This is a genomic window from Streptomyces tardus, assembly GCF_018101125.2.
Taxonomy (GTDB): domain Bacteria; phylum Actinomycetota; class Actinomycetes; order Streptomycetales; family Streptomycetaceae; genus Streptomyces; species Streptomyces tardus.
This window is the reverse complement of record NZ_JAELVF020000001.1, coordinates 4435962-4549931: the sequence shown is the minus strand read 5'-3', so window position 1 is coordinate 4549931 and position 113970 is coordinate 4435962. Positions and strand designations below refer to the sequence as shown.

At 71.8% G+C, this 113970-nt stretch carries 101 protein-coding genes, 1 pseudogene and 1 riboswitch (1 of these 103 cut by a window edge); of the genes and pseudogenes, 36 read left to right on the top strand and 66 right to left on the bottom strand.

The features are described from left to right. Together JGS22_RS19495 and JGS22_RS19490 are read left to right on the top strand one after the other, a co-directional pair. Positions 1–232, top strand: the 3' portion of a protein-coding gene (locus JGS22_RS19495; protein WP_211041480.1) for a YbhB/YbcL family Raf kinase inhibitor-like protein. The gene continues 299 nt to the left of window position 1, outside the view; 232 of the gene's 531 nt are visible here — the last part of the coding sequence; its start codon lies off the left edge, out of view; it ends in the stop codon at positions 230–232. A gap of 202 nt (positions 233–434) precedes the next feature. Further along, positions 435–944 carry an HNH endonuclease gene (locus JGS22_RS19490; RefSeq protein WP_211041481.1) on the top strand — a complete coding sequence of 170 codons (510 nt, stop codon included), beginning with the start codon at positions 435–437 and terminating at the stop codon, positions 942–944. 106 nt (positions 945–1050) lie between these two features. Here the strand turns inward: JGS22_RS19490 and JGS22_RS19485 are convergent, their stop codons facing one another. From JGS22_RS19485 to JGS22_RS19475, 3 genes are all read right to left on the bottom strand, one after another. After that, positions 1051–1992 carry an SPFH domain-containing protein gene (locus JGS22_RS19485; RefSeq protein ID WP_211041482.1) on the bottom strand — a complete coding sequence of 314 codons (942 nt, stop codon included), beginning with the start codon at positions 1990–1992 and terminating at the stop codon, positions 1051–1053. Between the two features lie 106 nt (positions 1993–2098). After that, the gene (locus JGS22_RS19480) at positions 2099–2518 is read right to left on the bottom strand and encodes an NfeD family protein (protein WP_308405754.1); all 420 of its coding nucleotides are present in this window, start codon (positions 2516–2518) and stop codon (positions 2099–2101) included. 105 nt (positions 2519–2623) lie between these two features. Further along, on the bottom strand, positions 2624–3415 hold the full coding sequence (locus JGS22_RS19475) for an ABC transporter ATP-binding protein (protein WP_211041483.1): 792 nt from the start codon (positions 3413–3415) through the stop codon (positions 2624–2626). Between the two features lie 116 nt (positions 3416–3531). On the opposite strand from JGS22_RS19475, the gene JGS22_RS19470 reads away from it, so the two are divergent. Further along, positions 3532–4320 (top strand): Rv1486c family protein, encoded by a 789-nt coding sequence (locus JGS22_RS19470; protein ID WP_211041484.1) that lies wholly within the window; start codon positions 3532–3534, stop codon positions 4318–4320. A gap of 199 nt (positions 4321–4519) precedes the next feature. Here the strand turns inward: JGS22_RS19470 and JGS22_RS19465 are convergent, their stop codons facing one another. The 4 genes from JGS22_RS19465 to JGS22_RS19450 form a co-directional block, all read right to left on the bottom strand. Next, positions 4520–4759 carry a chaplin gene (locus tag JGS22_RS19465; protein WP_211041485.1) on the bottom strand — a complete coding sequence of 80 codons (240 nt, stop codon included), beginning with the start codon at positions 4757–4759 and terminating at the stop codon, positions 4520–4522. 220 nt (positions 4760–4979) lie between these two features. Continuing rightward, positions 4980–5225 (bottom strand): chaplin, encoded by a 246-nt coding sequence (locus JGS22_RS19460; protein ID WP_211041486.1) that lies wholly within the window; start codon positions 5223–5225, stop codon positions 4980–4982. A gap of 355 nt (positions 5226–5580) precedes the next feature. Further along, on the bottom strand, positions 5581–6222 hold the full coding sequence (locus JGS22_RS19455; RefSeq protein ID WP_211041487.1) for a response regulator: 642 nt from the start codon (positions 6220–6222) through the stop codon (positions 5581–5583). Then, positions 6215–7402: a GAF domain-containing sensor histidine kinase gene (locus JGS22_RS19450; protein ID WP_211041488.1), complete on the bottom strand. Its 1188-nt coding sequence runs from the start codon at positions 7400–7402 to the stop codon at positions 6215–6217. Before JGS22_RS19450 ends, JGS22_RS19455 begins: the two co-directional genes overlap by 8 nt. 400 nt (positions 7403–7802) lie before the next feature. Here JGS22_RS19450 and JGS22_RS19445 point away from each other — a divergent pair, with 400 nt between their 5' ends. Further along, the gene (locus JGS22_RS19445) at positions 7803–8285 is read left to right on the top strand and encodes an aggregation-promoting factor C-terminal-like domain-containing protein (protein ID WP_211041489.1); all 483 of its coding nucleotides are present in this window, start codon (positions 7803–7805) and stop codon (positions 8283–8285) included. Between the two features lie 106 nt (positions 8286–8391). On the opposite strand, the gene JGS22_RS19440 is transcribed toward JGS22_RS19445, so the two are convergent. Next, positions 8392–11028, bottom strand: a complete 2637-nt coding sequence (locus tag JGS22_RS19440; protein WP_308405753.1) for an ABC transporter ATP-binding protein/permease — start codon at positions 11026–11028, stop codon at positions 8392–8394. Between the two features lie 347 nt (positions 11029–11375). Here JGS22_RS19440 and serB point away from each other — a divergent pair, with 347 nt between their 5' ends. Beyond that, entirely contained in the window at positions 11376–12635 is a 1260-nt protein-coding gene (gene serB, locus JGS22_RS19435; RefSeq protein WP_211041491.1) for a phosphoserine phosphatase SerB, read from the top strand. Positions 12636–12804: 169 nt separating this feature from the next. Here the strand turns inward: serB and JGS22_RS19430 are convergent, their stop codons facing one another. The 4 genes from JGS22_RS19430 to JGS22_RS19420 all read right to left on the bottom strand — a co-directional run bounded on the left by JGS22_RS19430 (position 12805) and on the right by JGS22_RS19420 (position 15364). Further along, positions 12805–13323, bottom strand: a complete 519-nt coding sequence (locus JGS22_RS19430) for a SixA phosphatase family protein (protein WP_211041492.1) — start codon at positions 13321–13323, stop codon at positions 12805–12807. 109 nt (positions 13324–13432) lie between these two features. Continuing rightward, entirely contained in the window at positions 13433–13639 is a 207-nt protein-coding gene (locus JGS22_RS19425; protein WP_216815040.1) for a hypothetical protein, read from the bottom strand. Between the two features lie 290 nt (positions 13640–13929). After that, on the bottom strand, positions 13930–14046 hold the full coding sequence (locus JGS22_RS26850; protein ID WP_268980893.1) for an SGM_5486 family transporter-associated protein: 117 nt from the start codon (positions 14044–14046) through the stop codon (positions 13930–13932). Positions 14047–14062: 16 nt separating this feature from the next. Beyond that, a complete protein-coding gene (locus JGS22_RS19420) occupies positions 14063–15364 on the bottom strand; it encodes a CynX/NimT family MFS transporter (protein WP_211038894.1) in 1302 nt (433 codons plus the stop codon). A gap of 214 nt (positions 15365–15578) precedes the next feature. Here JGS22_RS19420 and JGS22_RS19415 point away from each other — a divergent pair, with 214 nt between their 5' ends. Then, positions 15579–16262 carry a FadR/GntR family transcriptional regulator gene (locus JGS22_RS19415; protein WP_211038885.1) on the top strand — a complete coding sequence of 228 codons (684 nt, stop codon included), beginning with the start codon at positions 15579–15581 and terminating at the stop codon, positions 16260–16262. 275 nt (positions 16263–16537) lie between these two features. On the opposite strand, the gene fabI is transcribed toward JGS22_RS19415, so the two are convergent. Both fabI and fabG read right to left on the bottom strand, forming a co-directional pair. Then, positions 16538–17317, bottom strand: coding sequence for an enoyl-ACP reductase FabI (fabI, locus tag JGS22_RS19410; protein ID WP_211038884.1), 780 nt, complete (start codon positions 17315–17317; stop codon positions 16538–16540). Positions 17318–17319: 2 nt separating this feature from the next. Further along, positions 17320–18024 (bottom strand): 3-oxoacyl-[acyl-carrier-protein] reductase, encoded by a 705-nt coding sequence (fabG, locus tag JGS22_RS19405; protein WP_211038883.1) that lies wholly within the window; start codon positions 18022–18024, stop codon positions 17320–17322. 427 nt (positions 18025–18451) lie between these two features. Here fabG and JGS22_RS19400 point away from each other — a divergent pair, with 427 nt between their 5' ends. The 3 genes from JGS22_RS19400 to tyrS all read left to right on the top strand — a co-directional run bounded on the left by JGS22_RS19400 (position 18452) and on the right by tyrS (position 23046). Beyond that, positions 18452–19972, top strand: a complete 1521-nt coding sequence (locus JGS22_RS19400; RefSeq protein WP_211038882.1) for a TldD/PmbA family protein — start codon at positions 18452–18454, stop codon at positions 19970–19972. Next, positions 19969–21366, top strand: a complete 1398-nt coding sequence (locus tag JGS22_RS19395) for a metallopeptidase TldD-related protein (protein ID WP_211038881.1) — start codon at positions 19969–19971, stop codon at positions 21364–21366. The genes JGS22_RS19400 and JGS22_RS19395 overlap by 4 nt, the downstream gene beginning before the upstream one ends. Positions 21367–21636: 270 nt before the next feature. Next, positions 21637–23046, top strand: coding sequence for a tyrosine--tRNA ligase (gene tyrS, locus JGS22_RS19390; protein WP_211038880.1), 1410 nt, complete (start codon positions 21637–21639; stop codon positions 23044–23046). A gap of 95 nt (positions 23047–23141) precedes the next feature. On the opposite strand, the gene JGS22_RS19385 is transcribed toward tyrS, so the two are convergent. Beyond that, positions 23142–23432, bottom strand: coding sequence for a GlsB/YeaQ/YmgE family stress response membrane protein (locus JGS22_RS19385; protein WP_211038879.1), 291 nt, complete (start codon positions 23430–23432; stop codon positions 23142–23144). Positions 23433–23597: 165 nt separating this feature from the next. On the opposite strand from JGS22_RS19385, the gene JGS22_RS19380 reads away from it, so the two are divergent. Beyond that, the gene (locus JGS22_RS19380; protein ID WP_211038878.1) at positions 23598–24044 is read left to right on the top strand and encodes a DUF3099 domain-containing protein; all 447 of its coding nucleotides are present in this window, start codon (positions 23598–23600) and stop codon (positions 24042–24044) included. A 224-nt stretch (positions 24045–24268) separates the two neighbouring features. Continuing rightward, a complete protein-coding gene (locus JGS22_RS19375; protein WP_372454283.1) occupies positions 24269–24493 on the top strand; it encodes a hypothetical protein in 225 nt (74 codons plus the stop codon). Here JGS22_RS19375 and moaA read toward each other — a convergent pair. Next, positions 24476–25465, bottom strand: a complete 990-nt coding sequence (gene moaA / locus JGS22_RS19370) for a GTP 3',8-cyclase MoaA (protein WP_211038876.1) — start codon at positions 25463–25465, stop codon at positions 24476–24478. The genes JGS22_RS19375 and moaA overlap by 18 nt on opposite strands. 239 nt (positions 25466–25704) lie before the next feature. On the opposite strand from moaA, the gene JGS22_RS19365 reads away from it, so the two are divergent. The 4 genes from JGS22_RS19365 (at position 25705) to JGS22_RS19350 (ending at position 30199) form a co-directional block, all read left to right on the top strand. Next, on the top strand, positions 25705–27225 hold the full coding sequence (locus JGS22_RS19365; protein ID WP_211038875.1) for a S8 family peptidase: 1521 nt from the start codon (positions 25705–25707) through the stop codon (positions 27223–27225). A 287-nt stretch (positions 27226–27512) separates the two neighbouring features. Continuing rightward, positions 27513–28517 (top strand): DEDDh family exonuclease, encoded by a 1005-nt coding sequence (locus tag JGS22_RS19360; RefSeq protein WP_211038874.1) that lies wholly within the window; start codon positions 27513–27515, stop codon positions 28515–28517. A gap of 25 nt (positions 28518–28542) precedes the next feature. Then, a complete protein-coding gene (locus tag JGS22_RS19355; protein WP_211038873.1) occupies positions 28543–29439 on the top strand; it encodes an SURF1 family cytochrome oxidase biogenesis protein in 897 nt (298 codons plus the stop codon). Between the two features lie 4 nt (positions 29440–29443). Continuing rightward, positions 29444–30199: an SDR family oxidoreductase gene (locus JGS22_RS19350; protein WP_211038872.1), complete on the top strand. Its 756-nt coding sequence runs from the start codon at positions 29444–29446 to the stop codon at positions 30197–30199. Between the two features lie 23 nt (positions 30200–30222). Here JGS22_RS19350 and amaP read toward each other — a convergent pair whose 3' ends face one another. The 11 genes from amaP to JGS22_RS19295 form a co-directional block, all read right to left on the bottom strand. Next, complete coding sequence (amaP, locus tag JGS22_RS19345; protein WP_211038871.1) at positions 30223–30831, bottom strand: alkaline shock response membrane anchor protein AmaP; 609 nt, start codon at positions 30829–30831, stop codon at positions 30223–30225. 10 nt (positions 30832–30841) lie between these two features. Then, complete coding sequence (locus tag JGS22_RS19340; protein WP_211038870.1) at positions 30842–31504, bottom strand: DUF6286 domain-containing protein; 663 nt, start codon at positions 31502–31504, stop codon at positions 30842–30844. Then, positions 31501–31887 carry an Asp23/Gls24 family envelope stress response protein gene (locus tag JGS22_RS19335; RefSeq protein ID WP_211038869.1) on the bottom strand — a complete coding sequence of 129 codons (387 nt, stop codon included), beginning with the start codon at positions 31885–31887 and terminating at the stop codon, positions 31501–31503. Before JGS22_RS19335 ends, JGS22_RS19340 begins: the two co-directional genes overlap by 4 nt. 3 nt (positions 31888–31890) lie before the next feature. Next, complete coding sequence (locus tag JGS22_RS19330; protein WP_211038868.1) at positions 31891–32079, bottom strand: hypothetical protein; 189 nt, start codon at positions 32077–32079, stop codon at positions 31891–31893. Positions 32080–32189: 110 nt separating this feature from the next. Next, complete coding sequence (locus tag JGS22_RS19325) at positions 32190–32669, bottom strand: Asp23/Gls24 family envelope stress response protein (RefSeq protein WP_211038866.1); 480 nt, start codon at positions 32667–32669, stop codon at positions 32190–32192. Positions 32670–32868: 199 nt separating this feature from the next. Next, entirely contained in the window at positions 32869–33648 is a 780-nt protein-coding gene (locus tag JGS22_RS19320; protein WP_211038864.1) for an enoyl-CoA hydratase/isomerase family protein, read from the bottom strand. Positions 33649–33720: 72 nt separating this feature from the next. Further along, complete coding sequence (locus JGS22_RS19315; RefSeq protein WP_211038862.1) at positions 33721–33939, bottom strand: helix-turn-helix domain-containing protein; 219 nt, start codon at positions 33937–33939, stop codon at positions 33721–33723. A 415-nt stretch (positions 33940–34354) separates the two neighbouring features. Further along, positions 34355–35953 (bottom strand): ABC-F family ATP-binding cassette domain-containing protein, encoded by a 1599-nt coding sequence (locus JGS22_RS19310; protein WP_211038860.1) that lies wholly within the window; start codon positions 35951–35953, stop codon positions 34355–34357. 201 nt (positions 35954–36154) lie between these two features. After that, on the bottom strand, positions 36155–37516 hold the full coding sequence (locus tag JGS22_RS19305) for a hypothetical protein (RefSeq protein ID WP_211038858.1): 1362 nt from the start codon (positions 37514–37516) through the stop codon (positions 36155–36157). Between the two features lie 95 nt (positions 37517–37611). Next, positions 37612–38748, bottom strand: coding sequence for an alpha/beta hydrolase family protein (locus JGS22_RS19300; protein WP_211038856.1), 1137 nt, complete (start codon positions 38746–38748; stop codon positions 37612–37614). Positions 38749–38878: 130 nt separating this feature from the next. Further along, positions 38879–39559, bottom strand: a complete 681-nt coding sequence (locus tag JGS22_RS19295; protein ID WP_211038854.1) for a class II aldolase/adducin family protein — start codon at positions 39557–39559, stop codon at positions 38879–38881. Positions 39560–39865: 306 nt separating this feature from the next. On the opposite strand from JGS22_RS19295, the gene JGS22_RS19290 reads away from it, so the two are divergent. The 8 genes from JGS22_RS19290 (at position 39866) to cobC (ending at position 50575) form a co-directional block, all read left to right on the top strand. After that, positions 39866–41248 (top strand): inorganic phosphate transporter, encoded by a 1383-nt coding sequence (locus JGS22_RS19290; RefSeq protein WP_211038853.1) that lies wholly within the window; start codon positions 39866–39868, stop codon positions 41246–41248. Positions 41249–41291: 43 nt separating this feature from the next. Beyond that, entirely contained in the window at positions 41292–41537 is a 246-nt protein-coding gene (locus JGS22_RS19285) for a hypothetical protein (protein WP_211038851.1), read from the top strand. Between the two features lie 139 nt (positions 41538–41676). Beyond that, positions 41677–41896: riboswitch (cobalamin riboswitch) on the top strand. Positions 41897–41975: 79 nt separating this feature from the next. Beyond that, positions 41976–42947 (top strand): cobalamin biosynthesis protein, encoded by a 972-nt coding sequence (locus JGS22_RS19280; protein WP_211038849.1) that lies wholly within the window; start codon positions 41976–41978, stop codon positions 42945–42947. Positions 42948–43015: 68 nt separating this feature from the next. Then, positions 43016–44536: a cobyric acid synthase gene (locus tag JGS22_RS19275; RefSeq protein ID WP_236074146.1), complete on the top strand. Its 1521-nt coding sequence runs from the start codon at positions 43016–43018 to the stop codon at positions 44534–44536. Continuing rightward, positions 44533–46758, top strand: coding sequence for a putative cobaltochelatase (locus tag JGS22_RS19270; RefSeq protein ID WP_211038844.1), 2226 nt, complete (start codon positions 44533–44535; stop codon positions 46756–46758). Before JGS22_RS19275 ends, JGS22_RS19270 begins: the two co-directional genes overlap by 4 nt. Further along, the gene (cobO, locus tag JGS22_RS19265; RefSeq protein ID WP_211038842.1) at positions 46758–47354 is read left to right on the top strand and encodes a cob(I)yrinic acid a,c-diamide adenosyltransferase; all 597 of its coding nucleotides are present in this window, start codon (positions 46758–46760) and stop codon (positions 47352–47354) included. The genes JGS22_RS19270 and cobO overlap by 1 nt, the downstream gene beginning before the upstream one ends. Before the next feature lie 189 nt (positions 47355–47543). Beyond that, positions 47544–49037, top strand: coding sequence for a cobyrinic acid a,c-diamide synthase CobB (locus tag JGS22_RS19260; RefSeq protein ID WP_211038840.1), 1494 nt, complete (start codon positions 47544–47546; stop codon positions 49035–49037). Then, complete coding sequence (gene cobC / locus JGS22_RS19255; RefSeq protein ID WP_308405752.1) at positions 49034–50575, top strand: Rv2231c family histidinol phosphate aminotransferase CobC; 1542 nt, start codon at positions 49034–49036, stop codon at positions 50573–50575. The genes JGS22_RS19260 and cobC overlap by 4 nt, the downstream gene beginning before the upstream one ends. Positions 50576–50705: 130 nt before the next feature. On the opposite strand, the gene JGS22_RS19250 is transcribed toward cobC, so the two are convergent. After that, positions 50706–51665: an SCO1860 family LAETG-anchored protein gene (locus tag JGS22_RS19250; protein ID WP_308405751.1), complete on the bottom strand. Its 960-nt coding sequence runs from the start codon at positions 51663–51665 to the stop codon at positions 50706–50708. Between the two features lie 391 nt (positions 51666–52056). Continuing rightward, positions 52057–53154 (bottom strand): amidohydrolase family protein, encoded by a 1098-nt coding sequence (locus JGS22_RS19245; protein WP_211038836.1) that lies wholly within the window; start codon positions 53152–53154, stop codon positions 52057–52059. A gap of 460 nt (positions 53155–53614) precedes the next feature. Here JGS22_RS19245 and ectA point away from each other — a divergent pair, with 460 nt between their 5' ends. From ectA to thpD, 4 genes are all read left to right on the top strand, one after another. Then, positions 53615–54190 carry a diaminobutyrate acetyltransferase gene (ectA, locus tag JGS22_RS19240; RefSeq protein ID WP_211038835.1) on the top strand — a complete coding sequence of 192 codons (576 nt, stop codon included), beginning with the start codon at positions 53615–53617 and terminating at the stop codon, positions 54188–54190. A 103-nt stretch (positions 54191–54293) separates the two neighbouring features. Next, positions 54294–55562: a diaminobutyrate--2-oxoglutarate transaminase gene (ectB, locus tag JGS22_RS19235; RefSeq protein ID WP_211038834.1), complete on the top strand. Its 1269-nt coding sequence runs from the start codon at positions 54294–54296 to the stop codon at positions 55560–55562. A gap of 107 nt (positions 55563–55669) precedes the next feature. Continuing rightward, entirely contained in the window at positions 55670–56074 is a 405-nt protein-coding gene (locus JGS22_RS19230) for an ectoine synthase (RefSeq protein WP_211038833.1), read from the top strand. A 92-nt stretch (positions 56075–56166) separates the two neighbouring features. After that, positions 56167–57066: an ectoine hydroxylase gene (thpD, locus tag JGS22_RS19225; RefSeq protein WP_211038832.1), complete on the top strand. Its 900-nt coding sequence runs from the start codon at positions 56167–56169 to the stop codon at positions 57064–57066. A 285-nt stretch (positions 57067–57351) separates the two neighbouring features. On the opposite strand, the gene JGS22_RS19220 is transcribed toward thpD, so the two are convergent. The 3 genes from JGS22_RS19220 to JGS22_RS19210 form a co-directional block, all read right to left on the bottom strand. After that, positions 57352–58473, bottom strand: a complete 1122-nt coding sequence (locus JGS22_RS19220; RefSeq protein WP_211038831.1) for an aminotransferase class V-fold PLP-dependent enzyme — start codon at positions 58471–58473, stop codon at positions 57352–57354. Between the two features lie 136 nt (positions 58474–58609). Then, on the bottom strand, positions 58610–60592 hold the full coding sequence (locus JGS22_RS19215) for a PhoX family protein (RefSeq protein ID WP_211038830.1): 1983 nt from the start codon (positions 60590–60592) through the stop codon (positions 58610–58612). Positions 60593–61198: 606 nt separating this feature from the next. After that, entirely contained in the window at positions 61199–61768 is a 570-nt protein-coding gene (locus JGS22_RS19210; RefSeq protein WP_211038829.1) for a carboxymuconolactone decarboxylase family protein, read from the bottom strand. Between the two features lie 179 nt (positions 61769–61947). Between JGS22_RS19210 and JGS22_RS19205 the strand changes: the two genes are divergently transcribed. Further along, positions 61948–63093, top strand: a complete 1146-nt coding sequence (locus JGS22_RS19205) for a TerD family protein (protein ID WP_211038892.1) — start codon at positions 61948–61950, stop codon at positions 63091–63093. Positions 63094–63248: 155 nt separating this feature from the next. Here the strand turns inward: JGS22_RS19205 and JGS22_RS19200 are convergent, their stop codons facing one another. Then, positions 63249–64778 carry a hypothetical protein gene (locus JGS22_RS19200; RefSeq protein ID WP_211038828.1) on the bottom strand — a complete coding sequence of 510 codons (1530 nt, stop codon included), beginning with the start codon at positions 64776–64778 and terminating at the stop codon, positions 63249–63251. A gap of 440 nt (positions 64779–65218) precedes the next feature. Between JGS22_RS19200 and JGS22_RS19195 the strand changes: the two genes are divergently transcribed. Together JGS22_RS19195 and dapA are read left to right on the top strand one after the other, a co-directional pair. After that, entirely contained in the window at positions 65219–67054 is a 1836-nt protein-coding gene (locus tag JGS22_RS19195; RefSeq protein ID WP_236073212.1) for a DUF8508 domain-containing protein, read from the top strand. A 176-nt stretch (positions 67055–67230) separates the two neighbouring features. Further along, a complete protein-coding gene (gene dapA / locus JGS22_RS19190) occupies positions 67231–68118 on the top strand; it encodes a 4-hydroxy-tetrahydrodipicolinate synthase (protein ID WP_211038826.1) in 888 nt (295 codons plus the stop codon). Positions 68119–68297: 179 nt separating this feature from the next. Here the strand turns inward: dapA and JGS22_RS19185 are convergent, their stop codons facing one another. From JGS22_RS19185 to JGS22_RS19135, 11 genes are all read right to left on the bottom strand, one after another. Beyond that, positions 68298–69083, bottom strand: coding sequence for an EI24 domain-containing protein (locus tag JGS22_RS19185; RefSeq protein WP_211038824.1), 786 nt, complete (start codon positions 69081–69083; stop codon positions 68298–68300). Positions 69084–69274: 191 nt separating this feature from the next. After that, on the bottom strand, positions 69275–70264 hold the full coding sequence (gene dapD / locus JGS22_RS19180; RefSeq protein ID WP_211038822.1) for a 2,3,4,5-tetrahydropyridine-2,6-dicarboxylate N-succinyltransferase: 990 nt from the start codon (positions 70262–70264) through the stop codon (positions 69275–69277). A gap of 259 nt (positions 70265–70523) precedes the next feature. Beyond that, a complete protein-coding gene (locus JGS22_RS19175; protein WP_211038821.1) occupies positions 70524–70847 on the bottom strand; it encodes a DMT family transporter in 324 nt (107 codons plus the stop codon). A gap of 175 nt (positions 70848–71022) precedes the next feature. Beyond that, positions 71023–71370, bottom strand: a complete 348-nt coding sequence (locus tag JGS22_RS19170; RefSeq protein ID WP_211038820.1) for a metal-sulfur cluster assembly factor — start codon at positions 71368–71370, stop codon at positions 71023–71025. After that, positions 71367–71843, bottom strand: a complete 477-nt coding sequence (gene sufU / locus JGS22_RS19165) for a Fe-S cluster assembly sulfur transfer protein SufU (protein WP_211038890.1) — start codon at positions 71841–71843, stop codon at positions 71367–71369. The genes JGS22_RS19170 and sufU overlap by 4 nt, the downstream gene beginning before the upstream one ends. Positions 71844–71883: 40 nt before the next feature. Further along, complete coding sequence (locus JGS22_RS19160; protein WP_211038819.1) at positions 71884–73152, bottom strand: cysteine desulfurase; 1269 nt, start codon at positions 73150–73152, stop codon at positions 71884–71886. Further along, a complete protein-coding gene (gene sufC / locus JGS22_RS19155; protein WP_211038818.1) occupies positions 73149–73913 on the bottom strand; it encodes a Fe-S cluster assembly ATPase SufC in 765 nt (254 codons plus the stop codon). Before sufC ends, JGS22_RS19160 begins: the two co-directional genes overlap by 4 nt. Positions 73914–73920: 7 nt before the next feature. Beyond that, positions 73921–74253 (bottom strand): non-heme iron oxygenase ferredoxin subunit, encoded by a 333-nt coding sequence (locus tag JGS22_RS19150; RefSeq protein WP_211038817.1) that lies wholly within the window; start codon positions 74251–74253, stop codon positions 73921–73923. After that, complete coding sequence (gene sufD, locus JGS22_RS19145) at positions 74250–75431, bottom strand: Fe-S cluster assembly protein SufD (protein ID WP_211038816.1); 1182 nt, start codon at positions 75429–75431, stop codon at positions 74250–74252. Before sufD ends, JGS22_RS19150 begins: the two co-directional genes overlap by 4 nt. 76 nt (positions 75432–75507) lie before the next feature. Further along, positions 75508–76929 (bottom strand): Fe-S cluster assembly protein SufB, encoded by a 1422-nt coding sequence (gene sufB, locus JGS22_RS19140; RefSeq protein ID WP_211038815.1) that lies wholly within the window; start codon positions 76927–76929, stop codon positions 75508–75510. Next, positions 76926–77738 carry a helix-turn-helix transcriptional regulator gene (locus JGS22_RS19135; protein ID WP_211038813.1) on the bottom strand — a complete coding sequence of 271 codons (813 nt, stop codon included), beginning with the start codon at positions 77736–77738 and terminating at the stop codon, positions 76926–76928. The genes sufB and JGS22_RS19135 overlap by 4 nt, the downstream gene beginning before the upstream one ends. Positions 77739–77917: 179 nt before the next feature. On the opposite strand from JGS22_RS19135, the gene JGS22_RS19130 reads away from it, so the two are divergent. Next, complete coding sequence (locus JGS22_RS19130; RefSeq protein WP_211038811.1) at positions 77918–78844, top strand: ABC transporter ATP-binding protein; 927 nt, start codon at positions 77918–77920, stop codon at positions 78842–78844. Positions 78845–78900: 56 nt separating this feature from the next. Beyond that, positions 78901–79626 (top strand): ABC transporter permease, encoded by a 726-nt coding sequence (locus JGS22_RS19125; RefSeq protein ID WP_211038889.1) that lies wholly within the window; start codon positions 78901–78903, stop codon positions 79624–79626. Positions 79627–79763: 137 nt separating this feature from the next. On the opposite strand, the gene pgl is transcribed toward JGS22_RS19125, so the two are convergent. Genes pgl through tkt form a run of 5 tightly spaced genes read right to left on the bottom strand, consistent with a single transcriptional unit; the run spans position 79764 to position 86487 of the window. Then, positions 79764–80549 carry a 6-phosphogluconolactonase gene (gene pgl / locus JGS22_RS19120; protein ID WP_211038809.1) on the bottom strand — a complete coding sequence of 262 codons (786 nt, stop codon included), beginning with the start codon at positions 80547–80549 and terminating at the stop codon, positions 79764–79766. Next, entirely contained in the window at positions 80546–81694 is a 1149-nt protein-coding gene (opcA, locus tag JGS22_RS19115; protein WP_211038807.1) for a glucose-6-phosphate dehydrogenase assembly protein OpcA, read from the bottom strand. Before opcA ends, pgl begins: the two co-directional genes overlap by 4 nt. Continuing rightward, positions 81691–83241: a glucose-6-phosphate dehydrogenase gene (gene zwf / locus JGS22_RS19110; protein ID WP_372454323.1), complete on the bottom strand. Its 1551-nt coding sequence runs from the start codon at positions 83239–83241 to the stop codon at positions 81691–81693. Before zwf ends, opcA begins: the two co-directional genes overlap by 4 nt. Next, the gene (tal, locus tag JGS22_RS19105; protein ID WP_211038803.1) at positions 83238–84356 is read right to left on the bottom strand and encodes a transaldolase; all 1119 of its coding nucleotides are present in this window, start codon (positions 84354–84356) and stop codon (positions 83238–83240) included. Before tal ends, zwf begins: the two co-directional genes overlap by 4 nt. Before the next feature lie 34 nt (positions 84357–84390). Then, positions 84391–86487: a transketolase gene (gene tkt / locus JGS22_RS19100; protein ID WP_211038801.1), complete on the bottom strand. Its 2097-nt coding sequence runs from the start codon at positions 86485–86487 to the stop codon at positions 84391–84393. Between the two features lie 701 nt (positions 86488–87188). Between tkt and JGS22_RS19095 the strand changes: the two genes are divergently transcribed. Both JGS22_RS19095 and JGS22_RS19090 read left to right on the top strand, forming a co-directional pair. Further along, positions 87189–88142 carry a heme o synthase gene (locus JGS22_RS19095; protein WP_211038799.1) on the top strand — a complete coding sequence of 318 codons (954 nt, stop codon included), beginning with the start codon at positions 87189–87191 and terminating at the stop codon, positions 88140–88142. A 220-nt stretch (positions 88143–88362) separates the two neighbouring features. Continuing rightward, on the top strand, positions 88363–88722 hold the full coding sequence (locus JGS22_RS19090) for a hypothetical protein (protein ID WP_211038797.1): 360 nt from the start codon (positions 88363–88365) through the stop codon (positions 88720–88722). Positions 88723–88797: 75 nt separating this feature from the next. Here the strand turns inward: JGS22_RS19090 and JGS22_RS19085 are convergent, their stop codons facing one another. From JGS22_RS19085 to JGS22_RS19020, 14 genes are all read right to left on the bottom strand, one after another. Next, positions 88798–89787, bottom strand: a complete 990-nt coding sequence (locus JGS22_RS19085; RefSeq protein ID WP_211038888.1) for a COX15/CtaA family protein — start codon at positions 89785–89787, stop codon at positions 88798–88800. Positions 89788–90014: 227 nt separating this feature from the next. Next, complete coding sequence (gene pgi, locus JGS22_RS19080) at positions 90015–91673, bottom strand: glucose-6-phosphate isomerase (protein ID WP_211038796.1); 1659 nt, start codon at positions 91671–91673, stop codon at positions 90015–90017. Positions 91674–91875: 202 nt separating this feature from the next. Continuing rightward, on the bottom strand, positions 91876–92211 hold the full coding sequence (locus tag JGS22_RS19075; protein WP_211038794.1) for an RNA polymerase-binding protein RbpA: 336 nt from the start codon (positions 92209–92211) through the stop codon (positions 91876–91878). Between the two features lie 226 nt (positions 92212–92437). Then, a complete protein-coding gene (gene secG / locus JGS22_RS19070) occupies positions 92438–92665 on the bottom strand; it encodes a preprotein translocase subunit SecG (protein ID WP_211038887.1) in 228 nt (75 codons plus the stop codon). 161 nt (positions 92666–92826) lie between these two features. Then, the gene (gene tpiA, locus JGS22_RS19065; RefSeq protein WP_211038792.1) at positions 92827–93603 is read right to left on the bottom strand and encodes a triose-phosphate isomerase; all 777 of its coding nucleotides are present in this window, start codon (positions 93601–93603) and stop codon (positions 92827–92829) included. Between the two features lie 5 nt (positions 93604–93608). Then, the gene (locus tag JGS22_RS19060) at positions 93609–94820 is read right to left on the bottom strand and encodes a phosphoglycerate kinase (RefSeq protein ID WP_211038790.1); all 1212 of its coding nucleotides are present in this window, start codon (positions 94818–94820) and stop codon (positions 93609–93611) included. Positions 94821–94931: 111 nt separating this feature from the next. Then, on the bottom strand, positions 94932–95936 hold the full coding sequence (gene gap / locus JGS22_RS19055; protein WP_211038788.1) for a type I glyceraldehyde-3-phosphate dehydrogenase: 1005 nt from the start codon (positions 95934–95936) through the stop codon (positions 94932–94934). 171 nt (positions 95937–96107) lie between these two features. Beyond that, positions 96108–97082 carry a DNA-binding protein WhiA gene (gene whiA / locus JGS22_RS19050; protein ID WP_211038787.1) on the bottom strand — a complete coding sequence of 325 codons (975 nt, stop codon included), beginning with the start codon at positions 97080–97082 and terminating at the stop codon, positions 96108–96110. Continuing rightward, on the bottom strand, positions 97073–98089 hold the full coding sequence (locus JGS22_RS19045) for a gluconeogenesis factor YvcK family protein (protein ID WP_308405827.1): 1017 nt from the start codon (positions 98087–98089) through the stop codon (positions 97073–97075). Before JGS22_RS19045 ends, whiA begins: the two co-directional genes overlap by 10 nt. 5 nt (positions 98090–98094) lie before the next feature. Continuing rightward, positions 98095–99102, bottom strand: coding sequence for an RNase adapter RapZ (gene rapZ, locus JGS22_RS19040; protein WP_236073210.1), 1008 nt, complete (start codon positions 99100–99102; stop codon positions 98095–98097). Between the two features lie 349 nt (positions 99103–99451). Next, positions 99452–101563 carry an excinuclease ABC subunit UvrC gene (uvrC, locus tag JGS22_RS19035; RefSeq protein WP_211038783.1) on the bottom strand — a complete coding sequence of 704 codons (2112 nt, stop codon included), beginning with the start codon at positions 101561–101563 and terminating at the stop codon, positions 99452–99454. A 90-nt stretch (positions 101564–101653) separates the two neighbouring features. After that, positions 101654–104488 (bottom strand): DEAD/DEAH box helicase family protein, encoded by a 2835-nt coding sequence (locus JGS22_RS19030; RefSeq protein WP_216815039.1) that lies wholly within the window; start codon positions 104486–104488, stop codon positions 101654–101656. Then, entirely contained in the window at positions 104472–105128 is a 657-nt protein-coding gene (locus JGS22_RS19025) for an MBL fold metallo-hydrolase (RefSeq protein ID WP_211042036.1), read from the bottom strand. The genes JGS22_RS19030 and JGS22_RS19025 overlap by 17 nt, the downstream gene beginning before the upstream one ends. Before the next feature lie 40 nt (positions 105129–105168). Beyond that, on the bottom strand, positions 105169–105864 hold the full coding sequence (locus tag JGS22_RS19020; RefSeq protein ID WP_211042037.1) for a maleylpyruvate isomerase family mycothiol-dependent enzyme: 696 nt from the start codon (positions 105862–105864) through the stop codon (positions 105169–105171). Positions 105865–106170: 306 nt separating this feature from the next. Here JGS22_RS19020 and uvrA point away from each other — a divergent pair, with 306 nt between their 5' ends. Further along, the gene (gene uvrA / locus JGS22_RS19015) at positions 106171–109173 is read left to right on the top strand and encodes an excinuclease ABC subunit UvrA (protein WP_211042038.1); all 3003 of its coding nucleotides are present in this window, start codon (positions 106171–106173) and stop codon (positions 109171–109173) included. A gap of 245 nt (positions 109174–109418) precedes the next feature. Beyond that, the gene (locus JGS22_RS19010; protein WP_211042039.1) at positions 109419–109853 is read left to right on the top strand and encodes a Rieske (2Fe-2S) protein; all 435 of its coding nucleotides are present in this window, start codon (positions 109419–109421) and stop codon (positions 109851–109853) included. Positions 109854–110020: 167 nt separating this feature from the next. On the opposite strand, the gene JGS22_RS19005 is transcribed toward JGS22_RS19010, so the two are convergent. The 3 genes and pseudogenes from JGS22_RS19005 to JGS22_RS26455 all read right to left on the bottom strand — a co-directional run. Continuing rightward, a complete protein-coding gene (locus tag JGS22_RS19005) occupies positions 110021–110968 on the bottom strand; it encodes a hypothetical protein (RefSeq protein WP_372454281.1) in 948 nt (315 codons plus the stop codon). Between the two features lie 576 nt (positions 110969–111544). Next, the gene (locus JGS22_RS19000; protein ID WP_211042040.1) at positions 111545–112579 is read right to left on the bottom strand and encodes a TerC family protein; all 1035 of its coding nucleotides are present in this window, start codon (positions 112577–112579) and stop codon (positions 111545–111547) included. A 254-nt stretch (positions 112580–112833) separates the two neighbouring features. Continuing rightward, a pseudogene (locus JGS22_RS26455) lies at positions 112834–113970 on the bottom strand (TerD family protein); the annotation flags it as partial.

The window sequence follows — 113970 nt, the reverse complement described above, 5'->3', positions numbered from 1 at the left end:
GCCCGAGGGTGCCGTACAGGTGCGCAACGACTACGGCACCGCGGACTTCGGCGGCGCGGCACCGCCTCCCGGCGACGGCCCGCACCGGTACGTGTTCACGGTCTACGCAGTCGGCGAGGACCGGCTCGGACCGGACGCGGACGCGACTCCGGCGGTCGTCGGCTTCAACCTGCGCTTCAAGGCGATCGGCCGCGCCCAGCTGATCGCGGAGTACGAGATCGCCGGAGAGTAGCGGGGAGTCGGGCCGCGCGGGCGGGGCGTTCGCGCGGCCCCGGCGAAGACGCGCCACCCCGTCGTCGTCCGTCGCACACGCCGGTGTACCCCGACCGGCCATCCGCCGTACATCGCAGGGAAATTGCGTTGTCCCCACCAGTGGGCACCGGCACAGTGGTGCCACCCGCCACGGCGGCGGGTCTCACGGGGAGGTGGACGGGATGCGCGAGACGCTCGTACTCAACGCAAGCTTCGAGCCGCTGTCGACTGTCGCGCTGCGGCGGGCGGTGGTGCTCGTCATGCAGGAGAAGGCTGTCGTCGAGCAGTCGCATCCCGGGCTGAAGGTCCGTGCGGCGCAGGTCGAGCTGCCCGTGCCGCAAGTGATCAGACTCCGCAGGTTCGTGAAGGTCCCCTTCCGACAACGGGCGCCGTGGTCGCGTCGGGGCGTACTGGTGCGCGACCGTCATCGGTGCGCGTACTGCGGGCGCCGGGCGACCACGGTGGACCACATCGTGCCCAGGTCCCGCGGTGGCGGGGACAGTTGGCTGAACACCGTGGCCTCCTGCGCCGCGGACAACCACCGCAAGGCGGACCGCACTCCCGTGCAGGCGGGGATGCGGCTGCTGGCCCAGCCGTTCGAGCCGACTCCGGCGGACGCCCTGCTGCTGGCGCTGAACCTCCGGGACGGTACGACGCTCCCGGAGTGGCTGCCGATGCCGAGCGCCGCCTAGCCAACGAGAGCGGGGCCGACCCGCCGCGGAGAGCGGCGGTCCGGCCCCGTCCTGTACGGAGACGTGCGCGATGCGGGCCGAGGCCCGCGGGGCGCGGTCGCGTCGGTCAGTCGATGGCGGGACGCTCGGTCGGCGGGCGGACGCCCCTGGACTCGCCGCCCCCGCCGCCACCGTGGCCGGTGAAGCCGTCCAACGCGCCGCCGAGTCCCTTGAGCGCATCGCCGATCTCGCTGGGCACGATCCAGAGCTTGTTGGCGTCGCCCTCGGCGATCTTCGGCAGCATCTGGAGGTACTGGTAAGAGAGCAGCTTCTGGTCCGGGTCACCGGCGTGGATGGACTCGAAGACCGTACGGATCGCCTGGGCCTCACCCTCGGCACGCAGCGCGGCCGCCTTGGCGTCACCCTCGGCACGCAGGATCTCGGACTGCTTGTGGCCCTCGGCCTGGAGGATCTCGGACTGCCGTACACCCTCGGCCTGGAGGATCGCCGCGCGCTTGTCACGGTCGGCGCGCATCTGCTTCTCCATCGAGTCCTGGATGGAGGTCGGCGGCTCGATGGCCTTCAGCTCGACGCGGTTGACGCGGATGCCCCACTTGCCGGTGGCCTCGTCGAGCACTCCGCGCAGCGCGGCGTTGATCTCCTCGCGCGAGGTGAGCGTCCGCTCCAGGTCCATGCCACCGATGATGTTGCGCAGAGTGGTGACGGTGAGCTGCTCAATGGCCTGGATGTAACTTGCGACCTCGTACGTCGCGGCCCTCGCGTCGGTGACCTGGTAGTAGATCACCGTGTCGATGTTGACCACCAGGTTGTCCTGGGTGATCACGGGCTGGGGCGGGAACGGGACGACCTGCTCGCGGAGGTCGATCCGGTTGCGGATGGTGTCGATGAACGGCACCACGATGTTCAGACCCGCGTTGAGGGTGCGGGTGTAGCGGCCGAAGCGTTCGACGATGGCGGCGCTGGCCTGCGGAATGACCTGGATCGTCTTGATGAGTGCGATGAATACCAGCACCACCAGGATGATCAAGACGATGATGACTGCATCCATCGCGTCCCCCTGGACTCTTGTTTGCGGGACTGAAGTCGTGGTGCGGCACGCCTGGTTGGGCCGCGCCGATGTGTACGACCAGTAACTGTGCGGTTGTCGGGAGCCATCACATCACGATGGCGGTGGCTCCGTCGATCTCGACGACGTCGACCCTGCTGCCCGGTTCGTAGGTGTCCCCCTCCAGGGTCCTGGCCGACCAGATCTCGCCGCCGATCTTGACCCGGCCGCCGTGGTCGTCCACACGCTCGAGCACCACGGCGCGCTGCCCCTTGAGGGCGTCGACACCGCTCGCCAGCTCCGGCCGCTCGGCGCGCATCCGCTTGGCCACCGGCCGGACCACCACGATCAACGCGGTCGAGACCAGCGCGAAAACCACGACCTGCGCCACAGGGCCTCCGCCCAGCGCAGCGGTGATCGCACCCGCCGCCGCACCGATGGCCAGCATGCCGAACTCCGGCATGGCCGTCAGCACCAGCGGGATGCCGAGCCCTACGGCGGCCACCAGCCACCACACCCATTCATCCACCACCCCATGGTACGGGCGCCCGGGTGCCCGGGACAGGGTGCGTCGGGGGCGGGAACCAGCCGATTCGCTCCGCCGACGACGGCTTCGCCGCGGGGAGCGGGCGGGTCAGCTCAGCGGGAGCCCGCTCGCGGTCCAGCGGTCGCCGCGCTGCTCGACGACGAGCGGCAGCCCGAAGCAGCGGGAGAGGTTCGAGGACGTCATCTCGGTCTCCAGCGGGCCGGCGGTGAGCACCTTGCCCTGCCGGATCATCAGGACGTGGGTGAAGCCCGGCGGGATCTCCTCGACATGGTGCGTGACCATCAGCATCGACGGCGCGTACGGGTCGCGGGCCAGCCGGCCGAGGCGACGCACGAGGTCCTCGCGCCCGCCGAGGTCCAGGCCGGCGGCGGGCTCGTCCAGCAGCAGCAGCTCGGGGTCGGCCATCATCGCGCGGGCGATCTGGGCGCGCTTGCGCTCTCCCTCGGAGAGGGTGCCGAACTTGCGGTCCAGGTACTCGCTCATCCCGAGCCGGTCGAGGAACGCCCTGGCGCGGTCCTCGTCGATCGTGTCGTAGGACTCCTGCCAGCCGGCGGTCATGCCGTAGGCGGCGGTGAGGACGGTCTGGAGCACGGTCTGGCTGCGCGGGAGCTTGTCGGTGAGCGCGCTGGAGGAGATGCCGATGCGCGGGCGGAGCTCGAAGACGTCGACCGCGCCGAGCTTCTCGCTCAGGACGGAGACCGTCCCCGAGCTCGGGAAGAGGTAGCTGGATGCGACGTTGAGCAGGGTTGTCTTCCCGGCGCCGTTCGGGCCGAGAATCACCCAGCGCTCGCCCTCCTTGACCGACCAGGAGACGTCCTCAACCAGAGCGCGCCCCCCGCGGACCACGGATACGTCCACCAGTTCCAGTACATCGCTCATGTCCGCGCTGTCTCCCAATTGACTCGCGTTTGCCCGCACCTGTGGGCACGGTCCCCTGCAAACCTACGTCACCGGACCGGCGTCGGGTTCCGCAGGCTTGTACCTATGGTGGTGGGATGCTCGAAGAACCTCGATCCGGGCGCCTGGCCGCCTGGGGGAACGCACTGTACGCAGGCGCGGTCTCACCCGACGAAGCCGCACTGGAGACCGTCGCGGACGATGCCGTGCACCGTGTCCGCGGTCTGCCGGGTGAGGAAGGGCCGGTGGGCCTGACGTTGGCCCTCGGCCGGTTGCGGTCGCTCGGCGCGACCGGCCTGCGGGTCGCGCTTCCGGTGCCCGGACATCCGCTGGGCCTCACCGGCCCTCCCGATTTCAACTCCCGTGCGCTGGAGGCGGGCGAGGCCGTGATCGTCTGCGGCGCCCGGCTCGGGCTGGTGCCGCGGATCGAGTCCGCGGGACCGGAGGGGGGCCGTCGCGTCGAGGTGCGTTGGGAGTGCGCCGAGGTGCGCGAGGCCCCGCCCGCCGACGTGCCGAGCCTCGGCGAGGCGGAACGGGAGTTGGCGGATGCCCTGCGCGATGCCACCACCGCGCTGACGCGGTTGGACGTGGCGGGCTCGGGGCCGGTCGCACGTGCGGCGCTCGAGGCGTACCAGGCGCGGGCGGAGGCGGGGCGGCAGCTGCTGGCGCCCGGGTACCCGCCGCGGGCGGTACGGGTGCTGGAACTGGCGCAGCGGGTGGCCGCGGTGGTGGCCATCGCCCGCGAGCCCGAGCACGGAGGGGCGGTGAGCGCGTCCGAGATGGCGGCGCGCGGTGAGCTGCTGCGTCCGGTGGAGCGGGTCGCGCGGCGGGCCCAGGTGGCGGCGTACAACGCGTATGCGGAGGAGTGGGAGCGGCGCAACTCCTGAGGTGCGCCCGGATGTTGGGCGGCGGGCTGCGGGGCGGCGAGCGGCGGGCTCCGACGGCCGGGGGCGGCGGTCACTTGCCGGAGGGCGGGGCGTACCGCCCCGGGTGTCCCACGAAACGGGTCCGGACGTGCCGAGGGCCCCCGCACCGGGCGGGGGCCCTCGTTGCTTCAGACGCTCAGCCTGTCCGTGTGGACCTGGCTCAGTCGTTGATGCAGGTGTTGCCGAACGCCGGGTTCAGAACGCCGATGACGTTGATGGTGTTGCCACAGACGTTCACCGGGACGTGCACCGGAACCTGGATCACGTTGCCGGAGATGACGCCGGGCGAGTGCGCGGCCTTGCCCTGGGCGCCGGAGTCGGCGAGAGCGGTACCGGCGGCACCGCCGACAGCGGCGCCGGCAGCGGCGAGAACGACGGCGGCCTTCGTGGCTGCGTTCATGAGATGTTCCTCCTGGTGACGGACCGTGACTCCGACCGCGGAGTCACACGCTGGGCAACGCGGCTGGTCGGAGAGAGACACGGTCTGGTGCGGTGTTCTGCGGCAGATACGCCCGTTCGGAGCAACTGCCGCACCCGGTAACGGATTTGTCGACCGGGCCTCCCCGGGGCTCGTACGGTGACGGCCCTCGGGGTGAGCGGCGCCGTGACGCCGCTCGAGGTCACTTGTTGATGCAGGTGTTGCCGAAGGTCGGGTTCAGCAGAGCGATGACGTTCACGGTGTTGCCGCAGACGTTCACCGGGACGCTCACCGGAACCTGGATGACGTTGCCGGAGACGACGCCGGGCGAGTGCGCGGCCTGGCCCTCGGCGAGCGCGCCACCGGTCGCGGAAGCGGCACCGGCGGTGGCGGCAACGAAGCCACCGGCCGCCATCGTGATGGCAGCGGCCTTCTTCAGGTTCTTCACTTTCTCAACCCTCCTAGCGGTTGCCGCGGCAAGTTCGCCGCAGCACGCCATGGAGAACGGCCGTGCGCCCCGGCAGGGTGCGCGCTGTCCCGCCCAACCACCCGGGAGAGTGATTCGCAAGATCGCGCAGCCGGGGGTCTTGCCAGCGCCGGCGAGGTCTGTCACCGGGCGGGCCGCGCGCGGGTATTGACCGCTCCGGGTCGGCGTCGAACGGGTGCCGAGCACGCTCGGGACGGGCGCCCGGCAGCCTCGGAGCAGACACTGAGCAGGCGTTGAGCAGGTCCGGCCGACGGCGAGCCGGCCGGCGCGGGGTGCGGCGCGGGACAGGCGCGGGGCGAGGTCTCGGACGGGACCGTCAGTCGCCGATGCCGTGCCGAACGGCCCACAGCGCGGCCTGGGTCCGGTCCGCGAGGTCGAGCTTCATAAGGATGTTCGAAACGTGGGTCTTGACCGTCTTCTCCGAGAGGACGAGGTGGCGGGCGATGTCCCGGTTGGAACGTCCGTCGGCGATCAGCCCGAGCACCTCGCGCTCGCGGTCGGTCAGCGTCCCCGGCCTCCCCTGCCCGGCGGTGGGGCTCTCCTGGGTCAACAGCGCGTCGGCGACCTCTGGTTGGAGCAGCACGTGGCCGGCGTGCACTGAGCGGATGGCGCCGGCGAGTGCGTCCGGGTCGATGTCCTTGTAGACGTAGCCCGCCGCGCCCGCACGCAACGCCGGGACGACGGTGCGCTGCTCGGTGAAGCTGGTGACCACCAGCACCCGGGCCGGGTTCTCCGACCGGCGCAGCTCGCGCAGTGCCTGGATGCCGTCGACCCCGGGCATCTTGACGTCCATCAGGATGACGGCGGGGCGCAGCTCCTCCGCGAGCGCGACGGCCTGCGCGCCGTCCGCCGCCTCGCCGACCACTTCGATGTCCTCCTGGACCTCGAGAAAGGTGCGCAGGCCGCGCCGTACGACCTGGTGGTCGTCGACCAGCAGTACGCGGATCGGGTCAGCCACCGGGCACCTCCAGCTCGACGGAGGTGCCTTCGCCGGGTGCGGACGAGACGGTGAGGGTGCCGCCGACGCCGGCGGCGCGGTCGGTCATGGAGACCAGGCCCAGATGGCGGCCGGCTCTGCGCACCTCGCCGGGGTCGAAACCGCGGCCGTTGTCGGTGACCGCGAGGCGGGCGCGGCCGGCGGAGGTGCGGTCCAGCGCCACCTCGACCCGGTCGGCGTCGGCGTGGCGCAGCGCGTTGTGCAGCGCCTCCTGGGCGACCCGCAGCACCGCCTCCTCCTGGGGCGAGGGCAGCACCCGTACGCCGTGGGCGGTGAAGGTCACGGTCGCGGCGTGGGCGCGGTGCAGCACCTGTACGTGAGCGCGCAGGGCGGCGACGAGGCCGTCGTCCTCCAGCGCGGCGGGACGCAACTCGACGACGGCGGCGCGGAGTTCGTCGGCGGCGTCGGCGGCCAGGACGGCCACCTCCTGGAGTTCGGCCCTGGCCCGTTCCGGGTCGCGGTGCACCAGGGCGGCGGCGGCCTGCGAGGTGAGGCGCAGGGAGAAGAGCTTCTGGGCGACGGCGTCGTGGAGCTCGTGGGCGATCCGGGTGCGCTCGGCGGCGATGGTCAACTCCCGCCCCCGTTCGTGGAGGCGGGCGTTGGACAGGGCGATCGCGGCGTGTTCGGCGAGCAGACCGAGCAGCGCCTCGTCCTCCTCCGTGAAGGAGGACCGGTCGTCTGGCCCGGGGCGGCGCGCGCGCTCGGGCTCGGATCCGCGCTCGTCGTCGGGCCCGGGACGGCGCTTGTTGGAGAGGAAGAGCGCGCCCAGGACCTCCTCCCCCTCGACGACCGGCATGCCGAGGAAGTCGGTCAGCTCGGGGTGGGCCTGCGGCCAGCCGCCGAACCGCGGGTCCCGGCGTACGTCGGCCAGCCGCTGCGGGGTGGCCTCCTCCAGCATCGCCGCGAGGATGCCGTGCTGACGCGGCAGCGGGCCGATGGCCTTCCACTGCTCGTCGCTGACGCCGTCGACGACGAACTGGGCGAAGCCGCCGCGGTCGTCGGGGACGCCCAGCGCCGCGTACTCGGCATCCAGCAGCTCCCTGGCGGAGCGCACGATCGTCTGGAGCACCTCGCGCACCTGAAGCTGGCGGTTCATGGCGAGGATGGCGGTGCTGACGGCCGCCAACCCGGTGGTGAGCATGGGCTCACGTTACCGGCGGCCCACCGCGCGGGGATCGGCCCTGCGAACGGGGCGGTGACTGTCGCTGGTCCTGGGCCCGGCGCCCGACCCGTGCGAACGGTCGAGGGCCGGAACAGTGGGCAGTGGGCCGGGGCGCGGGCGGTGGGCCGGAACCGGGGCGGCCACAAGGCCCCCGAAGTGACTCCGCGCACGAGACGCGGATCACCTACGAATCCGCTTCGGCGGCGGAGGTTGGGCTCGACAGCTCCGGGGAGGCCGAACGTCGGATTGTCGGGACCTTCGGACCCGGTGTGGACGAAGCCGGTTAGTAGCGAGCACCTTTGTCCGTTTCGCCATGACTTGTTACTCATATCGAGAGCGCAGGGCGTCTGCGCGATCCTCTCGGAAGGTGTGCACCGCCATGTCCGTGCGCTCAGGACTCGACCGGCTCTCCGGCCTCGCCGAGTCGAGGCTCTCCAGCTGCTCCACCGGACGCCGGGTCGTCGTGGCGGGCGCCGCGACCATCGGCGCGGCGACGCTCGCCCTTTCCGGTCTGTCCGGGCACGCACACGCGCAGCCGCTCGCGGCGCAGGAACCGGTCGACCGCAGCGTGGTGGCCGACGCCCAGCAGGCAGCACGGGACGCCACCGACAGCGACCGGCAGTACGAGTGCTTCTCGCGGATCGTCGAGCAGGAGAGCGACTGGGACCACACCGCCCAGGACCCGGAGAGCGACGCGTACGGGCTCCTGCAGGCCGACCCGGAGAACGGACTGGCCGATGCCGGATCCGACTGGCGCACCAACCCGGCGACGCAGGTCCAGTGGGCCGTGCAGTGGCTGGACGAGCGGTACGGCAGCACCTGCGCGGCGTGGGACGTCCGGAAGCAAAACGACCGGCCCTGAGCCCGCGGCGCACAGCCGCGGACACGACGAACGGCGGCGGTGCCCCTGGCGTGGGGCGCCGCCGCCGTGGTGACCGTGCTCCGGGCGCACCCGGAGGAGCGGGCTGCTACTTGCGCATGACCTCGGGCTCGTGCCGGCGCAGGAAGCGCGCGACGACGAAGCCGCACAGGACCGTCATGGTCAGCAGCACGCCCATGTTCATGAGCCAGGTGCCGAGCTCGTTCTCCCAGAGCCCGTCGTAGTCGTCGGGGTCCTTGGGGTTCCACGGCAGCAGGACGTTCAGCTGCACGGTGTTGCCCATGCCTGCGACGGCCCAGCGCGAGGGCATCAGCCAGGCGAACTGCTCGATGCCGGGCTTGTCGTAGATCTGGAAGAGCACACCGGTGAAGACGACCTGCACGATCGCGAACATCACCAGCAGCGGCATCGTCTTCTCGGAGGTCTTCACCAGCGAGGAGATGATCAGGCCGACCATCATCGAAGCCATGCCGAGCGCGATGACCACCAGCGTCATCTCGATCGCGGGGGTGCCCGCGAAGAGCAGGCCCTCGTCGGGCATCGTGCGCGGCAGGAAGCCGATCGCACAGATGATCACGCCCTGGAGCGCGGTGATCATTCCGAGCACGATGACCTTCGACATCAGATACGCGGACCGGGAGAGACCGGTCGCGCGTTCGCGCTCGTAGATCACCCGTTCCTTGATGAGTTCCCGCACGGAGTTGGCCGCCGCCGAGAAGCACATGCCGACCACCAGGATCAGCAGGATGGTGCTCGCGTCCCGGTTGGTGAAGGTGGGCTCCGCGCCCAGGCCCAGCCCGTGGTCGGAGGGGATCACCACGCTCACGATGCCGAGCACCGCGGGCAGGATGAACATCAGTCCGATGAAGCCGCGGTCGGAGGCGATCACCGAGCAGTAGCGCCGCATCAGCGTCCACAGCTGGGAGCCCCAGCTCTGGGGTTTCTGCAGTCTGGTCTGCTGTTGCTGCCAGTTGACCGGCTGCGGGGCGACGGCGTCGATGTCGGCGGCGTACAGCTGGTAGTGCTCCGAGCCGCGCCAGCGGCCCATCCAGTCGTAGTCGCGGTAGTTCTCGAAGGCCGAGAAGATGTCGGCCCAGGTGTCGTAGCCGAAGAAGTTCAGGGCCTCCTCGGGCGGGCCGAAGTAGGCCACACCACCGCCCGGTGCCATCACCAGCAGCTTGTCGCACAGCTGGAGTTCGGCGACCGAGTGGGTGACGACCAGCACGGTGCGGCCGTCGTCGGCCAGACCGCGCAGCAGCTGCATCACATCGCGGTCCATGCCCGGGTCCAGCCCCGAGGTCGGCTCGTCCAGGAAGATCAGGGACGGCTTGGTCAGCAGCTCCAGCGCCACGGAGACCCGCTTGCGCTGGCCGCCGGAGAGCGAGTGGATGCGCTTGTCGGCGTGGATGTCGAGCTTCAGCTCGGCGAGGACCTCTTCGACGCGCTGATTGCGCTCGGCGTCCGCGACGTCGCCGGGAAAGCGGAGCTTGGCGGCGTACCGCAGGGCGGTGCGCACCTTGAGCGCGGTGTGCAGGATGTCGTCCTGCGGCACCAGCCCGATGCGGTGCCGCAGCTCGGCGAACTGCAGGTAGAGGTTCCGGTTGTCGTAGAGCACTTCGCCCTGGTTGGCGGGCCGGTAGCCGGTGAGCGCCTTGAGCAGCGTGGACTTGCCGGAGCCGGACGGGCCGATCACCGCGATGACGGACTTCTCGGGGACGCCGAAGGAGACGTCGTTGAGGATCGTCTTGCCGCCGTCGACCTGGACGGTCAGATGGCGGGCGGCGAAGGAGACCTCGCCGGTGTCGACGAACTCCTCGAGCCGGTCGCCGACCAGCCGGAACGTCGAGTGGCCGACGCCGACGATGTCGCTGGGGCCGAGCTGCTGGCGGCCGTTCTTGGGCAGTTGCCGGCCGTTGACGTAGGTGCCGTTGTGGCTGCCGAGATCGTGGATCTCGTAGCGGCCGTCGGGACTCGCCAGGAACTCCGCGTGCAGCCGCGAGACCTGGAGGTCGGAGACGACCAGCTCGTTCTCCAGGGCGCGGCCGATGCGCATCACCCGGCCGAGCGCCAGCTGGTGGAAGGTGGTCGGGCTGCGGTCGCCACCGGACGCGGGCGCCGCCTGCCCCTGCGGGCGCCCCTGCGCCTGCTGGCCGGCCTGGCCCGGGTACTGCTGCGCCTGCTGCTCGGGCTGTCGCTGCTGCGGAGGGGCGCTCTGCGGCACGGCCTGCTGGGGGTACCCCTGCGGTCCGCCCTGCTGCTGGTACCCCTGCTGCTGCGGCCAGTTACCCTGCTGCGGCTGCTGGTGGCCGGGCTGCTGGTACCCGTGCTGCGGCGCCTGCGGAGGCTGCTGCCAGCCCTGCTGCGGCTCAGCCTGCTGCGGCGCGGCGGCGGGCGCGGGCGTGCCCTGGGCCGCCGTCTGCGGCGACATCGCGGGTGACCCGCTGAAGCTCAGCTGCGGCCCGTCCGTCGCATTGCCGAGGTTGACCACCGACCCGGGCCCCACGTCCGCATGCTGGACGCGATGGCCCTGGATGAAGGTCCCGTTGGTGCTGCCCACATCCTCGACGATCCAGCCCTGTCCGCCCCACCGGACGGCCGCGTGCCGCCAGGAGACGCGAGCGTCGTCGATTACGAGGTCACCCTGCGGATCACGGCCCAGGGTGTACGACCTGGACGGGTCCAACGTCCAGGTCCGGCCGTTCAGTTCCAGTACGAGTTCCGGCACTCCACGCCCCACAAATTGGTCCCCCGAGCTACCCCCGGTCCAGGGGGTCTTGGGATGGCGAACATCGTGGGGAACTATTCCAGGCTCGACCGGTTTATCGGAAGTCGGGCCGTGGAACTGCCACCGACCGGAGACATGCCGCACGAACCTGCCCTTGACAAAGCATCTCGAAAGCGGCATTCGAGGTGGGTCACTCCCCCGGCCCCGCGCACCGCAGGAGCCGCACGGCCACCCGACCGACCCGCCGCCGGTCGACGGACATCGGGCGAACAGCCGGTGACCATCCGTCGACCGGGATACGGACGCGCGTACGGACCCGTCCCACTCCCGATACCGTGGGGATCACCATGAGCGCATCGCACGCATCGCACGCATCGCACATCACGCCCCCGGTCACCGATCCGACCGGCGAGGACGCCCCCACCCTGCTGGTCAAGATCTTCGGCAGGGACCGCCCCGGCATCACCGCCGGACTCTTCGACACGCTGGCCGCGTACGGGCTGGATGTCATCGATATCGAGCAGGTCGTCACCCGTGGCCGGATAACGCTGTGCGCGCTGGTCACCGCGCCCACCGGTGAGGCGGACGGCGCCACCGAGGGCGAGTTGCGGGCCACCGTGCACAGTTGGGCCGACTCGCTGAAGCTCCAGGCGGAGATCATCTCCGGGCACGGCGACAACAGCCCGCGCGGCACTGGCCGTTCACATGTGACGATGCTCGGCCACCCGCTCTCCGCCGAGTCCACGGCTGCCATCACCGCGGCCATCACCGGCACCGGCGGCAACATCGACCGCATCTTCCGACTGGCCAAGTACCCCGTCACCGCAGTGGAGTTCGACGTCTCGGGCGCCGACACCGCCACCCTGCGCACCGCGCTCGCCACCAAGGCCGCCGCGAAGCGGGTGGACGTCGCCGTGGTCTCCTCCGGGCTCCAGCGCCGCGCGCAGCGGCTGGTGGTGATGGACGTGGACTCCACGCTCATCCAGGACGAGGTCATCGAGCTCTTCGCCGCGCACGCGGGCTGCGAGGCCGAGGTGGCGGGCGTCACCGAGGCGGCGATGCGCGGCGAGCTGGACTTCGAGGAGTCCCTGCACGCCCGGGTCGCGCTGCTGAAGGGCCTGGACGCCTCGGTCGTCGAGAAGGTCCGCTCGGAGGTACGGCTCACCCCGGGCGCGCGCACCCTGGTCCGTACGCTCAAGCGGCTGGGATACCAGGTCGGGGTGGTGTCGGGCGGCTTCACCCAGGTCACCGACGACCTCCGGGAGCGTCTCGGCCTGGACTTCGCCTCCGCCAACACCCTGGAGATCGTCGAGGGCCGGCTGACCGGCCGGGTCACCGGCGAGATCGTGGACCGCGCGGGCAAGGCCCGGCTGCTGCGCAGGTTCGCCGAGCAGGCCGGCGTACCGCTGGAGCAGACCGTGGCGATCGGCGACGGCGCCAACGATCTGGACATGCTCAACGCCGCCGGTCTCGGGGTGGCGTTCAACGCCAAGCCGCTGGTCCGCCAGGCCGCGCACACCGCGGTGAACGTGCCGTTCCTGGACACCGTGCTGTACCTGCTGGGCATCACCCGCGACGAGGTCGAGGCCGCCGACATCCGGGACTGAGCCACCGCGCCCGGCCCGACTTCGCGAGACGTACGACCCCGGACCGTACGGACCGTCGGCGCCCCGACGTTCGAAGGGTGCGGCCACGGTGCACGCACCGCGACCGCACCCCTGGGGTACGTCTCAACTCATCTGTGCCGGAACGGCGTTGACGCCGCTCGTACTGCCGCTACTCGTGCGGCGCCCAGTGCTCGGTGAGCCGGGCCGAGCCGGGCTGGAGCGCCTTCCAGTCGCCGTCGAAGGCGAGCACGGCGACCGCGGAGGTCGGGAAACCCAGCCGCTCCATGTGCGTAGCCGCCTCGGGCTCCGCCGCTCCGGTGAGCACCTCGGCCACTCCCTGGATGCCGGGATTGTGGCCGACGACCAGGAGCTCGGCGCAGTCCTCGGGGAGCTCGTTGAGCACGGCGATGATCTCGCCGGGCGAGGCTTCGTACAGCCGGTCCTCGTAGACGGTCTTCGGCCGGTGCTCCAGGCGGGACACCACGAGCTTCCAGGTCTCGCGGGTCCGTACGGCCGTGGAGCAGAGAGTCAGGTCGAAGTTGATCCGCCGGGCGGCCAGCCAGTCCCCGGCGACCAGGGCGTCCTTGCGGCCTCTCTCGGCGAGCGGACGGTCGTGGTCGGCGCCGTCGGGCCAGTCGGCTTTGGCGTGGCGGAGTAGAACGATTCTGCGGGACACATCGACGCTCATGCCTCAAGCTTCGCACGAAATGCGCCGCGCAGCCCGGGGAGTTGGGGACTCACTTGACGCGTACGCGCAACCACGCGAGGGGCCGCGGCTGCCCCGCGCGCGTGACCGGTCAGCCGCCGAAGGTCTGCTGCACCCGCGCCACCAGCTCGCTGAGCACACGCCCCGAGGAGACCTCCGAGGGTGCGGGTGTGCCGAGTGCGGGCAGCGTCAACAACGCGACGAACGCCAGCACCGGGAGGGCCAGGGCCCACCAGGGCAGCGAGGAGGCGCGGGGGGCGCGTGGGCGGGGGGTGTTCGGGTGGGCACGGCCAGTCATCGTCGCTCGCCTCCGTGGCTTCGTCGTCACCGTCGTTGTGACGCTGCTTCGACGCTACGGCGCGAGGCGGCACCTTCCCATCCGGTCAACCACCCATCCCACCCTGAGCCATTCCCCCTAGGGGTACTGGGGCAGGCACCACCACGCCCCCGAAAGCCGCCGGTCGACGGCTGGTCGACGTACGACGGGCCCGGCGCGGGGCGACCCCCGCGGCGAGACCGCACGGAGGCGAGACCGAGGCCGTACCGAGCCAGTCCGCGGACGAGGCGGCAGGCGGGGCCCGGGGCCGCTCAGGGCGAGGCGATGGTGGCGATCACACCGATCACCACGGAGATGCCGAGCATGGCGCCGAAGACCAGCAGCAGCTTCTTCTGGCCATCTCCGGGGTTCGGTTCGAGTACGGGCATGACGCCAGTGTCGCACTCAGCCCCCGTCCTCCACGAAGCGGTGCCGACCGGCGAGGACCCCGACGGCGAGCTGCACCACGAGCAGCCCGCACATCATCAGCAACGGCGGGTTCCAGCTGCCGGAGGCGTCGTGCAGCACGCCCACCAGCAGCGGCCCGGGGATGGCGATCAGATAGCCCGTGCTCTGCACGAAGGCCGACAGCTTCGCCACCCCGACGCCTGTCCTGGACCGCATGCCGATCATGGTCAGCACCAGCGGGAAGGCGCAGTTGGAGACGCCGAGCAGCAGCGCCCACAGCACGGGCACCGACGTCGGCGCGAGAATCAGACCGGTGTATCCGCCCAGACCGGACAGGGCCAGTACGGCGGCGAGCGGGCCTTGGTGGCTGAGCGCCGCGGCCACCCGGGGCAGCACGAAGGAGAGCGGGATGCTGACGCCCATCGCGACGGCCATCAGCGCACCCGCGGTGCCGGCGGACAGTCCCGAGTCGCGGTAGATCTGCGCCAGCCAACCGATCACCACGTAGGCACCGGTGGCCTGGAGGCCGAAGAAGACGCCGAGCGCCCAGGCGGTGGCGGAACGGCTCATCCGGAACGCCGGCGCGGGTGCGCCCGACGGGTCGGCGGGTGCGCCCGACGGGTCGGCGGGTGCGCCGCCGGCCGCGGCGGCCTCCGTACGCCGTCGGCGCAGCAGTACCGCGCCGAACGGCAGCATCGCCACCAGCGCGAGCAGCGCCCACACGCCGAGCCCGAAGCGCCAACTGCCGCCCGCTGCCTGGGTGAGCGGCACCGTCAGCGCGGCGGCGCCCGAGGTACCGAGGGCCAGCGCGGTGGAGTACAGGCCGGTCATGGTGCCGACCCGATCGGGGAACCAGCGCTTGACCACGACGGGCATCAGCACGTTGCCGACCGCGATACCGGCGAGCGCCAGGGCGGTCGTGAGCAGGAAGACCGCGGTGCCGCCGGCGAACGCCCGCAGGGCCAGCCCGGCGGCGAGCGCGGCCATGGCGGCCACCACGACGAGAAGCGGCCCGAAACGGCGGGCCAGCCTCGGCGCGAGGCTGCCGAAGACGGCGAAGCACAGCGCCGGCACCGAGGTGAGCACCCCGAGGACCGCGCCGCTGAGCCCGAGGCCGGTGCGCACCTCCTCCAGCAGCGGGCCCAGCCCGGAGACTGCCGGACGCAGGTTGAGCGCGACCAGGACCATTCCGACGGCGACCAGCACTCGCGTCCGACGGGAGGCGAGCACCGCGCGCACGGGCGCCGCGGGCCGCCGGTCGCCGGGCGCCCCGTGGGGGGCGTCGGGCGTGGCGGTCATTTCCGTCGAGGTGGTGTCGAGGTGGCCGGTGGTGTCGACGGCCGCGGTGGGAGGGGCGGACGGGGCCGTACCGGTGCCGAAAGTGGTCGAGCCGCCGTCGGCCATGTGCTGTAGCGCGATCCGTTCGTCCTCACCCATGCGGCCCATCATAGAATGATGGGATGAATAACGGCCAACGGCCCCACCCATCGCCGACGCCCGACCGAGGAACCCGATGTCGCTGAACACCCCACGCCGCTCCGCGCTCTCCGACCAGGTCATCGACGCGGTACGCCAGCAGATCGTCTCGGGTGCCTGGCCGGTGGGCAGCCGCATCCCCACCGAGCCGGAGCTCGTGGAACAGCTGGGTGTGGCACGCAACACGGTGCGCGAGGCGATCCGGGCGCTGGCCCACAACGGGCTGCTGGACATCCGCCAGGGCGCGGGCACCTTCGTCGTCGCCACCAGCGAGCTGGCCGGGGTGATGCAGCGCCGCTTCGCCGAGGCCGATCCGCAGCACATCGCGGAGCTGCGCTCGGCGCTGGAGGCCGAGGGGGCGCGGCTGGCGGCGCACCGGCGCACCGACGCCGATCTGCTCCAGCTCGACCTGCTGCTCGAACGCCGTGAACTCGCCTGGGAGTCGGGCGAGGTGGGACGTTTCGTGGAGGCCGACGCCACCCTGCACCTGGCCATCGTCCAGGCCTCCCACAACGAGGTCCTCACCGCCCTGCACGCCGACCTGGGCGACGTGCTGCGGGACTTCCTGCGGTTCGACGTCGGCGAGGAGCTGCGGGAGGAGCGCTACATCGAGCACGCGGCGATGGTCGAGGCGATCCGCCGACAGGACGCGGAGGGAGCGGCGCGGGAGGCGGGCTCGTACGCCACCGGCTGCCGTGGCGTACGCCGCACCGGCCGGTAGCCGGGGGCGCGTTCGGCGTGGCCGGTGGCAGGTGGCCGTGGAGCGTGGGGCGGCCGGAGGCGGCCCCCGCGGCCCCCGCGGCCCGGCCGGGGACGCGACGACGCCCGTACCGCGCGGCGGAGCACGGTACGGGCGTCGGTCTGCGGCGGTCGCGCCACTCGGCGGAGCACGGGCCCCGCTCGGGTTCACGGCAGGACCGCGGACCCGGGGCTCAGGGCTCGTTGCTCAGGCGCCTTGGGCCCGCGGGCCCAAGGCTGTCCGGCGGGAGGGCCGGCTCAGGCGCCCATCATGTGCACGCCGCCGTCGACGTGGACGATCTCGCCCGTGGTCTTGGGGAACCAGTCCGACAGCAGCGCGACCACGCCGCGTGCGGCCGGCTCCGGGTCGGCGAGGTCCCAGCCGATGGGCGCGCGGTGGTTCCACACGTCCGCGAGGTCCTCGAAGCCCGGAATGGACTTCGCCGCCATGGACTTGATCGGCCCGGCGGAGATCAGATTGCAGCGGATGTCCTTGTGACCGAGGTCGCGCGCCAGGTAGCGGGAGGTCGACTCCAGCGCGGCCTTGGCCACGCCCATCCAGTCGTACTTCGGCCAGGCGAACTGGGCGTCGAAGTCCATGCCGACGACCGATCCGCCGCGCTTCTCCAGCAGCGGAAGCACCGCCGCGGTCACGGACTTGAGCGAGTAGGCCGAGACCTCCACCGCGGTGGCCACCGAGTCCCACTCGGTGTTGAGGAAGTTGCCGCCGAGGGCGTCCTGCGGGGCGAAGGCGATCGAGTGCACGACGCCGTCCAGGCCCACGCCCTCGCCGAGCTGCTCGGCGACCCGGTCGCAGAGGGTGTCGAGGTGCTTCTTGTTCTGGACGTCGAGCTCCAGAACGGGCGCCTCCTTGGGAAGGCGCTTGGCGATGCGCTGCACCAGGCTGAGCCGCCCGAAGCCGGTCAACACGACCTCGGCGCCCTCCTCCTGGGCGAGTCGCGCCGCGTGGAAGGCGATCGAGGAGTCGGTCAGCACTCCGGTGACCAGAATGCGCTTGCCTGCGAGAAGTCCGCTCATGATCAGTGCCCCATGCCCAATCCGCCGTCGACAGGGATGACGGCTCCGGTGACGTATGCGGCATCCTCCGATGCCAGGAACCGCGCGGTGGCGGCGATTTCGTCTGGCTGCGCGTAGCGGCCGAGCGGCACCTGGCCGACGATCTTCTCGCGCTGCTCGTCGCTCAGCGCACGGGTCATGTCGGTGTCGACGAAACCGGGCGCGAGGACGTTGCAGGTGATGTTGCGCGAGCCGAGCTCACGGGCGATCGAACGTGCGAACCCGACCAGGCCCGCCTTGGAGGCCGCGTAGTTGGCCTGGCCCGCGGAGCCCAGCAGGCCGACGACGGAGGAGATGAGCACGACGCGTCCGCTGCGGGCCCGCAGCATGGGGCGCGTCGCGCGCTTGACCACCCGGAAGGTGCCGGTGAGGTTGGTCTCCAGGACCGAGGTGAAGTCCTCCTCGGACATCCGCAGCAGCAACTGGTCCCGCGTGACGCCCGCGTTGGCGATCAGGACCTGGACCGCGCCCTGCTCCTCCTCGATCGTCTTGAACGCCTGCTCCACCTGCTCCTGGTCGGTGATGTCGCAGCGGACGGCCAGGAAGCCCTCGGGCGGTTCCCCGGACCGATAGGTGATGGCCACCCGGTCCCCCGCGTCGGCGAAGGCCCGCGCGATGGCCAGACCGATGCCGCGGTTGCCTCCCGTGACTAGTACGGAGCGGCTCAAGAGACACCTTCTCTGTCGTAGTTCAGTCGTACGTTCTGTCGTGGTCGCACAGAACGGGCGCCGCCGTCGGAGACGAACCCCGGACCGCGTACACCTGCACTCCGCAAACTACCGGGCCGAATGCCGACAGCCGCTCTCAGTCCTCCACAGCGGCATCCACCGACTCCTGTCGGGTCCCGACAGACACCCCGCCGACCTGACAAGGTCCCGCCCTTCCCGACCCGTTCACGGTCGGCCCTGCGTGCCCCGCTCCGTCCCCAACCCCGTTCCTCACCCGTTCGCAGCCCGTTCGGGAGCCGTTCCGCCGGCCGCCGCGGAGCGCCACGCACGGTGCGCCCGGCCCACCCGCGGCTCCGCCCGATGCGATATCCGCAGCGCCGTCACGGTCCGACAAGGCATGATCGGTGGCCGACCCCGGGAGGTAGTTGTGCCCCAACCGATTGACGAGACGTTCACCGCGCTGCCGCTGCGCCCGCTCGCCGACGCCGCGCTGGCCCGTGCCAGGGCGCTGGGCGCCGAGCATGCCGATTTCCGCTGCCAGCGCGTGCGCGACGCGACGCTGCGGCTGCGCGACGGCCGGGTGGCGGGGTCCGGGGACTCCACCGACATCGGCTACGCGGTGCGCGTCGTGCACGACGGTGCCTGGGGGTTCGCCTCCGGCGTCGACTTCACCATGGACGCCGCAGCCCGGGTCGCCGGCCAGGCGGTGGCGATGGCGAAGCTCTCCGCACGGGTGCGGCGCACAGCCGGCTCCCAGGAGCGCGTGGAGCTGGCGGACGAGCCCTCGCACGGCGAACGCAGCTGGGTCTCGGCGTACGGGAAGAACCCCTTCGACGTACCCGAGGAGGAGCGCGCCGCCCGGCTGGGCGAGTGGAGCCGGCAGCTGCTGGCGGCCGACGGGGTGGACCACGTCGACGCGACGCTGCTCGCCGTGCAGGAGAACAAGTTCTACGCCGATTCGGCAGGCACCGTGACCACCCAGCAACGGGTTCGCGTACACCCGGAGTTGACCGCCGTCTCGGTCGCCGACTCCGGCGCCTTCGACTCGATGCGCACCCTCGCGCCGCCGGCCGGCCGCGGCTGGGAGTACCTGGAGGGCACCGGCTGGGACTGGGACGCCGAACTCGCCGGGATTCCGGAGCTGTTGGCGCAGAAGATGGCTGCGCCGAGCGTCGAGGCGGGCGCCTACGACCTGGTCATCGACCCGTCCAACCTCTGGCTGACGATCCACGAGTCCATCGGCCACGCCACCGAGCTGGACCGCGCCCTGGGCTACGAAGCGGCGTACGCGGGCACCTCGTTCGCCACCTTCGACAAGTTGGGCACACTGAAGTACGGCTCCCCGCTGATGAACGTGACCGGGGACCGGACCGCCGAGCACGGTCTGGCGACCATCGGCTACGACGACGAGGGCGTCGCCGCGCAGTCCTGGGACCTGGTGCGCGACGGGGTCCTCACCGGCTACCAGCTGGACCGCTCGATGGCCCGGCTGACCGGTCTGGGGCGTTCCAACGGCTGCGCGTTCGCCGATTCGGCCGGCCATGTGCCGGTCCAGCGGATGGCGAACGTCTCCCTCCGGCCGGCGCCGCAGGGCCCGAGCACCGAGGAGCTCATCTCCGGGGTGGACCGCGGCATCTACGTCGTCGGCGACCGCTCCTGGTCCATCGACATGCAGCGGTACAACTTCCAGTTCACCGGGCAGCGCTTCTACCGGATCGAGAACGGCAGGCTCGCCGGCCAGCTCAAGGACGCGGCGTACCAGGCGACCACCACCGACTTCTGGGGGTCCATGGAGGCGGTGGGCGGCGAGGAGACGTACGTACTCGGCGGCACCTTCCGCTGCGGCAAGGCCCAGCCGGGCCAGGTCGCCGCCGTCTCGCACGGGTGCCCGAGCGCGCTCTTCCGCGGCGTCAACATCCTCAACACCAGCCAGGAGGCCGGCCGATGACCACCGCATCCACCCCCGCACCGCACGAGGTCGTCGAACGCGCGCTCGCGCTGTCCAGGACCGACGGCTGCATCGTCATCGCCGAGGAGCGCTCCACCGCCAACCTGCGCTGGGCCGCCAACTCGCTCACCACCAACGGCACCACCCGCTCCCGCAACCTCACCGTCATCGCCACGGTCGACGGGCAGGAGGGCACCGCTTCCGCGGTCGTCTCCCGGTCCGCCGTCACCGACGGGGAGTTGGAGACGCTCGTACGGGCCGCGGAGCAGGCCGCGCACAACGCCGGCCCCGCCGAGGACGGACGTTCGCTGGTCACCGGCGGAGCCGCCGACGAGGACTTCGCCGCCCCGCCCGCCGAGACCTCACCCGAGGTCTTCGCCGCCTTCGCCCCCGCGCTGGGCGAGTCCTTCGCCCGCTCGCGCGCGGCCGACCGCGAGCTGTACGGCTTCGCCCTGCACGAGATGGTCAGCACCTACCTCGGCAGCTCCACCGGGCTGCGGCTGCGCCACGACCAGCCCACCGGCACCCTGGAGCTCAACGCCAAGTCCGGCGACCGTACGCGCTCGGCCTGGGCCGGCAGCGCGACCCGGGACTTCACCGACGTCGACCTGGCCGCCGAGGAGTCCGCGCTGGCCCAGCGCCTGGAGTGGGCGCGGCGCAGAGTGGACCTCCCCGCGGGGCGGTACGAGACGCTGCTGCCGCCGAGCTCGGTGGCCGATCTGCTGATCTACCAGCTGTGGTGCTCCGCGGCCAGGGACGCCGCCGAGGGCCGTACGGTCTTCTCCGCGCCCGGCGGCGGCACCCGGGTCGGCGAGCGGCTCGCCGGCCTCCCGCTGAACCTCTACAGCGATCCGCGCGCCGACGGCCTGGAGAGCGCACCCTTCCTGGTGGCGCACTCCTCGGGCGAGGACACCTCCGTCTTCGACAACGGCCTCCCGCTCACCCGTACCGACTGGCTGGAGCAGGGCACGCTGGAGCGGCTGGTCACCACCCGCCACTCCGCCGAGCTGACCGGCCTGCCGCTCGCCCCCGCCGCGGACAACCTGGTACTGGACGGCGGCGGCGGTCGTTCGCTGGAGGAGATGGTCGCCGCCACCGAGCGCGGGCTGCTGGTCACCTCACTGTGGTACATCCGCGAAGTCGACCCGGCCTCACTGCTGTTGACCGGGCTGACCCGGGACGGCGTGTACCTGGTCGAGGGCGGCGAGATCGTCGGCGCGGTGAACAACTTCCGTTTCAACGAGTCGCCCGTCGCGGTGCTGGGCCGTGCGAGCGAGGCAGGTGCCACCGAGCGCACGCTTTCGCGCGAGTGGGGCGACTACTTCCCGCTCACCGCGATGCCCGCGCTGCGCGTACCGGACTTCAACATGAGCTCGGTCAGCCCCGGCGTGTGACGCGGCGGGCCCCGGCGGGTGACGCGGCGGCCCGGCGGACGTCGGCCACCGCGCACGCGGCCCGCCCACGGCATCCGGCGTCCGGCCGGACCCGCGGGCGGGCCGCCCCACTACACTCGCCCCCGTACCTCCGCGGCCGTCGCAACCCCGTCGGCCCTGGCCCGCACCTCGTCGAACCCCTCGTCCGCTTCGGTCGAACCCCTCGTCCGCCCGGATCGAGCCCTTGTCGAAACCGTCGATCCCCACCGACCCGAATTACAGGAACCCCCGATGACACGCCTCGGCGACTCCGTCGCACGTGCCGGCAGGCTGCTGGCACAGGACCTCTCCTCCGACTCCGCCGTGGAGCAGCTGCTCACCGAGACGACCGCGAGGCGCGGTCTGGATCTGACGGATCTCTCGGCCGACGAGCAGGCCGCCCTGATCGCCGCGCGCACGGTGGACGTGCTGCCCGGAGTGGAGCAGCTGGCAGCACGCATCGAGCGGCGCCGCTCCGAGGGCACCGGCCTGCGGGTGAAGCTGGGCGTCGACCCGACCGGTTCGGACATGCACCTGGGCCATGCGGTCCCGGTGCTCACCCTGAGCCGCTTACAGCGCATGGGGCACGAAGTCGTCCTGATCATCGGGGACTTCACCGCCAAGATCGGCGACCCGTCCGGGCGTACGGCCGAGCGGCCCCCGCTCACCGACGAGGACATCGCGCAGAACATGGCGACCTACAAGGAGCAGGTCCGGCCCTTCCTCGACTTCGAGCAGGTCCGTTTCGCGCAGAACAGCGAGTGGCTCGGCCCGTACACCTTCCCGGAGCTGCTGGGGCTGCTCTCCCAGGTGCCGGTCTCCCAACTGCTCCAGCGGGACGACTTCCGCACCCGGCTCGCCGAGGGTTCGGGGCTGACCATGTCGGAGCTGCTGTACCCGGTGGCCCAGGCGCTGGACTCGGTCGCCCTGGAGAGCGACGTCGAGCTCGGCGGCGCCGACCAGCTGCTCAACCTCCAGATGGGCCGCAAGCTGATGGAGCTGCGCGGCCAGACCCCGCAGCTGGTGGTCACCAACGCGCTGATCGAGGGCACCGACGGCACCGGCGCCAAGATGTCCAAGTCCAAGGACAACTACGTCGGTCTGCGGTCGACCGCCGAGGACGTGTTCGGAAAGATCATGTCGATCCCGGACCGGCTGATCGAGCCGTACCTCAAGGCGTGGACCGAGTGGTCCGACCAGGAGGTCGCGCTCGCCCTCCACCGGGTGGCGGAGCGGGATCTGCACCCGATGGACCTGAAGAAGATCCTGGCGGGCGAGGTCGTCTCAGTGCTCTTCGACGTGCCGAGCGCGATGAAGGCCCGAGCGGGCTTCGTCGCGCAGTTCTCCAAGAAGTCCTTCGGCGACGTCGGCACGCTGCCCACCGTCGACGCGTCCGTGCACGGCGCGGAGGGCGTCGCCGCCGTACTGGCGCGGGTGCTGGAGTTCGTGCCGAGCGCCTCGGCCGCGCGGCGGCTCGCCAAGCAGAACGCGCTGCGCGTGGTCGTCGAGGCCGCGGACGGGCAGCAGACAGCCGTGCTCTCGGAGAGCGACGCGACGCGCCCGCTCGGCGAGGTCGTACGGGAGAAGCTGGCCGAGTCCGGGGCGTCCGGTTCGGTCTACCTCAAGGCGGGGCGCAAGCTGGCCGAGGTCACCGGCCTCTGATGCGGGCAGCTGCCACGCGGCAGTCAAAGCACACACACGGCAGCGGCCGGTCCCCTGGTACGGGGGCCGGCCGCTGCCGTGTGTGCGAGGCGGGCTCAGGTTCTCCCTCTGCCGCTGCCGCTGCCGCCGCGTTTCATCGAGGCGTACAGGGGCGCGCCGAGCGCGACCACGAGGACCGCTCCACCGAGTTGCAACGCGTGTCTGATCCAGTCGATGCCCTTGGTGTTGTCCACGCCGATCCATCCCGCGACCAGGTTTCCCAGCAGGCTTCCGACCATTCCGAAGATGACCGTCAACCACAGCGGGATGCCCTGCTTCCCGGGAAGGATCGCGCGGGCCAGCACGCCGAGGATGAGCCCGACGATGATCGCCCACAACCAGCTCATGACGCCTCCGTCTCATGCGCACCCTGCGCGGCCTTCAGGCTGCTTCCCGCCACCACCCGGCGCACCACGACGTGGGCCGAACGCGTGAAGGCACGCGCCCGGACCTGGGCGGGGCGGTGCGCACGCCGAGGCGTACCGTATGGGCGTGGAGGGGTGGTGGTGACGGTGAGCAGACGGCACGGAGCAGAGGTCTTCCGGATCAGCGGGGCGCGTCGCGGCCTGTCGGAGGATGTGCGCGGCAGGGAGCGGCGCTACGTCGTCTCGATGCTGGTCCGCACCCTCTCGGTGCTGCTGACCGTCGCCCTGTGGAACGTCTCGCGACCGCTGGCCGTGGTGCTGCTGGCCCTCGGTGTGGTGCTCCCGTACATCGCCGTGGTGATCGCCAACGCGGGGCGGGAGAACTCCCCCGCGATCCCGTCCTCGCTGCTGGGCGCGCCTTCCAGACCCCGGCTCGGTGCGGGCACCGGCACCCCGGCGGAACGGCCCTCCGCGCCGGCCGGTGAGCCACCCCGACAGGGGAGCGAACGACCTGCGGAACCGCCCCGGGAGGCCGCGGAGCCCGGCGGGCACTCCGCGGCACACGAACCCGGCGCAAGTACGAACGAGCCCTGAGCCGGGGGGAGTTGACGAAGAGGCAGCGCGCCGGGCGCACTCCGCGACGGGGCGACGTTTCGTGCGCTTGCGGTCACCGGTGCGGCGATGCCGTGCGATACTTCTAGCGCGCTCCGCATCCCCCGTCGGAGCGACCGAACGACGCCGGGCAGCTCCCCCCGTGGCTGCCCGGCGTCGTCATGTCCCGGCGCGGTTCACCCCCGTGCACATGTTTGGATGGGCGCGTGACGACTGAGGACACCGCCATCTGCTCCGCCAAGGGCTGTCGCCTCCCCGCGGTGTGGGTGCTCGCCTGGAACAACCCCAAACTGCACACCCCGGACCGCCGGAAGACCTGGCTCGCTTGTGACGACCACCGCGAGCATCTGTCGAACTTCCTGGATCTGCGCGGTTTCCTCAAGGATGTCGTCACCCTCGAGGACTGGCACCGCTCAGCCGCCGATGGCTGACATCGGACGGTCCGGCTGCACGAAGGAGGGGTCGTCGATGCCGGCCCCGGCCTTCTTGCCCCACATCGCGGTCCGCCACAGCGCGGCGACCTCCGCGTCCGTCGCCCCGCCGCGCAGTGCGCCCCGAAGATCGGACTCCTCGGTGGCGAAGAGACAGGTGCGGACCTGCCCGTCGGCGGTCAGCCGGGTACGGTCGCAGGCCCGGCAGAACGGCCTGGTCACCGAGGCGATGACGCCCACGGTGTGCGGGCCGCCGTCCACGGTCCAGCGCTCGGCGGGCGCCGAACCGCGCTGCCGGCTGCCCTCGTTGTCGAGGGTGAAGCGCGTTCGGAGCGAGGCCAGGATGTCCTCGGCGGTGATCATGCCCTCGCGCTGCCAGCCGTGCTGGGCGTCCAGCGGCATCTGCTCGATGAAGCGCAGCTCGTACTCGTGCTCGATCGCCCAGGCGAGCAGGTCCGGGGCCTCGGCGTCGTTGAGGTCGGGCATCAGCACCGCGTTGACCTTGACCGGGGTGAGCCCGGCCTCCTTGGCTGCGGCGAGTCCGCGCAGCACGTCCGCGTGGCGCTTGCGGCGGGTCATGCGGCGGAAGACCTCGGGGTCGAGCGTGTCGAGCGAGACGTTGACCCGGTCGAGTCCCGCTGCGGCCAGCGCGATCGCGGTGCGTTCCAGACCGATGCCGTTGGTGGTCAGCGAGAGCTTCGGACGGGGCGAGAGCCCGGCGCAGCGCTCGATGATCGACACCAGCCCGGGGCGGAGCAGCGGCTCGCCCCCGGTGAATCTGACGTCCTTCACGCCCAGCTCGGCCACCGCGATATCCACCAGCCGCACGATCTCGTCGTCGGTGAGCAGCTCGGGCTTGGCGAGCCACTGCAGTCCCTCCTCGGGCATGCAGTAGGTGCAGCGCAGATTGCAGCGGTCGGTCAACGAGACCCGCAGGTCGGTGGCGACCCGGCCGTAGGTGTCCAGCAGCATCCGGAGTCCGCCTCCCAGCAGTTCGTCGCGCCTCTTGCATCCGACAGTACGCCAGCACGCCGACATTCAACAGATCGTTGAATTCGACTGCGTGCCGCCACGCGTTGCCTTTTGATCTCGTTTTGACCGAGCTCTTGTAGCACGTTTATCGCCGTCGATACGTTCCAGCGATCACCCGAACGTGAACTCCGTTCTTCGAACGGGTGGTTGATGACCAGCGCTCACTGAAGGAGATCTACATGGGTTTGAGCCCCCTGTCCGGAAGACGCCGCTTCATCGCGGTTCCTGCCGGTCTTGCTCTCACCGTCTCGCTGGGACTGCTGCCCAGCGCCAGCGGCGCCCTCGCCAAGGACGACGCCCCCAAGGACGGTCCGCAGCTGTCGTACGTCGTCAACACCGACGCGGGCGCGAGTGCGGTCAAGAAGGCCAAGAAGGCCGTGAAGAAGGCCGACGGCACCGTCGTCAACGCCTTCAAGGACATCGGCGTCGTCGTCGCCCACTCCAAGAACCCGGACTTCGCCGCCGAGGTCCGCGAGGTCAAGGGCATCGACTCGGCGGGGGCCACCCGTACGGCCCCGATCAAGACGGCCGCCACCACCGACGTCGGAAAGCCGGAGTACCTGAACTCCGCGCAGCAGCGCCAGAGCGCCAAGAGCGCCGACAGCGGCGAGGAGCCGCTGGAGTCCATGCAGTGGGCGCTCCCGCAGATCAAGGCCGACCAGGCGCACAAGGTCGACCAGGGCAGCAAGGACGTCACCGTCGCCGTGATCGACACCGGCGTCGACGACACCCACCCCGACCTGGCCCCGAACTTCGCCGCCGACAAGTCGGCCAACTGCGTGGGCGGCGACGCCGACACCTCCAAGGGCGCCTGGCGTCCGTACGCCGACGGCAGCTACCACGGCACGCACGTGGCCGGCATCATCGCCGCCGCGCGCAACGGCCAGGGAGTCGCGGGCGCGGCTCCGGGCGTCTCGGTCTCCTCCATCAAGGTGAGCGAGCCGGGCGACAGCTTCTTCTACACCGAGGCCGTTGTCTGCGCCTTCATGTTCGCCGCCGACAAGGGCGTCGACATCACCAACAACAGCTACTACGTCGACCCGTGGATGTTCGCCTGCACCGACGACCCCGACCAGCAGGCGCTGGTGGAGGCCGTCACCAGGTCGATGAAGTACGCCCAGGGCAAGGGCACCGCCCACGTCACCTCGGCCGGCAACAGCAACTTCGACCTGGCCGCGAAGACGATCAAGGACGACTCCAGCCCGAACGACTCCACCCCGGTGGAGCGCGAGATCGACCCGACGGTCTGCCCGGATCTGCCCACCCAGGTGGAGGGCACCATCTCGGTCAGCTCCACCGGTTCGCAGAAGCTGAAGTCCTACTTCTCCAACTACGGTTCGGGCCAGATCGACCTGGCCGCGCCCGGCGGTGACGGGCGCTACCAGACCCCGGACGCCCCGGCGAAGAACGGCGGCATCCTCTCCACGATGCCCGACGGCGAGTACGCCTTCCTGCAGGGCACCTCGATGGCCGGCCCGTACGTGGCCGGTGTCGCGGCGCTGCTGAAGAGCAAGGACGCCGAGGTCTCTCCGCAGGAGCTGGCGTGGCGTCTGAAGGCACAGGCCATCAGCACCCCGTGCCCGGAGGAGTACGACCCGAGCGGTGACGGCGAGTTCGCGGCCGAGTGCGTCGGCACCGAGCACGTCAACAGCTTCTACGGCTACGGCATCGTCGACGCCCACAAGGCCGTGACGAAGTAGCCACCGCGCCGAGCTGCCGGGGCGGGTTCCAACTCCCGCGCCGCACAAGGCGGTTGAACGGCGGGGGTCGGACCACTGACGGTCCGGCCCCCGTCGGCGTTCTCGCCCCGCGGGCACCCGGTGCGACCGGCCCGCCCCCGCTGCCCGCCGGCGGTGTCCGCCGCTGGTCACCGGCGTGTGCGCTACTCCACCGCCGCGCCGACCGGTTGACGGGGCGTGAAGAACCGGTACGCGTCAACGGGCCGCGGCGCGGGGAGTGTCAGAGCCGGGCCGTATCCTCTGTGACCATGCTCGAAGACCACACGGCAGCCGCCCCGCTCTTCCCCGCGCAGCAGACTGCCGCCGCGAGGACGTGGCCCTCCGGATATCCGGACGGATACGCGGTGGTGGACGTCGAGACCACCGGCCTGGCCCGCGACGACCGCATAGTCTCCGCCGCCGTCTACCGCCTGGACGCCAGGGGCGAGGTGGAGGACCACTGGTACACCACCGTCAATCCGCAGCGTGATCCCGGGCCGACCTGGATCCACGGCCTCACCTCCGAAGTCCTCGCCGACGCACCGCTGTTCGGCGAGATCGCCGAGGATTTCGCCGAGCGTCTGAAGGACCGTGTGCTGGTCGCGCACAACGCCGTCTTCGACTGGACGATGATCTCCAGGGAGTACGCCCGGGCCGGCCGTGTCGCCCCCGTCCGCCAGCGGCTGTGCACCATCGCGCTCGCCAAGCAGCTCGACCTCCCGCTGCCCAACCACAAGTTGGAGTCGCTCGCCGCGCACTACGGTGTGCAGCAGCGGCGCGCGCACCACGCGCTGGACGACGCACGGGTGCTCGCCGAAGCGTTCCGGCCCAGCCTGCGAATCGCTGCGCACCAGGGCGTCCGGCTTCCGCTGCTGGCGTGCCAGCCGCTCACCGAGTGGAGCGACGCCCCCTCGTCTCCGGGTTCCGCCCGCGGCGGATACGCCCCCCGCACCTGGCGGCCGGCCCGCAGACGCCCCGCATGCCCGTACCCCAACCCCGGCAGATACTCGCCGGGAGGCACGCTGGTGCAGGGGATGCGGGTGGCCTTCTCGGGCGACACCTCGGTCGACCGCGAGCTGCTGGAGGACCGTGCGGTCGAGGCAGGCCTCCACGTCGCGACGAGCGTCTCGCGGCTGACGAGCCTGCTGGTGACCAACGACCCGGAAGCCGGCACCTCCAAGGTGGGCAAGGCGCTCGCGTTCGGTACCCCCGTGATCGACGAGACCGCGTTCAGCCACCTCCTTCGGGACGTGGCCCCCGCGCCGACCCGCTGACCGGCCCCGCGATAACGTCGAAACCGTGTACCGCTTCCTGTTGTCCCGGCAGTGGGTGATCCTCACTCTGGTCGCTCTCGTGCTGATGCCTGCCATGGTCGAGCTCGGGTTCTGGCAGTACCACCGCCACCAGGAGCGCGTCGCGCACAACGACCGCATCGCCCGGAGCCTGTCCGCCGACCCCGTGCCGGTCGACGAGCTGACCGGCACGGAGGGCGAGGTCACCGACCGGGAGCGGTACCGCGCGGTCACCGCCACCGGCACCTACGACACCGAGCACGAGGTCGTGGTGCGCCGCCGCACCGCCGAGGACGGCCAGAGCATCGGCTATTTCGTGCTCACTCCGCTGGTCCTCGAGGACGGCAGCGCGCTGCTGGTCAACCGCGGCTGGGTGACCTCGGGCGCCAGCCAGACCGCCTTCCCCGAGGTGCCCGCGGCGCCGGAGGGCGAGGTGACGCTCTCCGGTCGGCTGATGCCCGACGAGACCGAGGCTGGCAGCGGTATCAAGGACCGCGCGGGTCTGCCCGACCGCCAGGTCATGCTGATGAACAGCGAGCAGCAGGCGGAGGCCACCGGCCTTCCGGTGCTGCGCGGCTACCTCCAGCTGACCGGCACCGACCCCGCACCCGCGCGCGGCGAGACGGCACAGCCCGTGCCGGAGCCGGACCACAGCGGTATCGGCGCGCACATGGCGTACGCGGTGCAGTGGTGGCTGTTCGTCGCGGCGGTACCCGTCGGCTGGTTCGTACTCTTCCGCCGCGAAGTGCGCGACCGCACGGCGGCGGCCGGCCTGGCCTCCGGCCTCGGCTCCGCCGGCACCGACGCCCGCCCGCAGCCGCAGCGCGTACCGGACGGAAGCGCCGATCAGCGCACCGAGGACGGCCCCTCGCTCGCCGCACGGGCGGGCGGCACGGCAGACTGATCCCATGGATCTTGGACTGAAGGACAGGGCGTACATCGTCACCGGCGCCAGCCGCGGGCTGGGTTACGCGGTGGCCGAGCAGCTCGTCGCCGACGGCGCGAAGGTCGTCGTCAGCAGCCGTACCGAGGAGGCCGCCTCCGGTGCCGCCGGGCGGCTGGGCGGGGGCGCGGTCGGCATCGCCGCCGACAACGGCGACCCGGCGACCGCCGGACGGCTGACGGACGCGGCACTCGCGCACTTCGAGCGGCTCGACGGTGTGCTCATCAGCGTCGGCGGGCCGCCCGCGGGCCCCGCGGAGGCGATCACCGACGAGCAGTGGGAGACGGCGTTCGAGTCGGTCTTCCTCGGCGCGGTGCGGCTCGCGCGGGCCGCCGCCGAGCGGCTCGGCGAAGGAGGGGTGATCGGGTTCGTGCTCTCGTCCTCGGTCACCGAGCCGGTGCCGGGGCTGACCGTGTCCAACGGACTGCGGCCCGGTCTGGCCGGCTTCGCCAAGTCCCTGGCGAACGAGCTCGGCCCGCGCGGCATCCGCGTCGTCGGGCTGCTGCCCTCGCGCATCGACACGGACCGCGTACGGGAGCTGGACGCGCTCTCCGGGGACGCCGAGGCCTCCCGCGAGCGCAACGAGGCGCAGATCCCGCTGCGTCGGTACGGCACGCCGGAAGAGTTCGGCCGGGCCGGTGCCTTCCTGCTCTCCCCCGCTGCCTCGTACCTCACCGGCACCATGCTGGCGGTGGACGGCGGCGCACAGCACCGCATCTGAGGACGCGGTGCGGCGCCGCCCGGTCAGTTGACGCGGCTGGGCCGGTGCCGCACCGAACTCAGGCGGATCTCGGCGGGAAGTTCGCCCACGTCCGCGGAGGTGCGGGCATGCTCCAGCACCTCGGTCTCCAGGCGGTGCACCACCTCGTCGGGCACGGCGTGCTCGTCCAGCACCACCCGCATCCGCACCGACGGATCGGTTCGCTTGCCCACCAGCGTCACCCGCGCACGGGAGACACCGTCCAGCGCGGCTGCCTCCGAGCCCATCACCTGCTCCAGGGCCCGGCCGCGCAGCACCGCGCCCGGCCCCCGGTCCGTGGACTCGTCGCCGGAGACCGCGAGTTCACCGGCCCGTCGGCGGCGCAGCTGGGAGAGGGCCCACCACAGCGCGAGCAGGGTGAGCAGCGCCAGGATCCCGATGACCACCGGCCACCACCAGCCCTGGTCGCGCCACTGGGTGCGGTCCGCACCGGTGAGCACCACTTCTTGCGGTCTGCTCCAGGCCCACCCCGAAGGCATGCCGAAGCCCCAGCGGTTGGGCAGGTCCAGCGCCCCGACGAGGGCGCTGAGCCCGAGCAGCAGCAGCACCAGCCCCAGAAGGGCGAGCAACAGGCGGTTCAAGGTTCTCAGCACCGTGGATCCCTCACTGCTTGGGCCGGTGGACCCGTACGTCCAGCCGCGGCTCTCGGGCCAACCCCAGCTCTCGTACGCCGTCCTGCAGGGCCTCTGTCAATTCGCCGCGTACGGCGTCCAGTTCACCGAAGTGCGCCTCGGCGCGGGCGCGCACGCCGGAGCGGCGCACCTTCACCGAAGCGCTGCGCACTCCGTTGACCTCCATCGCGCGGTCCCGCAGCACCAGGGCAGCGGCGTTGCGTTCGACGGCGGCCCGCACCCGGGGCTCGCCGCGCATGGTCAGCGCCGAGCGCAGTCCCGGCGTCAGCGCGAGCGCCAGCAGCCAGAGCCCCAGCAGCAGCGCGAGGACCGCCGCGATGATCACCACGGTGTCGTCGAGGCGGCGCGAGGACAGCTCGTCGGCGAGGTTGCGGCGCCAGCTCGCGGCGTCGGAACCCGCGCGCACCCGCACGATGTCGTACAGGAGCAGCGCGCAGGCGATGAGCGCCAGCAGGCTCGCGAGGAGCGCCGGCAGTCTGCGGGCTGACCAGAAACGTCCCCCGCCGCCGTCCTCGCGCCCGCGCTGAATCGGTTGGTAGGGGGCGCCGTCGACCTGCGGCGACGGCGCCCTCTGCGCGCTGTTCGGCGCGTTCTTCTCCAGGGTGGGCACAGGCCCCGTGCTGTCGTGGCTCACCGCACTCGCTCCGTCCCTTCGCCGTTCAGATGGACAGAGTGGAGGCGTTGGACCTCGACCACCACCTCGCAGGCCGTCATGCCCGCCAGTTCACCCAGTCGTGCGCTGACGACGCGCCGTACGGCGGCGCACTGGGCGCCGATGTCGGACGGATAGCCCAGTTCCACGGCGACGCGCACCCGCGCCTGTCCGCCCTGGTTGTCGTGGTCCGGCAGCCGTCGTACGGATGCGGCCGCATGCGGAGCGTGTGCGCCGACCGCACGGCGGCCGGGATCCCTGCGCAGCGCTTCGTGGGCCGCCTGCGCCGCGATCTTGGCCACCACGCGGTCGTCGAAACGCAGGGAGCCCCGCTCCGGTGCACCGACCGTCTGTTGAGACGACATTCCCTAGCCCCGGCGCCCGTGGTCGCGGGCACGGAGAAGGTCGGACGGCTCCAGATCGCCGTCGGCGATCCTGCCGGCGAGAAATCCGATGGCGCCCAGCGCCGCCACCAGCAGAAAGGCACCGAAGCCGCCAAAGTACCCGGCGAAGCCCAGCGCCATTCCCGTGATCAGACCGACCACAGCCATACTCATCTTGCGCTCCCTCAGTCGACGCCCCGCCGGGCACCCTGGTGTCCACGCGGTGCAGTGCGCCGCGTGCCGTGCCTGCCGCGGTGGCTCCACCGCGGCACTCGCTCAGCCGCTCACTGCAGACGACGGTCCGACTCGTCCTCGTCGTCCTCGTCGGGCAGCTTGACGTCGTCGACCGCGATGTTGACCTCGACGACCTCGAGGCCGGTCATCTGCTGGACGGCGCTGATGACTTCCTTGCGCACGGTGTTGGCGACGTCGACGATCGACACCCCGTACTCGACGACCAGTTGGAGGTCGAGGGCGGTCTGGGTGTCGCCGACCTCGGCCTTCACCCCGCGGCTCACTGCCTTGCCGCCGCCGGGCACCTTGTCGCGCACGGCTCCGAAGGTGCGCGAGAGCCCGCCACCCATCTCGTGGACACCGTCCACGTCTCGGGCCGCCATGCCGGCGATCTTCTCCACCACGCCGTCGGCGATGGTGGTCTGGCCGCGGTTGGCGGCGCTGTTGGCGTTGTTGGAGGCCCCTCGGCGTCCTGCCTGAAGGGTCTTGTTGTCGCTGACTTCCTTGGACGCGGCGGAGGTCTCGGACATCTGCTGCACCCCTTTCCCGCTTCGGCTCAGGGCGTCCGGCAAACCCCGGACGGAACGGCAGGGCCGCTCCCGGCTCACGCTAGCGGCGGGGCGCGGACCCGCGCGGCGCGAGTGAGCCATCCGGGTAGCAGCCGCTGCCGTCCCGAACACGACTGTGCCCCCGACCTTCGGGCCGGGGGCACAGCGGTGGGCCGGGCAGCTACTCGCCGCCACCCACCAGGTCCTGCAACCGCCTTGCCTGGGCGGCACGTTCAGCAGCGGGCTGCTGCGCGAAGGGGCGCTCCACGGCACCGCTCAGCAGCGCCTTGGTCTCGATCACGGCGTCGCGCGGTGCGGCGAGCAGAGCCGCCGTCAGGTCCTCCGTGGCGGCCTCCAGATCGGCCGCGGGCACCACGACGTTGGCAAGGCCGATCCGCTCCGCCTCCTCGGCACGCACAAAACGGCCCGTCGCGCAGATCTCCAGCGCGCGGGCGTAGCCGACCTGACGGACCAGCGGGTGGGTGCCGGTGAGGTCCGGGACGAGACCGAGGCTGGTCTCCTTCATGGCGAACTGGACGTCGTCCGCGCAGACCCGCAGATCACAGGAGAGGGCCAGCTGGAAACCGGCGCCGATCGCGTGGCCCTGGACGGCGGCGACGGTGACCAGGTCGTTCCGCCGCCACCAGAGGAAAGCCTCCTGGTAGCCGGCGATGACGCGCTCGATCTCCTCGACCGGGCCCTTGCCCATGGTGAGGAAGGAAGCCTCGCCGTCGAAGCCCTCGGGCGTGAACGCCTGGCGGTCCAGACCCGCGGAGAAGGACCTGCCCTCCCCGCGCAGCACCACCACACGCACGCTTCCGGGCAGCAGCTGCCCGGCCTCCACCAGCGCCCTCCACATGGCGGGCGACTGGGCGTTGCGCTTCTCGGGGCGAGTGAGAGTCACCGTGGCGACGGTGTCATCCACCGTGAGGCGAACGCCGTCCTTGTCGAGCAGAGTCATGAGCCCTCCGGTGGTTACTCATCAGTTAAGTGACTGAAGAGTAACCACCAGGGGTGGCGCACGAAAGTCTGCTCAGGACGCGGTCTTCTTGCCCCGCGTCGCACCGCCGCGACCGCGGAGGGTCACGCCGGCTTCGCTGAGCATCCGGTGCACGAAGCCGTAAGACCTGCCGGTCTCCTCGGCCAGTGCGCGGATACTCGCACCGGAGTCGTATTTCTTCTTCAGGTCAGCCGCGAGCTTGTCGCGCGCGGCGCCGGTTACCCGGCTGCCCTTCTTCAGAGTCTCGGCCACCCGTGCCTCCTCGTGGGAAGTGCGCTCTGGACTCTCATGATCACCCCTTCCCGGCAGTCTGGCCACCCATTCGACAAGGTCTTGGACTGCCGCTTGCCGACGGGACGCGCGGTGCGACTGCGACACGAGAGGCGCGATGGGCGGGCACCGAGCCTGCGGCGAACCGGCTGAACAATCGTTTCAGCAGGTCAGCGACGTCGTGACGGGAGACGCGCGGGCACGAGGGGAGGTGACGGACGGAGGCACGGAGCCGGCGAGGGCCTCGCAGCCGCCTCGCCGAGGTGCCAGAAGGTCTCACTCAGATGATGGATCTTCACTGGACCGAATGATCCGCAACGAGTCCTCAACGCACCTCGGCCGCGCCCGCTGGTGCTCCGCGGGCGCGGCCGGAAGGGCTCGGGTACGAGCGGACGGGTCAGGCGAGCGCGACCAGGTCCGCGTAGTCCTGACCCCACAGGTCCTCGACGCCGTCGGGCAGCAGGATGATCCGCTCGGGGGCGAGCGCGTCCACCGCCCCCTCGTCGTGGGAGACCAGGACGACGGCGCCACTGAAGGTGCGCAGCGCGCCCAGGATCTCCTCGCGGCTCGCCGGGTCGAGGTTGTTGGTCGGTTCGTCGAGCAGCAGGACGTTCGCCGAGGAGACGACCAGGGAGGCCAGCGCCAGCCGGGTCTTCTCGCCTCCGGAGAGCACACCGGCGGGCTTGTCGACGTCGTCACCGGAGAAGAGGAAGGAACCGAGCACCTTCCGCACGTGGACCAGGTCGAGGTCGGGCGCCGAGGAGCGCATGTTCTCCAGGACGGTGCGGTCGGGGTCGAGCGTCTCGTGCTCCTGTGCGTAGTAGCCGAGCTTGAGGCCGTGGCCCTCGATGACGCGGCCGGTGTCCGACTTCTCGACCCCGGCGAGAAGGCGCAGCAGCGTCGTCTTGCCCGCGCCGTTGAGGCCGAGGATGACCACCCGGGAGCCGCGGTCGACCGCCAGGCCGACATCGGTGAAGATCTCCAACGAGCCGTAGGACTTGGAGAGGTCCTCGGCCATCAGCGGGGTCTTGCCACAGGGCGCGGGGTCGGGGAAGCGGATCTTGGCGACCTTGTCGGAGCGGCGTTCGGCCTCCAGCCCGGAGAGCAGGCGCTCGGCGCGCTTGGCCATGTTCTGCGCGGCCACGGCCTTGGTGGCCTTGGCGCGCATCTTGTCGGCCTGCGAGTTGAGGGCCGCGGCCTTCTTCTCGGCGTTGGCGCGCTCGCGCTTGCGCCGCTTCTCGTCGGCCTCGCGCTGGATCTGGTACTGCCGCCAGCCCATGTTGTACTGGTCGATCTGCGCGCGGTTGGCGTCCAGGTAGAAGACCTTGTTGACGACCGTCTCGACCAGATCGATGTCGTGGGAGATGACCACCAGCCCGCCGCGGTAGGTCTTCAGGAAGTCGCGCAGCCACACGACGGAGTCGGCGTCCAGGTGGTTGGTCGGCTCGTCGAGCAGCAGGAAGTCCGCGTCCGAGAAGAGGATGCGGGCCAGCTCGACGCGACGGCGCTGACCGCCGGAGAGAGTGTGCAGCGGCTGGCCCAGCACCCGCTCGGGCAGCCCCAGACTGGCGGAGATGGTGGCGGCCTCGGCCTCGGCGGCGTACCCGCCCTTGGTCAGGAACTCGGTCTCCAGGCGCTCGTACTTGCGCATGGCACGCTCGCGGGTGGCGCCCTGGCCGGTGGACATCCGGGTCTCGTTCTCCCGCATCCGGCGGATGACGTCGTCCAGTCCGCGGGCGGAGAGGATGCGGTCGCGGGCGAGGACTTCGAGGTCGCCGGTGCGCGGGTCCTGCGGCAGGTAGCCGACCTCGCCACTGCGGGTGATGGCACCGCCGGCGGGGGCGCCCTGGCCCGCGAGGCATTTGGTGAGAGTGGTCTTGCCGGCGCCGTTGCGGCCGACCAGGCCGATGCGGTCGCCTCGGGAGATGCGGAAGGTGGCGGACTCGATCAGGACTCGGGCGCCCGCACGCAGTTCGACGCCGGTGGCGGTGATCACGAATGTCTCCTGGACAGGAAGAAGGGACGAGGCAGGCAGACAGCACGCACCGCGGACACCGATCGGCGCCGCGGTGGGGGTACCTCGTCAGCTAGTGCAGGAGTGAGTAGGCCATGCGGCCAGTCTAGCCACTGCGCGCAAGCCGCTGTGCCCCGCGGTGGTGCCCCGCCGCCCCGAGCGGTGCGGCGGGGCGCGAAGCCGTCAGGCGCCGCCGGTGTGGACCTGGAACGCCGCCCGCCGTACCGCCCTGGCCATGGCCGGGTCCGGATGGGCCGCGGCGAGCGCGACCAGCACCTGGACGGTGCGGGGGTGGCCGCTGGCGCGCACCTCGTCCAGCAGCTGCGCCACGGAGTTCTGCACGGCGGATTCCAGGTGGTCCACCAGCAGGCCGTTCTCTCCGTGGTCGGCGACGGCGGCAGCGGTGTCGACCCAGAGCCAGGTGGCCTCCTCGCGGGTGAGCGGTCCGCCGCTGGCGAGCTCGTCGGGGTCGGCGCCCTCCTGCTCGGCGATCCACAACAGGGCGTACGGGCGGAGCACCGGCTCGGTGTCCACCACTGCGCGCACGGCCGACTCGGCGGGGGCTCCGACCACGCGCAGCGCCTCGAACGCCAGGGCCCGCACCAGCGCGTCCTCGCCGCGTGCGGCGTCCAGCAGCTCGGCGACGGCGGGCGCGGTGGGCCGGGCCGCGAGCCAGGCGCGGTACTCGTCCCGCGCCGGACCGGGACTCAGGCGTACGCAGCCGCGGAGCATGTCCTCGGCGGACTGCTCGATGTTGCCGACCGGGCTCAGCGCGGCGACGCAGATCTGCTCAAGCTTGACCCACACCGCCCAGTTCCCGAGCGGGGTGAGGACGGCCTGGTTGACCGAGCCGGGGTCGTGGCAGCGAGTGAGGGCGCCGACCGAGGCGAGCCCGTCGAGCGCCCAGTCGAGCAGGGCACTCAGCTCACCGGGCGTCGGCAGGTCGGGTACGTCCCCGGGCGCCGCCCGTTCGGTGCGCAGCTCGGCGATCCGCTGCGTCAGCAGCTCCAGCAGGGTCAGTTCGGTGACCGGGCCGGAGGAGAGATGCATGACCGACAGGAACTGCGGAGCGGCCACCACCACATCGCCCACCAGCACCGAACTGGCCTCGGCGGGTGCCGGATAGACCAGCGACCAGGCGTCGAAGAGCGCGACCCAGCCGCGCAGCACCGCCGAACGGTCGCGGTCCCAGGCGTGCAGCCGCCAGCCGGGGCGGGCCGCGTCCTCGTGCAGCTCGATCAGGCCGGCGAGCCGGGCCCGGTCCCAGTGCTGGGCGAGCTGCTCCTCGGGCATCCGCAGGTCCCCGGCGGCCTGTGCGGCCACGGTGAGCGGGGAGATCCCGGAGGCGGCGGCCCAGCGGGCGAGGCGTACGTCGTTGGCCAGGGCAGCGCGGGCCTGCTGCGCGAGTTGCTCGCGCGGAGCCAGGGACGCGGGTGGTCGCGGGGCGGGCCGGGCACGGCTGCCCGCCACCGAGCGACGGGCAGCGGCAACCGCCTGCCGGGGTACAAGGCTCAGTCTGGTGTCTCGCGGAGTACGGGACGTCACGGTGGCAGTCTTCCTGGTGACCCGCAAAAGGCCAAACCGCACCCACGTTCCCGTGCCGGACGCGGGGCGCCCTGCGGCGTGCGAGGCGTGCGCGGCTACATCAGCGGGGTCAGGAACCGGCGCAGCGTCTCCTCGCAACCTTCCTGGTCAGCGTTCCAGGAAGCGGCGTGGGTGGCGTCGGGGAAGAGGTCAAGAGTGACCAACTCCGGTCGTGCCGCAGCGAATTGGCGCGCCGTCGACCAGTCTGCGATCGGATCGTCCCTGCCCTGGATCACGAGAGCGGGAACGGTCAGCCAGGACGGGTCGGCCAGCCGGGCGAGCCGGGCCGGGTCGAGCGCGGCGCGGGCCTCCGCGGCACGCGCGGCGAGTGGAAGCAGCGGCCCGGGAACGCGACGCGCGACCAGCGCGCGCACGGCGGCGCGCCAGTCCAGCACCGGCGAGTCCAGTACGAGGCCGCTGATGTGCGCGCGCAGCGCCGAGTGGGCGGCGGCGTGCAGTGCCATGGAGGCGCCGGTCGACCAGCCGTACAGGACGATGCGGTTGGCGCCGTGGCGTACGGCGTAGCGCATCGCGGCGTCCAGGTCGCGCCACTCGGTGGCGCCCAGATGACCGACGCCGTCGGGGCTTCGCGGCGCGCCGGCGTCGCCGCGGTGGCAGGGGGCGAGCACCGGGGTCTGCATCCGGTCCAGCAGGGGCATGGCCACCATCGGGTGCTCCCGGGTGGTGCCGAGGCCGTGGACGGTCAGAACCCAGGTGTCGCGGGTGCCGGGCAGGAACCAGGCGGGCAGCGTGCCGAGCTCGCCGGGGACCTCGACCTCGGCGTACGGCAGGCCCAGGGCGTCGCCCGGGTTGCCGGCGTACACCTGCGGGGTCATCCGCACCCGGGTGCCGGGGCGCAGTTCGCCGCTGTCCACCCGCTCCAGGCGACGGCGCAGCGTGTCGGGGGTCGGCCCGGTGCCCAGCACCTCGCCGACGGCGGCGTGGCAGCCGGGCGCGACGAGACCGTAGCGGCCGGGCAGGGCCGAGTCCAGGGAGCGGGTGAGGGTGATGTGGCCCCGCTCCGGATCGAGGTCGTGGACGGTCAGCCCGCCGGGTGCGAAACCCGGCGGGGCGGCGGTGGCCGAGCCGCGCCCGAGGGCGGCGCCCGCACCGTACCGGCCGGCGGCCACTGCTGCGGCGCCGGCGGTGAGCATCGTTGTCGCGGCCACTGCCGCGGTGGTCCCCACTCGCACCGGCCCAGTCTCGTCCCGTCCGGCGCGCCGTGGCCAGTGGGTCGCGGCGGCGGAGTGACAGGAGGCCCGGTGCCGCCGTGGCGGACGGGCCGCGGGGTGGCACCGGGACGGGCGGGACGGCCCTGCGCGACTACGGCCGCGGGCCGTAGTCGCGCAGGGCCTCGGCGGCGTCGGCGAGTTCGGCGGGCGTGAGGAGGCTGGGAACGAGACCGTGCACCGAGTGCGCGGTCAGCCACAGCCGGCACATCCACTCCAGCTGGGCGGTGCGCTCGAAGGCCTGGTCCAGGTCGGCGCCGAGGACCACGGTGCCGTGGTTGCGCAGCAGGCACGCCTCTCGCCCCTCCAGCGCCGCGAGGGTGGCCGCGGCGAGCTCCGCGCTGCCGTAACGGGCGTACGGGGCGACCCGGACGGGCCCGCCGAGAGTTGCCAACTGGTAATGCACCGCCGGGAGTTCGTCGACGAGCGTGGAGACGGCGGTGGCGTGCAGCGCGTGCGTGTGCACCACGGCGGCGGCCGTTGTCGTACGACGGTGGACGGCGAGATGGAGCGGCAGCTCGCTGGTCGGCCGAAGCTCGCCCGCCAGGCGGCGGCCGGCGAGGTCGACGGCGCACAGGTCGCCCGGGCCGAGCCGGTCGTAGGGCACTCCGCTCGGGGTGACCAGTACGGCGTCGCCCACGCGGAGCGAGACGTTGCCCGAGGTGCCGACGACGAGGCCGTCGCGAACCGTGCGTAGGGCGGTGTCGACCACTTGCCGCCAGCCCTCCCGCCAGGCCGCCGGCGGGGTCGTCCCGTTCGCCTCGGGTTCATCCATGGATCGCCTCTCGTTTCCGAACGGCCTTGTGCGGCCGGTCTGTTGACGGTCGCCCCGGCGTCGGCCGCGGACGGTGGCGGCAGCGGGTCGACGACGTTCGCGCAGAACGTGACACGGATCTCCCCGGAGCCTCGTCACGGGCGGGACAAAGGCGGGCACCAGGGGCTGTCGAGGGGTGTGCGAAGAGCCCTCACAGGTGTCGCCGCCCCGCGACACCCGACCGCCCGCCCCAGTTCATCTTCCGTTCATTCGGCGTCCCTACGTTCACCGAGCCAGTCTTTGACCGCCGAACTGATTGCCGGGTGAATGGAACACATCACGCTTCTCATCGGGATCGTGATCGTCACGGCCTTGGTGTTCGACTTTACGAACGGCTTCCACGACACGGCCAACGCGATGGCCACCACCATCTCCACCGGGGCGATGAAGCCCAAAGCAGCTGTGGCGATGTCCGCCGTCCTCAACCTGGTCGGCGCCTTCCTCTCCGTCGAGGTGGCCAAGACCATCTCCTCCGGCATCATCGACGAGGGTGCGGGCATCAAACCCGAAGTGATCTTCGCCGGTCTGGTCGGCGCGATCATCTGGAACCTGCTGACCTGGCTCGCCGGACTCCCGTCGAGCTCCTCGCACGCACTGCTGGGCGGACTGATCGGTGCCACGCTCGCCTCGGTGGGCATGGGTGCGGTCAACGGCGACGTCGTCATCATGAAGGTCCTGATCCCGGCACTCGCCGCTCCGCTGGTCGCCGGCATCGCCGCGACCCTGGCGACCAGGCTCACGTACCGTCTGGCGCGCAACGCCGACGAGAAGCAGACCGCCAAGGGCTACCGCGCGGGACAGATCACCTCCGCCGCGCTGGTCTCCCTCGCGCACGGCACCAACGACGCCCAGAAGACGATGGGTGTCATCACCCTCGCGCTGATCTCCGGCGGAGCGCTCGGCGCCAACGCCGACCCGCCGCTGTGGGTCATCACCTCGGCCGGTGTGGCGATCGCGCTCGGCACCTACCTCGGCGGCTGGCGCATCATCCGCACCATGGGCAAGGGTCTGACGGACATCAGGCCGCCCCAGGGCTTCGCGGCCCAGACCAGCGCCGCCGCCACGATCCTCGCCTCCTCGCACATCGGGTTCTCGCTCTCCACCACCCACGTCTGCTCCGGCGCGGTCATGGGCTCCGGCCTGGGTCGCAAGGGCGGCGTGGTGCGCTGGTCGACCGCGACCCGGATGTTCACCGGCTGGGCCATGACGCTGCCGGCCGCCGGCGGTATCGCCGCGATCTCCGCGGTCATCGCCGACCAGGGCGACTGGGGCGTGACGGTGGTCGCCGTGCTGCTCGTGGTGATCTCTGGCGGTATCTACCTGGCCTCGCGCCGCGAGGTCGTGGACCACACCAACGTCAACGACGTCGACCCGATCGCTCCCGAGGAGTCCGGCGTCGTCGCCGCTGCCATGCAGTCCGTCGCCCCGCCGCCGGCCCAGGCCACCATCCCGGCGCAGCTCAGCCCCGAGCAGGCGGACTCCCGCACCGCTCCCCCCGCGGACGGCGAGCCGTACGCAGAGAGCCGGACGCAGACAGCGGACGCGGCGGACCCGAAGGACGCGGAAGCCCTCGGCGCCGCGGGCCCGCAGAGCGCGGAGCGTTCCGTCGCCGAAGAGAAGCCGCAACGACCGGCCGGACTGCTGCCGTGACCCCGGGCACCCGCCCCCACACCTCCGCGAAGGACACACGACGATGAACATCGACTGGGCAGCCCTCGGCCAGGTATTCGGCGTCAGCCTGCTGGCGACCGTGGCACTCGTCGGGATCTTCACACTCGGCATCCTCGGCACCTCCGGAGCCGACCGCACCGGCACCGCCGAGGGTGGCACCACCCACGCGGGCGGCGGCAGCACCACGCTGGCCCGGACCGGCGCGTACCTGTGCTTCGCCGTGAGTGCGGCAGCCGTGGCGTTCGGGATCTACGTCATCGCGGTCTGAACCGAGGCGTGTCCAAGAGACGCGAGCGAGCCCGCCGTGCCCCGTGCGCGGCGGGCTCGCTCGTCTTCTCCCCCGGCTGCGGCGGCGGCGCGTTGCCCTGCACGTGAGGCCACTCACCGCAGGTCAGAGGCGAGTTGACGCCCTCGGCGGCGCATGGTGGACTGCCGAAAGCCAAGCGGCGGCAGAGAGGGAAGACCGGTGAGAATCCGGCGCGGTCCCGCCACTGTCACCGAGGCAGGCCCGACTCCCCGCCGGGGAAGGGCTGTTCGCCTCGGGAGCCAGACGACTCTCACCGTCGACGACGTCGATCCAGGGCGCGGACCCTGAGTGAGGACACCCCCGTGATGCGCGCTTTCCCTGCGCCCCGCGCCGCTGCGGCGCCTGTGCTGCCCCCGTTCGACACAGGCCGAACCGCCTGCGGTGGTTGAGGCCCCGCGGGTGACGAGTGCTCCGCTCGGCATCGCGCTGGGGTACCTGGCCGACGCGGCCCTCGGCGACCCCGCGCGCTTCCATCCGGTGGCGGGTTTCGGTCAACTGACGGGCCGCCTGGAGCAGTTGCTGTGGCGCGACAGCAGGGTCGCCGGTGCGCTGTACACCGCGCTGTGCGTCGGCGGCACGGTCGCGGCGGGCGCGGGCCTCGTACGGGCCGTGCGGCGCTCACCGGCCGCCGGGGCGGCGCTCGCCGCGGCGACGACGTGGTCGGTGCTCGGCGGCGCCTCGCTGGCGCGGGAGGCACAGACGCTCGCCCGGTGCCTGGAGGACGGCGATCTGGCAGCGGCACGCGAGCGCCTCCCGCGGCTGTGCGGGCGCGACCCCCAGTCCCTGGACTCCGACGGGATCGCCCGCGCGGTGGTGGAGTCGGTCGCCGAGAACACCTCGGACGCGGTCGTCGGCGCGCTGCTGTGGGGCGCGGTGGCCGGAGTGCCCGGGATGGCCGCCTTCCGCGCGGCGAACACGCTGGACGCAATGGTCGGCCACCGCTCGCCGCGGCATCTGCGGTTCGGCTGGGCCTCGGCCCGGCTGGACGACGCGGTCGGCCGGCCCGGAGCACGGCTGACCGCCGCGCTCGCCACCGTGCTCGGCCCCGACCACCGTGCCGCGCTGCGCAGTTGGCGTCTGGATGCTGCCGGCCACCCGAGTCCGAACGCGGGGGTGGTGGAGGCGGCGTTCGCCGGAGCGTTGGGCGTACGGCTCGGCGGGACGCTGGCGTACGGCGGGCGGGTTGAGCACCGCGCGGTGCTCAACCCGGAGGGACGTCTTCCGGAGGCGGCCGACATCGCCCGCGCGGTGGCGCTCTCCCGGCGGGTCGGCCACGCCGCGCTGGTGCTCGCGCTGGGCGGTGCGAGAGCCCGGCGGGCACTGCACTCCCGCAGGGCGCGGGCCACGGCGCACCGGGAGGTGGGGTCGTGAACTCCCCCTCGGCACACGGCGGTTCGGCGGGTGGCGGCGCGGTCGACGGCAGGGATCTCGGCGGTGGGCTGCTGGTCGCGGGTACGACCTCGGACGCCGGCAAGAGCGTCGTCACCGCCGGGATCTGCCGGTGGCTGGCGCGCAAAGGGCTGCGAGTGGCGCCGTTCAAGGCACAGAACATGTCGCTCAACTCCTTCGTCACCCGGGACGGCGCCGAGATCGGACGCGCACAGGCGATGCAGGCGGCTGCGGCGGGCGTGGAGCCCTCCGCGCTGATGAACCCCGTCCTGCTCAAGCCCGGCGGCGACCGCACCAGCCAGGTCGTACTGCTCGGCAGGCCGGTGGGTGAACTCAGCGCGCGGGGCTACCACCTGGAGCGCCGGGAACGGCTGCTGGGCACCGTCACCGAGTGCCTGACCGAGCTGCGGCGCACCCACGATGCCGTGATCTGCGAGGGTGCCGGCAGCCCGACCGAGATCAACCTGCGCCGGGGCGATCTGGTGAACATGGGCCTGGCCCGGGCCGCTTCGCTGCCGGTCCTGGTGGTCGGCGACATCGACCGCGGCGGGGTCTTCGCCTCGTTCTTCGGTACGACGGCACTGCTCGCCGCCGAGGACCAGGCGCTGCTCGCCGGCTATCTGGTGAACAAGTTCCGCGGTGACCTCTCGCTGCTGGAGCCGGGCCTGGAGATGCTGCGCTCGGTGACCGGACGCGCCTTCTACGGGGTGCTTCCGCACCGCCGGGGCCTGGGAATCGACGAGGAGGACGGGCTCGGGCTCTCGCTGCGCGAGGGCGCGCGCGGGGCGGACACCGCGCCGCCGTACGGCCGGGAGGTGCTGCGGGTGTCGGTACTGCGGGTGCCGCTGATGTCCAATTTCACCGATGTGGACGCGCTGGCCGCCGAACCCGGGGTGGTCCTGCGCTTCGCGGACCGGCCGGAGGAGCTGGCCGACGCCGACCTGGTCGTCGTACCGGGCACCCGCGGCACGGTCGGGGCGCTGCGCCTGCTGCGGGAGCGCGGGCTGGACCGGGAGTTGGCCCGGCGCGCGGCACAGGGCCGTCCGGTGCTCGGCATCTGCGGCGGGTACCAGCTGCTGGGCGAGCACATCGAGGACGAGGTGGAGTCGCGGGCCGGCTCCGTCGGGGGCCTGGGACTGCTGCCCGTACGGGTGCGGTTCCACCGTGACAAGACCCTGGCGCGGCCGGTCGGTACCGCGCTGGGCGCCCGGGTCGAGGGTTACGAGATCCACCACGGCGTCGCCGAAGTGCTCGGTGGACAGCCGCTGTTCAAAGACGCGTCCGGGCTGCCGCTGGACGGCTGCCGGGTGGGGTCGGTGCGCGGCACCCACTGGCACGGCTCGCTGGAGAACGACGACTACCGCCGCGCGCTGCTGCGCGAGGTGGCGGCCGAGAGCGGGCGGAGCTTCACACCCGCCCCGGGCACCGATTTCGGCCGGCTGCGGGAGGAGCAGTTGGACCGGCTCGGCGACCTGATCGAAGAACACGCAGACACCGCCGCCCTGTTGCGGCTCATCGAAGACGGCCCGCCGAAGGGCCTGCCGTTCCTACCGCCGGGAGCACCTGTATGAGCACCCACACTCCCTACCCCTTCACCGCGATCGTCGGGATGGACGACCTCCGGCTCGGGCTGCTGCTGAACGCCGTGTCCCCGGCGGTCGGCGGCGTACTGGTGCGTGGCGAGAAGGGCACCGCCAAGTCCACCGCGGTACGCGCGTTGGCGGCGCTGATGCCGGCGGTGCCGGTCGTCGACGGCTGCCGTTTCTCCTGCGATCCGGCCGCCCCCGACCCGCGCTGCCCCGACATCGCCGCCGTACCGCACGGCACCGGCAGGGCGGCCGACGCCGCGGCAGACGGCACCTGCGCGGCTGACGGCTCGACCGATGCGGCTGACGCGACCGGTGCGGCTGACGGCGCCGTCGGGGCGAGGGCGCTGCGGGCTGCGCGCATGGTGGAGCTGCCGGTCGGCGCCTCCGAGGACCGGCTCGTCGGCGCCCTGGACATCGAACGGGCCCTGGCCGAGGGCGTGAAGGCGTTCGAGCCGGGCCTGCTGGCGGACGCGCACCGCGGCGTGCTCTACGTCGACGAGGTCAACCTGCTCCACGACCACCTGGTCGACCTGTTGCTGGACGCAGCCGCCATGGGTGCCTCGCACGTCGAGCGCGAGGGCGTCTCGGTGCGGCACGCGGCACGGTTCCTGCTGGTGGGGACCATGAACCCGGAAGAGGGCGAGCTGCGCCCGCAGTTGCTCGACCGGTTCGGACTGACCGTGGAGGTCGCAGCGTCCCGGGACACGGACGAACGGGTGGAGGTCGTACGGCGGCGGCTGGCCTTCGACGCCGATCCGCAGGCGTTCGCCGAGCGGTTCGCCGACGAGGAGGAGGCGCTGCGCCGACACATCGCCGCCGCGCGGGAGTTGCTGCCCGAGGTGGTGCTCGGCGACGCCGCACTGCGGCAGATCGCCGCGACCTGTGCGGCCTTCGAGGTGGACGGGATGCGGGCCGACATCGTGATGGCGCGCACCGCGACGGCGCTGGCCGCCTGGGCGGGCCGCAGCGAGGTGGAGGCGCAGGACGTACGGCAGGCGGCGCTGCTGGCGCTGCCGCACCGCCGTCGGCGCAACCCCTTCGACGCACCCGGCCTGGACGAGGAGAAGCTCGACCGCACGCTCGAGGAGCACCGCGACCCGGAGGGCGCTCCGCCGGAAGGACCCTCCGGCGGCGAGTCGGACGGGCAGCAGGGCGAGGACCCGGACGACGACCCCGGCCCCGGCGGGCCGTCCGGCGGCGGGGTCGGCGCACCGACCGACCCCGCGCCGGAGGGCGGGCCGCCCGAGGGCGGGCGCGAGCCGAGCGTGCCGGAGCAGCCGGACGGCGGCGGGGGCCGTACGCCGGACGAGTCGGCGGACCGGACTCCCGCGGACGCGCCGGCCGGGTCCGGCGGCGCGGCCCCGGGCGGCCCTCCGGAGGCCGCACCGGTGGCCGCCGAAGATCCGTTCAAGGCCCGTACGCTCTCCGTGCCCGGTATCGGGGAGGGAGCGGCCGGCCGGCGTTCGCGAGCCCGTACGGTGCACGGCCGGACCACCGGCGCCCGGCGGCCCCGGGGCCAGCTGAGCCGGCTGCACCTGTCGGCCACGGTGCAGGCCGCAGCGCCGCACCAGCGGGCAAGAGGCAGGCACGGCAACGGACTTGTGGTGCGGCGCGACGATCTGCGGGAGACCGTCCGGGAGGGCCGCGAGTCCAATCTGGTGCTGTTCCTGGTGGACGCCTCCGGCTCGATGGCGGCCCGCAAGCGGATGAGCGCGGTCAAGGGCGCGGTGCTGTCGCTGCTCCTCGACGCCTACCAGCGCCGCGACAAGGTCGGCATGGTAACGTTCCGCCGCTCCGAGGCGGAGCTGGTGCTGCCGCCGACCTCCTCGGTGGACGCGGCGGCGGCGCGGCTGGCGCAGCTCTCCACCGGCGGACGCACTCCGCTGGCGGCCGGTCTGCTGCGGGCGCGCGAGGTGCTGCGGATCGAGCGGCTGCGCGATCCGGCCCGCCGCCCGCTGCTGGTGACCGTCACCGACGGCCGGGCCACCAGCGGGGTCGAGCCGGTCGGTCGCGCACACCACGCGGCGAGGCTGCTGGCGGCGGACGGTACGGCGAGCGTGGTGGTCGACTGCGAGACGGGCCCGGTGCGCCTGGGCATGGCGCAGGCACTCGCCCGTCAGCTGCGAAGCACCGCGGTCACTTTGGACGAACTCCGCGCGGACACCGTGTCCGCGCTGGTCAGGGACGTACGAAAGGCGGCGTGATGCCGAAGGGACAGCCGAGTGTGGTGCCGGACGACGGCCTCACCACCCGACAGCGGCGCAACCGTCCGCTGGTCGCCGTGCACACCGGCGACGGCAAGGGGAAGTCGACCGCGGCCTTCGGCCTGGCGCTGCGGGCGTGGAACCAGGGCTGGCCGATCGGGGTGTTCCAGTTCGTGAAGTCTGCCAAGTGGAAGGTCGGCGAGGAGCGCGCGCTGCGGGTGCTGGGCGCCAGCGGCGAGGGCGGCACGGTCGCCTGGCACAAGATGGGCGAGGGCTGGTCGTGGGTCCAGCGTGATCCGACCTCCAACGAGGAGGCCGCCCGCGAGGGTTGGGAGCAGGTCAAGCGCGACCTCGCGGCCGAGACCCACCGGCTCTACGTGCTGGACGAGTTCGCGTACCCGCTGCGCTGGGGCTGGGTGGACACCGCCGAGGTCGTCGAGGTGCTGCGGCAGCGGCCGGGCACGCAGCACGTGGTGATCACCGGCCGCAACGCTCCGTCGGAGCTGATCGACGCCGCCGATCTGGTCACCGAGATGGGCAAGGTGCGCCATCCGATGGACGACGGCCAGAAGGGCCAGCGCGGCATCGAGTGGTGAGGCCCCCGGCCCGTTGCACGGCCCCGGCCGGCCACGGCGGCGCCCGGCCGACCGCCGCGGCTCACGGGCACCGGTCGGCGGGTCGGCCCGCGCGGCCGGCACCCCACCCGTACAGCGCCCGACACCTCGGGACGGCAACCAGGAGAGCGCCACCATGCACCACACCGCCCAGCGCCCCGGGAGCGGACGATGACCCGGCTCCCGCGGCTGGTCGTCGCCGCACCCGCGTCCGGTTCGGGGAAGACGACCGTGGCCACCGGGCTGATGGCCGCCTTCACCCGCGCGGGCCTCGATGTGTCCCCGCACAAGGTCGGCCCGGACTACATCGATCCCGGCTACCACGCGCTCGCGGTCTCCGGCGCTCGCTACGGGGGTGAGGCCGGGCACTCCCCGGCGTGGCTCCAGGGACGCCCCGGACGCAATCTGGACGCGTTCCTGTGCGGTTCCGAGCTGCTCGCCCCGCTGCTGCTGCACGGCGCCGCCGGGGCGGACCTGGCGGTGATCGAGGGCGTGATGGGGCTCTACGACGGGGCCGCCGGGCGTGGTGAGGAGGCCTCCACGGCGCAGGCCGCGAAGCTGCTGCGCGCACCCGTGGTGCTGGTGGTCGACGCCTCCTCGCAGTCGCGGTCGGTGGCGGCGCTGGTGCACGGTTTCGTCTCCTGGGACCCGGAGGTGCGCATCGGCGGCGTCATCCTCAACAAGGTCGGGTCGGCACGCCACGAGGAACTGCTGCGGGAGGCCATGGAGGCGGTCGGCATCCCGGTGGTCGGCGTGCTCCACCGCGCCGAGCCGGTACGGACCCCGGCCCGGCACCTGGGACTGGTACCGGTCGCGGAGCGGCGCCGGGAGGCGGTCGAGGCGGTGGCGGAGCTGGCGGTCCGGGTGGCACAAGGGGTGGATCTCCAGGCCCTGTTGGCGCTCGCGCACAGCGCACCCCCGCTGCCGCAGCAGCCGTGGAGCGCCACCGTGGCGGTACGGTCCGCAGCCGCGCCGCAGCCCGAGGGGGCCGACGTGGGCGCCGAGGGGGACGTGGACGCCGAGCCGCTCGGAGCGGCGGCGCGGCGGCGGGCGGGCCGGCGGCCGGTGGTGGCGGTGGCGGGAGGCGCGGCGTTCACCTTCTCCTACGCCGAGCACACCGAGCTGTTGCGCGCCGCCGGGGCGGAGGTGGTCGCCTTCGACCCGCTGCACGAGGAGCAGCTCCCCGAGGGTGCGGACGCGCTGGTCATCGGCGGCGGCTTCCCCGAGGTGTACGCCGACGAGCTGGCCACCAACGAACCGCTCGCCCGGGAGGTCGCCGCCTTCCGCGGCCCCGTCGCCGCGGAGTGCGCGGGACTGCTCTACCTGGGACGGGAGTTGGACGGGCGGCCCATGTGCGGGCTGCTGGACCTCACCGCCACCATGACCGACCGGCTCACCCTCGGCTACCGGGAGGCGGTCGCGGTGGCGGACAACGTGCTGGCGGCTGCGGGCACGCGGGTGCGCGGCCACGAGTTCCACCGCACGGCCGTGACGCCCGCCGCCGGCGAGCCGCCCGCCTGGGGAGTGCCCGGCCCGCCGCGGCGCACCGAGGGCTTCGCCGACGAGCGGCTGCACGCCTCGTATCTGCATCTGCACTGGGCTGCGCACCCGGAACTCGCGAGGCGGCTGGTCGCCCGTGCCGCGGCCCACCGGGCGGCGCGGTGAGCGCCGGGAGCGCGGCTGCGGCCGAGGACCCCGACGGCTGCGTCGTCGGGGTGGGCTGCTGCCGGGGCGCCGACCCGGCCGAGATCATGACCCTGGTCCGACAGACGCTGGAGGCCGCCGGAGTCACCGAGCGGCGGGTACGGGCGCTGGCGACCGTCGACGTACGGGCGCGGGAGCCCGGAATCACCGCGGCGGCCCAGGAGTTGGGCGTACCGCTGCGCTGCTACCCGGCCCCGGCGCTCGCGGCGGTGGAGGTGCCGCACCCCTCGGCCGCAGCGGACACCTCGCTCGGCACCCCGAGCGTCGCCGAGGCCGCCGCGCTGCTCGGCGCGGGCGAACCGTACGGCGACGCGGCCGAACTCCTCGTCCCCAAGCGGAAGTCGGCGCCCGAAGGCCACCCCTCGACGGTCACCTGCGCCGTCGCACACCGCGCCTCCGCCGCCCTGCTGCGCCACCACGGGGACGCCGAGGTGCGCAGCCCGCAGGCCGGGCCGAACGGAAACGCCGAAGGCGCCGGGGGCTCCGGACTCGAGGGCTCCGGACTCACCGATCTCGCCGTCAACGTACGCGCTGGTACGCCCCCGACGTGGCTGGTGGAGCGGCTGACCGCCTCGCTGGCCGGGCTGGCCGCCTATCCCGACGGCCGGGCCGCCCGTCGTGCCGTGGCACGGCGGCACGGGCTCGCGGAGGAGCAGGTGCTGCTGACCGCGGGCGCCGCCGAGGCGTTCGTCCTGCTGGCCCGTACGCTGCGGGCGCGGCAAGCGGCGGTGGTGCACCCGCAGTTCACCGAGCCGGAGGCAGCACTGCGGGACGCGGGCGTACCGGTGTGCCGGGTGCTGCTGACGGAGCGCGACGGCTTCCGGCTCGGCGTCGCCCCGGTGCCCGCGGACGCCGATCTGGTGGTGGTCGGCAACCCGACCAACCCCACCTCGGTGCTGCACCCGGCCGCCGAACTCGCCCGACTCGCCGCCCCCGGGCGGACGCTGGTCGTCGACGAAGCCTTCATCGACGCCGTACCGGGCGAGGCCGAGTCGCTGGTGCCCCTGCTCGGGCGGCTGCCGGGACGGGTCGTCCTGCTCCGGAGCCTGACAAAGACCTGGGGGCTGGCCGGGCTGCGCATCGGCTACGTGCTCTCCGACCCGCGGACCGTCGCGCTGCTGGGCGCGGGGCAGCCGCTGTGGCCGGTCTCCAGCCCCGCGCTGGTCGCGGCGGAGGTGTGCAGCACGCCCGAGGCGCTTGCGGAGGCCGAGGCGGCAGCGCAAACGACGGCGGCCCATCGGGAGCATCTGCTGCACGGACTGGACGCGTTGGTCCGGCTGCGTCCGGCGCGGGTGGCGGCGCGGGCGCCGTTCGTCCTGGTGCACCATCCCGACGCGCCCCGGTTGCGCGCCCTGCTGCGCGAACGCGGCTTCGCCGTACGGCGTGCGGACACCTTTCCCGGCCTGGGCCGGGAGTGGCTGCGTCTCGCGGTGCGCGATCCGGCGACCAGCGACCGGCTCCTGCACGCCCTCGCCGAGTTGGAGGCGCGGCAGGGGTGAGCCCAGCGCTCCGGCGGCAGAACGAGGAGGCTCGCCCTGCCGCCGGAGCGGAACACCGCCGCACGGGCAGGGCCCCGCCCGTGCGAGCACCGCCCGTGCGCCCGGCCGACGCCGCGTCTCGGGCGGGCGTTCAGGCCCTGCGCCGCCTGGCCAGGAGCAGGGTGCCGCCGATGGCGAACAGCGCGGCCCCGGAGCCCAGCAGGTAGGGGGTGCGCGAATCACCGCCGGTGGCCGCGAGGCGCGGTGACTCCTCTTCGTCCTTCCGCTCCTCGGCCGACGTCTGCTCGGTGGCGCGCCGCTCCGTCTGCGGCGCGGCGCCCTTCTCCTGCTCAGGAGCCTGCTTCTGGGGCTTCTCGGGCTTCTCCTCGGTGGTGACCTCCTTCGCCGCGCGCGGAGTTCGGCAGCTCGCCTCCGCGAGCGTGACCCGGCCCTCGACCTCGGCCACGTTGAGGTTCAGCGGGTTGACGGAGACCGACAGGTCCAGGGCGCTGGCGGCGGCAGTGCGGCTGGTGGTCTCGGTACGGGCGAGTTCGAGCTTCACCTCGCCCACCCCGGGCACCTTGAGGTGGGTCGGACCGGAAGAGCTGAGCGTCGTGCGCCGGCCGAGCAGCTTGACCGTGGTCAGCGGGTTCGCCTCGGCGACGGGCCGCTCGCCCACCGCGCAGTGCGCACGGGCCGTGACGGCGTCCACCTCGATGAGCGAGAGGAGCGGCAGGCCGGGCACGTGCACCCGCGTCTTGAGCAGCTCGACCTCCGCCTCGGCGGACTTCTTGTCGACGGTGGCCGTCGTACGCGCCACATCAGCCCTGAGCACGCTGAACGGGCGGCCCTTGTCGACGCCGTCGAGGTGGGCGGTGAGCGCGGTCCGGTCGGCCTTCTCCCGGCCGCCGTCGGGGACCGTCACCTCGTTGAGGGTCAGGCTCAGCGGTACGTGCACGGTCTTGTTGAGCAGCCCGACGTCCAGGGCGGCGCGGAGCACCGAGGCGCTCGCCCGGCCGGGGTCCGCGCCGCTGTCGGTGGCCGAGGCAGGAGCGGCGGCGGCAGCGAGCAGGGCGGTGGCGGTGAGCACAGTGAATACGGCTTTGGACACGGTGGTGGAACTCCCACGGGGGTTGGAGGCCACCGACGCGCCTGGCAGGGGACTTCACGCGCACCGGTGACGGGACGACGCCATCGTTGACGTCTCACCCGTGTCGCGTCAGCCGCGCGCCACGACTTCACCCGGACGGGATCGCACCGTACGGATGCGCGAACGCCGTACGGCGTCAACCGGCCCCGCACCAGGGGCAGTTGCACACCTCCCGGCCGTCGCCGGGCGCCCCGGCCGACGCATCCGGCACCGTCGACGGACGCCGGGCGGCGACCCGAGCCGGACCGCCGCCCGAGCCGGGCCGCCGCCGACAGACGTACCGGCGCCCGCGTGCGTCACCGGCAGCACGACGGGCAGCACGGGCAGCAAGGCCGGCCGGGCAGCACTGGCGTCAGCCCGTCGTCGACACCACTCGGCCGCGGAGCACCACACGGCGCGGCCCCGCCAGCGCCCGGACGTCCGCCCGGGGGTCGGAGTCGCAGACCAGCAGATCGGCGGGCGCGCCCTCCTCCAGCCCGGGGTGCCCCAGCCATCGGCGGGCGGCCCAGGTGGCGGCCGAGAGCGCGTCGACCGTCGGGATGCCGGCGCGCACCAGCTCGGCCACCTCGTCGGCGACCCGGCCGTGCGCGATCGTGCCGCCCGCGTCGGTGCCGACGTAGAGCGGAATGCCGGCCTCGTACGCAGCCCGCACGGTGTCGTGGCGGCGCTCGTACAGCCGGTCCATGTGGGCCGCCCAGCGCGGGAACCGGGCCCGCCCGCTCTCGGCAAGGCGCGGGAACGTGGCGATGTTGACCAGGGTCGGCACGACAGCGGTGCCGCGTTCGACGAAGAGCGGAATGAGGTCCTCGGTCAGTCCGGTGGCGTGCTCCACGCAGTCCGCGCCCGCCTCGACCACATCGCGCAGCGAACTCTCGGCGAAGCAGTGCGCGGTCAGCCGCGCGCCTTCCCGATGGGCGGCGTCGACGGCCTCGTCCAGGGCCCAGCGCGGCCAGCAGGGGGCGAGGTCGCCCTGCTCCCGGTCGATCCAGTCGCCGACGAGCTTGACCCAGCCGTCGCCGCGCTTCGCCTCCTGCTCGACCCGGGAGGCGAGCTCCTCGGGTTCGATCTCGTGGGCGAAGTTGCGCAGATAGCGCCGCGGCCGGGCGAGGTGTCGCCCTGCTCTGACGATGCGGGGCAGCTCCTGCTCGTCGTCGATCCAGCGGGTGTCGGCGGGCGAGCCGGCGTCGCGCACCAGGAGCGTCCCGGCGTCGCGGTCGGCGAGCGCCTGGGCCCGGCTGGTGGCGCGGTCCACCGCGCCGCCGGCGTCCAGCCCGATGTGGCAGTGGGCGTCGACGAGGCCCGGCAGCACCCATCCGGTGAGCGCGGCGGTGTCCGCGGCCCGGGGGCGCTCGAAGGTGATGCGGCCCTCGCGCACCCACAGCTCGTCCCGGACATCCTCGGGGCCCACCAGGACCCGGCCCTTGATGTGCAGCACCGCGCTATCGCTCATGGGCCGCACACTAATCGGCGCCCCGATCCGAATGCGATCGGCGACTCTTCACCGCCTGATCGACAACTGATCGCGCACCGGTCCACAGGGGAACAGCAGCGGAACAACCGCGGACAGTAATCCCGGAAAGTCACTCGCGCCACTCATGGAATCCGCTACGATGCGTTCGGATTCGAAATCGCGATCTTAGTCACCGACTCTCTCCTGCCCGGCGCTTCCAAGCCCAAACGCACTGGTTTTGCGAGCTACGCCACTGCAATTCGGAGGGGTCTCCAAGGCGTTACGCGACTGTGACGCACTCAACATTTCGTCCGCTTGGCCCGTTTTATCCCTGACAAACCGGCCAATTCCGCGGCCTCGCGCCCGCTGTTCGCGGGTTCGCGCGATAACACATCATGCGCTTCTGCGTAACCCTGATCCGCGATGCAATTTCGGATTCTCCTCGGTAAATTTAATGAACATGACCCCCGCACAAGCAGACCTTGCAGGTGCCCGCAGCGACGTACGTGAAGTACTGGAAATCCCGGAAGGACTGAAGCTCGACACCCCCGGGGTCGAGGACGGCGCTGCGTTTTGGCGCATCGCCCGCGACTCCCAGGTGCTCGACCTCAACTCCTCCTACAGCTATCTGCTGTGGTGTCGGGACTTCGCCGCCACCTCGGTCGTGGCGCGCGACGGGGACGGAGAGCCAGTCGGCTTCATCACCGGCTTCCTACGGCCCCGGCACGAGCGGACCCTGCTGATCTGGCAGGTCGCCGTGGACGGTTCGCAGCGCGGCCGCGGCCTCGCCGGCGCGATGCTCGACGGTCTGACGGCACGGGTCGCCGACGAGTTCGGCATCGACCACATGGAAACCACCGTGACCCCCGACAACGCCCCCTCCAACCGACTGTTCACGTCCTTCGCCGAGCGCCACGGCGCCGGCGTGGAGCGCGAGGTGCTGTTCGACGGCACGGCCTTCCCGGACGAGGGCCACGAGCCCGAGGTGCTCTACCGGATAGGTCCGATTCCGCGGCTCGTGCGCGCGGAGCGCTGACCACCCCCACCGGCCGGCCTTCGGAGCCGGCCGCGACCGCGGGCCTGCCCGGGCTCGACCAGAGACTTCCTTTCCCTCCCGCGACTCACTCCCAGGAGTTCCTGTGACCATCACCCAGCCGGACCTGAGTGTCTTCGAGACCCTGGAGTCGGAGGTTCGTGGCTACTGCCGTGGCTGGCCGACGATCTTCGATCGCGCCCAGGGCAGCTACATGTACGACGAGGACGGCCACGCCTACCTCGACTTCTTCGCCGGCGCGGGGTCGCTCAACTACGGCCACAACAACCCGGTCCTCAAACGCGCCCTGATCGACTACATCGAGCGCGACGGCGTCACCCACGGGCTGGACATGTCCACCGTGGCCAAGCGGGCGTTCCTGGAGACCTTCCAGAACCTGGTCCTGCGTCCGCGCGACCTGCCGTACAAGGTCATGTTCCCCGGCCCGACCGGTACCAACGCGGTCGAAGCGGCGCTGAAGCTCGCGCGCAAGGTCAAGGGACGCGAGTCCATCGTCTCCTTCACCAACGCCTTCCACGGCATGTCGCTGGGATCGCTGGCCGTGACCGGCAACGCGTTCAAGCGCGCCGGCGCCGGCATCCCGCTGGTGCACGGCACCCCGATGCCCTTCGACGACTACCTCAACGGCCAGGTCCCGGACTTCATCTGGTTCGAGCGCCTGCTGGAGGACTCCGGCTCCGGCCTGAACCAGCCCGCGGCGGTCATCGTCGAGACGGTCCAGGGCGAGGGCGGCATCAACGTCGCACGCGCCGAGTGGCTGCGCGCGCTGGCCGACCTGTGTGAGCGCTACGACATGCTGCTGATCGTCGACGACATCCAGATGGGCTGCGGACGCACCGGCGCCTTCTTCTCCTTCGAGGAGGCCGGGATCGTCCCGGACATCGTCACCGTCTCCAAGTCCATCAGCGGCTACGGCCTGCCGATGTCGCTGACGATGTTCAAGCCCGAGCTGGACATCTGGGAGCCGGGCGAGCACAACGGCACCTTCCGCGGCAACAACCCGGCCTTCGTCACCGCGACCGCCGCCCTGGAGACGTACTGGGCGGACGGCCAGACGGAGAAGCAGACCCGTGCCCGGGGCGAGCAGATCGAGGAGACCTTCAGAGCCATCCGCACCGAGCACCCGGACGCCACGGTCGAGTACCGCGGCCGGGGCCTGGTCTGGGGCCTGGAGATGCGCGACAAGCCGACGGCGGGCAAGGTCGCCAAGCGCGCCTTCGAGCTCGGGCTCCTGGTGGAGACCTCGGGTCCGGAGAGCGAGGTCGTCAAGCTCCTGCCGGCGCTCACCATCAGCGCGGAGGAGCTCGACGAGGGGCTCCGCATCCTTTCACGCGCCATCCGTGAGACCGTTTGACCCCACTGTGCCCCGGCCCGTCCCGTACTGGGGCGGGCCGGGGCTTTTATCCACTGCCGTACTGGGCAGGCAGGATCTGAGGACTCAACAGAAGGGCACACAGCACCGTGATCGTTCGTTCTTTCCAGGAAATCGAAGGCACCGACCGTGATGTCCGCTCCGCATCGGGCACTTGGCGCAGCAAGCGCATCGTGCTGGCCAAGGAGCGGGTCGGTTTCTCGTTGCACGAGACGACTCTCTACGCCGGCACCGAGACGTCGATGTGGTACGCCAACCACATCGAGGCCGTGCTCTGCGTCGAGGGCGAGGCGGAGCTGACCAACGACGAGACGGGTGAGACCCACTGGATCAGCCCGGGCACGATGTACCTGCTCAACGGCCACGAGAAGCACACCGTGCGCCCCAAGACCGACTTCCGTGTCATCTGCGTCTTCAACCCCCCGGTCACCGGCCGCGAGGACCACGACGAGAACGGCGTGTACCCGCTGCTCACCGAGGACGACGACAGCTGAGACGACAGCCGGGCCGCAACCGCCGATCCGGCTGACCGCAGACCGACCGACGAGAGAAAAGGACCGTAACGAGAGGAGAGGAAGGCAACCTCATGACCCTCGCACCCGAGCGCACCATCGACCTCTACCCGACGCGCGGAGCCACGGAGGTGGCGATCGAGCGGCAGGACCCGGTGGTGTGGTCCCCACAGGGCACACCTGGGCCCATCGAGTCCCAGGACCTGGCGGACTACGAGCGGGACGGGTTCCTCGCGATCGACCGGCTGATCACCCCTGACGAGGTGTCGGTCTACCGCGGCGAACTGGAAAGGCTCATCTCGGACCCGGAGATCCGAAAGAATCCGCGCTCCATCGTGGAGCCGGCCTCCCAGGAGATTCGGTCCGTGTTCGAGGTGCACAAACTCAGCGAGATCTTCGCCGGACTCGTGCGCGACCCCCGGGTCGTCGGACGTGCCCGGCAGATCCTGGGCTCGGACGTCTACGTCCACCAGTCCCGCATCAACGTCAAGCCCGGATTCGGAGCCAAGGGCTTCTACTGGCACTCCGACTTCGAGACCTGGCACGCGGAGGACGGTCTGCCGAACATGCGGACCGTCTCGGTGTCGATCGCGCTCACCGAGAACCTCGCGACCAACGGCGGCTTGATGATCATGCCGGGATCGCACCGCACATTCCTCGGCTGTGCCGGGGAGACCCCGAAGGACAACTACAAGAAGTCACTCCAGATGCAGGACGCCGGCATCCCGTCCGACGAAATGCTCAGCCGTTTCTCCGGAGACCACGGGATCCAGCTGTTCACCGGCACGGCAGGTTCGGCCACCTGGTTCGACTGCAACTGCATGCACGGCTCGGGTGACAACATCACTCCCTACCCGCGGAGCAATGTCTTCATCGTGTTCAACAGCGTGGAGAACGCCGCCGTGGAACCGTTCGCCGCCCCCAGGGGCAGGCCGGACTACATCGGGGCCCGCGACTTCCAGCCCGTGCGCTGAGGTCGACGGAGCCTTCGAGGCGGGCACCCGCCCGTTGCGGAGACGCTCCGATGGATCGGCTGGGCGCCGCCCGTACGCGTCAGAGCGGGCGGCGCCCAGGTGTGTCCGGGGACCGTTCACCCGCCACGCGTACGCCAGCGGACAGAGCCGCGCAGAACAGGCGTCGCGCGGCGGCGACGCAACAGGCGGGCAGGGCGCGGCGGCCTCGGCCCGTGCCAGGCGGGCAGGGCGGGTGGTCGGACGGGCGTGGCCGCAGCCGGCAGAGGACGGCCCGGGCGGGGCCGCTCAGGCGGTGAGTGCGCGCAGCAGGGCGTCCGCGTCGGCCTCGGTGTTGTAGAGGTGGAAGGCGGCGCGCAGGTCTCCGGCGCGCACCGAGACCGCCACCTCCGCCCGTGCGGCGCGGGCACGCCCCTCCTCCCCCAGGCCCGGCAGCGAGACGATGGCCGAGTCGCCCGACACCACGGCGAGTCCGGCCTTCGAGGCCGCCGTGCGGAAGCGGTCGGCGAGCGCCGTGTTGTGCGCCGCGACGCGGTCCACCCCGATCCCGGCCAGCAGCCGCAGCGACTCGGCAGCCGCCAGATAGGGCAGGAACGGGACCGGCTCGTCGTAGCGGCGAGCGCCGGGCGCCAGTCGCGGCACCGGCCCGTAGCACATCTGCCAGGGGCTCTCGCCCGCCACCCAGCCCGCGTGCAGCGGAAGCAACGGGCCGCTCTCGTCCGTGACGACCAGGAAGGACGTGCCACGGGGGCAGAGCAGCCACTTGTACGCACCGCAGACCGCGTAGTCGAAACGGCCGAGGTCGAGCGGGAGCCAGCCGGCGGCCTGGGTGGCGTCCACCAGGGTCCGGCAGCCGTGGGCGCGGGCAGCAGCCCGCAGGCCGTCCAGGTCGGTGATCCGTCCGTCGGCGGACTGCACGGCGCTGACCGCGACCAGATCGGTGTCCGCGGTGACCGCGTCCGCGAGCTCCGCCGGCGGTACGGTGCGCACCCGCAGATCGTCGCGGACGGTGAAGGGGTTGACCACCGAGGCGAAGTCGCCCTCGACCGTGAGGACCCGTGAGCCGGGCGGCAGCGAGGCTGCGACCAGCCCGACGTGCACCGCGACCGAGGTGCCGACCGCGACCTGCTCCGCGGCCACGCCCGCCAGGGCAGCGAAGGAGGCGCGGGCGGCGTCGATCTGCTCGAAGCAGCGGACCATGTCCAGAGTGCCGGCGGTCATCTCGGACACCGCGCTGCGCAGCACCTCGGCCGAGCGCGCGGGCAGCAGACCCTGGGAGGCGGTGTTGAGGTAACGCACGCCGCCACCGGGCCGGGCCCCGGCCACGTCACCGGCCCCGCTACCGAACTCGGCGGCGACCAGCTCCTGCAGCGGGGTGTGCGCGAGGGACGGTGTCTGTGTGGGGTCCATCGTCCAACTGTGCGTCCGGGCCCCGGGGTTGTCCATCGGCGCTCGGCCTTCACCGCCGCCAAGCCGGCCTTATCGGCGCAGCTCGGCGGCGGTGTGCGGGGCGCCGTGCGGGTGTACGGTCCGCCGGGCGCCGGCCTCAGGCGCCGATCCTGCCGCCGTCCTCCCTGGTGATCACCAGGGTCGCCGAGCGCGGACGGCCCTCTGGGTCGAAGTCCGGCCAGTTGCTGACGTCCCGAGGGTTCTGCGGGGTGGGTTCGCCCCACGCCTCGGTCGCCTCGCCCGGGTGCTGGACGTTGACGAACATCGTCCGCTGGTCGGGCGTGGTGATCACTCCGGTGATCTCGGCGCCGCGCGGCCCGACGAGGAACCGCCGGATCTCCCGCGTCCTGGGGTCGGCGGCGAGCATGGCGTTGTTGCCGATGTTGTCGTACCCCTTCTCCGGCAGGTTCTGCGAGGAGTTGGAGACGTCGGTCTGGATCCACAGCCGCCCGTCGGCGTCGAACCACAGGCCGTCGGGCGAACCGAAGAGGTTGTCGCCGAGCTTCACCTCCTCGTCGTAGGCCGGGTCGCCGGCCAGGACGAAGATGTCCCAGTGGAAGCTGGTGGCGGTGTTGTCGCCGCCCTTCTCGCGCCAGCGCACGATGTGGCCGTACGGGTTGGGGTCGCGCGGGGTGGCGGCGCTGTCCCAGCCGCTGCCGTTGGTCAGCGAGACGTAGACGTCCTTGTTCTTCGGGTTGACCGCGAGCCACTCGGGGCGGTCCATCCGGGTCGCGCCGACGGCGTCGGCCGCCTCCCTGGTGCGGATCAGTACGTCCGCCTGGTCCTTCCAGCCGTTCTCGGTGGTCAGCTCGCCCTCGCCGTGCACCAGGGGCAGCCAGTCGCCGCTGCCGTCGTCGTTGTAGCGGGCGACGTGGAGGCGGCCGTGGTCGAGCGGGCTGCGGCCGGCCCTGCGGTGCTCGCGCCAGGGGCGGTCACCGACGAACTTGTAGACGTAGTCGCCGTCCTGGTCGTCCCCGGAGTAGCCGACGAAACGGCCGCGGGCCTCGGTGACCATGCAGCCCTCGCGCTTGAAGCGGCCGAGCGCGGTGCGCTTGACCGGCGTCTGGCGCGGGTCCTTCGGGTCGATCTCGGTGATCCAGCCGAAACGGTTCACCTCGCCGGGGTTGGCGGCGACGTCCCAACGCTCGCTGGCCGTGTGCCAGTTGTAGCCGAATCCGACGTTGTCGACTCCGTAGCGCTTCTGGAGGGTGTCGGGCTCCCAGTCGGGGTCCTCGGTGCCGAAGTAGGAGTTGAAGTTCTCCTCGCAGGCGAGGTAGGTGCCCCACGGGGTGACGCCCATGGAGCAGTTGTTGAGCGTGCCCATCGGCCGGTTCCCGGCCTGCAGCGCGGGGTGCTTCTCGGTGACCGGGCCGGAGAACGTCACCGGGGTGTTGCCGTGCACCTTGCGCGCGTAGCGGGACTTCACCCGCCGCCACTGGCCGTCCTTGCCCCGGGCCACCTCCACGATGCTGACGCCCTGGGCCGCGAGCGCCTTGTCGACCTTCTCGCCGGTCATCTCCTCGTCGCCGTCGGGGAAGAGGATCTGCTGGTCGATGTACTCGTGGTTGAGGACCAGCAGCCCGCGCTCGTTGCCCTTGCCGTGCCGGTCACCGCCGCGGTGGCCCCGGCCGAGCGGGAAGTAGTGCATGCCGTCGTGGTGCATGCCGACCTGCTGCTCCTGGTCGGCGGCGGAGTTGGAGGCGTCCTTGAGCCAGCGCGGGCCGTCCGGCTGGATCGGGGTGCCCCAGGGGATCAGCACCTGTACGCGGTAGCCCTCGGGAACGACCAGCTCGTCCCGGTCGTGGGTCTCGACCTGACGGAAGCCGAGCAGTCCGTGCCGGCCGCTCTCGGCGGCGGGCGCTGCCGCGGGCTCCTCCCCGGCAGCCGGTCCGCGCCGGGGGGCCGCCTGTGCAGAACCCCCGGCCATGACGAAGGCGGCTGCGGCTGCCGTACCGCCCGCCAGCGCCGCGCGGCGGCTGAGGCGAGTCGCCACGACGTCCCCGAACGACCGGTTGTCCGAGGGGTTCGAGCTCACCTCGTCGGGGTCGAACTCCGGGAAGACAGGGCGTTTTTCAGACATGTTCCGTCCTCACTGATCGTGGAATCAGAGCGTTCGGCGCACCCTCCACGCGGATTGCGGTGCCCCGTGCCGTTGAACCGGGCGTTGACGAGGATCGGATGTTAGGTGCCGGTGGCGGCGGTGCGACACCCCTGCGACGCCCCTGTTCCCTCCGGCGATCGAGCGCAGCACCCAACTCGATCAGTTCCGGCCAGTTTTCCGCGTGTTCGCCCGGCGTTCACCCGCGAGCGCCGAAAGCCCTCGCTGCACGGAGTCGCAGCCGCGCCGAGAAGCCGGCCCCGGGAAGGGTCGCCGAACGCGCAGGACGTACCCGCCGCGGCCCCGCGGCCACGCTGAGCTGCTCGGGGCGGCACTTCTGCGGCTCTCGATCTTGGCCGGAAAGCTACTGCGCGGGGTTGCGCCCGTACTGCTGGGCCCCGCCTCCGCGGGCCGGCCGGTGTCGCCGAACGAAGCCGGCTCCTCGGCGGCGGCAGCGACCCCGTCGCGGAAGGCCGGGTACGGAGCGCCCTCGTCCGGGCACGAAGCGCATCGTGCTGGTGGGCGACGAGCAGCTGCTGCGCGGCGCGCTCGCCGCGATTCTCGGCTCCGAGCGCGGGGTCGAATCGTTCAGGCGGTGGGGCGGGGCAGCGGCGGGATCTCGCAGCGGTCGGAGAAGCCCTGTCCGACCAGTCCGAGCGCCGCGTTGGTGCGCGAGCGCATGTTCTCCACCGCGACCAGCGCGGTCAGTTCCACAAACGCCCTCTCCCCCAGCCTCGTCACCAGACTCTGCGCCATCGCGTCGGTGACGGCCGGCTCGGTCTCCGTCATCGCCTCGGCGTACTCCATCACCTCGATCTCCAGCGCGGTGTACAGCGCCCGGTGCTGGCGCCACACCGGGACGTGCCGCAGCTTCTGCGCCCCGGCCCCGTGCCGCGTCCCCTCCCAGTAGCCGAAGTCCACGCACCAGGAGCAGCCGATGCGCACCGCCGAGGCCATGACCGCGAGCTGCTTGAGCTCGGGGTCAAGCGTCTTCCAGCGGGCGACACCGAGTTCGAGGGCGCTGGTGGCCAGCAGGACACCGGGGTGGTGGCCGGCCGCCTTCAGCGGGTCGAGGACCTTGCCGTAGCTGCGGCGCGCGTACCACTCGCCGATGCGCACCAGCAGGGTGCGTCGCGGTTGCAGGGAAATGCGTGCCATCGGTGATCTCTCCTCCGCTTCGACAACAACGGTGCCTTTGCCGAGGAGACGCATCGGAACGCTGCGGTGTGACATCCGCCCCCGGCGGGCGCTCGGGGCGGAGGGACGGAAGGGCGGAGTCCCGACGGAAGGCGGAGGAACCCGGGGGTGCGTCGAGTCGTTGGCCGGGCATGACCGCTATGACACCTGGTTCCAACCTGCCGCTGGCCACCGCGCGGATCGCGGTGGACGTCACCGCTCCCGCGCGCCTCGACGTATCGGGGCTGCTGCTGGGTCCCGGCGGCAAGGTGCGCTCGGACGCCGACTTCGTCTTCTACAACCAGCCCGCAGCCCCCGGCGTGCGCCACAGCGGCGGCGGTACGGACACCATCTCGGTGGACACCGCCTCGGTGCCCGCGGACGTCGAGAAGATCGTGGTCACCGCGAGCCTGGACGCTCCCGGCGCCACGTTCAGCGGGGTCGAGCCCACGGGCACGGTGCGCGACGAGGCGAGCGGTGCGGTGATCGCCACCTTCACCCCCACCTCGCTCGGTGCGGAGACCGCGCTGGTGCTGATCGAGGTCTACCGGCGGGCCGGCGCTTGGAAGGTGCGCGCCGTGGGGCAGGGGTACGCGAACGGCCTGGCGGGCATCGCCACCGACTTCGGCGTCTCCGTCGAGGAGCCCGCCCCGGCGCCCGCGGCCCCGCCCGTGCCCGCGGCAGCACCGGCCGCTCCGGTTGCGGCTCCGGCTGCGCCCGCCCCGGGGGCCGCAAAGGTCAACCTGGACAAGGGCACGGTCAACCTCCGGAAGCACCAGAGCGTTTCTCTGGTGAAGAACAACCAACCGCTGGCCTCCAAGGTCACCATGGGCCTGGGCTGGGAGCCGGCCTTCCGCGGCAAGAGCATCGACCTGGACGCCTCGGTCATCGCCTATGACGCCCACCGCAAGAAGCTCGCCACCTGCTACTTCGGCAAGCTCAAGATCCTCGACGGCGCGGTCCAGCACTCCGGCGACAACCTCACGGGCGACGGCGCCGGGGACGACGAGACCATCACCGTCGACCTGGGCCGGCTGCCGGCGGAGGTGACGGGGCTCGTCTTCACGGTCAACTCCTACACCGGGCAGAAGTTCAACGAGGTGGCCAAGGCTTACTGCCGGCTGCTCGGCAGCGGGGGCGAGGAGCTCGTACGCTTCGACCTCACCGACGCCGCGCCCCGTACGGCCGTGCTGATGGCCAAGTTCGTACGGCAGTTCACCGGGGAGTGGGACATGACCGCGCTCGGCGACTACCACGACGCGCGGACCGTGCGCGGGCTGGTCAAGCCCGGCGCAGCGGCCCTGTAGCCGGAGGCCGCCGAGCCCGTCCGGGCCCGCCTCGCCAAGCGCGCCGTCGCCCGGGCGGCGCTGCGTACGCCCGTGCGGCTCGGCGGCCCGGACGCGGTTGCTCGACAGTGCAGCCCCGGGGCCCGGTTGCGCTGCCCCGGGGGCCGTCCGGGCGGTCAGCCGAGCGAGCGTGCCCGGTGGGCGGCCTTGCGGGCCTCCTTGGCCGCCTGCCGGTCCGGGTGCAGCCTGCCCATCGCCTCCAGCACCTCGGCGGTCGCCGGGTGCGGCACCCGCCAGACTCGCTCGAAGAAGCCGCTGTGCTGGTCGACCAGCCCGCGCATCAGCTCCTGCACCTCCAGCGACTGCTCCTCGGTCAACTCCCCGACGAGCTGGGCCGCGAAGGTGTCCACCGTCAGCCAGAAGACCATGTCCTCGCTGGGCGGCGGCACGTCATCGGCACCGTGCTCGGCCAGCCACACCCGGGCGAGCCCGCCCAGCTGCTCGTCCTCCAACACCTCCCGGAGCGCCGGTTCGACCTCCTGGCCGGCCGCAGCCAGGATCTGCTGGCACAGCAGCCTGCGCCACGGCGCCAACTCGTCCTCGCCGCGGGCGGCGGCCAACAACTCTCGTACGGCCGCGAGCGGTTCGCGCACCGCGATCCACTCGGTCAGCTCCGCCAGCGCGGCCGGCTCCGGGTAGTGGTCGGCGATCTCGCCGAAAAGCTCCTGCGCTTCCAGGCCGCTCAACTCGCCGACCAGCGGGGCGTGGACGCCCTCGTCCTCCATGAGCTGCCGCACACCGTACTGTCCGAGCGGTGTCAGCCGGACCACGCCGTACCGGGACACGTCCTCGTCCTCGTCCGGGCTGTCGGGGTCCGCGCTCCCGGCCCAGTCCTCCTCACCCGCCTCGACGAGCAACTCCTCGTCGATGGGCCGGTACTCGACGGCTCCGGTGGGCTCCAGAATGCGGAACTGGTCGTCCAGCCGCATCATCACGGCGGACACCTCGGCGAGCATCTCCTCGGTCGGCTCCTCGACGTCCTCCGGCACGGCGAGCGAGGAGGCGAGAACCGGGAGCGGGATCGGCGGCGCCGGGTCCTCGCCCATCAGGTTCTCCGAGGCGGTGAGGACGTAGAGGTTGGCGAGCGCACTGTCCAGCAGGTCGGCCTCGGCCTGCGGATCCCAGTCCAGCTCGGCGCTGTCCGGGTTCTGCGGGTCGAACCCGCCCTCGCCGCCGGTCAGTTCCTCCAGCAGATCCTCCATGTTGGGCATCGCGGCGTCGCCCACCATGACCCCGAAGACGCCCTCCCACACCGCGAGCACATCGCTCGGACCGCTCGTGTCGAACGCCTCCAGCTCCTCTCCCGGGGTGGCCAGCGCCACGGCCTCGTCGGCGTCGGGCATCGGCCCGTAGTCCTCGGCCGGCTCGTCCTCGACGATGTCGACGAGGTCGACGTCGACGGCGATGTTCCACGCCTCGGCGGCGAGCGCGCGGGCGTCCTCCCCCTCCAGGCCCAGGTGCTCGGCGGCGGACAGCAGCTGGTCGCCGAGGAGTTCACCGCCGGCACCGACCCGGATGCCGCCCTTGGCCCACCTGGCCAGTGACACCGCGCGCACCAGCAGCGGGGAGGCGAGCGCCGCCCGGGCGAGCTCGGCCTCCGGGGGCAGCCGCAGCGGCGGCAGGGTGGGGTGGTCGTCACCGTTCATCGGCGTCTGGCTCCTCGCCTTGGCACGTCGTTGGGCAATCACCCAGCCTACGGCCTGTTCCGACACCGTTTGCCCCAGTCGCGCGGGTCGGTCGCGGGCGGGTTCCGTCGCCTCGGCGCACGGGCCACGGGCGGTCGGACCAGCCGGGCGGGAAGGCGGTACGGGCACCGGCAGCGCTGCGGGAGCGGGCGGACCGGGGAGGCGTCGCGGGCGGGCGGCGGTCAACGGAGCGCGTAGGCGCCGACGTTCATCCGGCCGCCTCCCGCCGTACGCCCCCGATGCCTTGACAAGGGGACCCGGCTCCGGAAGTTTTACGCGCGTAGAGCAATGTCGGGCGCGTACCGACAGCCGGCCTCGGGCGCCTGCGGGCAGCACCACCGGACGCACGCCCGGAGGCCGGCCGCCCCCACCCGCAGCAACACCCCTCTTCGGAGCGAACCTTGACCACTCGCCAGACCGCCGCGGCACTGTGCGCACTGACCGCCGCCGCCCTCACCTCCACACTGCTGATCACCTCCGCCGGTGCGGCGTCCCACGAGCCGACCGCCGATGAGGTCCGCATCCACGACGTCCAGGGCAGTACTCGGATCTCGCCGCTCGCGGGCGAGGAGGTGCGCGAGGTCGCCGGGATCGTGACCGGTGTGCGCGGCGAGGGTTCCCGCGGCTTCTGGATCCAGGACGAGGAGCCGGACGACGATCCGGCCACCAGCGAGGGCGTGTTCGTGTACACGGGCAAGGAGGCCCCCGCGGTCCTCGTCGGCGACCGGGTGCGGGTGAGCGGCACCGTCGCCGAGTACCGCCCGGACGGCGAGGACTCCGGGAACCAGTCTCTGACGCAGATAACCGCTCCCGAGGTGACCGTCGACTCCAGCGGCAACGAACTGCCCGACCCGGTGCGTCTGGACGCGCGCAGGATCCCCCGGGCGTACGCGCCGAAGGGCGGCGGGGAAGGCGGTGTCGAGGACCGCGAACTGCGTCCGCGCGCCTTCGCCCTGGACCTCTACGAATCGCTGGAAGGGATGAACGTCGAGGTCCGCGACAGCCGCGTCGTCGGCCCCAGCACCTCCTACGGCGAGCTCTGGGTCACCGTCACCCCTCGCGAGAACCCCTCGGCCCGCGGCGGCAGCGTCTACGGCTCCTACCGGGACCAGAACGCCGGTCGGCTGAAGATCAAGAGCCTGGCCGACCCGGACGAGAACCCCTTCCCCGCAGCCGACACCGGCGACCGCCTCACCGGCCGCACCGAAGGCCCGCTGGACTATGACGAGTTCGGCGGCTACACCCTCGCGGCGGCCGAGCTCGGCAAGGTGGAGCGGCGCGGTCTGGAGCGCGAGCGCACACGTCCGCAGCGCAGGGACGAGCTCGCCGTCGCCACATACAACGTGGAGAACCTCCACCCGGGCAACGACGCGGAGAAGTTCGAGCGGCTCGCCCGGGGCATCGCGCGCGACCTCGCCGCCCCCGACATCGTCGCCCTGGAGGAGATCCAGGACAACAACGGGCCCGAGGACGACGGCGAGACCGCCGCCGACCGTACGCTCGAGACCCTGATCGAGGCGATCGTCGACGCCGGCGGGCCCCGCTACGAGTGGCGCGGCATCGACCCCGAGGACAAGGCCGACGGCGGCGAGCCGGGCGGCAACATCCGCACCGCCTTCCTCTTCAACCCCGAGAGGGTCACCGCCGAGGACCGCCCCGGCGGCGACGCGACCACCCCGACCGCCGTCGAACGACGGGACGGCAGGGCCTCGCTCACCCTCTCCCCCGGTCGGGTCGACCCCGCCGACGAGGCGTGGGAGGACAGCCGCAAGCCGCTCGCCGCGCAGTTCGCCTTCCGCGGCGAGCCGGTCATCGTGGTCGCCAACCACTTCAGCTCCAAGGGCGGCGACGAGCCGCTGCACGGGCGCTTCCAGCCGCCGAACCGGGTCTCGGAGACCCAGCGGCTGGCGCAGGCCGAATCGGTCAACTCCTTTGTCAGGGACGCCCTGAAGATCGACCGCAAGGCGCAGATCGTGGTCCTCGGCGACATCAACGACTTCGAGTTCTCCGGCACCACCAAGGCCCTGACCGCCGGCGGCGCGCTGCGCAGCACGGCGTACGCCCTGCCCCGCGACGAGCGCTACACCTACGTCTTCCAGGGCAACTCCCAGATCCTCGACCAGACCCTCGTCTCGCCGGCCATCCGCCGCTACGACTACGACATCGTGCACACCAACGCCGAATTCGCGGACCAGATCAGCGACCACGACCCGCAGGTGCTCCGCTTCCGCCCCTGACCGCCGAGCTGCCGGGCGGCTCGGCACTCCGGCAGTCCGGCAGTCCGGCAGTCCGGCAGTCCGGCGCAAACAACGCTACGGACTGCTGCGCACCGCACCGGCTTCCGCACGGGCGTGCTCGCACACCCACGGGCCCCGAGTGGACGCGGTGGCCGGCCCGGTCCCAGAATCGGCCCATGAACCAGGGACCCTTCGGCCGGGTGGCCGCCGCGATGATCACACCGTTCACCGACAGCGGTGCGCTCGACGAGGTGGGGGCGGGCAGACTCGCCACCCATCTCGTCGACCGGGGCGGTTGCGACGCGCTGGTGGTCAACGGCACCACCGGCGAGTCGCCCACCACCACCGACGAGGAGAAGCTGACCCTGCTGCGCGCGGTGGTCGAGGCCGTCGGTGACCGCGCCACCGTCACCGCCGGAGTCGGGTCGGCGAGTACCGTCCACACCGTCGCGCTGGCGCGGGCGTGCGAACAGGCGGGCGCCGACGGCCTGCTGATCGTCACGCCGTACTACTCCCGCCCCGGCCCGGAGGCCGTCGCACACCATCTCGCCACGGTCGCCGACGCCACCTCGCTCCCGGTGCTGCTGTACGACATCCCCTCCCGCACCGGAGAGAACACCGCGCTCACCGCCGACACCCTGCGCACGCTCGCCGAGCATCCGCGCATCGCGGGCGTCAAGGACTGCGCGCACGACCTCCTGAAGACGGGATCGGTGCTGGCCGACACCGGACTCGCCTACTACGCCGGGTGCGACGAGGAGATCCTCCCGCTGCGCGCGATCGGCGCGGCGGGCTGCGTCAGCACGGTCGCGGGCGTCGCGGGCGGTCTCGTACGGGAGATGCTCGACGCCTTCGACGCCGGCGACCTCGACGGCGCCCGCAAGCGCCACCACGCGCTGGCGCCGCTCGTAGGGGCGTTGCAGTCGGCACCCGGGACGGTCACGCTGAAGGCGATCCACCGGGCCGCCGGCCTCCCCGGCGGCCCGGTGCGCGGTCCGCTGCTGCCCGCCGACGAGACGCTCACCGCCGAGTTGGTCGCGGCGTTCCGGCAGGCCAACGCCTGAGCCCGGTACGGGCGTTCGGCGGCCCGCAGCGCCCGGCCACCGGCCCCCGTGTCGTCCCGCCCGAGCGGTCGGCTCCGGCGGGCCCGCCCCACCCCGCGACGAGCCGGACGCGGGGTGGGGCGGGGGCCGCAGCGGGCGCGGAGCCGGCAGCGGGCATCGCAGCCGACGCGCGGGCGGGGTCAGTAACCGGCGGTGGTCTCGCCCTGCTCCGGCCGGTTGCCGCTCCCCGCCTCGCCGGTCAGATCGCGCACCAACAGCGTCGCGCCGGCCACTGCTCCGGGCATCAGGAAGACCGCCACCACCGGCACCAGGAACGTCGCGGCGAGCGGCACGCCGAAGCCGAGCGCCAGCCCCTTGCGGGCCCGCAGCATCCGCAGCCGGGTGCGTACGTCGATGCCCCGCCGCTGCATCGCGACCGAAGTGAGCTCCAGGGTCAGGAAGAATCCCGACACGGCGAAGCCGAGAGCGGGCACGATCGTCTGGCCGACCAGCGGGACGAAGCCGAGCAGGAAGAGCGGCAGCGCAAGGGCGAGCGCCCTCATCAGCACGTACAGGCTGTCCGTCAGCGAGGTCCACAGCTCGCGCCACCAGGGCAGGTCCGGCCCGTCGGGCAGCCCGCCCTCGCTCTCCTCGACCTTCTCCGAGAGCGATTCGTAGAACGGGTCGCCGATCAGCAGCGTCACCGCAGTGAAGGTCAGGATCGCCACCATGAGGCCGACGGCCAGCAGCAGCACCACGAAGCCCAGCCGCAGCAGGTTGCGCGGCGCACCCGACCAGTCGTCGGCGAACGGCGTGGCCCACACCGCCAGATCACCGGCCTGGAAGGCGAGCAGCACCAGCAGGGCCACGTACAGCACCAGGGCGATCAGAGCGGGCAGCAGACAGAACGCGTACAGGCGGCCGTGCTGCGCGACCCAGCGCTGACCCTGCATCAAATACCTGGCACCGGTGGCTAGTTCCCTCATGGGCGCCAGCCTATCCAGGCCGCGGCACCCCGCGACGCGGGCCGGCCCCGTACCCGACGGGCACGGGCCCGTAACCGGTGAGCACAGGGGCCCGTACCCGACGGACACGGACGGACTCCGTGCCCGACGGACACGGACCCCGTGCGCATCCCGGCCGCTGCCTCCCGCTCCGGGCAGGAGGCCTGCGGTCGTCAGTTGTGGCTGTGCAGCACCTCGTTGAGGCCGCCCCAGGACCCGGTGCGGGGCAGCACCTCGACGACACCCGTGGTGGAGTTGCGGCGGAAGAGCAGGTTGTCGCTGCCGGAGAGCTCCAGCGCCTTGACCACCTTGCCGTCCGGCAGCGTGACCCGCGTGCCGGCGGTCACGTAGAGGCCGGCCTCCACGATGCAGTCGTCGCCGAGCGCGATGCCGATACCCGCCTCGGCGCCCAGCAGGCAGCGCTCGCCGAGCGAGACGACCTGCTTGCCGCCGCCGGAGAGGGTGCCCATGATCGAGGCGCCGCCGCCGATGTCGGAGCCGTCACCGACCACCACTCCGGCGGTGATCCGGCCCTCGACCATGGAGGTGCCGAGGGTGCCGGCGTTGAAGTTCACGAAGCCCTCGTGCATGACGGTGGTACCGGCCGAGAGGTAGGCACCGAGGCGGACCCGGTCGGCGTCACCGATGCGCACGCCCGCGGGGACGACGTAGTCGGTCATCCGCGGGAACTTGTCGACGCTGGTCACGGTCAGCCGCTCGCCCCGGGTGCGGGCGACCAGCCGGGCCTCCTCCACCCGGTCGACCGGGACCGGACCGAGGTGCGTCCAGGCGACGTTGGTGAGCAGGCCGAAGACGCCGTCGAGGTTCTGTCCGTGCGGCTTCACCAGTCGGTGGCTGAGCAGGTGGAGTCGCAGATAGGCGTCGTGCGCGTCCAGTGGCTTGTCCTGCAGGGAGGCGATGACCGTCCGCACCGCGACAACTTCCACACCCGGCAGCGCGGTGGCGCCGAGCGCCTTCGGGGCGTCCTGGCCGAGCAGTTCGGCGGCGCGGTCGGCGTCCAGTCGCTCAGTGCCGGAGGCGCCCGCCTCGGTGCTCAGCTCGGGCGCGGGGTACCAGGTGTCGAGGACGGTGCCGTCGGTGGTGACGGTGGCGAGCCCGGCGGCGACTGCGCCGGTGTGCGTGTGCGTGGCTGCATCGGTCATGCCGAGAACCTAACCGCTGCCGCGCCACGGAGGCGAACCGGTCTCATCCGCCGGCCGCGCTCCGGGCGACGGGCCGCGACACAGCCCGCCGGCGCCCCGGACCGCAGCTCCGCGCCGTGCGCGGCAAGCCCCGGGCGCCGTACGGGAGTTGCGGACGGCGCCTCCGAGAGCCGGGAGGGGCAGCGCCGAGCCGTACGGGCAGCGCCGAGCCGTACGGGCGGCAGCCGACCGGACGGGCGGTGTCGACGAGCCGGGCCGGTCAGTGGGCGGCACCGCCGAGGTTGAGCACCACGACACCGGCGATGACCAGCAGCACCCCGGCTACCTTCGCCGGCGACACCGACTCCCCGATGAAGACCATCCCGATCAGCGCCACCGCCGCCGTACCGGCTCCGGCCCAGATCGCGTACGCGGTGCCCACCGACATCTCCCGCAGGGTGAGCGAGAGCAGGTAGAAGGCGATCAGGTAGCCGACCGCGGTGCCGAGCGAGGGCCACAGCCGGGTGAAACCGTCGCTGTACTTCATCGAGGTGGTGGCCAGCACCTCGGCGAGGATGGCGGCGGCCAGCGTCGCGTATGTCATCCGGACGACTGTACCCACCACTTGTGTGCCGCCGGGCCCTTCGTGGAACGGAAAAACGCCGGCGGATCGATTCGATCCGCCGGCGCTCCCGGTGTGCCGTTCTGCGCTCGGGCGCCGGGCGGAGTGCCCCGAGGTGTCCAGGACACCCGCGGCGTGACGCCCCGGGCGTGACGCCTCAGACGTTGAAGCCGAGCGCGCGCAGCTGCTCGCGTCCCTCTTCGGTGATCTTGTCCGGGCCCCACGGCGGCATCCAGACCCAGTTGATCTTCAGATCCTTGACCAGGCCCTCGGTCGCCGACTTCGCCTGGTCCTCGATCACGTCGGTCAACGGGCAGGCAGCCGACGTCAGGGTCATGTCGAGCGTCGCGATGTTCTCCTCGTCGACGTGCACCCCGTAGATCAGGCCGAGGTTCACCACGTCGATACCGAGCTCGGGGTCGACGACGTCGTACAGCGCCTCGCGGACCTCTTCCTCGCTCGCCGGTGAGGTCGTGCCCACACCGCCGTCAGCAGCCTCGCTCATGCCGTCCTCTCCTTCGGGCCGTCCTCGTCGCCCGCGCCCAGTGCCTGGGCGGTGGCGTCCTTCCATGCCATCCAGCTCAGCAAAGCGCACTTCACCCGGGCCGGGTACTTGGAGACACCGGCGAACGCGACCGCGTCCTCCAGCAGCTCCTCCATGGCGTCGTCCGGGGTCAACTGCCCCCTGGACTGCATCAGTTCCAGAAAAGCGCCCTGGATGCGGCGCGCCTGCTCCAGCTCCTTGCCCACCAGCAGCTCGTTGAGCACCGAGGCGCTGGCCTGGCTGATGGAGCAGCCCTGGCCCTCGTAGCTGACGTCGGCGATCCGCTCGCCGTCGTAGCGCACCCGGAGGGTGATCTCGTCCCCGCAGGTGGGGTTGACGTGATGCACCTCGGCATCGCCGTCCCGCAGCCCACGGCCGTGCGGGTGCTTGTAGTGGTCCAGGATCACGTCCTGGTACATCGAGTCGAGCTTCACGAGTGCCACGCCATTCTCATCCGGTTTCCCGTCAGGGCTCTCATCCGAAGAAATTCCGCACGTGCTCCAGACCGTCGACCAGGGCGTCCACCTCGGCCGGCGTGGAGTACAGATAGAACGACGCTCGCGTCGTCGCGGGAATTCCGTACCGCAGGCAGACCGGCCGCGCGCAGTGGTGGCCGACCCGTACGGCGATGCCCTGCTCGTCCAGCACCTGGCCGACGTCGTGCGGATGGATGTCGCCCAGGGTGAAGGAGATCGCCGCGCCCCGGTCCTCGGCCGTGGTGGGGCCGATGATCCGCAGGTCCGGAACCTGGAGCAGGCGCTCCAGGGCATACTCGACGATCGCGTGCTCGTGGGCGGCGATCTTGTCCATGCCGATGGCGGACAGGTAGTCCACCGCCGCGCCGAGCCCGACCGCCTGGGCGATCGGGGGCGTACCGGCCTCGAACTTGTGCGGGGCCGGTGCGTAGGTGGAGGAGTGCATCGAAACGGTCTCGATCATCTCGCCGCCGCCGAGGAACGGCGGCAGGTCCTCCAGCAGCTCCTGCCGCCCCCACAGCACACCGATGCCGGTCGGGCCGCACATCTTGTGGCCGGTGAAGGCGACGAAGTCGGCCTGGATGGCCTGCACGTCGAACGCGGTGTGCGGTACGGCCTGGGAGGCGTCCACCACCACCAGCGCCCCGACCTCCTGGGCACGCCGTGCGATCTCCTCGACCGGGTTGAAGGTGCCCAGGATGTTGGAGGCCAGGGTGTACGAGACGACCTTGGTCTTCTCGGTGATGAGCTCGTCGATCCGGGAGAGGTCGAGCCGGCCGTCGTCGGTCAGCCCGAACCACTTCAGCTTCGCGCCGGTGCGCTGCGCCAGCAGCTGCCACGGCACGATGTTGGAGTGGTGCTCCATCTCCGTGATGACGATCTCGGTGTCGCTGTCCACCCGGTAGGGCTCGTCCGCCCAACCGAGCATGTTGGCCACGAGGTTGAGCGACTCCGAGGCGTTCTTGGTGAAGATCACCTCGTCGCGGCTCGGCGCGTTGATGAAGGCGGCGACCTTGTCCCTCGCGCCCTCGTACAGCGCCGTGGCCTCTTCGGCGAGCACGTGCACGCCGCGGTGGACGTTGGCGTTGTGCTGCTCGTAGTAGTCGCTCAGTGCGTCCAGCACCTGGCGGGGCTTCTGCGAGGTCGCGGCGCTGTCGAGGTAGACGAGCTTCTTCCCGTCGTGGAGCACACGGTCCAGGACGGGGAAGTCCTTGCGAATCGCCTCGGTGTCGAGGTGGCCGGGGAATCCACGGCGGGAGGAAGTCACGTGCTGGTGCCGCCCTTCACGTACTGCTCGTAGCCCTCGGCCTCGAGCTTGTCGGCGAGCTCCGCGCCACCGGACTCGGCGATGCGTCCCTTGGCGAAGACATGCACCTGGTCCGGCTTGATGTAGCGCAGGATGCGGGTGTAGTGGGTGATCAGCAGAGTGCCGACGTCCCCGCCCTCGCGGACCCGGTTGACGCCCTCGGAGACGACACGCAGCGCGTCGACGTCCAGACCGGAGTCGGTCTCGTCCAGCACCGCGATCTTGGGCTGCAGCAGCTCCAGCTGGAGGATCTCGTGCCGCTTCTTCTCACCGCCGGAGAAGCCCTCGTTGACGTTGCGCTCGGCGAAGGAGGGGTCCATCTGGAGACGCGCCATGGCCTCCTTGACCTCCTTGACCCAGGTGCGCAGCTTCGGGGCCTCGCCGCGGGTGGCGGTGGCGGCGGTGCGCAGGAAGTTGGAGACCGAGACGCCGGGGACCTCGACCGGGTACTGCATGGCGAGGAACAGGCCGGCGCGGGCCCGCTCGTCGACGGACATCTCCAGGACGTCCTCGCCGTCGAGCGTGACGGTGCCGCCGGTGATCGTGTACTTGGGGTGGCCCGCGAGGGAGTAGGCGAGCGTCGACTTGCCGGAGCCGTTCGGCCCCATGATGGCGTGCGTCTCGCCCTGCTTCACGGTCAGGTCGACCCCGCGCAGAATCTGCTCGGGACCGCCCTCGGTGTTGACGGAGACGTGCAGGTCGTGGATCTCAAGGGTTGCCATGGGGACTTCAGGACTCCTGGGTGACGGAGACGAGCACGGCCGCGGCCGGCCCCTCGCCTTCGATCTTTACGGGGTAAACGGGAACGGGCTGGGTCGCCGGCAGCCCGGACGGCTTGCCGGTGCGCAGGTCGAAAGCCGACCCGTGCAGCCAGCACTCGATGGCGCAGTTGTCGACCTCGCCCTCGGAGAGGGAGACGTTCGCGTGCGAGCAGATGTCGTTGATCGCGAACACCTCGCCCTCGGTGCGCACCAGCGAGACCGGTGTGCCGTCGATCTCCACCCGCTTCGGGGTGTCCTCCTCCAGCTCGGCCAGCTTCGCTGCCTCGACGAAGGCACTCATGCGACAGACGCCTCCAACTCGGCGTCGATCTTGGCGATGAGCCGCTCCTGGAGATCGGGCAGGCCGATCTGCTGGACCAGCTCGGCGAAGAAGCCGCGGACGACCAGGCGCCGGGCCTCGTCCGCCGAGATACCGCGCGACATCAGGTAGAAGAGCTGCTCGTCCTCGAAGCGGCCGGTCGCCGAAGCATGGCCCGCGCCGACGATCTCGCCGGTCTCGATCTCCAGGTTGGGGACCGAATCGACGCGTGCGCCGTCGGTGAGCACGAGGTTGCGGTTCAACTCGTAGGTGTCGGTGCCCGCGGCGTCCTTGCGGATGATCACGTCACCGATCCACACCGCATGCGCGTCCGCGCCCTGGAGCGCGCCCTTGTAGGCGACGTTGCTGCGGCAGTTGGGGGTGTCGTGGTCCACCAGCAGACGGTGCTCCTGGTGCTGGCCGTTGTCGGTGAAGAACAGGCCGTACAGCTCGGCCTCACCGCCGGGGCCGGTGTAGCTGACGCGCGGGTTCAGCCGTACGAGGTCCCCGCCGAAGGTCACCACCACGGACTTGAAGGTGGCGTCCCGGCCGACCAGCGCGTTGTGCTGGGAGCAGTGGACGGCCGTGTCGTCCCAGTCCTGCACGGAGACGACGGTCAGCTTGGCGCCGTCGCCCAGTACGAACTCGACGTTGGCGCTGCGCACCGTGTCGCCGGTGTGGTCGATGACGATGACCGCCTCGGCGAACTGCTTCAGCTCGAACACCGTGTGCCCGTACGTCACTCCGCCCTGGCCGTGCAGGCCGACGCGGATCGGCTCGTCCAGCACCGCCTCCTTCGGCACGGTCACCACGGTGGCCCGCTCGAAGGAGCTGTACGCCTGTGCGGCGACCCGGTCGATCGGGGCGCCCGCGCGGCCGAGTCGGGCGTCCTCGCGGCCGACCGACTCGACGGTGACCTCGTCCGGGGCCGAAATCTCGGCCTTGACGCTGCCGGACGCCTCGGCTGAGCCGTCGTGCAGCCCCTTCAGGCGGTCCAGCGGAGTGAAGCGCCACTCCTCTTCGCGGCCGTGCGGCACCGGGAAGTCCGCCACGTCGAAGGACGGAGCGGCGCTCATCCGGGTGGCGACGGTGGACTCGCCGGCCACCGCGATCGATCCGGAGGTGTTGGCACCCGCCGGTGGGTTCTGAGCCTCAGCCATGGCTGTCGTCGTGCTCACTTTCTGCCTGTCGGTTCGGTGGGGAGGGCTGGGCGCCGGGCGCCCGGTACGGGGCCGGTCAGCCGACCGAACCCTCCATCTGGAGCTCGATCAGCCGGTTGAGTTCCAGCGCGTACTCCATGGGCAGCTCCTTGGCGATCGGCTCGACGAAGCCGCGCACGATCATCGCCATCGCCTCGTCCTCGGCCATGCCCCGGCTCATCAGGTAGAAGAGCTGGTCGTCGCTGACCTTGGAGACGGTCGCCTCGTGGCCCATCGTCACGTCGTCCTCGCGGACGTCGACGTAGGGGTAGGTGTCGGAGCGGGAGACGGTGTCGACCAGCAACGCGTCGCACAGCACGTTGGACTTGGAGCCCGACGCGCCCTCGCCGATCTCGATCAGACCGCGGTAGGAGGTACGACCGCCGCCCCGCGCCACCGACTTGGAGACGATGTTGGAGGAGGTGTTGGGCGCCATGTGCACCATCTTGGCGCCGGCGTCCTGGTGCTGGCCCTCGCCCGCGAAGGCGACCGAGAGGGTCTCGCCCTTGGCGTGCTCCCCCATCAGGTAGATGGCCGGGTACTTCATGGTGACCTTGGAGCCGATGTTGCCGTCGACCCACTCCATGGTCGCGCCCTCATAGGCCACGGCACGCTTGGTGACCAGGTTGTAGACGTTGTTCGACCAGTTCTGGATGGTCGTGTAGCGGCAGCGTCCGCCCTTCTTGACGATGATCTCGACGACCGCGGAGTGCAGCGAGTCCGAGTCGTAGATCGGGGCGGTGCAGCCCTCGACGTAGTGGACGTAGGCGTCCTCGTCGACGATGATCAGCGTCCGCTCGAACTGGCCCATGTTCTCGGTGTTGATCCGGAAGTAGGCCTGGAGCGGGATGTCGACGTGCACGCCCGGCGGGACGTAGATGAACGAACCGCCCGACCACACCGCGGTGTTCAACGCGGCGAACTTGTTGTCGCCGGCCGGGATGACCGTGCCGAAGTGCTCCTGGAAGAGCTCCGGGTGCTCCTTGAGCGCAGTGTCGGTGTCCAGGAAGAGAACGCCCTGGGCCTCCAGGTCCTCGCGGATCTGGTGGTAGACGACCTCGGACTCGTACTGGGCGGCGACACCGGCGACCAGGCGCTGCTTCTCCGCCTCTGGGATGCCGAGCTTGTCGTAGGTGTTCTTGATGTCCTCGGGCAGGTCCTCCCAGCTCTGGGCCTGCTTCTCCGTGGACCGCACGAAGTACTTGATGTTGTCGAAGTCGATTCCGCTGAGGTCCGAGCCCCAGCTCGGCATCGGCTTCTTGCCGAAGAGCTTCAGGCCCTTGAGCCGCATCTTCAGCATCCAGTCCACCTCGGACTTCTTCCCCGAGATGTCGCGGACGACGTCCTCGGACAGTCCTCGCTTGGCGGTGGCGCCCGCCGCGTCGGAGTCGGACCAGCCGTACTCGTAGTTGCCCAGCCCCTCCAGTTCGGGGTGAGCAGTCTCCGTGGGGAGAGTCATACGGGGTTCCTCCCGGCTGTGCTTTCGGATGCGGTTGCGTGCTGCTGTTGCTCTGGCTCGTGCGGTGGTGGCTCGGGCGATCTCGCCGCGTGCGGCACGTAGGTGGTGCACACCCCGTCGCCGTGCGCGATGGTGGCCAGGCGCTGGACATGTGTCCCGAGCAGGCGGGAGAAGATCTCGGTCTCCGCCTCGCACAGCTGCGGGAACTGCTCCGCGGCATGAGCCACCGGGCAGTGGTGCTGACAGAGCTGCTCACCGGCGGAAGCGGGCGCACTGCGCGCGGTGGCAGCGTACCCGTCCTCGCTGAGCGCCTCGGCCAGCACCTGTGCCCTCTCCTGCGGTGCGGCCCCCTCGACCCGCTCGCGGTAACGCTCGACCTGGGACTCCACCCAGGCCCTTGCGAACGCGGCCACTGCGGCCTGACCCGGATCGCCGCCGCCGGCGGCACGCGCAATCCAGCGCATGGCGTCGGTGGCGAGCTCGTCGTAGGCCTGGTCGAAGGCGTCCCGGCCGCTCTCGGTGAGCGCGAAGACCTTGGCCGGCCGGCCCCGGCCCCGGGCGCCGTACACCCGCTGCGCCCGCGGCTCGACCACGCGATCGGCCACCAGGGCGTCCAGATGACGGCGGACCGCCGCCTGGGTCAGCTCCAGCCGCTCGGCCAGCTCCGCCGCAGTGGACGGACCGTGGTCGAGGATGGAACGAGCCACCCTGTTACGGGTGCCCTGCTGCTCGTCGGGTGCCGAGGTGGCACCGACGCCCCCGGCGACCGGGCCGGTCGCCGGGCGCTCAGCAGGACCCGTGTTTTTCACAACGCCATTGTTGCGTAATTAGAAGAGTCGCGGCAAGCCGCCCTTGTGACCCGCACGAATGGGGTGCATCACGTAAGGCAAGCCTTACCCGGCATGCCCGGCACTGCCGGACCGCGGCGCCCGCGGACCGGCCAACCCCGCGCGGCACCGGCCCCGGGCGGCTCCCTAGACTCGACCGCATGCACGCAACCGCGGCTGTCGAGGTCGCAGGACTGGTGAAGCGGTACGGACGCAGCACGGCGGTCGACGGTCTCGACCTCACCGTGGAGCGCGGCTCCGTCACCGCCGTACTCGGCCCGAACGGCGCCGGGAAGACCACCACCGTCGAGGTCTGCGAGGGCTACCGCAGACCCGACGCCGGGCAGGTACGGGTCCTCGGACTCGACCCGCTCGCCGACGCGGCCGAACTGCGACCGCGGATCGGCGTGATGCTGCAGAGCGGCGGGATCTACCCAGGAGTCCGCGCGATGGAGATGCTTCGGCACATCGCGAGCCTGCACGCACACCCCCTCGACACGGACGCGCTCGCCGAACGCCTTGGCCTCGGCTCCTGCGGGCGCACCCCCTACCGCCGGCTCTCCGGGGGCCAGCAGCAGCGCCTCTCACTGGCCATGGCCGTCGTCGGCAGACCCGAGCTGGTCTTCCTCGACGAACCCACCGCCGGCCTGGACCCCCAGGCACGGCGGGCGACCTGGGAGCTGGTGCGCGAACTCCGCGCGGACGGTGTGACCGTCCTGCTGACCACCCACTTCATGGACGAGGCCGAGGAGCTGGCCGACCGGGTCGCGATCGTGGACGCGGGCCGGGTCATCGCCCACGACGAGCCCGCGGCGCTGTGCCGCGGCAACGCGCGGAACACCCTGCGCTTCGAGGGCCGCCCGGGGCTGGACCTGGAGTCCCTGCTCACCGCGCTGCCACCGGACTGCAAGGCGGTCGAACCGGCCCCCGGTAGCTACCTGATCACCGGCGAGGTGAAGCCCCAGCTGCTCGCCACGGTCACCGCCTGGTGCGCCCAGAACGGAGTCCTGCCGGACCGCATCGCGGTCGAACGGCACACGCTGGAGGACGTCTTCCTCGAGCTGACAGGCAAGGAGCTGCGCGGGTGAGTGCCACCGAGACCGGCAACTGGACCCCCCGCCCCGGCGCCGCACCGCTGCCCCGCATGGTCGCGGTCCAGGCCGCCCTGGAGACCCGGATGCTGCTGCGCCACGGCGAACAGCTGCTGCTCACCGTAATCATTCCGACGCTGCTGCTGGTGCTCTTCAGCGCCGTGGACATCGTCGACACGGGAGAGGGCGAGCGGGTCGACTTCCTGGCCCCGGGAGTGCTCGCCCTCGCGGTGCTCTCCACAGCCTTCACCGGCCAGGCCATCTCCACCGGCTTCGAGCGGCGGTACGGCGTACTGAAGCGGCTCGCCGCCACACCGCTGCCGCGCTGGGGCCTGATGTGCGCCAAGACCTGCTCGGTTCTGGTGATCGAGGTGCTTCAGGTGGCGCTGCTGGTCGGCGTCGCCCTGGCGCTGGGCTGGTCGCCCGCCGGCGGGGCCGCCGGCGCGGTCGCGGTCCTCCTGCTGCTGCTCGCGGGCACCGCGGCGTTCTCCGGACTCGGTCTGCTGATGGCCGGAACGCTGCGGGCCGAGGCCACCCTGGCCGCGGCGAATCTGGTCTTCGTCCTGCTGCTGGTCTGCGGCGGCGTCGTCGTACCGCTCGACCGCTTCCCCGGGGGCGTGCAGGCGGTGCTGGAGCTGCTTCCCATCTCCGCCCTCTCCGAGGGCCTGCGGGCCGTGCTCCAAGAGGGCACCGCACTCCCCTGGGCCGAGCTGGGCGTACTCGGCGCATGGGCCGTGCTGGCGCTCGGTCTGGCTGCCCGCTTCTTCCGCTGGGAGTGACCGCCGGGCGCTCCGGGAGGCTCGCTCTCAGCTTGGAGGAGCCTCTGCGCCCTCCGCGGTCACCACTCACCGGGCTCCGTACTCCCGAGGGCCGGAGCCCCCGGGGAGTACGGCACGGCGCCGAGACCGCGCCGACGTCAGGAGGAGATCGGCGGACGGAGGTCGGCGGGCAACTCCCGCGCCGCCGCCCGGTCCAGCAGCCACAGTGTGCGGTCGCGCCCGGACGCACCGGCCGCCGGCGCCTGCAGCTCACCCGCTCCGGAGAGGCTGAGCGCCGCCGCTCCCGCCTTGTCCTCGCCGGCCGCCAGCAACCACACCTCCCGCGCACCGCGAACTGCGGGCAGCGTCAGGGAGATCCGGGTGGGCGGCGGCTTGGGCGCGCCTCGTACACCCACCGCGAACCGCTCGGTCTCCCGCACGGCGGGCGACTCGGGGAAGAGCGAGGCGATGTGCGCGTCCGGCCCGACGCCGAGCAGCAGCACGTCGAACCCGGGCGTCGCCAGGCCGGCCGGGGCCGCATCGGCCAACTCCGCGGCGTACGCGGCGGCGGCCGACTCGACGTCCGCGCCGTGCGGGCCGTCCGGACCCGGCATCGAGTGCACCCGGGCGGGGTCCAGCGGCACGCTGTCCAGCAACGCGGCACGGGCCTGGGTGTCGTTGCGGTCGGGGTCGCCCGAGGGCAGATAGCGCTCGTCGCCCCACCACAGGTCCAGCCGCGACCAGTCGACCGCGTCCCTGCCCGGGGAGGCAGCGAGCGCGGCGAGCACGCCGTTCCCGTTCCGGCCGCCGGTCAGGACAACGGAGGCGGTGCCGCCCTCGCTCTGCGCCGTGACGAGTGTGGTCACCAGCCGGGCCGCGGTGGTCGCGGCCATGTCCTCCTTGGAGGGGTGGACGACCACCTGGGGCTCGGGCCTGCCGGTCATGAGCCGGCCTCCTTCCGCCCGCGCCCCGCGGCGCCGGCTGCCTTTCCGCGCCCGCTCTCCCCCGCGCTGCTCTTCCCGCTGCGCGCGGCACGGGGTGGGGTCCGGGCCTCGCCACGGTCCTGCGCGCCCGCCTCCGTGCCGGTCTGCCCGCCCGCCCCGGCTCCGGTCTCCGCCCCGGCTCCGGTCTCCGTGCCGACGGGGCCGGACGTCGCCGGCGGTGCGGGGCCCAGTCTGCCGAGGCCGAAGCAGACCGCCTCCTGGTACGTCTCGTCCGGATCGAGCCTGCGCAGCTCCTCGGCGATCAGCTCCGCCGTCGTACGCCGGTGCAGGGCGACATGGCGGTCCGGCTGGCCCGGAACCGCCAGCTCGGCGAGCCGCTCGTCCGGCCGGTCCAGGCAGATCTGGCCCTCCGGGGTGCCCAGCCGCACCGCGGTGATGCCCGGGCCGTCGGACACCACCCGGTCCACCGGCACCCCGAGTCTCGCGGCTAGCCAGAGAGCCAGCAGCTCGGTGCTGGGGTTGTACGCCTCGCCCTCCACGACGGCCGCGCTGATCGGGCCGTGCTTCTGGTCCAGAGCCGCGGCCAGCACACTGCGCCAGGGCGTCACTCTGGTCCACGCCAGGTCGGTGTCGCCCGGGGCGTACGTCTCGGCGCGCACCTCCAGCGCGGCGACCGGGTCCTCGCTGGCCGCCGCATCGGTGATACGGCGCTGAGCGAGCGTGCCGAGCAGGTCCTCGGCAGGATTGACCGGGGCGTCCTCCGGCCACCAGACGACCACAGGGGCGTCCGGCAGCAGCAGCGGCAGCACCACGCTGTAGGCGTGCGCGGCCAACTCGCCGTGCAGGCGCAGCAGTACGGTCTCGCCGGTGCCGGTCTCGCCGCCCATCCGCACCTCGGCGTCGAGCTGAGCACGGGCGCGGGCGCGCGGTGAGCGACCGGGGCGGCGGATGACCACGAGGATTCGGGAGGGGTGCTCCTTGGACGCGTCGCTCGCCGCCCGCAGCGCGTCGTAGTGGTTGCCCTCGTCGGTCACGATGACCAGCGTGAGCACCATGCCGACGGCCGGGAAGCCGGCGGCACGGCGGGTCCGCACCAGAGCCGCGTTGATCTGGCTCGATGTGGTGTCGGTGAGATTGGTGTTCATGGCCGGCGCCAGCTCCTACCGTCACGCGCGAGCATCTCGTCGGCGGCCTTCGGCCCCCAGGTCCCGGCCACGTACGGCTCCGGCCTGCCGTGGGTGTCCCAGTACTCCTCGACCGGGTCGAGGATCTCCCAGGACCGCTCGACCTCCTGGTGGCGCGGGAAGAGGTTGGAATCGCCGAGCAGCACGTCCAGAATCAGCCGCTCGTACGCCTCGGGACTGGACTCGGTGAAGGATTCGCCGTACGCGAAGTCCATGGTGACGTCCCGGATCTCCATGGAGGTGCCGGGCACCTTGGAGCCGAAGCGGATCGTCACACCCTCGTCCGGCTGCACCCGGATGACCAGTGCGTTCTGGCCCAGCTCCTGGGTGTCGGTGGCGTTGAAGGGCGAGTAGGGAGCGCGCTGGAAGACCACCGCGATCTCGGTGACCCGCCTGCCGAGCCGCTTGCCGGTGCGCAGATAAAACGGCACCCCCGCCCAGCGGCGGTTGTCGATCTCCAGCTTGATCGCCGCGAAGGTGTCGGTCTTGGAGCGCGGATCGATGCCCTCCTCGTCGAGATAGCCGGGCACCTTCTCACCGCCCTGCCAGCCCGCCGTGTACTGGCCGCGCACGGTGTGGCGGCCGAGGTCCTCGGGCAGCCGCACGGCACGCAGCACCTTCAGCTTCTCCAGGAGCAGCGCCTTGGCATCGAAGGAGGACGGCTCCTCCATGGCGGTCAGGGCGAGCAGCTGGAGCAGGTGGTTCTGGATGACGTCCCGGGCGGAGCCGATGCCGTCGTAGTAGCCGGCCCGACCGCCGATGCCGATGTCCTCGGCCATGGTGATCTGCACGTGGTCCACGTAGGACCTGTTCCACAGGGGCTCGAACATCGTGTTGGCGAACCGCAGCGCCAGGATGTTCTGGACGGTCTCCTTGCCCAGGTAGTGGTCGATCCGGAAGACCTGGCTGGCGCGGAAGACGCCGTAGACGACCTGGTTCAGCTCCTGGGCGCTCTTGAGATCGTGGCCGAAGGGCTTTTCGACCACGGCCCTGCGCCAGGAGCCCTCGGGTGCGTCCGAGAGCCCGTGCTTCTTGAGCTGCTGCACGACGGTGGGGAAGAACTTGGGCGGCACGGAGAGGTAGAACGCGAAGTTCCCCCCGGTGCCGCGCTCCTTGTCCAGAGCCTCGATGGTGTCGCGCAGCCGGTCGAACGCCTCGTCGTCGTCGAAGACACCCGGAACGAAGCGCATCCCCTGGGCCAGCTGCTCCCAGACTTCCGACCGGAAGGGGGTGCGCGCATGCTCCTCGACCGCTTCGCGCACCACCTCGGCGAAGTCCTCGTGCTCCCAGTCCCGGCGGGCGAACCCGACGAGGGAGAAGCCCGGTGGGAGCAGCCCGCGGTTGGCCAGGTCGTAGACCGCGGGCATCAGCTTCTTGCGGGAGAGGTCGCCGGTGACGCCGAAGATCACCAGGCCCGACGGCCCCGCGATGCGCGGGAGCCGTCGGTCCTGGGCGTCACGCAGCGGGTTGGCGTCGTCGACGCCGGATTCGCCGCTCAACTGTGTCAGCGCTCCTCGGGGGCGAGGCGGTTGAGTTCCTTCTCGGTGGAGGCCAGGAGGCTTTTCCACGGCTCCTCGAACTTCGCGACGGCCTGCTCCTCCAGGAGCTGGACCACCTCGTCGTAGGAGATGCCGAACTTCTCCAGTGCGTCCAGGTCGGCCCGGGACTGCTCGTAGGTGCCGTGCACGGTGTCGCCGGTGATCTCGCCGTGGTCCTCGGTCGCATCCAGCGTGCCCTCCGGCATGGTGTTGACCGTGCCGCGCACGACCAGCTCCGTGACGTAGAGGGTGTCCGGGTACGCCGGGTCCTTCACGCCCGTGGACGCCCACAGCGGGCGCTGGGCGTTGGCGTTCTTGGTGGCGAGCGCCTGCCAGCGCGGCGAGGCGACGACCTCCTCGTACGCCTGGTACGCGAGGCGGGCGTTGGCGAGGGCTGCCTTGCCGCGCAGCGACTTGGCCTCCTCCGTGCCCAGCTCGTCGAGCCGCCTGTCGACCTCGGCGTCGACCCGGGAGACGAAGAAGGAGGCGACCGAGTGGATCTGGGAGACGTCCAGCCCCTTGGCGTCGGCCTTCTCCAGACCCGCCAGGTAGGCGTCCATCACCTCGCGGTAGCGCTCCAGCGAGAAGATCAGCGTGACGTTGACGCTGATGCCGTTCGCGATCACCTCGGTGATCGCGGGCAGGCCGGCCCTGGTCGCGGGGATCTTGACCAGCGTGTTCGGACGGTCGACCAGCCAGGCCAGCTGGCGGGCCTCGGCGACCGTGGCGGCGGTGTTGTGCGCCAGGCGGGGGTCGACCTCGATGGAGACCCGACCGTCCCGGCCGCCGGTCGCCTCGTGGACCGGGCGCAGGATGTCGGCGGCGTCGCGCACGTCGGCGGTCGTCACCATCCGTACGGCTTCCTCCGTGCCGACGCGGCGCACGGCCAGGTCGGTCAGCTGCTGCTCGTACCCCTCGCCCGCCGAGATCGCCTTCTGGAAGATCGCCGGATTGGTGGTGACACCGACGACGTTCTTCTGGTCGATGAGCTCGGCGAGGTTGCCCGACGTGATGCGCTCGCGCGACAGGTCGTCGAGCCAGATCGCGACGCCTTCCTCCGAGAGGCGGCCCAGTGCGTCTGTCATGGGAAATGCATCTCCTACGTAGCGTGTGTGTACGTCAGCGCCGAGCGGCGGCGAGTGATTCCCGGGCCGCGGCGACGACCGCCTGCGAGGTGAGCCCGAACTCCTCGAACAGTTTCAGGTAGTCGGCCGAGGCACCGAAGTGCTCCAGCGAGACGAGCCGACCGGAGTCGCCCAGGTAGCGGTACCAGCTCTGCCCGACGCCGGCCTCGACCGCGACCCTGGCCCGGACCGAGGGGGGCAGCACCGAGTCGCGCCACTGCTGGTCCTGCTCCTGGAACCATTCCATGCAGGGCACCGAGACGACTCGGGTCGGCACGCCGGCCGCCTCCAGCTCCTCGCGGGCCTCCACAGCGAGCTGCACCTCGGAGCCGGTCGCCAGCAGCACCACCTGCGGGTCGCCCCCGCCGGCCTCGCGCAGCACGTAACCGCCCCTGGCGGCCTCGGGGTTGGCCTCGTACGTCGGGACGTTCTGCCGGGTGAGCGCGATGCCGTGCGGGGCCGGCCGGTCGGAGTGCCGACGCAGGATCTCGGCCCAGACGGTGGCCGTCTCGTTGGCGTCGGCAGGGCGGACGACGTTCAGGCCGGGAATCGTGCGGAGCGCGGAGAGGTGCTCCACCGGCTGGTGGGTGGGGCCGTCCTCGCCGAGGCCGATGGAGTCGTGCGTCCACACGTAGGTGACCGGGGTGCGCATCAGCGCGGCGAGCCGCACCGCGGGGCGCATGTAGTCGGAGAACACCAGGAAGGTGCCGCCGTAGATCCGGGTGTTGCCGTGCAGGGCGACGCCGTTCATCACCGAGCCCATGGCGTGCTCGCGGATGCCGTAGTGGACGGTGCGGCCGTACGGGTCGGCCTCCGGCAGTGCGTTGCCCACCGGGAGGAACGAGGTGTTCTCGATGGTGGTGTTGTTGGAGCCGGCGAGGTCGGCGGAGCCGCCCCACAGCTCGGGCAGCACCGGGCCGAGCGCCTTGAGCACCGCACCGCTCGCCTTGCGGGTGGCGACGTCCTTGCCGGCCTCGAAGGAGGGGAGCTGCTCCTCCCATCCCTGCGGCAGCTCGCCGGCGCTGATCCGGTCGAACTCGGCGGCACGCACGGCGTTCGCGCCGCGCCAGGCAGCGAGCTCCTTCTCCCACGCCTCGCGCGCCTCCCGCCCGCGGTCGAGCGCGGTACGGGTGTGGGCGATGACGGCGTCGTCCACCTGGAAGCTCTGCTCCGGGTCGAAGCCGAGAACGCGCTTGGTTTCGGCGACCTCCTCGGCGCCGAGCGCGGAGCCGTGCGCGGCCTCGGTGTTCTGGGCGTTCGGCGCGGGCCAGGCGATGATCGAGCGAGCGGCGATCAGCGAGGGCCGGCCCGTCTCGGCCTGTGCCGCGACCAGCGCGCGGTGGAGGCCCTCGGGGTCGAGGTCGCCGTTCCCCTGCTGCTCGACGCGCTGGACGTGCCAGCCGTACGCCTCGTAGCGGGCGAGGGTGTCCTCGGAGACGGCGGTCTCGGTGTCGCCCTCGATGGAAATGTGGTTGTCGTCCCAGAGCATGACGAGGTTGCCGAGCTTCTGGTGGCCGGCGAGCGAGGAGGCTTCGGCGGCCACGCCCTCCTGGAGGCAGCCGTCGCCGGCGAACACCCAGATGGTGTGGTCGAAGGGGGACTCGCCCTCGACGGCCTCGGGGTCGAAGAGCCCGCGCTCGTAACGTGCCGCCATGGCCATGCCGACGGCGTTGCCGATGCCCTGGCCGAGCGGGCCGGTGGTCGTCTCCACGCCCGTGGTGTGACCGACTTCCGGGTGGCCCGGGGTCTTGCTGTCCCAGGTGCGGAAGGACTTGAGGTCCTCCAGCTCCAGTCCGTAACCGGCGAGGTAGAGCTGGATGTAGAGGGTGAGGCTCGAGTGGCCGACGGACAGGACGAACCGGTCCCGGCCGGTCCAGTCGGCCACCGCCGGGTCGTGGCGCATGACCTTCTGGAAGAGGACGTGTGCGGCGGGCGCGAGACTCATCGCGGTGCCGGGGTGTCCGTTGCCCACCTTCTGCACGGCATCCATCGCCAGGATCCGGGCGGTGTCGACGGCGCGCTGGTCCAATTCGGTCCAGTCGAACGCCCGCGCGTCCGACTCGGTCTCTGTGATGGTCGGCTTGATGCTCACCCTGGCTCAGGGCTCCTCTCACACAAACGAAAAGCCGGCGGCCTTCTCCTTCACCCGGCGCACTCGAGCCTACCCCCGCGCCGGGGCGGCGGTGCCCGGCGTTCGTACCGTGGTACGGGCGTGCTGAGCACGCCGTTCGGGCCGCTCTCCGCGGCGATCCGGGCGCGGTCGGCGACACCGTCATCGAGTACGGCCGCCTCCGGGGGACGCCGCTCCCCCGACCCCGACGCTCGATCGTGTACGAATTCCGGGGCGTACCTCCGCCATGGAAGGGGCGCACCGCCGCGGCGGACCGGGCGTACCTCTGCGGCGCGGACGGCATTCGGCGCGAGGGGCCGCGGCGCGAAGTGCGGAAGGGGCCGGCACGGGGCGGAGACGCACCCCGTCGTCCCCGACCGGCAGGTCCTCCGTCCACCGTCCGGTCCGGGTCGGCGGCGACCGCGCACCCGGCCGCGCGCACCGGTCGGTGTACGGGGCCGGCACCCAGCGGTTCGCCGCACGGGTTGCCCGGCGGGCGGGCCTCCGCGCCGCTGCGGACGGTTCCGCGCGGAACCGCCAACCCGACCACCCCGGCGCCGAGTCGGGTATGGCGTGCGTCTAAAGTGGCGTGGTATGCGCGAGTCCTGCGGGGACGGAACCCCCGGGTGCTCGACGGTTTCTCGCGGCGCCTGCCGCGGATGTCACTTGATTCAGGGGTGTTCGTGACGGACGTCGAATCCCGTCCCGCGGGAGTGATCGCTGCGGGGCCGGCACCAGCGGCCCACCGGCCCTCGCTGATGGCAAAGGTCAAGGCGTACGTCGCGCTCACCAAGCCCCGCATCATCGAGCTGCTGCTCATCACCACGGTCCCGGTGATGTTCCTGGCGGCGCAGGGTGTGCCCGACCTGTGGCTGGTGCTGGTGACCTGCGTCGGCGGCTACCTCTCCGCCGGCGGCGCCAACGCTCTGAACATGTACATCGACCGGGACATCGACGCGCTCATGACCAGGACCGCCCAGCGGCCGCTGGTCACCGGGGTGCTGACGCCTCGCCAGGGTCTGGTCTTCGGACTGACCCTCGCGGTTGTGTCCACCCTGTGGTTCGGCCTGCTGGTCAACTGGCTCTCCGCGGCGCTCGCGCTCGGCGCGCTGCTGTTCTACGTGCTCGTCTACACGATGCTGCTCAAGCGCCGCACCTCGCAGAACATCATCTGGGGCGGGATCGCCGGCTGCATGCCGGTGCTGATCGGCTGGTCCTCGGTCACCAACGAGGTCAGCTGGGCCGCCGTGGTCCTCTTCATGGTCATCTTCTTCTGGACGCCGCCGCACTACTGGCCGCTGTCGATGAAGGTCAAGGAGGACTACGCCCGGGTGGGCGTGCCGATGCTGCCTGTCATCGCCTCCAACCGCGTGGTCGCCCGGCAGATCGTCCTCTACAGCTGGGTCATGGTCGCGGTGTCGCTGACCCTGTGGCCGCTGGGCTACGTGGGCTGGTTCTACACCGCCGTCGCGCTCGCCGCGGGCGGTTGGTGGCTCTGGGAGGCGCACGCCCTGCAGAACAGGGCGAAGGCCGGGGCGGCGGGCGCCAAGCTCAAGGAGATGCGCCTCTTCCACTGGTCGATCACCTACGTCTCGCTGATCTTCGTCGCGGTGGCGATCGATCCGTTCGTACGCTGATCCGCCTGCTCTCCGGAGCTTCCGGCTCCGCCGACTCCACGGCCCCTCGCCCTTCGCGCGAGGGGCCGTTCGTGTCCCCCGGACGCGCACGTCCCGGTCCGTACGCGCCCCCGGGGCCTGTGCGGGCTGCCGGGCCGGAGGGCGCCGTACGCCGACCGGAGTGGCGCAAACCACCCGCAGGCACGTCGCCGGATGATCTACCCACGGGTAGCATCAGCGCATGGCAGAGACGAAGCAGGCTGACGAGAGCCGGAGCCGCGCGAGCCGTACCAAGGCGGATCGCCAGGCGGCCCGACTGGCCAAGCAGATCGACGCGTTCGCCAGGAGTCACGGCGGCAGCGCGGAAGGACAGGTCTCCTACCTCGGCCAGCGGGGTGCCCGGATCGTCCTGGTCGGCGAGAACGGCGAATGGGGCGACCTGGTGGCCACCAGCCACGAGATCGCCGTGCAGGCCGTGGAGCGCGCCGGCATCACCGTCCACAAGGACTTCGACGGTGCCTTCGCCGCCCGGGTGCGGACCGGCCCGTACGAGTGGTCCCGGATGGCCGGGATGCAGATCGGCGGCCCCGACAACGACTGAGCAGCACAGACGGAGAACAGGGGCGTCTCCGCCGGGCCTCCGGCGGACACGCCCCTGCTGCGTTTCGTCAGCCGCTCACGCCGAGGCGGGCTCCGGCTCCGCCGTCCGGTCCGCCGGGCCGTCGGCCGCGGGTGCCGCCGGGGCCGCGCCGCGCTCGCGGAGCGAGAACAGCACTCGTACCACCGCGATCCACACCAGGGTCGAGCCGAGCAGATGGACACCGACCAGCAGCTCCGGGGAGTCCAGGAAGTACTGCGCATATCCCACCAGGACCTGCGAGGCGAGCACCACCAGCAGCTCCGCGGTGCGGGCCCGCGGGCCGCGCGGTGCGTCGACCACGCGCAGCAGCGCCCACAGCGCGACGGCCAGCGCCACCACGAGCCAGGCGAACGCCGAGTGGACCCGGGTGATCAGCTCCCAGTCGATCGGGATGCGCGGCACGTCGCTGCTGTCCCCCGCGTGCTGCCCGGCGCCGGTGACCACCGTGCCCACCACGATCAGCGCCACCGCCGCCGCGGTCATCCCGACGGCCAGCTGCCGCACCCGGGGACCGACCAGCGGACGCGGGGGCTCGTCGCCCTCGCGCGCCCGCTCCCAGGTCACCAGCGTCACCGTGATCAGCGAGGTGGCGAGGAGGAAGTGGCCGGCAACGGTGTACGGGTTGAGACCGGTCAGCACCGTGATGCCGCCGACGACCGCGTTCGCCATCACGATCCAGAACTGCGCCCAGGCGAGGCGGGTCAGGCCGGTACGACGGGGTTTGACGCTGCGCGCCGCGATGATCGCCCAGCCGACGGCCGCACAGAGCACGTAGGTGAGCATCCGGTTGCCGAACTCGATCGCCCCGTGCAGACCCATCTCCTGAGTGGCGAAGAGGCTGTCGTCGGTGCATTTGGGCCAGGTGTCGCAACCCAGCCCGGAACCGGTCAGACGCACCGCGCCACCGGTCACCACGATCACCACGCTCATCCCCACGGCGGCGAGGGTGGCCCGCGCGAGAATGCGCGGGGAGGGGGTCCAACGCGCGGCGATGCACGCGAGCGGGTTGCGTACCAGAGCAGACATCTTCGACACGGGCCCATCGTAGAACCGCGCTTGTGCGCGCTTTCACGAGGGGTGCCCAACGGTGTGCCCGCCACGCACCCGAGGGCGTGGCGGGCAGCACGTCCGTACGAACCCGGGCGGGGCGCGCCCCGGCGCCGTGTCGGACAGGGGCAGTGGGCGCGGGCGGGCCGGGGCGGAGAGCCCCGTCCGGTCAGCCGGCGGACCGGACGGGCAGCCTGGCCGTCCGGTCAGCGTCCGCGGAACTTCCGGTAGCGGTCCACCAGGGCGCTCGTGGAGGAGTCCAGACCCGCAACCCGGTCGCCGTCGGTCAGGGCGGGCTCCAGCCGTTTGGCCAGTACCTTGCCGAGCTCCACGCCCCACTGGTCGAAGGAGTCGATGCCCCAGATCGCACCCTGCACGAACACCTTGTGCTCGTAGAGCGCCACCAGCTGGCCGAGTACGGACGGGGTGAGGCTGCCTGCGAGCACAGTGGTGGTCGGGCGGTCGCCGGGGAAGGTGCGGTGCGGCACCAGCTCCTCCGGCACGCCCTCGGCGCGCACCTCCTCGGGGGTCTTGCCGAAGGCGAGGGCCTGGCCCTGTGCGAAGAGGTTGGCCATCAGCAGATCGTGCTGGTCGCGCAGGGCGCCCAGCTCCTCGACCGGTTCGGCGAAGCCGATCAGGTCCGCGGGGATCAACCGGGTGCCCTGGTGCAGCAGTTGGAAGTACGCGTGCTGGCCGTTGGTGCCCGGGGTGCCCCACACCACGGGGCCGGTGTGCCAGTCGACGGGACGGCCCTCCCGGTCGACCCGCTTGCCGTTGGACTCCATGTCCAGCTGCTGCAGGTAGGCGGTGAACCGCGAGAGGTAGTGCGAGTAGGGCAGCACGGCGTGCGCGTGCGCGTCGTAGAACCGCCCGTACCAGACGCCGAGCAGGGCCAGCAGCATCGGCGCGTTCTCGGCGGGCGGCGCGGTGCGGAAGTGCTCGTCCATCAGCCGGAAGCCGTCGAGCATCTCCCGGAACCGGGCGGGTCCGATCGCCACCATCAACGACAGGCCGATCGCGGAGTCGTAGGAGTAGCGTCCGCCGACCCAGTCCCAGAACTCGAACATGTTGGCCGTGTCGATGCCGAAGTCCGACACCTGCTCGGCGTTGGTCGACACCGCGACGAAGTGCCCGGCCACCGCCTCCTCACCGGCGCCGAGACCGTCGAGAAGCCAACCGCGCGCCGCCTTGGCGTTGGTGAGGGTCTCGATGGTGGTGAAGGTCTTCGAGGCGACGATGAACAGTGTCTGCGCGGGGTCCAGATCGCGTACGGCCTCGTGCAGGTCCGCACCGTCGACGTTGGAGACGAAGCGGAAGTCCAACTCGCGTGCGCTGTAGGGGCGCAGCACCTCCTGCGCCATGGCCGGGCCGAGGTCCGAGCCCCCGATGCCGATGTTGACCACGGTGCGAATGCGCTGCCCGGTGTGCCCGACCCACTCCCCCGCCCGTACCCGGTTCGCGAACTCGGCCATCCGGTCGAGGACTTGGTGGACAGCCGGTACGACGTCGACCCCGTCAACCTGGATGACCTCGCCACGCGGGGCGCGCAGCGCGGTGTGCAGCACCGCGCGGTTCTCCGTGTTGTTGATCCGCTCGCCGCGGAACATCGCGTCGCGCAGCTCGGCGACGCCGGTGGCCTTCGCCAGCGCCGTCAGCCGCCGCAGGGTCTCGTCGGTGACCAGGTGCTTGGAGTAGTCGAGATGGAGGTCTCCGACCTCCAGCGAGAAGCGGTCTGCGCGGCCCGGGTCGGTCGCGAAGAGCTCCCGCAGCCCCACCTCGCCCAGCACCGCACGGTGGTCTGCCAGTGCGGCCCACTCCGGCAGCCGGTCGAGCCGCTCGCGGTCGGCCGCGTCGTGTGCGTTCATCAGAGAATCCAGCTCATTCCTCGTGTGCGTACCCCGCCGCGGCCCAACCTAATGGAGAACGAACCCGGCCGCGCGCTCCCGAGGGGAGGCACGGCCGGGGTGTTCAACAGGGGTTCGCCGGGACGCCGTCGCGCGGACATCCGGGGCGCACGCCGGGCACGACTCCCGCGCAGGGGCGGGGAGTTCACGGCCGGGGGCGGGGTCAGACCTCGCCGCGGAGCTTCGCGAGGGCCTCGGCGAGGATGGCCTCGCCGTCGGCGTCGGTACGGCGCTCCCGCACATAGGCGAGGTGCGTCTTGTACGGCTCGGTGCGCGGCGGGTCCGGCGGATTGTCCTGGTCCTTGCCGGCGGGGAAACCGCACCGCGGGCAGTCCCACGTCTCGGGGACCTGTGCGTCACCGGCGAAACTCGGCTGCGTCTGGTGCCCGTTGGAGCACCAGAAGGAGATTCTGAGCCGGGGCGCCGCATCGCCGCGCTCGACCTCGCCCATCGGTCCGGCGCCCACCCGGCTGCCACGGATCGCGTTGCCACCTGCCACGGTCGTAACTCCCTGCCTCGTGACTCCTCCCCCGCTCCGCGGGGGCTTCTCACCCGGCCACTCGCTCACCGTGCGGGCGACCGCGCGACGGACAGGCACTGCCCGGTGCCGTGAGGCACGCCACAGAGCTTAGCAGGCCCGATTCCGCAACCGGAGGGATGAATTCATCAAGAGAACGAAGGGGACAGAACGGGGCTCACCGACTCGAACCCGGCGGTGTGCAGGCTCAGTTGCTCTTCATCATGATGCCGAGCGCCACGATGATGGCGGCCCACACCAGGGCGACCACGATGGTGATGCGGTCGAGGTTCCGCTCGGCGACCGAGGAGCCGCCGACGGAGGACTGCATGCCACCGCCGAACATGTCGGAGAGCCCGCCGCCCTTCCCCTTGTGCATGAGGACCAGCAGCACCAGCAAGCCACTGAAGATAAGCAGGGCGATCGACAGACCCAATTCCACGGCTGGACCAACTCTCTCGGGCTTCACAGAAGACGTACGGACAGATCAATCGGGGCCGGGCGCGGGGCCCGGCCCCGACAGGGTACGACGGGTGGGACCGCTGAGCCTAGCGGCCCGGTTCTTCCCGGGCCGCCACCGCTTCGGTCCCGCGACCTCTACTGGTCGCGAAAGCGGACGATCTTGACGAACTCGTCCACGTCCAGCGCGGCACCGCCCACCAGCGCGCCGTCCACGTCCGGCTGCGCCATGATCGCCGCGACGTTGCCGCCCTTGACCGAACCGCCGTACTGGATACGGACCTTGTCGGCCAGCTCCTGGCTGTAGAGCTCGGCCAGGCGTCCGCGGATCGCGCCGCAGACCTCCTGGGCGTCCTCGGGGGTCGCGACCTCGCCGGTGCCGATCGCCCACACCGGCTCGTAGGCGATCACGATCGTCTCGGCGTCCTCGGCCGCGACGCCCTCCAGCGCCCCGTCGACCTGGGCGAGGGTGTGGGCGACCTGGTTGCCCGCCTTGCGCACCTCCAGGCCTTCGCCGACACACAGGATCGGGGTGATCCCGTGGCGGTGGGCGGCCTTGACCTTGGCGTTGCAGACCGCCTCGTCCTCGCCGTGGTACTGGCGGCGCTCGGAGTGGCCGATCACGGCGAAGGTGCAGTTCAGCTTGGCCAGCATCGGCCCCGAGACCTCACCGGTGCGGGCGCCGGAGTCATGGGCCGAGATGTCCTGCGAACCGTAGGTGATCTTCAGCTTGTCGCCGTCCACCAGCGTCTGCACGGAGCGCAGATCGGTGAAGGGGGGCAGAACGACGACGTCGGTGCCCTCGTAGTCCTTGTCGGTGAGGGCGAAGGCGAGCTTCTGGACCTGTGCGATGGCCTCGAGGTGGTTGAGGTTCATCTTCCAGTTGCCCGCCATGATGGGCGTACGGGAACTCACGGTGTTCAGTCCTCCAGTGCGGCGAGGCCGGGGAGCGTCTTGCCCTCGAGGTACTCGAGGCTCGCGCCGCCACCGGTCGAGATGTGGCCGAATGCGTTCTCGTCGAAGCCCAGCAGCCGGACCGCGGCGGCGCTGTCGCCACCGCCGACGACGGTGAACGCAGAGCTGTCCAACAGCCCCTGGGCGACGGCTCGGGTGCCCTCGGCGTAGTCGGGGTGCTCGAAGACGCCCATCGGACCGTTCCAGAAGACGGTCTCGGCATCGGCGAGCTTCGAGGCGTAGAGCTCCTGGGTCCTGGGACCGATGTCCAGGCCCATCAGGTCGGCCGGAATGGCGTCGGCGTCCACCGTGGCCGGGTGGGCCGGCGCCTTGGCCTTGAGGTCGGGGAACTCGCTCGCGCCGACCACGTCGACGGGCAGCACGAACTCCACGCCCCTGTCCTTCGCCCGCTCCAGGTACTCCTGGACGGCCGGGACCTGGTCCTCCTGGAGCAGCGACGAACCGACCTCGTGGCCCTGGGCCTTGAGGAAGGTGTACGCCATTCCGCCGCCGATGAGGATGCGGTCGGCGCGCTCCAGCAGATGGTCGATGACCAGCAGCTTGTCGGAGACCTTCGCGCCACCGAGCACCACCGCGTACGGCCGGCTGACGTCGGCGGTGAGCTTCTTCAGGACGTTCACCTCGGTGGCGATCAGACCTCCGGCGGCGTGCGGAAGCCGCGCGGGAAGGTCGTAGACCGAGGCGTGCCTGCGGTGCACGGCGCCGAAGCCGTCACCGACGTAGAGGTCGGCCAACTCGGCCAACCGATCGGCGAACGCGCCGCGTTCGGCGTCGTCCTTGGAGGTCTCGCCTCCCTGGAAGCGGAGGTTCTCCAGCAGCGTGACCCCGCCGTCGCCCAGTGAGGCGACGGTGGCCTTCGCGCTGTCCCCCACCGTGTCGGCGGCGAACGCGACCTCGCGGCCGAGCAGTTGACCCAGCCGCTGCGCCACGGGCGCAAGCGAGAACCGGGGGTCCGGCGCGCCCGCGGGGCGGCCGAGGTGCGAGCCGACGACGACCCTGGCGCCGGCCTCGGCCAGCCTGGTGATCGTCGGGACGGCGGCCCGGATGCGGCCGTCGTCGGTGATGGTCTCCCCGTCCAGCGGGACGTTGAGGTCCGCGCGGACGAAGACGCGCCGGCCGGCGACGCCGTCCTCGACGAGCTCGTCGATCGTCTTCATGGTTTCTGACTCCTTGAGTGAGGACCGGACACGACACCGGGCCCGCACAGCGCGTGTGCGCCGCGCGGGCCCGGTGCTGTCACGTCTCGGTGCCTGGAACGCGAACCGCGATCAGAGCTGACCGCCGACGAAGACCGTGAGGTCGACGAGGCGGTTCGAGTAACCCCACTCGTTGTCGTACCAGCCGACAACCTTGACCTGCTTGCCCTGGACCATGGTCAGCCCGGAGTCGAAGGTGCAGGAGGCCGGCCAGTTGACGATGTCCGAGGAGACGATGGCGTCCTCGGTGTAGTCCAGAATTCCCTTGAGCTGGCCCTCGGCCGCCTTCTGGAAGGCGGCGTTGATCTCGTCGCGCGAGACCTCGCGGTCCAGCTCCAGCACCAGGTCGGTGACCGAACCGGTGGGGACCGGCACGCGCATGGCGATACCGTCCAGCTTGCCCTTGAGCTGCGGGAGGACCAGGGCGGTGGCCTTGGCGGCACCCGTCGAGGTCGGAATGATGTTCTCCGCGGCGGCGCGGGCGCGGCGCAGGTCCTTGTGCGGGAAGTCCAGGATGCGCTGGTCGTTGGTGTAGGCGTGGACCGTGGTCATCATGCCCTTGACGATGCCGAAGCTCTCGTCGAGCACCTTGGCCATGGGCGCCACACAGTTGGTGGTGCAGGAGGCGTTGGAGACGACGTGGTGGTTGGCCGCGTCGTACTTGTCCTGGTTGACGCCCATCACGATCGTGATGTCCTCGTCCTTGGCCGGAGCCGAGATGAGGACCTTCTTCGCGCCGGCTGCGAGGTGCTTGGCGGCGTCCTCGCGCTTGGTGAAGATGCCGGTGGACTCGATGACGATGTCGGCACCCAGCTCGCCCCAGGGGAGGTTGGCCGGGTCACGCTCGGCCATCGTCCTGAAGGTCTGGTTGCCGACGGTGATCGTGTCGTCGGTGTGGCTGACGTCCTGCTTGAGACGGCCCAGAATGCTGTCGTACTTGAGCAGGTGAACCAGGGTCGCGTTGTCGGTCAGGTCGTTGACACCGACGATCTCGACATCCGCTCCCTGCTCCAGGAGGGCGCGGAAGTAGTTGCGACCGATGCGGCCAAAGCCGTTGATGCCTACGCGGATCGTCACGAACCGATCTCCTCGTTGGGTACGCCGGTGCGGACACCGACGAAGGGTTGTATGGGATGTCCCCGACCACTTCCGACCCTACCGCGCCGGTCCCGGGCCGGTGACATCGGCCGCCCCCCACGATTCCGGCCCGGGCGCAGACCCGGGCCGGACGTCGAGGGGCAGTCGGCGTCAGACCATCTCCTCCGTGAGGCTGGACTCCGTGCCGGGGACACCGAGGTCGCCTGCGCGCTTGTCGGCCATCGCCAGCAGCCTGCGGATCCGGCCCGCGACCGCGTCCTTGGTCAACGGCGGGTCCGCCAGCGCACCGAGCTCCTCCAGCGAGGCCTGCTTGTGCTCCATGCGCAGCCGGCCGGCGGCGGCGAGGTGCTCGGGCACGTCGTCGGCGAGGATCTCCAGCGCGCGCTGCACCCTGGCACCGGCGGCGACGGCCGCGCGGGCCGAGCGGCGCAGGTTGGCGTCGTCGAAGTTGGCCAGGCGGTTGGCGGTGGCGCGCACCTCCCGGCGCATCCGCCGCTCCTCCCAGGTGAGCACCGACTCGTGGGCGCCGAGCCTGGTCAGCAGCGCGCCGATGGCGTCGCCGTCGCGCACCACGACGCGGTCCACGCCCCGTACCTCGCGCGCCTTCGCACCGATCTGGAGCCTGCGGGCGGCACCGACCAGTGCGAGGGCCGCCTCAGGCCCGGGGCAGGTGACCTCCAGGGAGGAGGAGCGGCCCGGCTCCGTGAGCGAGCCGTGCGCCAGGAACGCGCCGCGCCAGGCGGCTTCGGCGTCACAGGTCGCCCCCGAGACGACCTGCGGCGGCAGCCCGCGGATGGGACGGCCGCGGCCGTCCACCAGACCGGTCTGACGGGCCAGTTGATCACCGCCGGCGACCACCCGCACCACGTACCGGCTGCCTCTGCGCAGCCCGCCGGGGGCCATCACCACCAGGTCGGAGGCGTGGCCGAAGATTTCAAGAATGTCCTTGCGCAACCTGCGCGCCGCGATACCGGTGTCCAGCTCCGCCTCGATCACGATGCGGCCGCTCACCAGGTGCAGGCCCCCCGCGAAGCGCAGGATCGACGAGACCTCCGATTTGCGGCAGCAGGTCCTGGTGACGGGAAGCCGGGAGATTTCATCCTTCACCGCTGCCGTCATCGCCATGGGCCGATCCTTCCGTGCATCCGAAAAATACGGTCGTACGCGGCTGCCAGCAGCTCAGGGTCGTGCCGGGGAGCTCCGTCGGGAGCGGCCACCGCAGCCAGCTCGACGGTGCCGCCCAGCAACTCGGCGGCCTCCCGAAGGCTTTCCTGATCGGGCACTGTGTCCTGATCCGCCAGAACCACGTCGAAGGCGAGTTTAGGGGCGTGTCGGGCCAAAACCTCCAAATGACGCTGCGGAGAGAAGCCTTCAGTTTCGCCGGGCTGCGGAGCGAGGTTGAGCGAGAGCACTCTTCGGGCCTTCGTCTCGACCAGTGCCTGCAGCAGCTCGGGCACCAGCAGATGCGGAATGACCGACGAGAACCAGGAGCCCGGACCGACCACGACCCAGTCGGCGTCGAGCACCGCCGCGACCGCCTCGGGCACCGCGGGCGGGTCGTCGGGAACCAGCCGCACCTCCTGCACCTCACCGCGGGTGAGCGCCACGGTCGCCTGGCCGCGGACGACGGCCAACTCCTCGGGGCGGGCCGGGTCGTGGCCGCGCACCTCGGCCTGGAGCTCCAGCGGTACGGCGGACATCGGCAGCACCCTGCCGTGCGCGCCGAGCAGCTTGCCGACCAGGTCAAGTGCCGCGACATGGTCGCCCAACTGCTCCCAGAGCGCGACGATCAGCAGGTTCCCGACGGCGTGGCCCTGCAGGTCTCCCTCTCCGCTGAAGCGGTGCTGGACCACCCGGGACCAGGTCTGGCCCCACTCGTCGTCGCCGCACAGCGCGGCCAGCGCCTTGCGCAGGTCCCCGGGCGGCAGTACGTCCAGCTCGTCGCGGAGGCGCCCGCTGGAGCCGCCGTCGTCGGCGACGGTGACGACGGCGGTCAGGTCACCGGTGATCCTGCGCAGCGCGGTGAGCGAAGCGGACAGTCCCATGCCGCCACCGAGGGCGACGACCTTGGGCTGGCCCTTGAGCCCCGGCAGGAGCTTGCGGCGGCGGAGCCGCAACGAACGACCGGTCACTGTACTCATTCACGTCCCATGTCACGGTGCACGACGACGGTCTCCACTCCTTCTGCCGCCAGCCGCCGGCCGAGCCGCTCGGACATGGCGACGCTGCGGTGCTTGCCGCCGGTGCAGCCGACGGCGATCGTCACATAGCGCTTGCCCTCGCGGCGGTAGCCGGTGGCGATCAGGTGCAGCAGCTCCGCGTACCGGTCCAGGAACTCCTTGGCGCCGGGCTGGTTGAAGACGTACGAGGAGACCTCCTCGCTGGTGCCGGTGAACGGGCGCAGCTCGGGGACCCAGTGCGGGTTGGGCAGGAAACGGCAGTCGACCACGTGGTCGGCGTCCACCGGCAGGCCGTACTTGTAGCCGAACGACATGACGGTGGCCCGCAGCTCCGGCTCCTCCTCGCCCGCGAACCGGGCGTCCATCTTGGCTCTGAGCTCGTGGACGTTGAGGCTGGAGGTGTCGATGACCAGGTCGGCGTCGCCGCGCAGCTCGCGCAGCAGATCGCGCTCGGCCTCGATGCCGTCGACGATCCGGCCGTCGCCCTGGAGCGGGTGCGGGCGGCGCACCGACTCGAAGCGGCGCACCAGGGCCTCGTCGGAGGCCTCCAGGAAAACGATCCGTCTGGTGACCTTCTGGGCCGCCAGGCCGTTCAGGGACTCGCGGAGACTGTCGAAGAAGCCGCGTCCGCGGACGTCGACGACCACCGCGATCCGGGCGACGTTGCCCTGGGAGCGCGCGCCGAGGTCGACCATGGTGGGGATGAGCGCGGGCGGCAGGTTGTCGACGACGAACCAGCCGAGGTCCTCCAGGCACTTGGCGGCGGTGCTGCGGCCGGCGCCGGACATGCCGGAGATGATCACGAGCTCGGGGATGGTGGCGCCGCTGTCGGGCGCGGCGGTGCCGGTGTCCGGGGCGGTGGGGCCCGCGGCCGGGCGGGTCGGCCCCTCGGAGCGGGTGGAGTCGGCCGGCGGCTCGGTGCCGGCTTCGGACTGTTGTGTCGAGTGCTTGTCGTTGTTCGTCATCTCGTCCCCCGGAGCGTTGCTGTGCGCGTGGTGTGGGTGGTGTGAACGGTGTGGTGGGTGGTGTGGATGGAGCCTGCGCCATCGTCGGCAGTCATGACGGCGGTGCCCGCGAGGGGCCCGGTGCGGCGGCGGGTGACGCCGGTGGCGCGGTCGTCGGTGCTGCCGGCACCGCACCCGGGCTGGGCGCCCCGATGCGGGTGCCGCCCGGCCCGGGGTGGTGGCGGGGCGGCCGGCCCGCGAGGCCGCCGGCGGACCGGTCCAGCCGCGTACGGGCCGTGCGGTCGCCGCCTCATCGGCTTCCGCCCGCCCTTTCGCTTCTCGTCATGGTGTGCTTCTCGTCATCGTCGTCTCACTCATCATCGTCGATGATTTCGCCGGTCGCCGTGTTCACCGCGGGGGCGGTCGCCCGCTCCCCCGCGAGCGCGACCGCCACCGTCTCCGCGGTCTTGCGGCCGATGCCCGGGACCTCGCAGATCTCCTCGATCGTCGCCGCGCGCAGGCGCTTGACGGAACCGAAGTGCTTGATCAGGGCCTGTCTGCGGGCCTGGCCGAGGCCCGCCACCGCGTCCAGCGGGCCCTCTCTCAGAGCGCCGGCGCGCTTGCTGCGCTGGTAGCGGATGGCGAAACGGTGCGCCTCGTCCCTGATGCGCTGGAGCAGGTACAGGCCTTCACTGGTGCGCGGGAGCACGACCGGGTCGGTCTCCCCCGGCAGCCAGACCTCCTCCAGCCGCTTGGCCAGACCGCACACCACGACATCGTCGATCCCGAGCTCGGTGAGAGCCGCCTGGGCGGCGGCGACCTGCGGTCTGCCGCCGTCGACCACCAGCAGCTGCGGCGGATAGGCGAACCGCTTGGGCCGCCCGTCGTCCTCGCGCGGACCCTCGGCGGCCGGGCCTTCGCCCACCGGGCCCGCGGCGGCCGGGACCGCAGTGGCCGGGACCTCGGCGGCCGGGCCCGCGGGCGCCGGACGCGCGCCCGACGCTCCCGCGGGCTCCCTGCCGGGCGAGGGGTCGGCCGACTCCTCGCTGGTGTCGGCAGGCTCGACCCACTCGCCGCTGCGCTGCTTCTCCCGCAGATAGCGGCGGAAGCGGCGCCCGACGACCTCGTTCATGGCGCGCACGTCGTCCTGGCCCTCGAAGGACTTGATCTGGAAGCGCCGGTACTCGCTCTTCCTGGGCAGGCCGTCCTCGAACACCACCATCGAGGCCACCACGTCGTCCCCCTGGAGGTGGGAGACGTCGAAGCACTCGATGCGCAGCGGAGCCGAGTCCAGATCGAGCGCCTCCGCGATCTCCTCCAGCGCCTGCGACCTGGTGGTGAGGTCGGAGGCCCGCTTGGTCTTGTGCAGGGCGAGGGCCTGCTGGGCGTTGCGGTGCACGGTCTCCATCAGGGAGCGCTTGTCGCCGCGCTGCGGCACCCGCAGGTCGACCTGGGCACCGCGCAACCCGCCGAGCCACTCCCCCACGGGCTGGGCCGGCTCCGGCAGGGCGGGCACGAGCACCTCCTTGGGAATGGCCTCGCCGCGCTCCTCGCCGTACAGCTGCTGGAGGGCGTGCTCGACCAGATCGGCGGTGGAGACGGCCTCGACCTTGTCGGTGACCCAGCCCCGCCGGCCGCGCACCCGGCCGCCCCGGACGTGGAAGATCTGCACCGCGGCCTCCAACTCATCCTCGGCGAGAGCGATGAGGTCGGCGTCGGTGGCGTCGGTGAGGACCACCGCGTTCTTCTCCATGGCGCGCCGCAGCGCACCCATGTCGTCCCGCAGCCGGCCGGCCCGCTCGTACTCCAGCTCCTCGGCCGCCTCCCGCATCTGCCCCTCCAGCCGCCGGAGGTACGCGCCGGTGCGGCCGGCCATGAAGTCGCAGAAGTCCTCGGCGAGTTCGCGGTGCTCCTGCGGGCTGACACGGCCGACGCAGGGGGCGGCGCACTTGCCGATGTAGCCGAGCAGGCAGGGCCTGCCGATCTGGGCCGAGCGCTTGAAGACCCCTGCGGAGCAGGTACGCACGGGGAACACCCGCAGCAGCAGGTCGACGGTCTCGCGGATGGCCCAGGCGTGGCCGTACGGCCCGAAGTAGCGCACGCCCTTGCGCTTCGAGCCGCGCATCACCTGGACGCGCGGGAACTCCTCGTTCATCGTGACGGCGAGGAAGGGGTAGCTCTTGTCGTCCCGGTACTTGACGTTGAACCGGGGGTCGAACTCCTTGATCCAGCTGTACTCCAGCTGGAGCGCCTCCACCTCGGTCGAGACCACCGTCCAGTCGACGGAGGCGGCGGTGGTGACCATGGTGCGGGTGCGGGGGTGCAGACCGGACAGATCCTGGAAGTACGACGACAGCCGCGGGCGCAGGCTCTTGGCCTTGCCCACGTAGATCACCCGGTCGTGCGCGTCGCGGAACCGGTAGACCCCCGGCGAGGTGGGGATCTGCCCCTGCTCGGGGCGGTAGCTGGAGGGATCTGCCATGTCCGACACCCTACGACCCGCCACCGACACCCACGGCGGTGCTGCCCACCGGCCCCGGCCGTGCGGACCACGGCCCGAAACGGGCGGCCGTCAGCTCCAGTTGACCCGTAGCGCGGTGGTCACATCCAGTGGCGAACGGCCCCGTTGCGCCGCCAGCAGGCCGGCTCCCTCGGGGCTCTGGGTGTAGATCGGGTCGCCCGCGCTGACCCGGCGCCGCCAGGCCCGGGCCAGCGCGTCCACTGACTGCCTTCGGCGACCCAGCACGGCGGGTACGGCGTGGTGGACCACGGCGTGCGGCGGAAGCCGGCGGCCGGCGGCCAGATCGTGGCGGTCCACCAGGTAGCGCGGCAGCAGATAGCGCGGCGCGGTGAGCGGCGCGAGCACTTCGTCGAAGGCGGTGGCGAAGAGCTCGGACTCCTCCAGCCCGACGCCCACCAACTGCACCTGGTACGTGCCGTTCTCGTCCGGTTGCGCGGTGACCGCCTCCGCGCCCACCGGCAGCAGTCCGGCGTCCCGGAGCCCGTCGGCCAGAGCCCAGGCCAGCGCGCTGACGACCGGTTCCCGCGCGGCGGCACGCAGCAGCTCCGCACGGGCGCGGGCGCGGCGGTGGGAGTGCGCCGCGCGGTGTGCCGCCCACCCGGCGGGCGCGACGAGCAGCGGAAGCAGCGGCGGGGCGAGACCGGCCAGCAGCGCGGCACCGGCCGCCAGCACGGCACCGCCCACTCCCGAGGCCAGCGCCGGGCCGGTGGCGATCTCGCCCTCCTCGGGCACCGTGCCGCGGGCGGCCGGCACCGCCACGGGCGGACGGGCACGCAGCGGGCCGGGCGGCGGGGGCCCCGGGGCCGGCACGGAGCGCGAGCCGGGGCCGGGGGTGATGCGTACGGAGTGCCCGAGGCGGTCCTCGTACGGACTGCCGATCCGCCACAACTCCCGTACGCGATCGCGCCGTTCGGAGCGGCGGAGCATGGCGGCGTTGCGCGCGTCGAACTCCTGGTGCGGCGGGGGCGCGTACGGCGACAGGTCGGGGTGCACATGGGCGACTCCGGACATCACCGCGCCGCTGTCGGTGACGCCCAGGTAGCCCTCGTGCTTGCGGACGAAGCGGTCCCAGTCGGTGGTGCCCCTCGGGTGGCCGGGGGCGACGCAGACCACGGACCAGGTGGCGGCGGTCTTGGCGGGCCAGGCGGGGTCGAACCGCAGAGCGCGTCCGCGGGTCTGGACGACCGCGGTGGGGGTAGTGGCCTCGGTGAGGTCGACGAGGGTGTTGACCCCCTCTGCGTTCCAGCCCTCGCCGAGCAGTCCGCGAGTGCCGATCAGCGCGCGGCTGCCGCCCTGCTCGAAGAACCGGGTGGCCAGTGCGACCCAGCGGCGGCTGGTCCAGGCCCCGCCGATCACCACGGCTCCCGGCAGCTCCTCGTCGGTCCCGGTCTCCAGCCGCAGCGGGGGACGGGCGCTCGTGCAGAACTCGACAAAGCGATCGGCCGTGACCGGGTCGGCGGCCACCGTCGAACCGGTGACCAGCAGCGGGCACAGGGCGGCGGTGCGCGGATCGGCGATGAGCTCGGTCAGCACCAGGCGCGCGGAGCCCGCCTGCGCGTCCAGCACTCCGGCGAGCCCGCTGGGCAGGATGGCCCGGGCCCGTTCGTGGTCGCAGACGACGACCGCGCGCAACCGGCAGCCGAGGGAGGTGAGTTCGGCGGCGAGGATCTCCCGCACGGCGGCCGTCTTGGCAGCACTGCGGGCCACCACCCGGTCGACCGGCGAGCGTCCGGCGCGTACGCCCCGTTTGGTCAGCTGGTAGCCGATCGAGGGCAGCGCAGACCGGATCTCCTCCTCCGCCCGCAGGTCCTCCGCGGTGCCGCCGCGGCGCAGGCAGCCGCGCACCCAGTCGTCCAGCAGCCGCACCCAGTCGGCGGCGCCGGGCGGGTGGCGGTGCGCCTCGCGCAGCCGCGCGCCCTCGGGCAGCGCGAGCAGACCGTGATGGTGGAACCGCAGGGCGGCGTCGGCCAGTTCCGGGTGGTCGGCGGCGAAGCGGTGCCAGGGCACAGCGGGCCCCTCCTGCGCGCTCGGGCCGGTGTGGGTGCGCGAACGCCGTACGAGCCGCTCGTCGAGCCAGTGCAGGAACGGCACCGGGGCGAACGAGGGTTCCAGCAGCCGCGCGGTGAGCCGGGTGAAGCGCTCGGCCTCCTCGCTCAGCCAGTCCGCCTCCTGGCCGGTGGGGGTGGTGAGCCAGGCGAGCTCGGCGTACGGCGCCAACTGGCCCTCGCGCACCGCGGCGGGGATCGAGGGGCCCCGTACGGCGGGGCCGAAGAGTTCGCCGACCAGGGCGGCCTGCGCGGCGGTCATCCGCTCCGGCGGCGTGGCCGTGAGCCCCACGACGTGCGCCCGGGGCAGCTTGCGCAGCAGCTCGGCCAGCAACTCGCCCCAGGTGTCGAGGAGATGGTGGCACTCGTCGAGCAGCAGGGTGACCTCGCCCGCCCCGCGCAGCGCCGCGACGAGTGCCTGCCCCTGGGGGCGCAGCCGGTGCAGGTGGGAGCCGGCGGTGGCGCCCTCCTCGTCGATCTCCGCCTCGGGGTCGAAGCTCGCGAGGGCCTGATAGGTGAGGACGGTGAGCGGAGCTGCGAGGTCCCTCTCGGTGCCGGCGGGCTCCGGCGAGGGCCGGAACCGTCCCCACTCGGCCACCCACTGGCCCTGTATCGCGGTGTTGGGCCCCAGTACGACGGTCCTGCGGCCGAGCCTGCGAGCCGCTTCGAGGCCGGTGAGGGTCTTGCCGAGCCCCGGGGGCAGCACCACCCAAGCGCGGCGCTGCCCCCGCGCGAACGCCTCCGCCAGCCTGTCGAGCGCCTCCTGCTGGTGGCGGCGGAGCGCGACGGGCGGACGTGTCCCGGCGAACGTCTCTACCGCCGCGTCACCAGCCCCGCTCACGCCACTCGGCGAGGTGCGGTCGCTCGGCGCCCAGGGTGGTGTCGTCGCCGTGGCCCGGGTAGACCCAGGTCTCGTCCGGCAGTTCGGCGAAGAGCTTGTTCTCCACGTCGTCCAGGAGCGAGACGAACTTCTCCGGATCGTCGTGGGTGTTGCCGATACCGCCGGGGAAGAGGCAGTCGCCGGTGAACACGTGCGGGTGGCCCTGCGGGTCGTCGTAGACGAGCGCGATGGAGCCGGGGGTGTGGCCGACCAGGTGGCGGGCGGTCAACGTGCACTCGCCTACGGAGATCCGGTCGCCGTCGTCGACCGGGGTGTCGGTCGCGACCGGGATGCCGTCCACGTCCTCCCTGCCGGCGAGGGTGCGGGCACCGGTGGCGCCGACGACCTCGGCGAGCGCCTGCCAGTGGTCGCCGTGCTGATGGGTGGTGACGACCGAGCGCACACCGTCGTCGCCGATCAGGGTGAGCAGCGTCCGCGCCTCGTTGGCGGCGTCGATCAGCAGCTGCTCGCCGGTGCGCCGGCAGCGCAGCAGATAGGCGTTGTTGTTCATGGGGCCGACGGCGACCTTGGAGATCATCAGGTCGGCGAGCTCATGGACTTCGGCCGGTCCGCCGACTTCCACCTTTCCGATGTAGGGCATGAGAGCAGTCCTTTCCGTGCCTGGAGGGTGGCTCAGTGTGTCAGAGGGCGGGCAGCGTCGGCAGCGGCGCACTGGCGGTCAGACCGCTGCCGGTGCTGCGGCCGGCGAGCCAGCCCACGAGGGCTCCGGGCCCGCCCACCACGACCAGGCGCTCGCCGTCGGAGGCGGGGAGGGCGCCGGTGGTCCAGCTCCTGCCGTCCTCGGCCCGCAGCTCCAGCGCGGGTACGTCGCTGCGGCCGCTGAAGCGCCTGGCCAGATAGCCCACAGCACGGTCGGTGAAGCCGCCGGGGAGTTCGTCGAGCGTGTAGTCGACGGCGAGGTCGACGTGGTGCAGCTCCACCTCGACGAGTCGACGAAAGGGGATGCTGTCCGCGGTGTCGGTGACGCCGTTGCGCAGTGCGACGGTCTCCCGCCACTGGGCGTCGGTCAGGCCCGCCATGACCTCCGCCAGCCCGGCCGCGGTGGTGCGCACGTCCTCGTACTGCTCGGACAGGGGCCGGGCGGCCCCGGCCTCGATGTCGGCATCCCTCGCCTGGGCGTTCTCGTACATCGGGCGCCCGTGCAGGACGTTGACCAGGGCGTCGGCGTTGCGGGCGAGGTGGGTGAGCACGTGCCCCCTGGTCCAGCCGGGCAGCAGCGAGGGCTCCGCCACTGCGGGGCTACCCTCGCGGACCGCGTCCAGCAGCCGCTCGGTGGCGGCTTGGAGGACCTCTGTGTCGTACGCAGGCGTTGTCATGATCCAACGCTATCCCCGGGTTGTCAGCGCCACACGTTCGGGTGAAGTGTGGCTTTCGGAGCCTAAATCGAATGTACGTGCTATACGCTCGTTCCCAGCACCTCTCCGGATGCACGTCCGCCCCGCCCCGCCCGCGCCAACGCACGGCCGGCCGCCGGGGCAGGGCCGCCACCGGGATCCGCGCGCCGGGCAGGACCGGCCGGGATGACGCATCCGGAGCGGCGCACCCATACCCTTGGCAGGGGCGGAGCCGTACGGGCCAACCGGGACGGCAGCCCCTCCTCCACACGAAAGGTGCCTTCCGGCGTGGCCGACCGTCTGATCGTCCGTGGCGCTCGCGAGCACAATCTTCGGAATGTCTCGATCGACCTCCCGCGTGACTCCCTCATCGTCTTCACCGGGCTCTCGGGATCGGGGAAGTCCTCGCTCGCCTTCGACACGATCTTCGCCGAGGGCCAGCGGCGGTACGTCGAGTCGCTGTCCTCGTACGCGCGGCAGTTCCTCGGGCAGATGGACAAGCCCGACGTCGACTTCATCGAGGGCCTCTCCCCCGCCGTCTCGATCGACCAGAAGTCCACCTCGCGCAATCCGCGCTCCACGGTCGGCACCATCACCGAGGTGTACGACTACCTGCGGCTGCTGTTCGCCCGTATCGGCAGTCCGCACTGCCCCGAGTGCGGCAGGCCGATCTCCCGGCAGTCGCCGCAGGCGATCGTCGACAAGGTGCTCGGTCTGGAGGAGGGCAGCCGCTTCCAGGTGCTGTCGCCGCTGGTGCGCGAGCGCAAGGGGGAGTTCGTCGACCTCTTCGCCGATCTGCAGTCCAAGGGCTACAGCCGCGCCCGGGTGGACGGGGCGACGGTCCAGCTCTCGGACCCGCCGAAGCTGAAGAAGCAGGAGAAGCACACCATCGAGGTGGTGGTGGACCGCCTCACCGTCAAGGAGAGCGCCAAACGCCGTCTGACCGACTCCGTGGAGACCGCGCTCGGCCTCTCCGGCGGCATGGTGATCCTCGACTTCGTCGACCTCGAGGCGGACGACCCGCAGCGCGAGCGGATGTACTCCGAGCACCTGTACTGCCCCTATGACGACCTCTCCTTCGAGGAGTTGGAGCCACGCTCGTTCTCCTTCAACTCCCCCTTCGGCGCCTGCCCGGACTGCACCGGCATCGGCACCCGGATGGAGGTCGACCCCGAGCTGATCGTCCCCGACGAGGAGAAGTCGCTGGACGAGGGCGCGATCCACCCCTGGTCGCACGGCCACAGCAAGGAGTACTTCGGCCGGCTGATCGGCGCGCTCGCCGACGCTCTCGGCTTTCGCACCGACATCCCATGGGGCGGCCTCCCGCAGCGCGCCCGCAAGGCGCTGCTGCACGGCCACCGCACCCAGATCCAGGTGAGCTACCGCAACCGCTACGGCCGCGAGCGCGCGTACACCACCGCCTTCGAGGGGGCGGTGCCCTTCGTGCGGCGCCGCCACTCCGAGGCGGAGAGCGATTCGAGCCGGGAGCGCTTCGAGGGCTATATGCGCGAGGTACCCTGCCCCACCTGCGAGGGGACCCGGCTGAAGCCGATCGTGCTCGCGGTGACGGTCCAGGGGAAGTCGATCGCCGACGTGTCGTCGATGTCGATCAGTGAATGCGCCGACTTCCTGCGGGAGATGGTTCTCGACGCACGGCAGAAGAAGATCGCCGAGCGCGTGCTCAAGGAGGTCAACGAGCGGCTGCGCTTCCTGGTCGACGTCGGGCTCGACTACCTCTCGCTGCACCGCGCGGCCGGCACCCTCTCCGGCGGAGAGGCGCAGCGCATCCGGCTGGCCACCCAGATCGGCTCCGGCCTGGTCGGCGTGCTCTACGTGCTGGACGAGCCCTCCATCGGCCTGCACCAGCGCGACAACCACCGGCTGATCGAGACCCTGGTGCGGTTGCGCGACCTGGGGAACACGCTGATCGTCGTCGAGCACGACGAGGACACCATCAAGGCGTCCGACTGGGTCGTGGACATCGGACCGGGAGCGGGCGAGCACGGCGGACGGGTCGTCCACAGCGGCTCGTTCAAGGAGCTGCTGTCCAACGAGCAGTCCATGACCGGTCAGTACCTCGCGGGCCGCAAGTCGATCCCGATGCCCGCCGAGCGGCGGGAGATCGACCACAGCCGGACCCTCACGGTGCACGGCGCCCGCGAGAACAACCTGCGCAACATCACCGTGGAGTTCCCGCTCGGTGTGCTCACCGCCGTCACCGGTGTGTCCGGCTCCGGCAAGTCGACGCTGGTCAACGACATCCTGTACACGCATCTGGCGCGCGAGCTGAACGGCGCCAAGTCGGTGCCCGGACGGCACACCAGGGTCACCGGGGACGACGCGGTCGACAAGGTCGTGCACGTCGACCAGTCGCCCATCGGCCGCACCCCGCGCTCCAACCCCGCAACGTACACAGGCGTCTTCGACCATGTCCGGCGGTTGTTCGCCGAGACGATGGAGGCCAAGGTCCGCGGTTATCTGCCCGGCCGGTTCTCCTTCAACGTCAAGGGCGGCCGCTGCGAGAACTGCTCGGGCGACGGCACCATCAAGATCGAGATGAACTTCCTGCCGGACGTCTACGTGCCCTGCGAGGTCTGCCACGGCGCCCGGTACAACCGCGAGACGCTGGAAGTCCACTACAAGGGCAAGAACATCGCCGAAGTCCTGGACATGCCGATCGAGCAGGCGCTGGACTTCTTCGAGGCGGTGCCCGCGATCGCACGCCATCTGCGGACGCTGCACGAGGTGGGTCTGGGGTACGTGCGCCTGGGCCAGTCCGCCCCCACGCTCTCCGGCGGCGAGGCGCAGCGCGTCAAGCTCGCCTCCGAGCTGCAGCGGCGCTCCAGCGGAAGCACCGTGTACGTCCTGGACGAGCCCACCACCGGCCTGCACTTCGAGGACATCCGCAAGCTGCTGGGCGTGCTCGACGGTCTGGTGAGCAAGGGGAACTCGGTCATCGTGATCGAGCACAACCTCGACGTCATCAAGACCGCGGACTGGGTCGTCGACATGGGCCCCGAGGGCGGTTCCGGCGGTGGCCTGGTGATCGCCGAGGGCACCCCGGAGGAGGTCGCCTCGGTGCCGGCGAGCCACACCGGAAAGTTCCTGCGGGAGCTTCTGGGCGAGCGGGTGAGCGACGCCTCGCCCTCGGCCTCGCGCGGGCGGGGCACCGGCCGCGCCAAGAGCGGCGGGAGCAGGAGCGCGGCGGCGGCCAAGAGCGGCGGGAGCAGAGCGGTTGCGGCGAAGAGCGGGGCCGCGAAGAGCAGCTCCGCCCAGAGATCGGCCTCGTAGGCGTTCGGCTCGCGGGGCGGCGCGCGCGGCGTTCGGCGCAGGGCGTCCCGCGCGCGGCGTTCGGCTCGCGAGGGCGCGGCTCGTGGTCCACAGCCCGCGGCACGTGAGTCGCGGGGCGCGCAAGGCACGTGTCGCGGGGCGCGCGGGGCACGGCCCACCCGGGAGCCGCACACCCTGCCTTGCCCGCGCTGCTCGGACCGAAGGCGGCGGCAGGGCGACGACGCGCGCCCCGTACGCTTGCAGGCGTGCACGACGACGAACGCTCCCCCTCCCGCCGTTCCCTGCTCTGCGGCGCAGCCGCGGCCGGCGCCGCGGGGCTCGGACTCACCGCCTGTTCGGGTGCCGGCGAGGAGTGGCCCAAGAGCCCCGCCGCCGAGTCGGAGGCGGTCGGCATCGGCTCGGCGGACAGCGTCCCGGTGGGCGGTGCCCGGCTCTATCGGGACGACCGCCTGCTGGTCTCCCAGCCCGAGCGGGGCACGTACCGCGCTTTCAGCGCCGTGTGTACGCACGGCGGGTGTGTGCTGAGCTCGGTGGAGAAGCTGGAGGCCGGCTGCGCCTGCCACGGCAGCAGGTTCGACGCAGGCACCGGGAAGGTGCTCCAGTCGCCCGCGACGACCGATCTGCCCGAGTACCCGGTGCGGTTGAAGGACGGCAGCCTCGTGGTGGGGCCGGCGGACTGACCGCGACTCCGCCGCCCTCGGCCCGCGCGGGCGCGGACCGGACCGGGCCCGGTCCGTAGCCGAACGGGCCGTCGCAGCCAAGCCGGACGAGGCGGCGCCGGGGCGAAGACCGGAGCGGGCCGGACCGGGGCCCCGCGGAGCGGCCCTTCGGGCCTGTCGCCGTCGGTTCAGGCCCACTCCCAGTCGATGCCCAACTGGCCGCTCTCCACCTGCTGTTCGGCCAGGTGGACCGTCGGATAACGCCCGCTGAGCAGCAGTTCCGTCCGTCCGGTGTCCGGGCCGCCGACGGCCCTGCGGGCGAAGCGGTGGCAACGTGCGGGCAGTTCGGCCGGGTCGAAGCCGACCTGGAGGACGTACTGGCCGCCGGAGTAGCTGAAGCCGCGGATGTACTCGCGGCTCTCGCCCGCCGTGCCGTCCTCGAAGCGGTAGCTGATCAGGCGGGTCTCACCCGCCCGCAGGCGGCCGTCGAACAGCAGCTCCGCCACCACGATTCCGGTCCCGCCGTCACTGCGTACGTACCCGGCCCGGCAGTTCTCGGTCTCCCGAACCCGCACGCGCTCCACCTCGCAGCCCGGATCGCCCACGTAGATCGCCAGGTAGCGGTCGACGCCGTCGCGGTGCGCCCGCAGCAAGTGCTGCGACTGCCTTCCGAGCAGCTCGCGGCGCGCGCCGACGGTGATCCGGTCGATCTGGCAGACCGTGTGCACACCGGCCTCCGCGGACGAACCGAGGTCCGCCAGCATCTCGTTGAGCGGTTCCGGGCTCTCCATCAGTGCACGGTACGGGCGGGCCGCCGGCGCCCCGCCGCTCCGGTCGGTCTGCAACAGCGCCACCAGGGACCCCGGCGGCACCTCCAGCACCTCCTCGAGAGCCGGCAGGGCGCGCAACGACTCGGCGCGGGCGGGCCGCCGCAGTCCCTGCTGCCAGTAGCTGAGCGTCGTGACGCCGATCCGCACGCCGCGTTGGCCCAGCCGATGCCGCAGACGGCTCAGCGCCAGCCCACGGACGGCGATGGCGGTGCGCAGCGCTTCGTGAAACGGTCCGGTGCGCAGCGCGGCTGCCAACTCCGGGGGAAGCCCGCTGGGGGGCCGTTCCGCTCCGCTGTGAATGTTCACCTTCGCCGCCCTGGTTCGCTGGTCCGCCGCTGGACGGGCGGGGAGGCCGTTCACTTCTCCGGCCGGCTGTTCACTTCGACATTCCGAGAGGCATTCAAGCCGGTTGACCGGTGCTCAACAACTGCGGATTCTGTACCGCAACGGCGGACGCGCTCCCACCCCAGAGCGCAGCCCCGGGCCCGAACGGCCGTCCCACAGCCGGCCGTTCGCCGGGCGTGTGTGACCCCGCGGCAGCAGGCACCGCGGAGGTCCGCCCGTCCGCACAGGTCCGTACGGCTTCAGCAGCCGCACGGGCCGGGCGCCCTCACCGGCGCCTCGACTCCGGCCGCGGGCGCCGCACTCGGCGTCCGGCGTCCGCGACCGGGACCGGGACCGGGGTGTCGCCGGTGTCGTGCCCTTCGCAAGCAGCGCCCGACCACCGACCGCGCCCGATCAACCGGCTCCCTAAACGGGCGTGGTGGCCCGCCCTGCTCCCGAAGGAGCGGGCGGACCACCACGAACCGATACGACGTACGGCAGACCGCCGACGTCCCACAGACCAGGACCGTCAGCCCCGAGCCGACATGAAGTGCGGGATCACGAGGGGAGGCTCTCGTGCTGGCGGTCCTGCCCACCGTTGTCCCCGTTGTCCCCGTTGTCCCCGTCGCTCTTCTCGGCCTCGGCCTCGGACTGCTTCTTGCTGGCCCACAGGCTCGTCGCGGTGGTGACCACCAGGACGCCGCCGATCACGGCGAGCGAGACCGGGATGCTGATGACCGGCACGTGCACGCCGGTCTCGTGCAGCGCGTGCAGCACCAGTTTGACGCCGATGAAGCCGAGGATGATCGAGAGCCCGTAGGCGAGGTGGACGAGCTTCTTCAGCAGACCGCCGATGAGGAAGTAGAGCTGGCGCAGGCCCATCAGGGCGAAGGCGTTGGCGGTGAAGACGATGTACGGGTCCTGGGTCAGACCGAAGATCGCGGGGATCGAGTCGAGGGCGAAGAGCACGTCTGTGCTGCCGATGGCCAGCATGACGATCAGCATCGGCGTGATCAGCCGCTTGCCGTTCTCCACGACGACGAGCTTGGTGCCCCGATAGTCCTCGGTGGAGGGGAAGCGGCGCTCCACCAGCTTCAGGAAGCGGTTCTCCTCGTACTCCTCGTCCTCCTCGCCGGCCCGCGCTTCCTTGATCAGCTTCCATGCGGTCCAGATGAGGAAGGCACCGAAGATGAAGAAGACCCAGGAGAAGGTCGAGACGATCGCGGCCCCCATGGCGATGAAGATCGCGCGCAGGACGAGGGCGATCAGGACACCCACCATCAGCACCCGCTGTTGGTAGATCGAGGGCACCGCGAACTTCGTCATGATCAGGACGAAGACGAAGAGGTTGTCGACACTGAGCGATTTCTCGGTCACATAGCCGGCGAAGAACTCACCCGAGGCCTGGGCGTTGCCGAACACGAAGAGCCCGACGCCGAAGGCGACAGCGAGCAGGATCCAGACCACCGTCCAGGTGCCGGCTTCCTTGAGGGACACCTCGTGCGGTTTGCGACCGCCGATGAAGAAATCGACGGCGATCAGGGCGCACAGACCAAGAATCGTCAGCACCCATACGGCCATGGACACATCCACGGAAAACACTCCTCCGGCATCAGCAGCCGGAGGTCTCTTCCACCCGGCCGCACCAACTGGCTACCGGGCCGACTCCCCGGGCCGGATGGCCGACCGTACTGACGAGGACGCCGCTCGAGGGGAATACTCCCCTCCGCTGCGGCCAAGCATAGGCGAGGAAGGCACCGGCCCGGCAGTGCTCTGCGCCACACTTCGACCCCGCCGGCGGCGCCGGACCGCAGTACGGGCCGGGCGCCGAGGGGGTCGGAAGTTCATCAGGGGCCGTATCGCCTCCTGGCCTCCGCGACGCTGTTCAGCACCTGCGGCAGGATCCGGCTGTTCGCCGGGACCAGCGGGGGTTCGTACGTCCACTGGTGGCCGACCCACGGGTCGATCAGATGGTCGTCGGGAACCGGCGTCACCCGCAGCAGCGCCCGCCAGAGCGGGTCGAGCAGCGGACCGTACCCGCTGGCCTCCTCGCGGTCGGCGACCAGCAGCAGATGGACGCCCACCGCCGGGCCCTCGTCCGCGAGATAGCGAAGCTGGGTGATCGCGCGGTCGTCGAAGCCGTGCGGGAAGTCGTGGACGATCAGCAGCTGTTCGGCGGTGTCGAGGTCGGGCGGCAGCGAGTCGAGGGCGCGGCTGCGGGCCGCCATCTGTACGAGGTCGACCCGCTTGGTCAGTCCTGCCAGCGTCTCGGAGACTCCCCCCGCGCCGGAGGCGGGCGGCTGCTTCAGCACCCCGCTGGTGGTCAGCGGGGCGAGCGTGACGGCGTTGCTGCCGGCGGCGTCGATCACCTGGACCGCGAACTCCCCCGCCGGGTAGACGGCGAGCAGCCGGCCCGCCAGAGCGGTGGCCAACTCACCCGCGCGGCGACGCAGTTCATCGGAGTCCAGCTCCGCGCCGGCGCTGCCGGTGCGGCCGGAGTCGATCCACAGACCGCGTTCCAGTGGCAGCCTGGTCAGCATCGGCACTCTCAGATCGGTGCGCTCGGGCAGACTCAGATCGCCGAGCCGCAGCGCCATCGGGATCTCCATGGGCACCTGATAGCCGTGCCACACCGGATTGTCCCAGCGGGCGAACTCCGGTGGCAGCGCGGGCTCGACGACCTGTGACTCCTCGACCAGCTGAGCGAGGTCGCGGTCCAGCACCTCGCGTGCGCGATTGACCAGATCGGTGTGCTTGGCGCGGGCCGCCTCACGCGCGGCCTCCGCGGCCGGCCCCGAGCGGGTGGCGGGGTCGCTGAGGACCTTGTCCAACTCCTGCTCCATGCGGGAGTCGGCGAAGTCGACCGCACTGCGATACGCGGCGGTGGTCCTCGCCAGGTCCTCGAACATGCCCCACACCTGGTTGTACAGGCGCTCGTTCATCGACCAGCCGCCGGCGTCGCCCGCCACCGGCCGGGCGGGGCG

What these genes read in the sequence shown, in the direction of transcription:
- tyrS (WP_211038880.1), top strand. Translation starts at nt 21,637, where the DNA reads ATGACACGCCTCGGCGACTCCGTCGCACGTGCCGGCAGGCTGCTGGCA.
- JGS22_RS19185 (WP_211038824.1), bottom strand. Translation starts at nt 69,083, where the DNA reads ATGAGGGAACTAGCCACCGGTGCCAGGTATTTGATGCAGGGTCAGCGC.
- JGS22_RS19170 (WP_211038820.1), bottom strand. Translation starts at nt 71,370, where the DNA reads ATGAGCGAGGCTGCTGACGGCGGTGTGGGCACGACCTCACCGGCGAGC.
- JGS22_RS19360 (WP_211038874.1), top strand. Translation starts at nt 27,513, where the DNA reads ATGCTCGAAGACCACACGGCAGCCGCCCCGCTCTTCCCCGCGCAGCAG.
- JGS22_RS19385 (WP_211038879.1), bottom strand. Translation starts at nt 23,432, where the DNA reads ATGAGCTGGTTGTGGGCGATCATCGTCGGGCTCATCCTCGGCGTGCTG.
- JGS22_RS19245 (WP_211038836.1), bottom strand. Translation starts at nt 53,154, where the DNA reads ATGAGCGATAGCGCGGTGCTGCACATCAAGGGCCGGGTCCTGGTGGGC.
- JGS22_RS19415 (WP_211038885.1), top strand. Translation starts at nt 15,579, where the DNA reads ATGTCGCTGAACACCCCACGCCGCTCCGCGCTCTCCGACCAGGTCATC.
- JGS22_RS19470 (WP_211041484.1), top strand. Translation starts at nt 3,532, where the DNA reads ATGCTCGAAGAACCTCGATCCGGGCGCCTGGCCGCCTGGGGGAACGCA.
- JGS22_RS19485 (WP_211041482.1), bottom strand. Translation starts at nt 1,992, where the DNA reads ATGGATGCAGTCATCATCGTCTTGATCATCCTGGTGGTGCTGGTATTC.
- JGS22_RS26850 (WP_268980893.1), bottom strand. Translation starts at nt 14,046, where the DNA reads ATGCCCGTACTCGAACCGAACCCCGGAGATGGCCAGAAGAAGCTGCTG.
- JGS22_RS19290 (WP_211038853.1), top strand. Translation starts at nt 39,866, where the DNA reads ATGGAACACATCACGCTTCTCATCGGGATCGTGATCGTCACGGCCTTG.
- JGS22_RS19200 (WP_211038828.1), bottom strand. Translation starts at nt 64,778, where the DNA reads ATGAACGGTGACGACCACCCCACCCTGCCGCCGCTGCGGCTGCCCCCG.
- JGS22_RS19285 (WP_211038851.1), top strand. Translation starts at nt 41,292, where the DNA reads ATGAACATCGACTGGGCAGCCCTCGGCCAGGTATTCGGCGTCAGCCTG.
- cobO (WP_211038842.1), top strand. Translation starts at nt 46,758, where the DNA reads ATGCCGAAGGGACAGCCGAGTGTGGTGCCGGACGACGGCCTCACCACC.
- JGS22_RS19330 (WP_211038868.1), bottom strand. Translation starts at nt 32,079, where the DNA reads ATGAGTATGGCTGTGGTCGGTCTGATCACGGGAATGGCGCTGGGCTTC.
- JGS22_RS19090 (WP_211038797.1), top strand. Translation starts at nt 88,363, where the DNA reads ATGGCAGAGACGAAGCAGGCTGACGAGAGCCGGAGCCGCGCGAGCCGT.
- uvrC (WP_211038783.1), bottom strand. Translation starts at nt 101,563, where the DNA reads ATGGCAGATCCCTCCAGCTACCGCCCCGAGCAGGGGCAGATCCCCACC.
- JGS22_RS19260 (WP_211038840.1), top strand. Translation starts at nt 47,544, where the DNA reads ATGACCCGGCTCCCGCGGCTGGTCGTCGCCGCACCCGCGTCCGGTTCG.
- JGS22_RS19325 (WP_211038866.1), bottom strand. Translation starts at nt 32,669, where the DNA reads ATGTCCGAGACCTCCGCCGCGTCCAAGGAAGTCAGCGACAACAAGACC.
- whiA (WP_211038787.1), bottom strand. Translation starts at nt 97,082, where the DNA reads ATGGCGATGACGGCAGCGGTGAAGGATGAAATCTCCCGGCTTCCCGTC.
- JGS22_RS19450 (WP_211041488.1), bottom strand. Translation starts at nt 7,402, where the DNA reads ATGCTCACCACCGGGTTGGCGGCCGTCAGCACCGCCATCCTCGCCATG.
- JGS22_RS19490 (WP_211041481.1), top strand. Translation starts at nt 435, where the DNA reads ATGCGCGAGACGCTCGTACTCAACGCAAGCTTCGAGCCGCTGTCGACT.
- sufB (WP_211038815.1), bottom strand. Translation starts at nt 76,929, where the DNA reads ATGACTCTCCCCACGGAGACTGCTCACCCCGAACTGGAGGGGCTGGGC.
- JGS22_RS19270 (WP_211038844.1), top strand. Translation starts at nt 44,533, where the DNA reads ATGAGCACCCACACTCCCTACCCCTTCACCGCGATCGTCGGGATGGAC.
- JGS22_RS19205 (WP_211038892.1), top strand. Translation starts at nt 61,948, where the DNA reads ATGACACCTGGTTCCAACCTGCCGCTGGCCACCGCGCGGATCGCGGTG.
- JGS22_RS19465 (WP_211041485.1), bottom strand. Translation starts at nt 4,759, where the DNA reads ATGAACGCAGCCACGAAGGCCGCCGTCGTTCTCGCCGCTGCCGGCGCC.
- dapA (WP_211038826.1), top strand. Translation starts at nt 67,231, where the DNA reads ATGAACCAGGGACCCTTCGGCCGGGTGGCCGCCGCGATGATCACACCG.
- JGS22_RS19130 (WP_211038811.1), top strand. Translation starts at nt 77,918, where the DNA reads ATGCACGCAACCGCGGCTGTCGAGGTCGCAGGACTGGTGAAGCGGTAC.
- JGS22_RS19320 (WP_211038864.1), bottom strand. Translation starts at nt 33,648, where the DNA reads ATGACTCTGCTCGACAAGGACGGCGTTCGCCTCACGGTGGATGACACC.
- JGS22_RS19475 (WP_211041483.1), bottom strand. Translation starts at nt 3,415, where the DNA reads ATGAGCGATGTACTGGAACTGGTGGACGTATCCGTGGTCCGCGGGGGG.
- JGS22_RS19215 (WP_211038830.1), bottom strand. Translation starts at nt 60,592, where the DNA reads ATGTCTGAAAAACGCCCTGTCTTCCCGGAGTTCGACCCCGACGAGGTG.
- moaA (WP_211038876.1), bottom strand. Translation starts at nt 25,465, where the DNA reads ATGCTGCTGGACACCTACGGCCGGGTCGCCACCGACCTGCGGGTCTCG.
- JGS22_RS19220 (WP_211038831.1), bottom strand. Translation starts at nt 58,473, where the DNA reads ATGGACCCCACACAGACACCGTCCCTCGCGCACACCCCGCTGCAGGAG.
- serB (WP_211041491.1), top strand. Translation starts at nt 11,376, where the DNA reads ATGAGCGCATCGCACGCATCGCACGCATCGCACATCACGCCCCCGGTC.
- JGS22_RS19060 (WP_211038790.1), bottom strand. Translation starts at nt 94,820, where the DNA reads ATGAAGACGATCGACGAGCTCGTCGAGGACGGCGTCGCCGGCCGGCGC.
- JGS22_RS19430 (WP_211041492.1), bottom strand. Translation starts at nt 13,323, where the DNA reads ATGAGCGTCGATGTGTCCCGCAGAATCGTTCTACTCCGCCACGCCAAA.
- JGS22_RS19150 (WP_211038817.1), bottom strand. Translation starts at nt 74,253, where the DNA reads ATGAGTGCCTTCGTCGAGGCAGCGAAGCTGGCCGAGCTGGAGGAGGAC.
- JGS22_RS19020 (WP_211042037.1), bottom strand. Translation starts at nt 105,864, where the DNA reads ATGACAACGCCTGCGTACGACACAGAGGTCCTCCAAGCCGCCACCGAG.
- rapZ (WP_236073210.1), bottom strand. Translation starts at nt 99,102, where the DNA reads ATGACGAACAACGACAAGCACTCGACACAACAGTCCGAAGCCGGCACC.
- JGS22_RS19210 (WP_211038829.1), bottom strand. Translation starts at nt 61,768, where the DNA reads ATGGCACGCATTTCCCTGCAACCGCGACGCACCCTGCTGGTGCGCATC.
- JGS22_RS19335 (WP_211038869.1), bottom strand. Translation starts at nt 31,887, where the DNA reads ATGTCGTCTCAACAGACGGTCGGTGCACCGGAGCGGGGCTCCCTGCGT.
- thpD (WP_211038832.1), top strand. Translation starts at nt 56,167, where the DNA reads ATGACCCTCGCACCCGAGCGCACCATCGACCTCTACCCGACGCGCGGA.
- JGS22_RS19175 (WP_211038821.1), bottom strand. Translation starts at nt 70,847, where the DNA reads ATGACATACGCGACGCTGGCCGCCGCCATCCTCGCCGAGGTGCTGGCC.
- JGS22_RS19420 (WP_211038894.1), bottom strand. Translation starts at nt 15,364, where the DNA reads ATGACCGCCACGCCCGACGCCCCCCACGGGGCGCCCGGCGACCGGCGG.
- JGS22_RS19125 (WP_211038889.1), top strand. Translation starts at nt 78,901, where the DNA reads ATGGTCGCGGTCCAGGCCGCCCTGGAGACCCGGATGCTGCTGCGCCAC.
- ectA (WP_211038835.1), top strand. Translation starts at nt 53,615, where the DNA reads ATGACCCCCGCACAAGCAGACCTTGCAGGTGCCCGCAGCGACGTACGT.
- fabI (WP_211038884.1), bottom strand. Translation starts at nt 17,317, where the DNA reads ATGAGCGGACTTCTCGCAGGCAAGCGCATTCTGGTCACCGGAGTGCTG.
- JGS22_RS19295 (WP_211038854.1), bottom strand. Translation starts at nt 39,559, where the DNA reads ATGGATGAACCCGAGGCGAACGGGACGACCCCGCCGGCGGCCTGGCGG.
- JGS22_RS19350 (WP_211038872.1), top strand. Translation starts at nt 29,444, where the DNA reads ATGGATCTTGGACTGAAGGACAGGGCGTACATCGTCACCGGCGCCAGC.
- dapD (WP_211038822.1), bottom strand. Translation starts at nt 70,264, where the DNA reads ATGACCGATGCAGCCACGCACACGCACACCGGCGCAGTCGCCGCCGGG.
- JGS22_RS19445 (WP_211041489.1), top strand. Translation starts at nt 7,803, where the DNA reads ATGTCCGTGCGCTCAGGACTCGACCGGCTCTCCGGCCTCGCCGAGTCG.
- JGS22_RS19085 (WP_211038888.1), bottom strand. Translation starts at nt 89,787, where the DNA reads ATGTCTGCTCTGGTACGCAACCCGCTCGCGTGCATCGCCGCGCGTTGG.
- JGS22_RS19395 (WP_211038881.1), top strand. Translation starts at nt 19,969, where the DNA reads ATGACCACCGCATCCACCCCCGCACCGCACGAGGTCGTCGAACGCGCG.
- tal (WP_211038803.1), bottom strand. Translation starts at nt 84,356, where the DNA reads ATGACAGACGCACTGGGCCGCCTCTCGGAGGAAGGCGTCGCGATCTGG.
- JGS22_RS19425 (WP_216815040.1), bottom strand. Translation starts at nt 13,639, where the DNA reads ATGACTGGCCGTGCCCACCCGAACACCCCCCGCCCACGCGCCCCCCGC.
- sufD (WP_211038816.1), bottom strand. Translation starts at nt 75,431, where the DNA reads ATGGCTGAGGCTCAGAACCCACCGGCGGGTGCCAACACCTCCGGATCG.
- JGS22_RS19365 (WP_211038875.1), top strand. Translation starts at nt 25,705, where the DNA reads ATGGGTTTGAGCCCCCTGTCCGGAAGACGCCGCTTCATCGCGGTTCCT.
- JGS22_RS19025 (WP_211042036.1), bottom strand. Translation starts at nt 105,128, where the DNA reads ATGCCCTACATCGGAAAGGTGGAAGTCGGCGGACCGGCCGAAGTCCAT.
- opcA (WP_211038807.1), bottom strand. Translation starts at nt 81,694, where the DNA reads ATGAACACCAATCTCACCGACACCACATCGAGCCAGATCAACGCGGCT.
- sufC (WP_211038818.1), bottom strand. Translation starts at nt 73,913, where the DNA reads ATGGCAACCCTTGAGATCCACGACCTGCACGTCTCCGTCAACACCGAG.
- pgl (WP_211038809.1), bottom strand. Translation starts at nt 80,549, where the DNA reads ATGACCGGCAGGCCCGAGCCCCAGGTGGTCGTCCACCCCTCCAAGGAG.
- pgi (WP_211038796.1), bottom strand. Translation starts at nt 91,673, where the DNA reads ATGAACGCACACGACGCGGCCGACCGCGAGCGGCTCGACCGGCTGCCG.